This window comes from Pseudomonas sp. H3_D04 (assembly GCF_054669175.1).
In genome coordinates this window covers 4794777-4910119 of sequence record NZ_CP162801.1, presented here as the reverse complement: position 1 = coordinate 4910119, position 115343 = coordinate 4794777, and the positions used below count along the sequence as shown (strand labels likewise).

Annotated in this window: 100 protein-coding genes, 3 tRNA genes and 3 pseudogenes (2 of these 106 cut by a window edge); 63 read left to right on the top strand and 43 right to left on the bottom strand. The window is 58.8% G+C overall.

Annotated features, from left to right (window positions below; genetic code table 11):
- The 3 genes in view from carB to AB4N91_RS22770 are tightly spaced (at most 28 nt apart) and all read left to right on the top strand, a layout consistent with a single transcriptional unit that may run on beyond the window.
- Positions 1-131, top strand: partial view of a carbamoyl-phosphate synthase large subunit gene (carB, locus tag AB4N91_RS22780; RefSeq protein ID WP_010463509.1) — the end only. 3091 nt of this gene lie to the left of the window's left edge; 131 of the gene's 3222 nt are visible here — the last part of the coding sequence; its start codon lies beyond the left edge, outside the window; it ends in the stop codon at positions 129-131.
- Positions 128-604 carry a transcription elongation factor GreA gene (greA, locus tag AB4N91_RS22775; RefSeq protein WP_010463507.1) on the top strand — a complete coding sequence of 159 codons (477 nt, stop codon included), beginning with the start codon at positions 128-130 and terminating at the stop codon, positions 602-604. The genes carB and greA overlap by 4 nt, the downstream gene beginning before the upstream one ends.
- A 28-nt stretch (positions 605-632) precedes the next feature.
- On the top strand, positions 633-1037 hold the full coding sequence (locus tag AB4N91_RS22770; protein WP_102593596.1) for an MFS transporter: 405 nt from the start codon (positions 633-635) through the stop codon (positions 1035-1037).
- A gap of 9 nt (positions 1038-1046) precedes the next feature.
- Here the strand turns inward: AB4N91_RS22770 and AB4N91_RS22765 are convergent, their stop codons facing one another.
- Positions 1047-1355, bottom strand: a complete 309-nt coding sequence (locus tag AB4N91_RS22765) for a YhbY family RNA-binding protein (RefSeq protein WP_008057408.1) — start codon at positions 1353-1355, stop codon at positions 1047-1049.
- Positions 1356-1460: 105 nt separating this feature from the next.
- On the opposite strand from AB4N91_RS22765, the gene rlmE reads away from it, so the two are divergent.
- The 16 genes from rlmE (at position 1461) to AB4N91_RS22685 (ending at position 16967) form a co-directional block, all read left to right on the top strand.
- Complete coding sequence (rlmE, locus tag AB4N91_RS22760) at positions 1461-2090, top strand: 23S rRNA (uridine(2552)-2'-O)-methyltransferase RlmE (RefSeq protein WP_008005470.1); 630 nt, start codon at positions 1461-1463, stop codon at positions 2088-2090.
- Between the two features lie 202 nt (positions 2091-2292).
- Positions 2293-4206, top strand: coding sequence for an ATP-dependent zinc metalloprotease FtsH (gene ftsH / locus AB4N91_RS22755; protein ID WP_169856468.1), 1914 nt, complete (start codon positions 2293-2295; stop codon positions 4204-4206).
- Positions 4207-4214: 8 nt separating this feature from the next.
- Positions 4215-5066, top strand: a complete 852-nt coding sequence (folP, locus tag AB4N91_RS22750) for a dihydropteroate synthase (RefSeq protein WP_077747388.1) — start codon at positions 4215-4217, stop codon at positions 5064-5066.
- A 16-nt stretch (positions 5067-5082) separates the two neighbouring features.
- A complete protein-coding gene (gene glmM / locus AB4N91_RS22745) occupies positions 5083-6420 on the top strand; it encodes a phosphoglucosamine mutase (protein WP_010463493.1) in 1338 nt (445 codons plus the stop codon).
- Positions 6421-6486: 66 nt separating this feature from the next.
- Entirely contained in the window at positions 6487-7242 is a 756-nt protein-coding gene (tpiA, locus tag AB4N91_RS22740; RefSeq protein ID WP_077747389.1) for a triose-phosphate isomerase, read from the top strand.
- A 4-nt stretch (positions 7243-7246) separates the two neighbouring features.
- Positions 7247-7630, top strand: a complete 384-nt coding sequence (gene secG, locus AB4N91_RS22735) for a preprotein translocase subunit SecG (protein WP_010463489.1) — start codon at positions 7247-7249, stop codon at positions 7628-7630.
- A 22-nt stretch (positions 7631-7652) separates the two neighbouring features.
- Positions 7653-7738: transfer RNA gene (locus AB4N91_RS22730), tRNA-Leu, on the top strand.
- Positions 7739-7834: 96 nt separating this feature from the next.
- Positions 7835-7911: transfer RNA gene (locus tag AB4N91_RS22725), tRNA-Met, on the top strand.
- A 138-nt stretch (positions 7912-8049) separates the two neighbouring features.
- Positions 8050-8508, top strand: a complete 459-nt coding sequence (gene rimP, locus AB4N91_RS22720; protein WP_010463487.1) for a ribosome maturation factor RimP — start codon at positions 8050-8052, stop codon at positions 8506-8508.
- Between the two features lie 47 nt (positions 8509-8555).
- Positions 8556-10037, top strand: a complete 1482-nt coding sequence (gene nusA / locus AB4N91_RS22715) for a transcription termination factor NusA (RefSeq protein ID WP_010463485.1) — start codon at positions 8556-8558, stop codon at positions 10035-10037.
- Between the two features lie 27 nt (positions 10038-10064).
- Positions 10065-12593, top strand: a complete 2529-nt coding sequence (gene infB / locus AB4N91_RS22710; RefSeq protein ID WP_010463483.1) for a translation initiation factor IF-2 — start codon at positions 10065-10067, stop codon at positions 12591-12593.
- A gap of 159 nt (positions 12594-12752) precedes the next feature.
- Positions 12753-13154, top strand: coding sequence for a 30S ribosome-binding factor RbfA (gene rbfA, locus AB4N91_RS22705; RefSeq protein ID WP_007942872.1), 402 nt, complete (start codon positions 12753-12755; stop codon positions 13152-13154).
- Between the two features lie 3 nt (positions 13155-13157).
- Positions 13158-14075 (top strand): tRNA pseudouridine(55) synthase TruB, encoded by a 918-nt coding sequence (gene truB / locus AB4N91_RS22700; protein WP_010463480.1) that lies wholly within the window; start codon positions 13158-13160, stop codon positions 14073-14075.
- Between the two features lie 117 nt (positions 14076-14192).
- Positions 14193-14462 (top strand): 30S ribosomal protein S15, encoded by a 270-nt coding sequence (gene rpsO / locus AB4N91_RS22695; RefSeq protein WP_003176135.1) that lies wholly within the window; start codon positions 14193-14195, stop codon positions 14460-14462.
- A gap of 195 nt (positions 14463-14657) precedes the next feature.
- Positions 14658-16763, top strand: a complete 2106-nt coding sequence (pnp, locus tag AB4N91_RS22690) for a polyribonucleotide nucleotidyltransferase (protein WP_010463478.1) — start codon at positions 14658-14660, stop codon at positions 16761-16763.
- Between the two features lie 128 nt (positions 16764-16891).
- Positions 16892-16967: transfer RNA gene (locus tag AB4N91_RS22685), tRNA-Thr, on the top strand.
- 9 nt (positions 16968-16976) lie between these two features.
- Here AB4N91_RS22685 and AB4N91_RS22680 read toward each other — a convergent pair.
- Positions 16977-18005, bottom strand: coding sequence for a coiled-coil domain-containing protein (locus AB4N91_RS22680; protein ID WP_154911889.1), 1029 nt, complete (start codon positions 18003-18005; stop codon positions 16977-16979).
- Positions 18006-18319: 314 nt separating this feature from the next.
- Between AB4N91_RS22680 and AB4N91_RS22675 the strand changes: the two genes are divergently transcribed.
- Entirely contained in the window at positions 18320-18625 is a 306-nt protein-coding gene (locus tag AB4N91_RS22675; protein WP_042932942.1) for a DUF6388 family protein, read from the top strand.
- Positions 18626-18708: 83 nt separating this feature from the next.
- Here the strand turns inward: AB4N91_RS22675 and nadC are convergent, their stop codons facing one another.
- Complete coding sequence (nadC, locus tag AB4N91_RS22670; protein WP_010463472.1) at positions 18709-19557, bottom strand: carboxylating nicotinate-nucleotide diphosphorylase; 849 nt, start codon at positions 19555-19557, stop codon at positions 18709-18711.
- 283 nt (positions 19558-19840) lie between these two features.
- Between nadC and AB4N91_RS22665 the strand changes: the two genes are divergently transcribed.
- The 5 genes and pseudogenes from AB4N91_RS22665 (at position 19841) to AB4N91_RS22645 (ending at position 25865) form a co-directional block, all read left to right on the top strand.
- Positions 19841-22048 carry a DUF1631 domain-containing protein gene (locus AB4N91_RS22665; protein ID WP_154503034.1) on the top strand — a complete coding sequence of 736 codons (2208 nt, stop codon included), beginning with the start codon at positions 19841-19843 and terminating at the stop codon, positions 22046-22048.
- A 64-nt stretch (positions 22049-22112) separates the two neighbouring features.
- Positions 22113-22688 carry a 1,6-anhydro-N-acetylmuramyl-L-alanine amidase AmpD gene (gene ampD, locus AB4N91_RS22660; protein WP_010463469.1) on the top strand — a complete coding sequence of 192 codons (576 nt, stop codon included), beginning with the start codon at positions 22113-22115 and terminating at the stop codon, positions 22686-22688.
- Positions 22685-23521: a regulatory signaling modulator protein AmpE gene (gene ampE / locus AB4N91_RS22655; RefSeq protein ID WP_010463467.1), complete on the top strand. Its 837-nt coding sequence runs from the start codon at positions 22685-22687 to the stop codon at positions 23519-23521. The genes ampD and ampE overlap by 4 nt, the downstream gene beginning before the upstream one ends.
- 346 nt (positions 23522-23867) lie before the next feature.
- Positions 23868-24959: pseudogene (locus tag AB4N91_RS22650) on the top strand (methyl-accepting chemotaxis protein); the annotation flags it as partial.
- Positions 24936-25865 (top strand): methyl-accepting chemotaxis protein, encoded by a 930-nt coding sequence (locus AB4N91_RS22645; protein ID WP_370655176.1) that lies wholly within the window; start codon positions 24936-24938, stop codon positions 25863-25865. The pseudogene AB4N91_RS22650 and the gene AB4N91_RS22645, both read left to right, overlap by 24 nt.
- Positions 25866-25993: 128 nt before the next feature.
- Here AB4N91_RS22645 and AB4N91_RS22640 read toward each other — a convergent pair whose 3' ends face one another.
- On the bottom strand, positions 25994-26770 hold the full coding sequence (locus AB4N91_RS22640; RefSeq protein ID WP_154911888.1) for a TatD family hydrolase: 777 nt from the start codon (positions 26768-26770) through the stop codon (positions 25994-25996).
- Positions 26771-26773: 3 nt separating this feature from the next.
- Complete coding sequence (cra, locus tag AB4N91_RS22635; protein WP_010463461.1) at positions 26774-27769, bottom strand: catabolite repressor/activator; 996 nt, start codon at positions 27767-27769, stop codon at positions 26774-26776.
- Between the two features lie 291 nt (positions 27770-28060).
- Here cra and ptsP point away from each other — a divergent pair, with 291 nt between their 5' ends.
- The 4 genes from ptsP (at position 28061) to AB4N91_RS22615 (ending at position 35320) form a co-directional block, all read left to right on the top strand.
- Positions 28061-30922 carry a phosphoenolpyruvate--protein phosphotransferase gene (gene ptsP, locus AB4N91_RS22630; protein WP_145309759.1) on the top strand — a complete coding sequence of 954 codons (2862 nt, stop codon included), beginning with the start codon at positions 28061-28063 and terminating at the stop codon, positions 30920-30922.
- Positions 30922-31863: a 1-phosphofructokinase gene (pfkB, locus tag AB4N91_RS22625; RefSeq protein ID WP_010463457.1), complete on the top strand. Its 942-nt coding sequence runs from the start codon at positions 30922-30924 to the stop codon at positions 31861-31863. Before ptsP ends, pfkB begins: the two co-directional genes overlap by 1 nt.
- Positions 31864-31874: 11 nt before the next feature.
- A complete protein-coding gene (locus AB4N91_RS22620; RefSeq protein ID WP_154503041.1) occupies positions 31875-33614 on the top strand; it encodes a PTS fructose-like transporter subunit IIB in 1740 nt (579 codons plus the stop codon).
- Positions 33615-33778: 164 nt separating this feature from the next.
- Positions 33779-35320 (top strand): alkaline phosphatase D family protein, encoded by a 1542-nt coding sequence (locus AB4N91_RS22615; RefSeq protein WP_102593602.1) that lies wholly within the window; start codon positions 33779-33781, stop codon positions 35318-35320.
- A 131-nt stretch (positions 35321-35451) separates the two neighbouring features.
- Here the strand turns inward: AB4N91_RS22615 and AB4N91_RS22610 are convergent, their stop codons facing one another.
- Positions 35452-37980 (bottom strand): PepSY domain-containing protein, encoded by a 2529-nt coding sequence (locus tag AB4N91_RS22610; protein ID WP_154911886.1) that lies wholly within the window; start codon positions 37978-37980, stop codon positions 35452-35454.
- Positions 37981-38221: 241 nt separating this feature from the next.
- A pseudogene (locus tag AB4N91_RS22605) lies at positions 38222-40528 on the bottom strand (TonB-dependent receptor); the annotation flags it as partial.
- A 206-nt stretch (positions 40529-40734) separates the two neighbouring features.
- Between AB4N91_RS22605 and AB4N91_RS22600 the strand changes: the two are divergent.
- Both AB4N91_RS22600 and AB4N91_RS22595 read left to right on the top strand, forming a co-directional pair.
- On the top strand, positions 40735-41415 hold the full coding sequence (locus AB4N91_RS22600; RefSeq protein ID WP_077747399.1) for a Fe2+-dependent dioxygenase: 681 nt from the start codon (positions 40735-40737) through the stop codon (positions 41413-41415).
- On the top strand, positions 41412-42188 hold the full coding sequence (locus AB4N91_RS22595) for a tetratricopeptide repeat protein (RefSeq protein WP_154911884.1): 777 nt from the start codon (positions 41412-41414) through the stop codon (positions 42186-42188). The genes AB4N91_RS22600 and AB4N91_RS22595 overlap by 4 nt, the downstream gene beginning before the upstream one ends.
- 75 nt (positions 42189-42263) lie before the next feature.
- Here the strand turns inward: AB4N91_RS22595 and AB4N91_RS22590 are convergent, their stop codons facing one another.
- The gene (locus AB4N91_RS22590; protein ID WP_010463443.1) at positions 42264-43427 is read right to left on the bottom strand and encodes a type III PLP-dependent enzyme; all 1164 of its coding nucleotides are present in this window, start codon (positions 43425-43427) and stop codon (positions 42264-42266) included.
- Positions 43428-44785: 1358 nt separating this feature from the next.
- On the opposite strand from AB4N91_RS22590, the gene AB4N91_RS22585 reads away from it, so the two are divergent.
- A complete protein-coding gene (locus AB4N91_RS22585; RefSeq protein WP_010463441.1) occupies positions 44786-45970 on the top strand; it encodes a DUF2599 domain-containing protein in 1185 nt (394 codons plus the stop codon).
- Positions 45971-46031: 61 nt separating this feature from the next.
- Here the strand turns inward: AB4N91_RS22585 and AB4N91_RS22580 are convergent, their stop codons facing one another.
- The 4 genes from AB4N91_RS22580 to AB4N91_RS22565 are packed head-to-tail and all read right to left on the bottom strand — an operon-like array spanning position 46032 to position 49482.
- On the bottom strand, positions 46032-47189 hold the full coding sequence (locus AB4N91_RS22580; RefSeq protein ID WP_010463440.1) for an osmoprotectant ABC transporter ATP-binding protein OsmV: 1158 nt from the start codon (positions 47187-47189) through the stop codon (positions 46032-46034).
- A complete protein-coding gene (locus AB4N91_RS22575; RefSeq protein ID WP_010463438.1) occupies positions 47186-47839 on the bottom strand; it encodes an ABC transporter permease in 654 nt (217 codons plus the stop codon). The genes AB4N91_RS22580 and AB4N91_RS22575 overlap by 4 nt, the downstream gene beginning before the upstream one ends.
- Positions 47840-47851: 12 nt before the next feature.
- Complete coding sequence (locus AB4N91_RS22570; protein WP_010463436.1) at positions 47852-48745, bottom strand: glycine betaine ABC transporter substrate-binding protein; 894 nt, start codon at positions 48743-48745, stop codon at positions 47852-47854.
- A gap of 20 nt (positions 48746-48765) precedes the next feature.
- Positions 48766-49482, bottom strand: coding sequence for an ABC transporter permease (locus AB4N91_RS22565; RefSeq protein ID WP_010463434.1), 717 nt, complete (start codon positions 49480-49482; stop codon positions 48766-48768).
- Between the two features lie 364 nt (positions 49483-49846).
- On the opposite strand from AB4N91_RS22565, the gene AB4N91_RS22560 reads away from it, so the two are divergent.
- The 5 genes from AB4N91_RS22560 to AB4N91_RS22540 all read left to right on the top strand — a co-directional run bounded on the left by AB4N91_RS22560 (position 49847) and on the right by AB4N91_RS22540 (position 55850).
- The gene (locus AB4N91_RS22560) at positions 49847-51430 is read left to right on the top strand and encodes a peptide chain release factor 3 (protein WP_010463432.1); all 1584 of its coding nucleotides are present in this window, start codon (positions 49847-49849) and stop codon (positions 51428-51430) included.
- A gap of 377 nt (positions 51431-51807) precedes the next feature.
- Positions 51808-53193, top strand: coding sequence for a DUF6002 family protein (locus AB4N91_RS22555; RefSeq protein WP_154911882.1), 1386 nt, complete (start codon positions 51808-51810; stop codon positions 53191-53193).
- Positions 53190-54242, top strand: a complete 1053-nt coding sequence (locus tag AB4N91_RS22550; protein WP_234452937.1) for a hypothetical protein — start codon at positions 53190-53192, stop codon at positions 54240-54242. The genes AB4N91_RS22555 and AB4N91_RS22550 overlap by 4 nt, the downstream gene beginning before the upstream one ends.
- Positions 54235-55419, top strand: a complete 1185-nt coding sequence (locus AB4N91_RS22545; RefSeq protein WP_154911881.1) for an MFS transporter — start codon at positions 54235-54237, stop codon at positions 55417-55419. The genes AB4N91_RS22550 and AB4N91_RS22545 overlap by 8 nt, the downstream gene beginning before the upstream one ends.
- A 179-nt stretch (positions 55420-55598) precedes the next feature.
- Positions 55599-55850 (top strand): hypothetical protein, encoded by a 252-nt coding sequence (locus tag AB4N91_RS22540; protein WP_077747405.1) that lies wholly within the window; start codon positions 55599-55601, stop codon positions 55848-55850.
- A 177-nt stretch (positions 55851-56027) separates the two neighbouring features.
- Here the strand turns inward: AB4N91_RS22540 and AB4N91_RS22535 are convergent, their stop codons facing one another.
- The 8 genes from AB4N91_RS22535 to AB4N91_RS22500 form a co-directional block, all read right to left on the bottom strand.
- Positions 56028-57008 carry a peptide ABC transporter ATP-binding protein gene (locus AB4N91_RS22535; protein WP_010463420.1) on the bottom strand — a complete coding sequence of 327 codons (981 nt, stop codon included), beginning with the start codon at positions 57006-57008 and terminating at the stop codon, positions 56028-56030.
- Positions 57008-57976: an ABC transporter ATP-binding protein gene (locus AB4N91_RS22530; RefSeq protein ID WP_010463418.1), complete on the bottom strand. Its 969-nt coding sequence runs from the start codon at positions 57974-57976 to the stop codon at positions 57008-57010. Before AB4N91_RS22530 ends, AB4N91_RS22535 begins: the two co-directional genes overlap by 1 nt.
- A gap of 10 nt (positions 57977-57986) precedes the next feature.
- The gene (locus tag AB4N91_RS22525) at positions 57987-58916 is read right to left on the bottom strand and encodes an ABC transporter permease subunit (protein ID WP_370654429.1); all 930 of its coding nucleotides are present in this window, start codon (positions 58914-58916) and stop codon (positions 57987-57989) included.
- Positions 58917-58923: 7 nt separating this feature from the next.
- Positions 58924-59934 (bottom strand): ABC transporter permease subunit, encoded by a 1011-nt coding sequence (locus AB4N91_RS22520; RefSeq protein WP_038978933.1) that lies wholly within the window; start codon positions 59932-59934, stop codon positions 58924-58926.
- 72 nt (positions 59935-60006) lie between these two features.
- Complete coding sequence (locus AB4N91_RS22515) at positions 60007-61602, bottom strand: ABC transporter substrate-binding protein (RefSeq protein ID WP_077747406.1); 1596 nt, start codon at positions 61600-61602, stop codon at positions 60007-60009.
- Between the two features lie 78 nt (positions 61603-61680).
- Positions 61681-63099 (bottom strand): OprD family porin, encoded by a 1419-nt coding sequence (locus AB4N91_RS22510; RefSeq protein WP_010463411.1) that lies wholly within the window; start codon positions 63097-63099, stop codon positions 61681-61683.
- Positions 63100-63271: 172 nt separating this feature from the next.
- Positions 63272-64873, bottom strand: coding sequence for an ABC transporter substrate-binding protein (locus tag AB4N91_RS22505; RefSeq protein ID WP_010463409.1), 1602 nt, complete (start codon positions 64871-64873; stop codon positions 63272-63274).
- Positions 64874-65180: 307 nt separating this feature from the next.
- Complete coding sequence (locus AB4N91_RS22500; RefSeq protein ID WP_083375031.1) at positions 65181-66806, bottom strand: ABC transporter substrate-binding protein; 1626 nt, start codon at positions 66804-66806, stop codon at positions 65181-65183.
- A 1083-nt stretch (positions 66807-67889) separates the two neighbouring features.
- On the opposite strand from AB4N91_RS22500, the gene AB4N91_RS22495 reads away from it, so the two are divergent.
- Complete coding sequence (locus AB4N91_RS22495) at positions 67890-68258, top strand: DUF6124 family protein (RefSeq protein WP_460111785.1); 369 nt, start codon at positions 67890-67892, stop codon at positions 68256-68258.
- 219 nt (positions 68259-68477) lie between these two features.
- On the opposite strand, the gene AB4N91_RS22490 is transcribed toward AB4N91_RS22495, so the two are convergent.
- Complete coding sequence (locus AB4N91_RS22490) at positions 68478-69194, bottom strand: SIMPL domain-containing protein (protein ID WP_010463403.1); 717 nt, start codon at positions 69192-69194, stop codon at positions 68478-68480.
- Positions 69195-69537: 343 nt separating this feature from the next.
- On the opposite strand from AB4N91_RS22490, the gene AB4N91_RS22485 reads away from it, so the two are divergent.
- From AB4N91_RS22485 to AB4N91_RS22470, 4 genes are all read left to right on the top strand, one after another.
- Positions 69538-70800: an ATP-binding protein gene (locus AB4N91_RS22485; RefSeq protein ID WP_010463401.1), complete on the top strand. Its 1263-nt coding sequence runs from the start codon at positions 69538-69540 to the stop codon at positions 70798-70800.
- Complete coding sequence (locus AB4N91_RS22480; RefSeq protein WP_007901386.1) at positions 70793-71353, top strand: response regulator transcription factor; 561 nt, start codon at positions 70793-70795, stop codon at positions 71351-71353. Before AB4N91_RS22485 ends, AB4N91_RS22480 begins: the two co-directional genes overlap by 8 nt.
- 96 nt (positions 71354-71449) lie before the next feature.
- Positions 71450-73177: an ABC transporter ATP-binding protein/permease gene (locus tag AB4N91_RS22475; protein ID WP_083375029.1), complete on the top strand. Its 1728-nt coding sequence runs from the start codon at positions 71450-71452 to the stop codon at positions 73175-73177.
- A gap of 251 nt (positions 73178-73428) precedes the next feature.
- Complete coding sequence (locus AB4N91_RS22470; protein ID WP_010463396.1) at positions 73429-74175, top strand: FadR/GntR family transcriptional regulator; 747 nt, start codon at positions 73429-73431, stop codon at positions 74173-74175.
- Positions 74176-74217: 42 nt separating this feature from the next.
- Here the strand turns inward: AB4N91_RS22470 and AB4N91_RS22465 are convergent, their stop codons facing one another.
- Positions 74218-74616, bottom strand: a complete 399-nt coding sequence (locus AB4N91_RS22465) for a hypothetical protein (protein WP_077747409.1) — start codon at positions 74614-74616, stop codon at positions 74218-74220.
- Positions 74617-74740: 124 nt separating this feature from the next.
- Here AB4N91_RS22465 and AB4N91_RS22460 point away from each other — a divergent pair.
- A pseudogene (locus tag AB4N91_RS22460) lies at positions 74741-74923 on the top strand (FCD domain-containing protein); the annotation flags it as partial.
- Positions 74924-75063: 140 nt separating this feature from the next.
- On the opposite strand, the gene AB4N91_RS22455 reads toward AB4N91_RS22460, so the two are convergent.
- The 3 genes from AB4N91_RS22455 to AB4N91_RS22445 form a co-directional block, all read right to left on the bottom strand.
- On the bottom strand, positions 75064-75408 hold the full coding sequence (locus AB4N91_RS22455; RefSeq protein ID WP_077747410.1) for a hypothetical protein: 345 nt from the start codon (positions 75406-75408) through the stop codon (positions 75064-75066).
- A gap of 280 nt (positions 75409-75688) precedes the next feature.
- Entirely contained in the window at positions 75689-75880 is a 192-nt protein-coding gene (locus AB4N91_RS22450; RefSeq protein WP_077747411.1) for a hypothetical protein, read from the bottom strand.
- A gap of 14 nt (positions 75881-75894) precedes the next feature.
- Positions 75895-77196, bottom strand: a complete 1302-nt coding sequence (locus AB4N91_RS22445) for a hypothetical protein (protein ID WP_010463386.1) — start codon at positions 77194-77196, stop codon at positions 75895-75897.
- Positions 77197-77432: 236 nt separating this feature from the next.
- Between AB4N91_RS22445 and kdgD the strand changes: the two genes are divergently transcribed.
- The 4 genes from kdgD (at position 77433) to garD (ending at position 82946) form a co-directional block, all read left to right on the top strand.
- The gene (gene kdgD, locus AB4N91_RS22440) at positions 77433-78344 is read left to right on the top strand and encodes a 5-dehydro-4-deoxyglucarate dehydratase (RefSeq protein ID WP_010463384.1); all 912 of its coding nucleotides are present in this window, start codon (positions 77433-77435) and stop codon (positions 78342-78344) included.
- Between the two features lie 58 nt (positions 78345-78402).
- Positions 78403-79848 (top strand): aldehyde dehydrogenase family protein, encoded by a 1446-nt coding sequence (locus AB4N91_RS22435; protein ID WP_083375024.1) that lies wholly within the window; start codon positions 78403-78405, stop codon positions 79846-79848.
- A gap of 165 nt (positions 79849-80013) precedes the next feature.
- Complete coding sequence (locus AB4N91_RS22430) at positions 80014-81381, top strand: MFS transporter (RefSeq protein WP_010463380.1); 1368 nt, start codon at positions 80014-80016, stop codon at positions 81379-81381.
- A gap of 11 nt (positions 81382-81392) precedes the next feature.
- A complete protein-coding gene (garD, locus tag AB4N91_RS22425) occupies positions 81393-82946 on the top strand; it encodes a galactarate dehydratase (RefSeq protein WP_010463378.1) in 1554 nt (517 codons plus the stop codon).
- Between the two features lie 207 nt (positions 82947-83153).
- On the opposite strand, the gene AB4N91_RS22420 is transcribed toward garD, so the two are convergent.
- Positions 83154-83660: a hypothetical protein gene (locus tag AB4N91_RS22420; protein ID WP_460111784.1), complete on the bottom strand. Its 507-nt coding sequence runs from the start codon at positions 83658-83660 to the stop codon at positions 83154-83156.
- Positions 83661-83905: 245 nt separating this feature from the next.
- On the opposite strand from AB4N91_RS22420, the gene AB4N91_RS22415 reads away from it, so the two are divergent.
- Entirely contained in the window at positions 83906-84847 is a 942-nt protein-coding gene (locus AB4N91_RS22415) for an AEC family transporter (RefSeq protein ID WP_010463375.1), read from the top strand.
- A gap of 101 nt (positions 84848-84948) precedes the next feature.
- On the opposite strand, the gene AB4N91_RS22410 is transcribed toward AB4N91_RS22415, so the two are convergent.
- From AB4N91_RS22410 to gatC, 6 genes are all read right to left on the bottom strand, one after another.
- Positions 84949-85329 (bottom strand): carboxymuconolactone decarboxylase family protein, encoded by a 381-nt coding sequence (locus AB4N91_RS22410; protein ID WP_010463373.1) that lies wholly within the window; start codon positions 85327-85329, stop codon positions 84949-84951.
- Positions 85326-86384 carry a calcium/sodium antiporter gene (locus AB4N91_RS22405; protein ID WP_077747414.1) on the bottom strand — a complete coding sequence of 353 codons (1059 nt, stop codon included), beginning with the start codon at positions 86382-86384 and terminating at the stop codon, positions 85326-85328. The genes AB4N91_RS22410 and AB4N91_RS22405 overlap by 4 nt, the downstream gene beginning before the upstream one ends.
- A 50-nt stretch (positions 86385-86434) precedes the next feature.
- Positions 86435-86809, bottom strand: a complete 375-nt coding sequence (locus AB4N91_RS22400) for a septal ring lytic transglycosylase RlpA family protein (protein ID WP_102594410.1) — start codon at positions 86807-86809, stop codon at positions 86435-86437.
- Positions 86810-86957: 148 nt separating this feature from the next.
- A complete protein-coding gene (gene gatB, locus AB4N91_RS22395) occupies positions 86958-88403 on the bottom strand; it encodes an Asp-tRNA(Asn)/Glu-tRNA(Gln) amidotransferase subunit GatB (RefSeq protein ID WP_010463367.1) in 1446 nt (481 codons plus the stop codon).
- Between the two features lie 10 nt (positions 88404-88413).
- Positions 88414-89865: an Asp-tRNA(Asn)/Glu-tRNA(Gln) amidotransferase subunit GatA gene (gene gatA, locus AB4N91_RS22390; RefSeq protein WP_102595725.1), complete on the bottom strand. Its 1452-nt coding sequence runs from the start codon at positions 89863-89865 to the stop codon at positions 88414-88416.
- A gap of 16 nt (positions 89866-89881) precedes the next feature.
- Positions 89882-90169 (bottom strand): Asp-tRNA(Asn)/Glu-tRNA(Gln) amidotransferase subunit GatC, encoded by a 288-nt coding sequence (gene gatC / locus AB4N91_RS22385; protein WP_007901429.1) that lies wholly within the window; start codon positions 90167-90169, stop codon positions 89882-89884.
- 210 nt (positions 90170-90379) lie between these two features.
- Here gatC and mreB point away from each other — a divergent pair, with 210 nt between their 5' ends.
- The 8 genes from mreB to tldD all read left to right on the top strand — a co-directional run bounded on the left by mreB (position 90380) and on the right by tldD (position 101702).
- Positions 90380-91417, top strand: coding sequence for a rod shape-determining protein MreB (mreB, locus tag AB4N91_RS22380; protein WP_002555108.1), 1038 nt, complete (start codon positions 90380-90382; stop codon positions 91415-91417).
- A gap of 188 nt (positions 91418-91605) precedes the next feature.
- On the top strand, positions 91606-92691 hold the full coding sequence (gene mreC, locus AB4N91_RS22375) for a rod shape-determining protein MreC (protein WP_372242829.1): 1086 nt from the start codon (positions 91606-91608) through the stop codon (positions 92689-92691).
- Positions 92691-93182, top strand: a complete 492-nt coding sequence (mreD, locus tag AB4N91_RS22370) for a rod shape-determining protein MreD (RefSeq protein ID WP_010463359.1) — start codon at positions 92691-92693, stop codon at positions 93180-93182. The genes mreC and mreD overlap by 1 nt, the downstream gene beginning before the upstream one ends.
- Before the next feature lie 43 nt (positions 93183-93225).
- Positions 93226-93822 carry a Maf family protein gene (locus AB4N91_RS22365; RefSeq protein ID WP_077747418.1) on the top strand — a complete coding sequence of 199 codons (597 nt, stop codon included), beginning with the start codon at positions 93226-93228 and terminating at the stop codon, positions 93820-93822.
- Positions 93823-93879: 57 nt separating this feature from the next.
- Positions 93880-95337, top strand: coding sequence for a ribonuclease G (gene rng, locus AB4N91_RS22360; RefSeq protein ID WP_010463355.1), 1458 nt, complete (start codon positions 93880-93882; stop codon positions 95335-95337).
- Between the two features lie 75 nt (positions 95338-95412).
- On the top strand, positions 95413-99216 hold the full coding sequence (locus AB4N91_RS22355; RefSeq protein WP_460111783.1) for a YhdP family protein: 3804 nt from the start codon (positions 95413-95415) through the stop codon (positions 99214-99216).
- 178 nt (positions 99217-99394) lie between these two features.
- The gene (locus AB4N91_RS22350; RefSeq protein WP_154503111.1) at positions 99395-100255 is read left to right on the top strand and encodes a carbon-nitrogen hydrolase family protein; all 861 of its coding nucleotides are present in this window, start codon (positions 99395-99397) and stop codon (positions 100253-100255) included.
- Between the two features lie 4 nt (positions 100256-100259).
- Complete coding sequence (gene tldD / locus AB4N91_RS22345) at positions 100260-101702, top strand: metalloprotease TldD (RefSeq protein ID WP_010463350.1); 1443 nt, start codon at positions 100260-100262, stop codon at positions 101700-101702.
- Positions 101703-101751: 49 nt separating this feature from the next.
- On the opposite strand, the gene yjgA is transcribed toward tldD, so the two are convergent.
- Positions 101752-102276 (bottom strand): ribosome biogenesis factor YjgA, encoded by a 525-nt coding sequence (gene yjgA, locus AB4N91_RS22340; protein WP_460111782.1) that lies wholly within the window; start codon positions 102274-102276, stop codon positions 101752-101754.
- Positions 102277-102383: 107 nt separating this feature from the next.
- Here yjgA and pmbA point away from each other — a divergent pair, with 107 nt between their 5' ends.
- The 6 genes from pmbA (at position 102384) to AB4N91_RS22310 (ending at position 107742) form a co-directional block, all read left to right on the top strand.
- Positions 102384-103730 (top strand): metalloprotease PmbA, encoded by a 1347-nt coding sequence (gene pmbA, locus AB4N91_RS22335; protein WP_010463346.1) that lies wholly within the window; start codon positions 102384-102386, stop codon positions 103728-103730.
- A 248-nt stretch (positions 103731-103978) separates the two neighbouring features.
- Positions 103979-104392, top strand: coding sequence for a FagA protein (locus tag AB4N91_RS22330; RefSeq protein WP_077747419.1), 414 nt, complete (start codon positions 103979-103981; stop codon positions 104390-104392).
- Positions 104367-105749 (top strand): class II fumarate hydratase, encoded by a 1383-nt coding sequence (locus tag AB4N91_RS22325; RefSeq protein WP_077747420.1) that lies wholly within the window; start codon positions 104367-104369, stop codon positions 105747-105749. Before AB4N91_RS22330 ends, AB4N91_RS22325 begins: the two co-directional genes overlap by 26 nt.
- 27 nt (positions 105750-105776) lie before the next feature.
- The gene (locus AB4N91_RS22320; RefSeq protein WP_200667751.1) at positions 105777-106205 is read left to right on the top strand and encodes a hypothetical protein; all 429 of its coding nucleotides are present in this window, start codon (positions 105777-105779) and stop codon (positions 106203-106205) included.
- A 1-nt stretch (position 106206) separates the two neighbouring features.
- Entirely contained in the window at positions 106207-106818 is a 612-nt protein-coding gene (locus AB4N91_RS22315; protein WP_424478475.1) for a superoxide dismutase, read from the top strand.
- A 30-nt stretch (positions 106819-106848) separates the two neighbouring features.
- Positions 106849-107742, top strand: coding sequence for a ZIP family metal transporter (locus tag AB4N91_RS22310; RefSeq protein ID WP_311098097.1), 894 nt, complete (start codon positions 106849-106851; stop codon positions 107740-107742).
- Between the two features lie 8 nt (positions 107743-107750).
- Here the strand turns inward: AB4N91_RS22310 and AB4N91_RS22305 are convergent, their stop codons facing one another.
- From AB4N91_RS22305 to AB4N91_RS22260, 10 genes are all read right to left on the bottom strand, one after another.
- Complete coding sequence (locus AB4N91_RS22305) at positions 107751-108026, bottom strand: HPr family phosphocarrier protein (protein ID WP_010463334.1); 276 nt, start codon at positions 108024-108026, stop codon at positions 107751-107753.
- Positions 108027-108041: 15 nt separating this feature from the next.
- A complete protein-coding gene (rapZ, locus tag AB4N91_RS22300; RefSeq protein WP_010463332.1) occupies positions 108042-108899 on the bottom strand; it encodes an RNase adapter RapZ in 858 nt (285 codons plus the stop codon).
- Positions 108900-108901: 2 nt separating this feature from the next.
- On the bottom strand, positions 108902-109366 hold the full coding sequence (ptsN, locus tag AB4N91_RS22295; protein WP_010463330.1) for a PTS IIA-like nitrogen regulatory protein PtsN: 465 nt from the start codon (positions 109364-109366) through the stop codon (positions 108902-108904).
- Positions 109367-109378: 12 nt separating this feature from the next.
- Positions 109379-109687, bottom strand: coding sequence for a ribosome hibernation-promoting factor, HPF/YfiA family (hpf, locus tag AB4N91_RS22290; protein ID WP_007941242.1), 309 nt, complete (start codon positions 109685-109687; stop codon positions 109379-109381).
- Positions 109688-109761: 74 nt separating this feature from the next.
- Positions 109762-111255, bottom strand: coding sequence for an RNA polymerase factor sigma-54 (locus tag AB4N91_RS22285; protein ID WP_010463324.1), 1494 nt, complete (start codon positions 111253-111255; stop codon positions 109762-109764).
- 184 nt (positions 111256-111439) lie between these two features.
- A complete protein-coding gene (gene lptB / locus AB4N91_RS22280; protein WP_010463322.1) occupies positions 111440-112165 on the bottom strand; it encodes an LPS export ABC transporter ATP-binding protein in 726 nt (241 codons plus the stop codon).
- A complete protein-coding gene (gene lptA / locus AB4N91_RS22275) occupies positions 112165-112713 on the bottom strand; it encodes a lipopolysaccharide transport periplasmic protein LptA (RefSeq protein WP_042932376.1) in 549 nt (182 codons plus the stop codon). The genes lptB and lptA overlap by 1 nt, the downstream gene beginning before the upstream one ends.
- On the bottom strand, positions 112700-113272 hold the full coding sequence (gene lptC / locus AB4N91_RS22270; RefSeq protein ID WP_010463318.1) for an LPS export ABC transporter periplasmic protein LptC: 573 nt from the start codon (positions 113270-113272) through the stop codon (positions 112700-112702). Before lptC ends, lptA begins: the two co-directional genes overlap by 14 nt.
- A gap of 7 nt (positions 113273-113279) precedes the next feature.
- Positions 113280-113804, bottom strand: coding sequence for a KdsC family phosphatase (locus AB4N91_RS22265; RefSeq protein WP_007941249.1), 525 nt, complete (start codon positions 113802-113804; stop codon positions 113280-113282).
- Positions 113804-114778: a KpsF/GutQ family sugar-phosphate isomerase gene (locus AB4N91_RS22260; RefSeq protein ID WP_010463314.1), complete on the bottom strand. Its 975-nt coding sequence runs from the start codon at positions 114776-114778 to the stop codon at positions 113804-113806. The genes AB4N91_RS22265 and AB4N91_RS22260 overlap by 1 nt, the downstream gene beginning before the upstream one ends.
- 277 nt (positions 114779-115055) lie before the next feature.
- Between AB4N91_RS22260 and AB4N91_RS22255 the strand changes: the two genes are divergently transcribed.
- Positions 115056-115343, top strand: the 5' portion of a protein-coding gene (locus AB4N91_RS22255) for an ATP-binding cassette domain-containing protein (protein ID WP_010463312.1). The gene runs 522 nt beyond the window's last position; the window shows 288 of its 810 coding nt (coding positions 1-288); the start codon lies at positions 115056-115058; its stop codon lies beyond the right edge, outside the window.

Here is a 115343-nt window from a genome sequence, read left to right as displayed (position 1 = left end):
ATGCCCTGCAGCACAAGATCTACTGCACCACGACTATTGCTGCTGGCGAAGCCATCTGCGAGGCGCTCAAGTTCGGTCCCGAGAAGACCGTACGCCGCTTGCAGGATCTACACGCAGGATTGAAGGCATGATCAAGTACCCTATGACCGTCCAGGGCGCGAAAGCCCTGGAAGAAGAACACGCTCACCTGACCAAGGTCGTCCGTCCGAAGCTCAGCCAGGACATCGGCACGGCCCGCGAGTTGGGTGACTTGAAGGAAAACGCCGAATACCACGCTGCCCGTGAGCAGCAAGGGATGGTCGAGGCGCGGATTCGTGACATCGAGGGCCGGATTCAGAACCAGGTGATCATCGACGTCACGACCATTCCTCACACCGGCAAAGTGATTTTCGGTACCACCGTTGAAATCGCCAACGTCGAGACTGATGAAAGCGTCACTTACCACATTGTGGGTGAGGATGAGGCTGACTTTAAACTCGGCAAGATTTCGGTGGGCTCACCACTGGCCCGCGCCTTGATTGCCAAGGAAGAGGGTGACGTGGTTGCCGTGAAAACGCCTGGCGGCGTTATCGAGTACGAGATTGTCGAAGTACGCCACATCTAAACGCAGGCGCCCGCTCCGTGCGGGCTCCATGCTTTGGCAGCTCACTCAGATGTTGTGGGTGGGCGGCTTGTGGCTGTTACACATCGGTCTGCTGCCGGTGCTGGGCCAGATTGGCCTGGCGCCGCTGCTGATTGACGAAATTGCAGGCATGCTTGATGCGCTGATGGTGGGTTTCGCCGCAGCGTGTGTGATTTTTCAGGCTTTGGTGCTGATTCAGGCCGAGGGCCTTGTCAGTCTATGGCGCGATATTCGTGGGCAACTGCTGCTGATGGCGCTGTATGCCTGCGGGATGTTCTTCGCGGTGCGCGTCGGTTGGCCGGATGCCGTGCGCTGGCAGGTGTTCAGTTACCTTGTTCTGGGCTTTTCCGGGGGGGTGCTGGTGTTGCAGCCGGTGCCAGGATGGAGTGGCAGGGTGCGCGAAGCACACCCTTGACCCTTGCCATCACTTGAAGCGATGAACGTTCGACAGCTGCTTGTTGACGCTGAAGTTCTTGCGGTAAATCAGTGCCATCTTGCCGATGACCTGAACCAGGTCCGCTTTGCCGACCTTGCACAGTTCTGCAATGTTCGCCAGGCGCGACTCGCGATCGAGGATGTTGAGCTTGATTTTAATCAGCTCGTGATCCGCCAAAGCGCGTTCAAGTTCGGCTAACACACCTTCAGTCAAACCGTTGTCAGCCACAATCAAAACTGGTTTCAGATGATGGCCAATGGATTTGTACTGTTTCTTCTGCTCTTGAGTGAGCGGCATAATCTGACCCCTGCGTCTGATCTTGTAAAAAGCGGCGGCCAGTTTACCCGAGCGAGTCCGGGACCGCCCAGTTAATCACGACCCGTTTTATTTTCGAGGTGGCCCGTGGCCCGTTCCAAGACAAGCCTTAAATGGCTGCAAAGACATGTCAATGATCCCTATGTGAAGCAGGCGCAGAAGGATGGTTATCGCTCGCGTGCGAGTTACAAGCTTCTGGAGGTCCAGGAGAAATACAAACTGATCCGTCCGGGTATGAGCGTTGTCGACCTGGGAGCGGCGCCCGGCGGCTGGTCGCAGGTCACCAGTCGGCTGATCGGTGGTCAGGGGCGACTGATCGCCTCGGACATCCTGGAAATGGACAGCATTCCGGACGTGACTTTCATCCAGGGTGACTTCACCCAGGACGAAGTGCTCGCTCAGATCCTCGAAGCCGTGGGTAATTCGCAGGTGGACCTTGTGATTTCCGATATGGCCCCCAATATGAGTGGTACGCCTGAGGTGGATATGCCCAAAGCCATGTTTCTATGTGAGCTGGCTCTTGATCTGGCGGCTCGGATACTCAAGCCGGGTGGTAATTTCGTGATCAAGGTGTTTCAGGGCGAAGGGTTTGATGCTTATGTGAAGGACGCTCGTCAGAAATTCGACAAGGTCCAGATGATCAAGCCGGATTCTTCCCGCGGCAGTTCCCGCGAGCAATACATGCTGGCTTGGGGCTATCGTGGCCGTAGCGAGTAAATCGAGGTTTTTTTGCGGGTCGATAGGATTTTCGTATTTCGCCCCGTGAGCATTAGCGAATATTGTGTAGAAAGTGTTTCACAAAGGGTTACAGACGGCGCCTGCCAGAGTCGTAGGTAATGTAGTAAGTTAGGCCGGTGAATATCATGCGAAGCGCGCGCCATTAGCGGAGCTTGCTTCAGAGGGTAGTTAATTGAACGATATGGCAAAGAATCTGATCCTGTGGTTGATCATCGCGGCTGTCCTGGTGACGGTGATGAACAACTTCTCCAGCCCTAACGAGCCGCAGACCCTCAACTATTCCGACTTCATCCAGCAGGTCAAGGATGGCAAGGTCGAACGCGTAGCAGTTGACGGCTATGTGATTACCGGTAAGCGCACCGATGGCGATAGCTTCAAGACCATTCGTCCTGCCATTCAGGACAACGGTCTGATCGGCGATCTCGTGGATAACCACGTCGTGGTCGAAGGCAAGCAGCCTGAGCAGCAAAGCATCTGGACTCAACTCCTGGTCGCCAGCTTCCCGATCCTGGTGATCATCGCCGTGTTCATGTTTTTCATGCGGCAGATGCAGGGCGGTGCGGGCGGCAAGGGCGGGCCGATGAGCTTCGGCAAGAGCAAGGCACGCCTGCTCTCCGAAGATCAGGTGAAAACTACCTTGGGTGACGTTGCCGGTTGCGACGAAGCCAAGGAAGAGGTCGGTGAACTGGTCGAGTTCCTGCGTGATCCGGGCAAGTTCCAGCGACTGGGCGGCCGCATTCCACGCGGCGTGCTGATGGTGGGTCCTCCGGGTACCGGTAAAACCTTGCTGGCCAAGGCGATTGCCGGCGAAGCCAAAGTGCCGTTCTTCACCATTTCCGGTTCCGATTTCGTCGAGATGTTCGTCGGTGTCGGTGCCAGCCGTGTTCGCGATATGTTCGAGCAGGCCAAGAAACACGCACCCTGCATCATCTTTATCGATGAAATCGATGCTGTCGGTCGTCACCGTGGCGCCGGCATGGGTGGCGGTCATGACGAACGCGAGCAGACACTCAACCAATTGCTGGTTGAGATGGATGGCTTTGAAATGAATGACGGCATCATCGTCATTGCTGCAACCAACCGTCCCGACGTACTGGACCCTGCGTTGCTGCGTCCGGGCCGTTTCGACCGTCAGGTTGTGGTAGGTCTGCCGGATATTCGTGGTCGTGAGCAGATTCTCAAGGTTCACATGCGCAAAGTGCCAATGGGTGACGACGTCGCTCCTGCGGTGATTGCACGTGGTACGCCTGGTTTCTCTGGTGCCGACCTGGCTAACCTGGTGAACGAGGCCTCGTTGTTCGCTGCCCGTACCGGCAAGCGCATCGTCGAAATGAAAGAGTTTGAACTGGCGAAAGACAAGATCATGATGGGCGCCGAGCGCAAATCCATGGTCATGTCGGAGAAAGAGAAGCAGAACACCGCTTATCACGAAGCGGGTCACGCCATCGTCGGTCGTGTCGTGCCAGAGCACGATCCGGTCTACAAGGTGTCGATCATCCCGCGCGGTCGTGCGCTGGGTGTGACGATGTTCCTGCCGGAAGAAGATCGCTATAGCCTGTCCAAGCGTGCGCTGATCAGCCAGATCTGCTCGCTGTACGGTGGCCGTATCGCTGAAGAAATGACCCTGGGCTTTGACGGTGTTACCACCGGCGCGTCCAACGACATCATGCGTGCCAGCCAGATTGCGCGGAACATGGTGACCAAGTGGGGCCTTTCGGAAAAACTCGGTCCGTTGATGTATGCCGAAGAAGAGGGCGAAGTATTCCTTGGTCGCGGCGGCGGTGGTCAGAGTGCGAGCTTCTCTGGTGAGACAGCCAAGCTGATTGACTCCGAAGTGCGCAGCATCATTGACCAGTGCTACGGCACGGCCAAGCAGATCCTCACGGATAACCGTGACAAGCTCGACGCCATGGCGGATGCCTTGATGAAGTACGAGACGATCGATGCCGATCAGATCGACGACATCATGGCCGGACGTACCCCTCGCGAACCACGCGACTGGTCGGGTGGCGGCACCGGTACTTCCGGGACACCTCCGGTGGTCCAGGATGAGCGTCCGCAAACACCGATCGGCGGTCCGGCTGCTGACGTCTAAGGTTTGAAATGACTTCTGTTCAGTCCTCGACCCGGTTGCCTTGCGGCAACCGGGTTCTTGATTTGGCCCAGACGCATGTCATGGGTATTCTCAATGTCACTCCCGATTCCTTTTCTGATGGCGGCCGATACAGCCAGCTCGACGCGGCCCTGCGCCACGCCGAGGCGATGGTAGCGGCGGGCGCCACGCTGATCGATGTCGGTGGCGAATCGACCCGGCCCGGTGCAAGGGCGGTTTCGCCACTTGAAGAGCTGGAGCGCGTGGCGCCTATCGTTGAACTCATCAATCGCGAACTGGATGTGATTATTTCGGTTGATACCTCCACTCCGGCGGTCATGCGCGAAACCGCACGGCTCGGAGCGGGCTTGATCAATGATGTGCGCTCGCTGCGCCGAGACGGTGCCCTGGATGCGGCAGCCGCCACCGGATTGCCGGTGTGTCTGATGCATATGCTCGGTGAGCCGGGCGATATGCAGGATAATCCGCACTACGAGGACGTGACTAAAGAGGTCTGCGAGTTTCTCGCTGAGCGTATGGCCCAGTGTGCGTTGGTGGGAATCCCTGCTGAGAGGATTATTCTTGATCCGGGGTTTGGGTTCGCAAAAACCTTGCAGCACAATCTAAGCTTGTTCAAACATATGGAAGACCTGCATGCCTTGGGGCGGCCCTTGTTGGTTGGGGTTTCGCGAAAGAGCATGATAGGTCAGGCCTTGAATCGCCCGGTTGGAGAACGCCTGTTTGGTGGTCTGGCGCTCGCGGCGCTGGCTTCGGCCAAGGGTGCGCGTATATTGCGCGTCCATGATGTAGCCGAAACAGTGGACGTGGTGCGGATGATCGCCGCAGTGGAATCAGCCGAATAAGAATGATGGAGCACTTATGAGCAAAAAATACTTTGGCACCGACGGTATCCGTGGTCGGGTCGGCGAATACCCGATAACTCCTGATTTCATGCTCAAGCTCGGTTGGGCTGCGGGCATGGCGTTCCGCAAAATGGGCGCCTGCAAGGTGCTGGTTGGCAAGGACACCCGGATCTCCGGTTACATGTTTGAGTCCGCGCTCGAGGCTGGTCTGACGTCGGCAGGTGCTGACGTGATGCTGTTGGGCCCGATGCCAACGCCGGCGATCGCTTACCTGACGCGTACCTTTCATGCTGAAGCCGGTATTGTGATCAGTGCCTCGCACAATCCTCATGATGACAACGGCATCAAGTTCTTCTCCGGAAAGGGCACCAAACTGCCGGATGAAGTCGAACTGATGATCGAAGAGTTGCTCGACACCCCGATGACCGTGGTTGAGTCGAGCAAGATCGGCAAAGTTTCGCGAATCAACGATGCCTCTGGCCGCTATATCGAATTCTGCAAGAGCAGCGTGCCGACCGGTACCAACTTCGCCGGCCTGAAAATCGTGATCGACTGCGCTCACGGCGCGACCTATAAGGTTGCACCTAGCGTGTTCCGCGAGTTGGGTGCCGAAGTCGTTGTGCTTTCTGCTCAGCCAAACGGCTTGAACATCAATGACAATTGCGGTTCGACCCATATGGGGCAGTTGCAGGCTGCGGTATTGGCCGAACACGCCGATCTGGGTATTGCCTTTGACGGTGACGGTGATCGCGTCTTGATGGTCGACCACACAGGCGCCATCGTAGATGGTGACGAGTTGCTGTACATCATCGCCCGCGATCTGCATGAGCGCGACAAGCTGCAAGGCGGCGTGGTTGGTACATTGATGAGTAACCTTGGGCTCGAATTGGCCCTGGCGGATCTGTCGATTCCTTTCGTGCGTGCCAACGTTGGCGACCGTTATGTGATCGCTGACTTGCTGGAGCGTAACTGGTTGGTAGGCGGTGAGAACTCGGGTCATATCGTCTGCTTCAATCACACCACCACAGGTGATGCGATCATCGCGGCGTTGCAGGTGCTGATGGCGCTGAAAACGCGCTCGGAAGGACTTGCTCAGGCCCGTCAGGCGCTGCGCAAGTGCCCTCAGGTGCTGATCAATGTCCGGTTCGGCGGGGGCGCGAGTCCGCTCGACCATCCGGCGGTCAAGGAAGCCAGCGACCGTGTTACCCAGGCTATGGCCGGCCGCGGGCGCGTGTTGTTGCGCAAGTCCGGGACGGAGCCGTTGGTGCGGGTGATGGTTGAAGGCGAGGACGAAACACAGGTCCGTGGCTACGCCGAAGAGCTGGCAAAACTGGTTACTGAAGTTTCTGCCTGAATTCGGCTTGCCAGCCATGATTGTGTTGGGTAACATCTGCGCCCACTTTGACCGACGAGGTACAGCATGCGTCGCCCTATGGTAGCTGGTAACTGGAAGATGCACGGTACCCGCGCCAGCGTCGCTGAGCTGATCAATGGCCTTCGTCATCTGGCCTTGCCGAGCGGTGTTGATGTAGCGGTATTCCCGCCTTACTTGCATATCAATCAAGTGATTGATGGCTTGAACGGCAAGTCGATTTCGGTCGGCGCGCAGAACTCTGCGGTGGAAGCCATGCAAGGTGCACTGACCGGTGAAATCGCGCCGAGTCAATTGGTGGATGCAGGTTGTTCCCTGGTTCTTGTCGGGCATTCCGAACGCCGCCAGATTATGGGCGAGCAGGACGGTGTGCTGATTCGCAAGTTCGCAGCGGCGCAGGCATGTGGCTTGATCCCGGTGTTGTGCATAGGGGAAACCCTTGAGCAGCGCGAAGCCGGTAAAACTCTAGATGTTGTCGGGCGTCAGCTAGGCAGTATCATAGAGGAGCTGGGTGTAGGTGCCTTTGCAAATGCAGTAATTGCTTACGAGCCAGTCTGGGCCATTGGCACTGGGCTGACTGCTTCGCCGCAACAAGCGCAGGATGTGCATGCAGCCATTCGCGCTCAGTTGGCGGCAGAGAATTCTGAGGTCGCACAAGGTGTGCGGCTTCTATACGGCGGCAGCGTGAAGGCGGCCAATGCGGTCGAACTGTTCGGCATGCCGGATATCGATGGGGGGCTCATTGGTGGAGCTTCCCTGAATGCAGATGAGTTCGGTGCGATTTGTCGCGCCGCGGGAAACTGAAAAAATGCTGGAAACAGTCGTAGTCGTTTTTCATCTGCTGGGTGCATTGGGCGTAGTTGCTCTGGTATTGCTGCAGCAGGGTAAAGGTGCGGATGCTGGCGCGTCTTTCGGAGCAGGTGCTTCAAATACTGTGTTCGGAAGCCAAGGTTCCTCTACCTTTCTTAGTAAGTTTACTGCTATACTTGCCGCCGGTTTCTTCATAACCAGCTTAGGGTTAGGTTACTTTGCTAAAGAGAAAGCTCAGCAGCTGACTCAAGTAGGTTTGCCAAACCCGGCAGTGTTGGAAGTTCCAAAGCAACAACCGGCTTCTGATGATGTACCGGTGCTTCAAGAGCAAAAGTCGGCTACTCCAGCGACTGACGTGCCTCCAGCTCAAGAGCAAAAGTAAGAAGGGTTTCAAACGTAGTATTGCCGAGGTGGTGGAATTGGTAGACACGCAACCTTGAGGTGGTTGTGCCCATAGGGTGTAGGGGTTCGAGTCCCCTTCTCGGTACCAATTATCAGGAGAGCCCGCTGTTGCGGGCTTTCTTGTAGGTGGAAGGTTACATTGACCCTGTCAAGGATCGGTCGTATACTTCCGCCCCAGCTTTGTCGCGGGGTGGAGCAGTCTGGTAGCTCGTCGGGCTCATAACCCGAAGGTCGTCGGTTCAAATCCGGCCCCCGCAACCAGTTTAAGGAGCCCCTTTTAAGGGGCTTTTTGTTAGCTGGACACTTTCTACGCCGCTGTTCGACGGCGTTTCAAGGATGGGCGTTTCGCCCATTTTTTTATTTTGCATAGCATGCACATACATGCACGAGGGGGTTCAGGTGTCGAGCAAGCTAGAAGAGTTGCAGGCCTTGTTGGCCCCGGTGGTCGTGGCCCTGGGCTATGAATGCTGGGGTATTGAGTTTTCGGCTCAAGGTCGCCACTCAATGTTGCGCGTTTATATTGATAAAGAGGGCGGTGTGCTGGTGGACGATTGTGCCATCGTCAGCCGTCAGATCAGCGGTGTCCTGGATGTTGAAGATCCAATCGCCGTTGAATACACCCTTGAAGTTTCCTCGCCTGGCATGGAACGCCCACTGTTCACTATTGAGCAGTTTGCAAAATTTGCCGGTGAACAAGTGAAGATCAAGCTGCGCTCGCCTTTTGAAGGACGACGCAACTTTCAGGGCCTTCTGCGCGGTGTAGAAGAGCAGGACGTCGTGGTGCAGGTAGAAGACCATGAGTTCCTGTTGCCGATCGATATGATCGACAAGGCCAACATTATTCCCAGTTTTGACTGAGACGCGGATCCCGCGGATCCAATGGCTTGCGAAAGGCGAGGCGTACGATGAGCAAAGAAGTACTGCTGGTTGTTGAGTCGGTATCCAATGAAAAGGGCGTACCGGCAAACGTAATTTTTGAAGCGCTGGAGCTGGCCCTGGCCACTGCTACCAAAAAGCGTTTCGAGGACGAAGTCGATCTGCGTGTGGAAATCAATCGCCACACCGGTGCTTACGAGACATTCCGTCGCTGGACGGTCGTCGAAGAAGCAGACCTGGATGATCCGGCCATCGAAACCTGGCCGAGCAAGGTTGCCGAAACGCACCCGGGCGCCCAGGTGGGTGATGTAGTCGAAGAGAAAATCGAATCCATCGAGTTCGGCCGCATTGCTGCACAGACTGCCAAGCAAGTCATCGTGCAGAAAGTTCGCGAAGCCGAGCGCGCTCAAGTCGTTGACGCTTATCGCGAGCGCCTGGGGGAAATCATCTCCGGCACCGTGAAGAAAGTGACCCGCGACAACGTGATCGTCGATCTGGGCAACAACGCTGAAGCGTTGCTGGCTCGTGAAGACATCATCTCTCGCGAAACCTTCCGGGTTGGCGTGCGCTTGCGTGCGTTGCTCAAGGAAATCCGCACCGAGAACCGCGGCCCGCAGCTGATCCTGTCGCGTACCGCGCCGGAAATGCTGATCGAGTTGTTCCGCATCGAAGTGCCGGAAATCGCTGAAGGCCTGATCGAAGTAATGGCAGCCTCCCGTGACCCGGGTTCGCGTGCCAAGATCGCGGTCCGCTCGAAAGACAAACGCATCGACCCGCAGGGCGCTTGCATCGGTATGCGCGGTTCGCGCGTCCAGGCAGTGTCGGGTGAGTTGGGCGGTGAGCGTGTGGATATCGTCCTGTGGGATGACAACCCGGCTCAGTTCGTAATCAACGCCATGTCCCCGGCTGAGGTTGCGGCAATTATCGTTGACGAAGATGCCCATGCAATGGACATCGCCGTTGGCGCAGACAATCTGGCTCAGGCCATCGGTCGCGGTGGTCAGAACGTGCGTCTGGCTAGCCAGTTGACTGGCTGGACCCTGAACGTGATGACCGAATCGGACATCCAGGCTAAGCAGCAAGCAGAAACCGGCGACATCCTGCGCAACTTCATCGACGAGCTGGAAGTCGACGAAGACCTTGCACAGGTGCTGGTAGATGAAGGCTTCACCAGCCTGGAAGAGATTGCCTACGTACCGTTGGAAGAAATGCTCAACATCGAAGGCTTTGACGAAGAAACCGTCAACGAGCTTCGCGCTCGCGCCAAGGATCGTTTGTTGACCAAAGCCATCGCTACTGAGGAAAAGCTGGCAGACGCCCATCCGGCCGAAGACCTGCTCTCGCTTGAGGGTATGGACAAGGATCTGGCGATGGAACTGGCGGTGCGCGGCGTAATTACCCGCGAAGACCTGGCCGAGCAGTCTATTGACGACCTGCTCGACATCGACGGCATTGACGATGATCGTGCCGGCAAGTTGATCATGGCCGCCCGAGCCCACTGGTTCGAGTAATTAGGCGCGGCCTGAGGAGAGAAGTGCATGACGCAAGTCACGGTGAAACAACTGGCCGATGAGGTCAAAACACCGGTAGAGCGCCTGTTGCAGCAGATGCGTGAGGCAGGTCTGCCGCACACCGCCGCCGATGAAGGTGTGAGCGATAGTGAGAAGCAGTCTTTGCTGACTCACTTGAAGAGCAGCCACAAGGCGAAAGTGGAAGAACCGCGCAAGATCACACTGCAGCGCAAAACCACCAGCACCCTGCGTGTTGCTGGCAGCAAAAGCATCAGCGTTGAAGTACGTAAGAAGAAAGTCTTCGTACAGCGCAGCCCGGAAGAAATTGAAGCCGAGCGCAAACGCGAACTGGAAGAACGCCGCGCAGTAGAAAATGCTGCTCGTCAGAAGGCTGAAGAAGAAGCCAAGCGTCGCGCCGAAGAAGAAGCGCGTCGCCAGCCTGCTGCTGCGCAATCCGCTACTAACGACGCCGTTGCAGCCCCTGCTGCAGTTGCCGAGCCAGTACGCGAAAGCGCGCCGGTTGTAGCCGCTGCTCCAGCACCGTCTGCTGACGTTCGCAACAAGCAGAACGAACAGCGCCGTCCGGACAAACCACGCGCCGACGATAACAATCGTCGTGGCAGTGGCGATGGTGAGCGCAAAAACGCTCCGCATCGTGCTTCGGTTAAAGAGAAAGCGCCTGCTCCACGCGTTGCCCCACGTACTACCGACGAAGAAAGCGATGGCTTCCGTCGTGGTGGTCGCGGCAAGGCCAAGCTGAAGAAACGCAACGCCCACGGTTTCCAGAGCCCAACCGGCCCTGTCGTGCGTGATGTGCAGATCGGCGAGACCATCACTGTTGGCGATCTCGCCAATCAGATGTCGGTCAAGGCTGCTGAAATCATCAAGTTCATGTTCAAACTGGGTACGCCAGCGACCATCAACCAGGTGCTTGATCAGGAAACTGCTCAACTGGTAGCCGAAGAACTGGGCCACAAAGTGACCCTAGTCAGCGACACCGCCCTGGAAGATTCCCTGGCCGAGTCCCTGAAGTTTGAAGGTGAGACGTTCTCCCGTGCGCCAGTCGTGACCGTAATGGGCCACGTTGACCACGGTAAGACGTCGCTGCTCGACTATATCCGTCGTGCCAAGGTAGCTGCAGGCGAAGCCGGCGGTATCACCCAGCATATCGGTGCGTACCACGTTGAAACTGATCGCGGCATGGTCACTTTCCTCGATACCCCGGGTCACGCCGCGTTTACCGCAATGCGTGCCCGTGGTGCCAAGGCGACTGACATCGTGATCCTGGTGGTTGCAGCGGACGACGGCGTAATGCCGCAGACCATTGAAGCGGTCCAGCACGCCAAGGCTGCCGGTGTTCCACTGGTTGTTGCAGTGAACAAAATCGACAAGCCGGGCGCTGATCTCGATCGCATCCGTAGCGAGCTGTCGGTTCACGGCGTGACTTCGGAAGAGTGGGGCGGCGACACCCCGTTCGTATCGGTTTCGGCGAAAGTCGGTACTGGCGTGGACGAGTTGCTCGAAGCTGTTCTGCTGCAAGCCGAAGTTCTGGAACTGAAAGCGACGCCTTCGGCTCCTGGCCGTGGTGTGGTGGTTGAATCGCGTCTCGACAAAGGTCGTGGCCCGGTTGCAACCGTTCTGGTTCAAGACGGTACCCTGCGCCAAGGCGACATGGTCCTGGTCGGTTCGAACTATGGCCGTGTACGCGCCATGCTCGACGAGAACGGCAAGCCGATCAAAGAAGCCGGTCCTTCCATCCCTGTCGAGATCCTCGGCCTGGACGGTACCCCGGACGCTGGCGATGAGATGAGCGTGCTGTCGGACGAGAAGAAAGCCCGTGAAGTGGCTCTGTTCCGTCAAGGCAAGTTCCGCGAAGTCAAACTGGCTCGCGCTCACGCCGGCAAGCTGGAAAACATCTTCGAAAACATGGGTCAGGCAGAGAAGAAGACGCTCAACATCGTCCTCAAATCCGACGTCCGTGGTTCGCTGGAAGCGTTGAACGGTGCCTTGAACGGCCTGGGTAACGACGAAGTGCAAGTGCGTGTTGTCGGTGGCGGCGTCGGTGGTATCACCGAGTCCGACGCTAACCTGGCACTGGCCTCCAACGCTGTACTGTTTGGCTTCAACGTGCGTGCCGATGCTGGCGCTCGCAAGATCGTCGAGCAGGAAGGTCTGGATATGCGTTACTACAACGTGATCTACGACATCATCGAAGACGTCAAGAAAGCCCTCACCGGTATGCTGGGCAGCGATGTTCGCGAGAACATCCTGGGTACCGCTGAAGTGCGTGACGTGTTCCGTTCGCCGAAGTTTGGCGCGATCGCCGGTTGCATGGTTATCGAAGGTGTTGTTCACCGTAACCGTCCAATCCGTGTACTGCGTGAAGACATCGTTATCTTCGAAGGCGAGCTGGAATCTCTGCGCCGCTTCAAGGATGACGCTTCCGAAGTACGTGCCGGCATGGAATGCGGTATCGGCGTGAAGAGCTACAACGACGTCAAAGTCGGTGACAAGATCGAAGTCTTCGAGAAGGTTCAGGTTGCTCGCAGCCTCTAACTCGCGTACTTCAAGGGCCACGCCAAGCCGCCGCATGCAAATGCGCGGCGCAGCGTCAGGACTCTAAACGCAACGCCCGGTCTGGCTTTTGTCAGGCCGGGCGTTTGCCGCTTTCAGACCCCTCGGGTTTCACCGTGGGGCAGTAACAGGTAACAAGACATGGCAAAAGAATACAGCCGTACCCAACGTATCGGCGATCAGATGCAGCGTGAGCTGGCACAGCTGATCCGTCGTGAAGTCAAAGACCCGCGCGTCGGTCTGGTCACCATTACCGCTGTTGAAGTCAGCCGTGACGTCGGTCACGCCAAGATCTTCATCACCGTGATGGGCCAGGACAACGCCGAAGACATCGCGCAAAGCATCAAGGTGCTCAACTCAGCCGCCGGTTTCCTGCGCATGCAGTTGGCTCGTGAAATGAAGTTGCGCAGCGTTCCGCAGTTGCACTTCCACTACGACGAAAGCGTCGTGCGTGGCGCGCACCTGTCGGCCCTGATCGAGCGTGCGGTGGCTGAAGACAATCAGCACCCGGTAGCGGCTGAACCCGAAGACGCCAAGGAGTAATCGGTGGCTCAGGTCAAACGTATCCGTCGTAACGTCAGCGGTATCATTCTGCTCGACAAGCCATTGGGGTTCACCTCCAACGCCGCGTTGCAGAAGGTTCGCTGGCTGCTGAACGCCGAGAAAGCCGGTCACACCGGCAGTCTCGATCCGCTGGCCACCGGCGTGTTGCCGTTGTGCTTCGGTGAGGCCACCAAGTTCTCGCAGTACCTGCTCGATTCCGACAAGGGTTACGAAACCCTGGCGCAACTGGGCAAGACCACCACCACGGCCGATGCCGAGGGTGAAGTTTTGCAGGAGCGTCCGGTGACCGTTGGTCGCGCAGATGTCGAAGCTGTTCTGCCGAATTTTCGCGGGCAAATCAGTCAGATACCGCCGATGTACTCGGCGCTCAAGCGTGATGGCCAGCCGCTGTACAAGCTGGCCCGTGCAGGCGAAGTAGTGGAGCGTGAACCGCGTTCTGTTACTATTGCGCGCTTGGAATTGCTGGCCTTTGAAGGTGATACTGCGCGGCTTGCGGTGGATTGCAGCAAAGGCACCTATATTCGCACCCTGGTGGAGGATATCGGTGAGCAACTCGGTTGTGGCGCTTACGTGGCTGAATTGCGACGTACCCAGGCCGGGCCTTTCACGCTGGCGCAGACGGTCACGCTTGAAGAGTTGGAAGCGGTACATGCCGAAGGCGGCAACGAAGCGGTCGACCGCTTCCTGATGCCATCGGACAGCGGCCTTCTGGATTGGCCACTGTTGCAGTTCTCGGAGCACAGTTCGTTCTACTGGCTTAACGGCCAACCGGTACGAGCCCCGGATGCACCGAAGTTCGGCATGGTACGGGTACAGGATCACAACGGTCGCTTCATCGGTATCGGTGAAGTGAGCGAAGACGGGCGCATCGCGCCACGTCGACTGATTCGGTCAGAATGACCGGACGAGGGTGGCTGTTAACAGGCACGGTCACTACTCATTTTTAGATACAGGGATTTGTCCCTGGCCTGTTGAAGCTGTTTCTTTGAAACAGTTTCCTGATAAAAGGATTGCCTCATGGCTCTCGACGTTCAAGAAAAAGCTCAAATCGTAGCTGACTACCAGCAAGCTGTTGGTGACACTGGTTCGCCAGAAGTGCAAGTTGCACTGCTGACCCACAACATCAACAAGCTGCAAGGTCACTTCAAGGCCAACGGTAAAGATCACCACTCCCGTCGTGGTCTGATCCGCATGGTTAACCAGCGTCGTAAGCTGCTGGACTACCTGAAAGGCAAGGATCTGGGTCGTTATCAGGCTCTGATCGGTCGCCTGGGTCTGCGTCGCTAATAAGCGATTGCGCTAGAGGTTGGTTGTCTGTCGTGCGCCAGTGGGTTTCCCGCTGGCACATGGCAGGCTCCCAGCCTCAAGTTTTATCTGGATAGTCGTTTTACCCTGGACAGGCGTTGGGCCGATTCCCGACATTGCCCAAGAATTTCGCAAGAAGACAAGTTCCCCAAGAGCCACAAAAGAAGGTAGGACACCGTGAACCCGGTAATCAAAAAATTCCAGTTCGGTCAGTCGACCGTTACCCTCGAGACTGGCCGTATCGCCCGTCAGGCCTCCGGCGCAGTATTGGTCACCGTTGACGACGACGTCAGCGTGTTGGTGACTGTGGTCGGCGCCAAGCAAGCCGATCCAGGCAAGGGCTTCTTCCCTCTGTCTGTTCACTACCAGGAAAAGACTTACGCTGCCGGTAAGATCCCTGGCGGTTTCTTCAAGCGTGAAGGCCGTCCTTCCGAGAAAGAAACCCTGACTTCCCGACTGATCGACCGTCCGATCCGTCCGCTGTTCCCAGAAGGCTTCATGAACGAAGTGCAGGTTGTCTGCACCGTCGTTTCCACCAGCAAGAAAACCGATCCGGACATCGCTGCGATGATCGGTACCTCGGCTGCGTTGGCTATCTCCGGTATTCCTTTCGATGGCCCGATCGGCGCTGCCCGCGTGGCGTTCCACGAAAGCACTGGCTACCTGCTGAACCCGACTTACGAACAACAGAAAGCTTCGAGCCTGGACATGGTCGTTGCCGGTACTTCGGAAGCCGTATTGATGGTTGAATCGGAAGCCAAAGAGCTGACCGAAGACCAGATGCTGGGCGCGGTACTGTTTGCTCACGACGAGTTCCAGGTGGTGATCAACGCCGTCAAGGAACTGGCCGCCGAAGCTGCCAAGCCGACCTGGACCTGGGCTCCACAGCCAGAAGCCACTGCTCTGCTGGGCGCTATCCGTGCCGAGTTCGGCGACGCGATCTCCCAGGCTTACACCATCACCATCAAGGCCGACCGTTACGCTCGCCTGGGTGAGCTGAAAGACCAGGTGGTTGCCAAGCTGTCCGGTGAAGAAGGCCAGCCTTCGTCCAGCGAAGTCAAAGCCGCTTTCGGCGAAATCGAATACCGCACCGTTCGCGAAAACATCGTAAACGGCAAGCCACGTATCGACGGTCGCGACACCAAGACCGTACGTCCTTTGAACATCGAAGTCGGTGTTCTGCCAAAGACTCACGGTTCGGCTCTGTTCACCCGTGGCGAAACCCAGGCGCTGGTTGTTGCAACACTGGGCACCGCCCGTGACGCACAGCTGCTGGACACCCTGGAAGGCGAGAAAAAAGACCCGTTCATGCTGCACTACAACTTCCCTCCGTTCTCGGTAGGTGAGTGTGGTCGCATGGGTGGCGCTGGCCGTCGCGAAATCGGTCACGGCCGTCTGGCCCGTCGTTCGATTGCAGCCATGCTGCCTGCTGCCGACGTGTTCCCATACACCATTCGTGTTGTGTCGGAAATCACCGAATCCAACGGTTCGAGCTCGATGGCTTCCGTTTGCGGCGCTTCCCTGGCTCTGATGGACGCCGGCGTTCCGATGAAGGCACCGGTTGCCGGTATCGCCATGGGTCTGGTTAAAGAAGGCGAGAAGTTCGCCGTCCTGACCGACATCCTGGGTGACGAAGACCACCTGGGCGACATGGACTTCAAAGTAGCCGGTACCGCCAAAGGTGTTACCGCGCTGCAGATGGACATCAAGATCAAAGGCATCACCGAAGAAATCATGGAAATCGCTCTGGGCCAAGCCCTGGAAGCGCGCCTGAACATCCTCGGTCAGATGAACCAGATCATTGGTCAGTCTCGCACCGAACTGTCGGAAAATGCTCCGACCATGATCGCGATGAAAATCGACACCGACAAAATCCGTGATGTCATCGGTAAAGGCGGCGCGACCATTCGTGCGATCTGTGAAGAGACCAAGGCTTCGATCGACATCGAAGACGACGGCTCGATCAAGATCTTCGGCGAAACCAAGGAAGCGGCTGAAGCAGCACGTCAGCGCGTTCTGGGCATCACCGCAGAAGCTGAAATCGGCAAGATCTACGTTGGTAAGGTTGAGCGCATCGTCGACTTCGGCGCATTCGTCAACATCCTGCCTGGCAAGGACGGTCTGGTACACATCTCGATGCTGAGCGACGCTCGCGTTGAGAAAGTGACCGACATCCTGAAAGAAGGCCAGGAAGTGGAAGTACTGGTACTGGACGTGGACAACCGCGGCCGTATCAAACTGTCCATCAAAGACGTAGCAGCGGCCAAGGCTTCGGGCGTTTAATCACCCCCGCTTGATTGCTTCAACGTTATAAAAAATGCCCCGCAGTGAAAGCTGCGGGGCATTTTTTTGTCTGTGAAACAGGGTGTGAAGTTGCTGGCTTTCGAACCCGGTGCTAGGTTTAGCCCACCGCCCGTGTAGCTCAGCCGGTAGAGCAGCGCACTCGTAACGCGAAGGTCGCAGGTTCGATTCCTGTCTCGGGCACCATTCCCCCTGTTATTTCACCTTTCTGCTCAAATCTTCCACGGTGCGTTTCAGCTGATCCAGTTGGTTGTCCTGATCGCTGACTTCCCGCTTAAGGCTGGACAGGTCGCTGGAGCTCGAGCTGGAACTCGAACCGGCGCTACGCTTGAGGTCTTCCACCTGGCTGGCAAGTCTTTTCAAGTCGTTTTCCTGTTCATTGACGGTACGCTTGAGGTCGTTCACTTCGCTGGAGCTTGAACTGGAGTTCGAGCCGCCGCTGCTGCGCTTGAGATCGTCCATCTGACTGGCGAGCTTTTTCAGACCGTTGTCCTGTTCGCTCACCGTGCGTTTCAGATCACTCACTTCGCTGGAGCTTGAGCTTGAGCTGGAATTCGAGCTGCTGCTACGCTTGAGGTCGTCCATCTGGCTGGCGAGCTTTTTAAGTCCATTGTCCTGTTCGCTGACCGTACGCTTGAGGTCGCTGACTTCGCTGGAACTGGAGCTGGAATTCGAGCTGCTATTGCGTTTGAGTTCGTCCACAGCCTTGGCAAGGTTGACCAAACCGGTGTTCTGTTCGCTGACCGTGCGTTTCAGGTCGTTCACTTCGCTGGCGCTGGAACTGGAGCTCGAACCACTGTTGCGTTTGAACTCGTCCATGGCCTTGGCGAGGTTTTTCAGCGCCGTGTCCTGATCACTGACGGTGCGCTTGAGTTTATCCACTTCGCTGGCAGTCGAATTCGAACCGGACACCGTGTTCTTTTTCAACTCTTCGATGAGCCGCGCCTGTGTACTGACGGTTTTCTTCAGCTCTTCAAGATCTGCCGTATCGGTTTTAACCATTCTTTGTAATTTTTCCACGTCTTCGATACTGAGGCCTGATTTGACCATCACGTCTGTGCCGTAATAGTTGTGGAAAACCAAAAATTTATCGGAAGAGTTTGCGCTGTCGAATTTGTACTCCAGACCGGCTTGAGCCGAATCGGGCATTGCCAGGCTGCCGAGAAGAAGGGCAGCCATGCCGGTTGCAAACAGGGTAGATGGAAGCTTGGGAAAATTGCGCATCACCGATTCCTTGTGAAGTGCCTATATGGCACATCGCTATGACTTTACCTTTTGAACGTTGTTCCTGGGTAGCGAGGGAAAATTTTCAGAAAGGCCGATCAACGGTTTTTTTGTAGATTTGATGTAAAAGTCCATATAAATCGTCGACCAAACGTCCTATATTCGGACGTTGCACACGTACCACTTTGCAGTTTTCAGATGATCCCCGAATGGTTCTGAAGGCCAGACAAACCGGGCTTCACACGGTTTTTTGCGTCAGAGAGATCCTTGATGATCCAGATCCATCTTCCATTCCCCAGATCAGCGAGAACGCCATGACCGTTAAAGAATTGACCCAAGAAGCCAGACACGAAGAAGCGCTGAAAAAGTACCTGCAGGAGTCGCCCCAGCTAGCCGACGAGATCAAGGACCTGCCGGCCGACGATCAAAAAGACCAGATCCAGTGGGCGTTCGAGGATGAGGCGGAGTCCCAGGGCTTGCAGCCATGGGAACTGACGCTCAAGTACACCTCGACCCCTGAAGAGTTCGAGGCTGCGCGCCTGGTGCTGCACAAGGAGGCGGCCGAGGTGTTAGGGGTCGAGTGGGAAGAGTACTGCGAGATGAACAATCTGGTGGTTTGAGAGCAGCTTCAGGCTTCAAGCGGTAAGCTGCAAGTACAAGCAAAACTGCTTGAAACTTGGAGCTTGCCGCTCGAAGCTGCGTTTTAGAGGCTTAAGCGCATCGACAGGTCGACAGCCTTCACATCCTTGGTCATCGCACCAATCGAAATGTAATCCACCCCGGTTTCGGCGATCGGCAGCAGCGTGTTTTCGTTGATACCACCGCTGGCTTCCAGTTTCGCCTTGCCCGCGTTCAGGCGCACGGCTTCACGCATGTCATCCAGGCTCAACTCATCGAGCATGATGATGTCGGCACCCGCCGCCAGGGCTTCTTTCAATTCCGCCAGGCTTTCCACTTCAATCTCGACCGGCTTGCCCGGGGCGATCTTGTGCGCGGCGTTGATGGCCTCAGGAATGCCACCGCAGGCGGCGATGTGGTTTTCCTTGATCAGGAAGGCGTCGTACAGGCCGATGCGGTGGTTGTGGCAACCGCCGCAGGTCACGGCGTACTTCTGCGCCAGACGCAGCCCCGGCAGGGTTTTACGGGTGTCGAGCAGCTTCACCTGGGTCTCGGCGACAAAATCCGCCAGGTATTGCGCGCGCGTGGCCACGCCCGAGAGCAATTGCAGGAAATTCAGTGCGCAGCGTTCGCCGGTCAGCAGCGAGCGTGCCGGGCCCTCGAGGTGAAACAGCGCCTGATTGGGTTTCACCCGTTCGCCGTCACGCACCTGCCAGTGCACCGCGACCCGTGGATCGAGTTGCCGGAAAACGGCATCGACCCATGCGGTGCCGGCAATGACCGCGGCGTCGCGGGTGATGATGGTGGCTTTTGCCAGGCGTTCGGCCGGGATCAGCTGTGCGGTGATGTCGCCGCTGCCGATGTCTTCGAGCAACGCACGGCGCACGTTGGCTTCGATTTCGGCGGTCAAATCGGCGAGACGTAGATTCGGCATAACGGGCTCCACAAACAAAGTGGCCCGATTATAGGGCCATGGCGCGAGGCAACCCAAGGCATCAGAGGCGTTCCCCTCACCTGCAAACCTGCATTTGGTCGATTCCCTTGAATCATCGGCACTAAGTCAACGTCTTTCCTATGCGTCTATTTCGATACGAAGCACAGAGTCTGCTGGTACACGGGAGCGCTTTTGCAAGATAATCCGCCTTGCTTTTGACGTCATGGCTTTGACGTTCGTTTGGATACGACTATTCGCAGAATTACCGTTTCAGGAGGCTTGGATGCACAACGACGGGAATGTAGTGCCTTTGCACAAGGCGGCTACCGGTCAGGCGACGCAATCGCCGCTCGCCCGCCTGCCTGTGATTCTGCTTCAGGTTCGCGACAAGGCCACTCAACAGCTCAGGCATGGCTTGCAGGAGCTGTTTGATAACGCCGACGACACGCTGTTCGAAATGGCTGATCGGGCCCGCAGCGATGTCGAGCAGAACCTCTTTTTCGAAGCCATGCGCGACTTGCGACTCAAGCGAAAAAGCATCGAACGCGGTTTTCTCGAACACTTCTTCGAGGCGTTCGTCAGTCTCTCGCAGCACGACAGCGCCCAGGCGGCCTTGCCTCAGGCATTGGCATTTGAAACCGATGCATTGCCCAATGACGATCTGGAACGCAGCGTCGCGGTGGACGCCATGGTCAGCAAAGTGCTGAACCGCGACGGGTTCGCTCTTGACCAACTGACAGCCCGACTCAGTGCTTTGCTGGGCAAGGCGCTGGACGATGAGCACAACCCGCTGGGGCCTGCGCGGCTCTGCGAGTATTTCTTGCAGGCCTGGCGCAACCTGGGGGTGGAGATCAAGGTCAAGCTGATCATTCTCAAACTATTCGATCGCTACGTGCTCAGCAGCACTGATCAGCTGTACGCCGAAGCCAATCAACTGCTCATCGCGACCGGCGTGTTGCCCGACCTCAAGCCCGCTCCCACGCGGCGAGCCAGCGATCATGCCGCCGCCAGCGCCTATGCCGAACCGATCGAAGTCGGCATTCACTCGGGCCATACACCGGTCGACGATGGCGTGCAGGAAGTCTTTGCCGCGTTGCAGGAGCTGCTGCTACACGTGCGCGGCAGTGTCGCGCCGACCCTCGAAGCCAGTGCCCAGACACAGCCCATTTCCACCCGAGATCTGTTGCGCCTGCTCTCGCACTTGCAGCAATACGTGCCGGCGCTGGCGACCCAGGACGACTTCGATCTGCGTAACCAGCTCGAACAGCTGCTAACCCGGGTCAGCGTCAAAAGTGGCAAGTCGCGCGTGGTCGGCGTGGCTGACGAAGACGTGATCAACCTGATCGCCATGCTCTTCGAATGCATCCTTGATGACCGCAACCTGCCTGACTCCCTCAAGGCGCTGATTGGTCGGTTGCAGATTCCGATGCTCAAAGTGGCGGTGCTCGACAAGAGCTTCTTCAGCCGGGCCAGCCACCCGGCCCGGCGTCTGCTCAACGAAATCGCTGCCGCCGCGATGGGCTGGGGGGAGTGCGATGACCACGAGCGTGACAGCCTGTACCTGCGCATCGAGCAAGTGGTCCAGCGCCTGTTGAACGACTTTGTTGATGATCCGGCGATCTTTTCCGAATTGCTGGCGGATTTTCTCGCCTTCACCAGTGATGAGCGCCGCCGCAGCGAACTGCTGGAACAGCGTACCCGTGACGCCGAGGAAGGCCGCGCCAGGACCGAACTGGCTCGCCAGCGTGTCGAGCAGGCGCTGAATCAGGCGTTATTGGGCAAAGTGCTGCCCCAGGCTGTGGTGGTCTTCGTGCAGGAGGCCTGGAGCAAAGTGCTGTTGTTGACCTGCCTCAAACATGGTGATGCGTCGGCGCAATGGCAGGCCGATGTGCAGACTATGGAGCAATTGATCTGGAGCGTGCAGCGCCATGACGAGCCCGATGCCGGCCTGCGTTTGTTGGCGCTGGTGCCCGGGCTGCTGAAGGCCTTGCGCGACGGATTGAGCAGCTCTGCGTTCGATCCGTTCGCCACCAGTGAGTTTTTCAGTGAGCTGGAAACCTTGCACGTGCAACTGTTCGAGCGCCCGGGTCAGACGGCTGAACAACCCGTCGACCCGCCGGTTATGGTCGAAGTGCTGCAGCAAATCGTGCTGCACACGGCGGACGAAGGCCTGGCCGATGTGGTGTCTGTGCGGTTGCCGGCAGACGATGCCGGTTTGCTTCAGGTCGATCAACTGCGTCCGGGCTGCTGGGTCGAGTTTCAGGAAGACGATGAAAACACCCTGCGTTGCAAGCTGGCAGCGATCATCGATTCCACCGGCAAATACATCTTTGTCGACCGCACGGGAATGAAAGTGCTGGAGCGCAGCCGCACCGGCCTGGCCCTGGAATTTCGCCGTGGCGCGGTGCGGGCGCTGGACGATACCTTGCTGTTCGACCGGGCCCTGGAGTCGGTGCTGGGCAATCTGCGGCGTCTCAATCGCGGCAAGTGATCGCGCCCCGAGGGCCTATCGCGGCATACTGGGCGCCAACACAGTCGTCGTTGAAGGAACCTGTATGCAGTTGGACCCCGCGAGCGGTTGGTGTCAGGGCGTGCGTGTATGCCGCTCGCCCAACTTCAATGCGCGCCCCTCGGGCGAAATTTCCCTGCTGGTGATCCACAACATCAGCCTGCCGCCAGCGCAGTTCGCCACCGGCAAGGTGCAGGAATTTTTCCAGAATCGTCTGGATGTCACGGAGCATCCCTATTTTGCAGGTATTGCTGACCTGCGGGTGTCTGCGCACTTTCTGATCGAACGTGACGGCACCGTCACTCAGTTTGTCTCTTGTCTTGAGCGCGCCTGGCACGCCGGTGTCTCGAGTTTCGAGGGGCGGGAGACCTGCAACGATTTTTCTGTGGGCATCGAACTTGAGGGCACGGATGATCTTCCGTTCGAGGACGCCCAGTATCAGGCGTTGACGACTCTGACCCGACAACTGCAAAGCACATTTACGGCGATCACGGCGCAACGCATCTGCGGGCATAGCGACATCGCACCGGGGCGCAAGACGGATCCGGGACCCGCGTTCGACTGGGCACGCTACCGCGCCGCCTTGGCAAAAGCCGCTTTGGAACAAGAGGAACAACGATGAGTTTTCTGGTGTTGCTGTTGGCCGTCTGGATCGAGAAATTCTCGGCCTTGCGCCATCGGGTCCAACGTGACGGCGGTTGGGTGCGTGAACTGAACAAGCTTGAAGTCAGCCCGCGCCTGATTGATCGGCCATGGCTGGTATTGGTGGTGCTGGTGTTGTTGCCGGTGGCGCTGCTGGGTTTGTTGCTGGTGGTGCTTGAGCCGGTGGCCTACGGGTTGCTGGCATTGCCGGTGCACCTGCTGGTGGTGATTTACAGTCTGGGTCGCGGCGATTTGCTGGCCGGCCTGGGACCGTTTCGCGATGCCTGGCGCCGGGAAGACCTGCAAGCCGCCGCCCATGTGGCGAAGCGCGACGTGGACATCTGCGCCGATAGCGGCGAGCAACTGCTTGAGCGGGTCGAAGGGCATTTGCTGTGGGAGGCGTACCAGAGCTTTTTCGCGGTGATTTTCTGGTACTTCGTGCTGGGCCCGGTCGCCGCACTGAGCTACCGGCTGCTGGCGCTGGCTGAAGAGCACGGGCAGAACCCTGCTGTGGTCGAGCGCGCTGCACAGTTGCGTCATGCGTTTGATTGGGTGCCGGTGCGTCTGTTGGCGGCCAGTTTCGCGCTGGTCGGAAATTTTGTCGCGGTCAGCCGCGTCATGCTGCATGAACTGCTGAACTGGAACATCAGCGCTGCCCAGTTGATCGAGAAAGTTGGCCTGGTGGCTGGCGAAATTCCTGCACCGGTCGTCGGACCGGATGGTATCAACAGCCTGGACCGGATCTGGGAACTGCTGCTGCGAGCGGCGGTGCTCTGGTATGCAGGTTTTGCGTTGTGGACGGTCCTTCCGTAAACCAACGGCTGTTTTACGTGAACGTCTTTGTGGAGAGGGGGCTTGTTCCCGCTGGGCGCGCAGCGCCCTCAAACGGCCAGGCGAATATGTCAGGAAAACCCGCTCGCCTGCATTGCGTCTGCTTCGCAGACGAGCGGGAGCAGCCTCCCTCGCCACAAGATGATCATCGATCTCAAGTCCGGCGATCTGCCGTTAACCTTAAGTTACAAAACCCTCAGCCGATTTAAGCTATACAGGGATAGCGCTGAATAGTGGCTATCTGCCGTCGACCCGCGCCTGCCAATAAAAATAAGAATCAAAAGGGAGACTTCCAGTGAAGAGCTTGCTCTATCCCGCCGTCGCGCTGATGAATCGCCTGAGCTTCGGCATGAAGTTCAGCCTGATCAGTGTGCTGTTCCTCGTGCCGATGCTGGTGACCAACTTCTATCTGGTCCGCGACTCCTATCGTGAATTCCAGGGCACACAAGTCGAGCTGCAAAGCCTCGACCTGCTCGGCAGCAGCCTGACCCTGCGGCGTGATCTGGAAACCCTGAACAACCTGGTGCAAATCAACGTCACCCTTGGCCAGTCCGGCAAGGCCGGTAATGTCGAGACGAAGATCAGCACTCTGGAGCAAAGTGTTCTGGCCCGCCTGCAAGGGCTGACGGCGATGACCACTGATCCGGAGCAGATCACGGTTTTCGATGGCAAGCGCGATGAAATGATCGCGGCGTTCAAGGCCCAACAAGCGGAAAACTCCCTGCAAAGCAAAAGTGGGATGATCGGCAAGTTGCTCGGCAGCGCGCAGATTTTCAGCCAGATCATTGCCAGTCAAGCCGGCCTCAGCCGCGATACCCAGAGCGACATGCGTCAGCTCAGCGAACTCATTACCAACGTCACTCCGCCTGTGACGCAGATCCTGGGCGACGGCCGGGCGATGGGTTCCTATTCGCTTGGGCAAGGTTTTCTGAATTCGTCGTCGAGCACCCGATTTGATGAGCTGCTGGCGCAGATCGAAAAGCTCCAGGGCGAATACGGTCTGAAGCTCAATGATGCATTGGGCTCCAGCAAAGCGGCGCGTGACACCCTGGCCGCCCAGGCCGAGAGCAGCAAGGCCTCGCTGAAAAAGGCCAGTGAACTGTTCGAAGAACAGGTGGTGATGGCCGACACCCTCGATGCGCCATGGCAGGCCTTTTACGACCAGGTCACCGGCCTGATGGACCAGACCTACCAACTCAACGAAGCCACCCTGGCATTCCTCGGCACCCAGTTGCAGCAGCGACTGGAGCAGAACCGCACCCATATGATCTTGCAGGCCGTGGCGCTGTCGGTGGTGTTTGTGTTGATTTTCTACCTCTACGGCGGCTTCTACGCCTCGACCCGCACCACCCTCAAACGTCTGGGCGCGACGCTGGACAAAGTTGCAGCGGGCGACATGACCGTCACCTTCCGGGCCGAAAGCCGCGATGAGTTGGGCGAGTTGGGCGAGGTGTTCAACGGCACCGTGAAGAAAATCCATGACCTGATCGAGCGGGTAGGCCAGACCGTCAACGAGGTCGAGCGCCAGGCCGGACAAGTCGAAAGTGTCTCTGCCCAAAGCAACCAGGCGGTGGCGGGGCAGCGTTCGCAGATCGAGCAGGTCGCCACGGCCATGAACCAGATGTCTGCCACCTCCCTTGAGGTGGCGCGCAGTGCCGCCGCAGCAGTCAGCAGTGCCCACAGCGTCAACGACGAAACCATCAGCGGTCGCGGCCTGGTGGCGTCCCAGCAGGGCAGCATCGCGCAACTGGCCAGCGAGATCGATCAGTCGGTGCGGGTGGTCAACCAATTGGCCAGCGACAGTCAATCTATCAGCCGCGTGCTGGAAGTGATCAAGAGCATCGCCGAGCAGACCAACCTCTTGGCGCTCAACGCCGCGATCGAAGCCGCTCGGGCCGGTGAGCAAGGGCGTGGTTTTGCGGTGGTGGCCGATGAGGTGCGGACCCTGGCCAAGCGCACTCAGCAATCGACCGAAGAAATCGAGCAGATGATCACCAAGCTCCAGAATGGTGTCGGCGCGGCGGTGAAAGCCATGGGCGTCAGCCATCAGGTGGCCGATGGCACCGTCGGGCAGTCGGAAAAGGTCCAGCAGGCGCTGGAAAACATCCTCGGTGCCGTCGGAATGATCGTCGACCAGAACCAACAGATCGCCGCCGCGGTGGAGCAGCAGACCGCGGTGGCCCACGACATCGACCAGAACATCGTCGAGATCAACCGCGCGGGTGAACGTACCGCCGAAGGGGCGCACCAGACCGAGGATGCCAGTCGAGCATTGTCGGCCCAAGTGTTGGAACTCAAACAATTGATCAGCGCGTTCCGGGTCTGACGGCACACAAGGATCAAATGTGGGAGCGAGCCTGCTCGCGATAGGGGTGCGTCAGTCAGTAATGATGTCGACTGACACACCGCTATCGCGAGCAGGCTAGCTCCCACAGGTTTTAGTGCAGGGCTTATTTACCAGTTGAACAACTCGCAGGCATTGGCCGTGCTCGCGGCCGCCAATCGCTCGGGGCTGATCGCCATGATGCCGGCCAGCGCCGAGCAAATCGCCGGCAGGTGCGCCGGGCTGTTGCGTTGACCGGGAAACATGGCGGGCGCCATGTCCGGTGAATCGGTTTCCAGCACCACTGATTCCAGGGGCAGGTCAGCGAAGACGCGGTGCATGCGCAGCGCCTGCGGCCAGGTCGCGGCGCCGCCCAGGCCCAGTTTGAAACCGAGCTTGATGTATTCGCGCGCCTCTTCCTTGCTGCCGGCGAAGGCATGAATGATGCCCGCGCGTTTCAATCGAAACCGTTTGAGCGTGGCAATCACCGCGGCATGGCTGCGCCGCACATGAATCAGCGCCGGAAGATTGAAGTCCACCGCCAGTTGCAGTTGCGCGTCGAACAAGGCCTGCTGGCGCTCACGGTCGAGGGTTTCGATGAAGTAATCCAGACCGATCTCGCCCACGGCACACAATTGCCGATGACCCGCCAGGCGGGTCAGCCAGTCACCGAGTTCGAGTAAATCGTCAGGGCGATGCTGGTCCAGGTACACCGGGTGCAAACCGAGCGCCGCATGCAGGTCGGGATCGCTTTGCACCAGGTCCCAGACCCGCTGCCAATTGCCCTGATAAACCCCCAGCACCACCATTCGCCGTACCCCGAGGGCGCGGCTTTCGGCGAGCAGCGCCGTGCGGTCCTCGTCGAAGTCCGGAAAATCCAGATGAGTGTGGCTGTCAATCAGCTCCACGGTTCAGTCCTGGCGAATACGCTGCTTGAAGGTCCGCGCGATGGCTTGCACGCCGGGTTGGTAGTCGGACTGCTCGATGGCGGCCAGCGCCAGCGCCAGCGCCTTGTCGGCAATCAACTGATGCTGCTGGGCCATGGCATTGACCGGCAGCGGCAAGAAGTCCAGCAACTGCGTGTCGCCGAAGGTGCCTAGGCGCAGCGGACGGGTTTTCAGCGGGAAGTCGTGCAAGGCATCGAACACGCCTTGAAGCAGCACGTAAGACGTGGTCACCAGCGCATCCGGCAAATGCCCCAGGCGCTGCAACAATTCCTCCATCAACTGCTTGCCGCACTCACGGCTGAACGATTCGCCGTGCTCGATCAGCACGTCGCCTTTGAACCCGCTTAACGCCTCCTTGAACCCGGCGGCACGTTCCTGGCTGATGCTCAGCTCGGGGCGGGCACCGATCAGCGCGATTTGCTTGGGCAGCGGGTCGAGCAGACTGCGGGTCAGTTGCAGGCTGGCCTCGCGATCATCGCTGATCACCGAACAGAAATGCTCGGGCTCCATCACCCGGTCGATGGCGATGATCGGAATGCCTTTGGCCTGCAACAGACGATAACTGTCATCACCGGCCGGCAGGCAACTGGCGACGATCAAGGCATCACAGCGCCGGGCGCGGAACAGTTGCAGCAATTGCCGCTCACTGTCCGGCGCATCGTCGGAACTGGCGATCAGCAATTGATAACCGCGCGCCCGGGCGCCTTGCTCGAGCAGTTTGGCGATTCTTGCGTAACTGGGGTTTTCCAGGTCCGGCAGAATGAAGCCCAAAGTGCGGGTGTGCCGACTGCGCAGCCCCGCCGCCTGAGGGTTGGGCGTGAAGCCATGTTGTTCGACGACCGCACGAACGCGCTCGACGGTGGCACTGCTGATACGTTGCTGCTCGGCCTTGCCATTAATGACATAACTGGCGGTGGTAACGGACACACCGGCCAACTGTGCGATATCACTGAGTTTCAACTCGGGATTTCCTTGTTTGTTCGAGCTTGCCCCGACATTTTCGACAATCCTACCCGATTCGGGCAGACGACCATTGTCGCAACGCTTCCGACAAGTTGGACTTCAAGGATGGGACATAATCGAGTAACGTGCCAATCATTCTAGATTAAACGTTTCAGCAAGCGTATTTTCTACGTTATAAGCGCATTTGGCCGGTTCTGCCGTGAAACCGCCAAAAATGATGACGAAGCGCCTAAGCTGGAATCATCCAAAACAATACCTGGCGCCCACAGACGCCAAAAAGGAGAAAGCATGCTCGAGCTCACCATAGAGCAGATATCCATGGGCCAGTCGGCTATGGATAAGTCCGAAGCCTTGCAATTACTGGCCGGGCATCTGGTCACCGATGGCCTGGTGGCCGAGGGTTATCTCGCCGGTTTGCAGGCGCGGGAAGTCCAGGGCTCGACCTTTCTCGGTCAAGGTATTGCCATCCCCCACGGTACGCCGGAAACCCGCGACCAAGTGTTTTCCACCGGTGTGCGGCTGATGCAATTCCCCGAGGGCGTGGACTGGGGCGACGGCCAGATCGTTTACCTGGCGATCGGCATTGCCGCCAAATCCGATGAACACCTGCGACTGCTGCAACTGCTGACCCGTGCCCTCGGAGAAACCGACCTGGGCCAGGCCCTGCGTCGCGCCAGTTCCGCCGAAGCCTTATTGAAACTGCTGCAAGGGGCACCGCAGGAACTGGCGCTGGATGCACAAATGATCGGCCTTGGTGTCTCCGCCGATGACTTCGAAGAACTTGTATGGCGCGGCGCGCGTTTGCTGCGCCAGGCCGATTGCGTGAGTAACGGGTTCTCCGCCGTCTTGCAACAGGTCGAAGCGCTGCCGCTGGGCGATGGCTTGTGGTGGCTGCACAGCGAACAAACGGTCAAGCGTCCGGGCCTGGCGTTCGTCACGCCGGACAAGCCCATGCGCTACCTCGGCCAGCCCCTCAGTGGCCTGTTCTGCCTGGCCAGCCTCGGCGAGGCGCATCAGGCTTTGCTCGAACGCCTGTGTGCGCTGCTGATCGAAGGCCGTGGCCATGAATTGGGTCGCGCCACCAGCAGCCGTAAAGTCCTTGAAGTGCTGGGCGGTGAACTGCCGGCGGACTGGCCGAGCGCACGTATTGCCTTGGCCAATGCCCACGGTTTGCATGCCCGCCCGGCGAAGATCCTCGCGCAGTTGGCGAAAAGTTTTGAAGGCGAAATCCGCGTGCGCATCGTCGATGGCCAGGACAGCGCCGTGTCGGTGAAGAGCTTGAGCAAACTCCTCAGCCTCGGCGCCCGGCGCGGTCAGGTATTGGAGTTCGTCGCTGAACCGAGCATCGCCGCCGATGCCTTGCCAGCCTTGCTGGCCGCCATCGAAGAAGGCCTCGGTGAAGACGTCGAGCCGTTGCCCGCCGTGAGCCAGCAGCGCGAGGTGTTTGCCGATGTCGCCGAAGTGCTCCTGGCGCCAGCGTCCGGCAGTCTGGTCCAGGCCATTGCCGCTGCACCGGGCATCGCCATTGGCCCGGCGCACATTCAAGTGCTGCAAACCATCGAATACCCGTTGCGTGGCGAGTCTGCCGCCATTGAGCGTGAACGTCTCAAGCAGGGCTTGGTGCACGTGCGCCGCGACATCGAAGGCTTGATCGAACGCAGCAAATCCAAAGCCATCCGCGAGATTTTCATCACCCACCAGGAAATGCTCGACGACCCGGAATTGACCGATGAAGTCGACACCCGCCTCAAGCAAGGCGAAAGCGCTGAAGCGGCGTGGATGGCTGTGATTGAAGCGGCGGCCAAACAACAGGAATCGTTGCAGGACGCCTTGCTCGCCGAACGGGCTGCCGACCTGCGCGACATCGGTCGTCGGGTGCTGGCGCAACTCAGCGGCGTCGAAACCCCGAGTGAACCCGATCAGCCGTACATTCTGGTGATGGACGAAGTCGGCCCGTCCGACGTTGCCCGTCTCGATCCGACCCGTGTGGCCGGCATTCTCACGGCCCGTGGCGGCGCGACCGCTCACAGCGCGATTGTCGCCCGGGCGCTGGGCATTCCGGCCTTGGTCGGCGCCGGTGCGGCGGTGTTGCTGCTGGCGCCGGGCACGCCGTTGCTGATTGATGGTCAGCGCGGTCGCCTGCATGTGGACGCCGACGCGGCAACCTTGCAGCGCGCCACTGAAGAACGCGACACCCGCGAACAACGCCTGAAAGCCGCCGCCGAACAACGCCATCAACCGGCGCTGACCACCGACGGCCATGCGGTCGAAGTGTTCGCCAACATCGGCGAAAGTGCCGGCGTGACCAGCGCGGTGGAGCAGGGTGCCGAAGGCATCGGCTTGCTGCGCACTGAACTGATTTTCATGGCCCATTCCCAGGCGCCGGACGAGGCCACCCAGGAAGTCGAATACCGCCGCGTCCTCGACGGCCTGGCCGGTCGTCCCCTGGTGGTTCGCACCCTCGATGTCGGTGGCGATAAACCACTGCCGTACTGGCCGATTGCGAAAGAAGAAAACCCGTTCCTCGGCGTGCGTGGCATTCGCCTGACCTTGCAGCGTCCGCAGATCATGGAAGCGCAATTGCGCGCCTTGCTCCGTGCAGCGGACAACCGTCCGTTGCGGATCATGTTCCCGATGGTCGGCAGCGTCGATGAGTGGCGCCAGGCGCGGGACATGACCGAGCGTCTGCGTCTGGAAATCCCGGTGGCTGATCTGCAACTGGGGATCATGATCGAGGTGCCATCGGCGGCCTTGCTGGCGCCGGTGCTTGCCAAGGAAGTCGACTTCTTCAGCGTCGGCACCAATGACCTGACTCAATACACCCTGGCCATCGACCGGGGGCATCCAACCTTGTCAGCCCAGGCTGACGGCTTGCACCCGGCGGTGCTGCAACTGATCGACATCACCGTGCGCGCGGCCCATGCCAACGGCAAGTGGGTCGGCGTGTGCGGCGAGCTGGCAGCCGATCCGCTGGCGGTGCCGGTGCTGGTCGGTCTCGGCGTGGACGAACTCAGCGTGTCCGGTCGCAGCATTGCCGAGGTCAAGGCACGCATCCGCGAACTCAGCCTCAGCCAAACCAGAATTCTCGCCCAACAGGCCCTGGCCGTGGGCAGCGCCAATGAAGTGCGCGCATTAGTGGAGGCCCTGTAATGGCCAAAATCCTGACCCTGACGCTCAACCCGGCGCTGGACTTGACGGTGCAGTTGCCGCGCCTCGAGCCCGGCCAAGTCAATCGCAGCGACGAAATGCACACCCACGCCGCCGGTAAAGGCGTGAACGTGGCGCAGGTGCTCGCCGACCTCGGCCATCAGCTGACGGTCAGCGGTTTCCTCGGTGAGGACAACCTTCAAGCGTTCGAAACCCTGTTCGCCAAACGCGGTTTTGTCGATGCGTTCATCCGGGTGCCCGGTGAGACGCGCAGCAACATCAAACTGGCGGAAAACGATGGGCGGATCACCGACATCAACGGTCCGGGGCCGATGGTCAATGCGACGGCTCAGCAGGCGCTGCTGGATCGACTCGAGCAGATTGCGCCCGGTCATGACGCGGTCGTGGTGGCCGGCAGCCTGCCGCAAGGGATCAGTCCTCAGTGGTTGCAGGCGTTGATTGAGCGTTTGAAAAACCTCGGTCTGAACGTTGCCCTCGACAGCAGCGGCGAAGCCTTGCGTGCAGCGCTCAAGGCCGGCCCGTGGCTGATCAAACCGAACACTGAAGAGTTAGCCGACGCGCTGGGCTGCGAGGTGATATCGGTGGCGGCACAAGCCGAAGCGGCGAGCCGTTTGCACGCTCAAGGCATCGAGCATGTGGTGATCTCCCACGGGGCCGATGGCGTGAACTGGTTCAGTGTCGGCTCGGCGATGCACGCCACGCCGCCCAAGGTCAGTGTCGTCAGCACCGTGGGCGCGGGCGATTCGTTGCTGGCCGGCATGCTCCACGGTTTGCTCAGTGCCGACACGCCTGAACAGACCCTGCGCACCGCCACGGCAATCGCCGCGATGGCGGTCACGCAGATCGGTTTCGGAATTGGCGATGTCGCGCAGTTGGCGCGGCTCGAACAGGGCGTGCGCATCCGCACCCTGACAGAACAATAAGAGGGTTTGTCATGAAACTAGCCATTGTTACGGCCTGCCCGAACGGCATGGTCACCAGTGTGCTGTGCGCCCGTTTGCTCGATGCAGCGGCCCAGCGTCAGGGCTGGAGCACCAGCGTCGAAGTGGTCGATGCCGCGCATCCGGAACGTCAGCTGTCGGCTGCCACGATTGAAGCGGCCGAGTGGGTGCTACTGGTCACCAGTGCGCCGGTGGAGATGTCGCGATTCGTCGGCAAGAAAGTGTTCCAGAGCACGCCCGCGCATGCCCTGCAGGATGTCGAAGCGGTGCTACGACGCGGGGCTGAAGAAGCTCAGGTGTATGTCGCGCCCGAAGCTGTCGAGCAACCTGCTACCACCGTTCAAAACGCGCCACGCCTGGTGGCGATCACGGCGTGTCCGACCGGTGTCGCTCACACGTTCATGGCAGCCGAAGCCTTGCAGCAAGCAGCCAAGCGTCTGGGCTATGACCTGCAAGTGGAAACCCAAGGCTCGGTCGGTGCGCGCAATCCACTCAGCGCTGCGGCGATTGCCGATGCCGATGTGGTGCTGCTGGCGTGCGATATCGAAGTCGCCACCGAGCGTTTTGCCGGCAAGAAAATCTACCGTTGCGGTACTGGCATTGCGTTGAAGCAAGCCGAGGCGACGCTGAATAAAGCGCTGGCCGAAGGCAAGCAGGAAACCGCGTCGACCGGTGCCAAAGGCCCGGCCAAACAAGAGAAGACCGGCGTCTATAAACACCTGCTGACGGGCGTGTCGTTCATGCTGCCGATGGTGGTGGCGGGCGGTCTGATGATCGCCTTGTCGTTCGTGTTCGGCATTTCCGCATTCAAGGAGGAAGGCACACTCGCCGCCGCACTGATGCAGATCGGTGGCGAGACCGCGTTCAAGTTGATGGTGCCGCTGCTGGCGGGTTACATCGCCTACTCGATCGCCGACCGTCCGGGCCTGGCGCCGGGGATGATCGGTGGCCTGCTGGCGAGCACCCTCGGTGCCGGTTTTATCGGCGGGATCATTGCCGGTTTCATTGCCGGTTATGCGGCGCAGGCGATCAATCGTTATGCGCGCTTGCCGCAAAGTCTTGAAGCACTGAAACCGATTCTGATCATCCCGTTGCTGGCGAGCCTGTTCACCGGCCTGGTGATGATTTACATCGTCGGCAAACCGGTGGCGGGGATGCTCGAAGGGCTCACGCACTTCCTCGACAGCATGGGCACCACCAACGCGATTCTGCTCGGTGTGCTGCTCGGCGGGATGATGTGCGTCGACCTTGGCGGGCCGATCAACAAAGCCGCGTATGCGTTCTCGGTGGGGCTGCTGGCCTCGCAAAGTTATGCCCCGATGGCCGCGACCATGGCCGCCGGTATGGTGCCGCCGATTGGCTTGGGCATCGCCACGTTTATCGCACGGCGCAAATTTGCCCAGACCGAGCGCGAGGCCGGTAAAGCGGCGCTGGTATTGGGGCTGTGTTTCATCTCCGAAGGGGCGATTCCGTTTGCCGCCAAAGACCCGTTGCGAGTGATTCCGGCGAGCATTGCCGGTGGCGCGCTGACCGGTGCGTTGTCGATGTATTTCGGCTGCAAACTGATGGCGCCGCACGGTGGGTTGTTTGTGTTGGCGATCCCGAATGCGATCAACCATGCGCTGTTGTATCTGCTGGCGATTGTGGCGGGGAGCCTGCTGACGGCGGTGGCGTATGCGCTGCTCAAGCGGCCGGAAGCTGTTGAGATGGCACTCGAACCCGCCAAAGCCTGACACCACGTTGTAGGAGCGAGGCTTGCCCGCGAAGACGGTTTAACATTCAACAAATAGGTGTCTGTCAGATCGCCTTCGCGGGCAAGCCTCGCTCCTACAGGGGGGGCGGTGTCACACCGGTTTCATGCGCACGTGCTTTAGTTTTCCTTTTCAGGGAGAACACCATGAGCGAATTCGACCTCGGCCGTCGCCGTGTCATGCAAGCCGTCGGCGCCGGGCTATTGCTTCCAGGGCTGGCGCCGGCCGTCATCGCCTCGGTCAAGGACCGTCCGCAGCTCACCGATGGCGTGCAGTCCGGCGATCTGATGGGCGATCGGGCGATGATCTGGAGCCGCAGCGACCGACCGGCGCGGATGGTGGTCGAATGGGACACCCGCAGCCTGTTTGGCAACCCACGCCGATTCGTCTCGCCATTGGCCGATGCGCGTAGCGATTTCACCGCACGGGTCGAGCTCACGGGGCTGCCGGCCGATCAGGCGATTTTCTATCGCGTGTATTTCGAAGACGCCCAAAGCGGTGTCACCAGCGAACCCTGGTTCGGTCATTTGCGCAGCGTGCCGCAAACCCGGCGCGACCTCCGTTTTGTCTGGAGCGGCGACACCGTTGGCCAAGGCTTCGGCATCAATCCGGACATTGGCGGCATGCGCATCTACGAAGCCATGCGTCTGCGCCTGCCCGACTTCTTTATCCACAGCGGCGACACCATCTACGCTGACGGCCCGGTGCCGGCGCAACTGGCCACCGAAAGCGGCCGGGTGTGGCGCAATATCACCAGCGAAGCCAAGAGCAAGGTCGCCGAGACACTCGACGATTATCGCGGTAACTACCGCTACAACCTGATGGACGAGAACATCCGTCGCTTCAACGCCGAAGTCCCGCAGATCTGGCAGTGGGATGACCACGAAGTGGTGAACAACTGGTCACCGGGCAAGCAATTGGATGAGCGCTACAAGAGCAAAGATATCCACAGCCTGGTCGGTCGCGCCCGCCAGGCCTGGCTCGAATATGCGCCCATGCGTTTGCAGAGCGCCGATGGCGGCGGGCGGATTTATCGCAAGCTCGGTTATGGGCCGATGCTGGATGTGTTCGTGCTGGACATGCGCAGCTATCGCGAAGCCAATGACGACAACCTCGGCACTGCCAAACCGTTTCTCGGTCGTGAGCAACTCGACTGGCTCAAGGCTTCGTTAAAAGCCTCCAGTGCTCAATGGAAGGTCATCGCCGCCGACATGCCGATCGGCCTCGGCGTCCCCGACGGAGAAGTCAGCCCCGGTGTCGCGCGCTGGGAAGCAGTGGCCAACGGTGATCCCGGACCGGCCCAGGGACGTGAACTGGAAATCGCTGAACTCTTGGGCTTTTTACGGGCGCAGCAGGTGCGCAATTACGTGTTCCTGACGGCCGATGTGCATTACTGCGCAGCCCACCATTACCACCCGGACCGCGCCGCATTCCAGGACTTCGAACCGTTCTGGGAATTTGTGGCCGGGCCGTTGAATGCCGGGAGCTTCGGACCCAATCCGCTGGACAAGACCTTCGGGCCCGAGGTGGTTTTCGAGAAAGCACCACCGGCGCAGAACACCTCGCCGTTTGCCGGGTTCCAGTTTTTTGGCGAGGTGAATATCGATGGGCAGACGGGGGAGATGAGTGTGGTGTTGCGGGATCTGGATGGGGTGGCGGTGTTTGAGCGCAAGCTTCAGCCAGCCTGACCGTTTCCACCAACAACACACAACCAATGTGGGAGCGAGCCTGCTCGCGAATGCGGCTTCACATTCAACAGCGTCGTTGTCTGACCCACCGCTTTCGCGAGCAGGCTCGCTCCCACAGGGATTGTGGTGGTTCAGTAGACGTCGCGGCGGTAGCGGCCCTGCTCGATGAGGCGGTCGACTTCTGCAATCCCGAGCACTTCGTTGAGTACGTGATCCACGCCTGAAGCCATCCCCTGCAAGCTCCCGCAGATGTAAATCACGGCGCCGTCAGCCAGCCATTGCTTCAATAGATCGGCCGACTCACGCAGCCGATCCTGCACATAAATCTTCTCGGCCTGATCCCGCGAGAACGCCAGGTCCAGTCGCTCCAGATCGCCTGAAGTCAGCCATTCCTCAAGCTCATCGCGGCACAGATAGTCGTATTCCCGATGACGCTCACCGAACAGCAGCCAATGCCGTTGCTGCCCATCGGCAATGCGTGCCTTGAGCAAACTGCGCAGTCCAGCCAGCCCGGTGCCATTGCCCAGCAGGATCATCGGCACCGGCTCGGTCGGTAGATGGAACCCGCTGTTACGCCGCACTCGCAGGCTGATGGTGCCACCCACCGGCGCGTGTTCGGTCAGCCAGCCGGAGCCGATGCCCAGGCTGCCATCGGTGTGCATTTCCTGGCGCACGATCAGTTCCAGAATGCCGTCAGCCGCAATCGAAGCAATGGAGTATTCGCGCATGGCCAACGGCACCAGCGCATCGACCAGTGCCTGAGCGTGCAGGCCGACCAGATGGGTTCTGTTTTCTGGCAGTTGTCGGCTGGCGAGGGCGTGCTCCAGCGGTTGCGACAAGCCACTGAAGGTCACCATCGCCCGGCCTTCAATACCCAGGCCATCAAGGAAATGCTCGATTGCCCACGGGCAATTGCGGGGCAGGACTTCCACCAGATCCCCCGCCAGCCAACTGCTGGTGGTCGGTGCGGTGAGGCCCAGCAAGTACACCGGTGAACCGCTGCTGTCCGGGTTCATCAACTCGCGGCGGGTCAGGGTCCAGTTGTCGTAGCTCGGCGCCTGCCAGGTGTCGACCGGTGCTTGCCCGGTCAACAGGCCGAGTTGCTGCTGCCAGTGACGCAAGGCGTAAGGGTCGCCGCTGTCGACTTCCACTGGGGCGAACAACGTCTTGCCGCCATGCTCGCCAAGCCAGGTGTGCAAGCGTCGGGCGAAGCCGCAGAAGTGGTGATATTGGCGATCACCGAGACCCAATACCGCGTAGTTCAGGCTTTCCAGGTTCGACGCCTGGCCCAGCACCTTGCGTTCGAAACCGCGGGCGCTGTCCGGCGCTTCGCCGTCGCCGAAGGTGCTGACTACGAACAGCGCATTGCTGGATTCACGCAAATCCTGTTCGCTGACATTCGCCAAGGGTTGGACTTTTACCGGCAGGCCGGCCGCCTGCAATTGCCCGGCAGTTTGCCACGCCAGTTGCTCGGCAAAGCCGCTTTGGCTGGCGAAGCCGATCAACCAGGCTGGCGCATTGTTGCCCGTTTGCGCGAAGTTTTTGCGGGCGTCCTTGATCTGCTTTTTCTTGCGGCGACGGTCCAGGTACAACAACCAGCCAGTGACAAAGAACAGCGGCATGCTCAGCGCGGTGAGGGTCAGGATGATCCGCCCGACGATGCCGAAGTAACTGCCCACGTGCAGCGCGTAAATGCTGGTCAGCAGTTGTGCCTTGAGGCTCTTGTCACTGTAACGGTCATGCCGTTTGACGAGGCCGGTGGCCGGATCGAGGCTGATCTGGTTCAGCGCACGGTCATGGGGCGAGGAGTTCAACAGGTAGAAGACCGTCGCCGGTTGGCCGGCCACGGGCGGCATGCGGATGTTGTAGGCACTAAGTGCCGGACCTGCGGCGCTGTAGATGCTGCTCCACATGGCGGCGTAATCGGCGGTGGGCGCCGGGCCGCTTGGGGCAGGACCTCGACCGCCGCGCACGCGCTCGTTCTGCGGAGAGTCGGACAGCAATTGGGTCAAGCCCTTGTTGTACCACTCATAGGACCAGGACAACCCGGTCAGCGCTGACAGGAGGTAAAACACCAGGCACCAGGTACCGGCCACCGAGTGCAGGTCCCAGTTGAAACTGCGGCCCTTTTTCTTCCAGTCGAGGGTCAGCCAGGCGCGCCAGTTTTTCCATTGGCGCGGCCAGCGCAGGTACAGGCCGGACAGGCAGAAAAATACCAGGATCAGCGTACAGGCCCCGGTGATCTGCCGCCCGGTATCGCCCATGGCGAGGAAGCGGTGCAGTTGCAGCATCAGGCCGAAGAAGTCCTGACCGGTGGCTTCACCCATGAACTGGGCGGTGTACGGATCGAAGTAGCGCATCTCGCCCCGGCGTTCGCCCGGTGGCGGGGTGAAACTCACCCGCGCGGCGTTGCCGCTGTCGGTCTCGACCCAGAGCATCGCGACTTTCTTGCCGGAGGCGCCCTCGATTTTTTCCACCAGTTCGGCGGGCGGCAGGACGCCGGCAACCTGCTTCTCGACCTGCAGCACAGAAGGATTGAGCACGCTGAGGATTTCATCCTCAAACGACACCATCGCCCCGGTGATGCCCATCAGGGCCAGGACCAGCCCGGCACTGATGCCGAAAAACCAGTGCAACTGGAACAGGGTTTTCTTCAACACGTCGCTCGCCTTGTTCGTTCGAAATAATCATCACGGCGCGCATTATGCCGTGGGTTGCTGAGAAACATTCTTTTTTACGTACAAAAGCCCCGTTCATGCAGATGAACGGGGCCTGACCTTATATCGCCGGCTGCTTTATGTGGGAGCGAGCCTGCTCGCGAAGGCTGTAGCCGTCGCCACAGATGAGGTGCGGCAACCATCCATTCGCGAGCAGGCTCGCTCCTACATTGATCAGAAGTGGGAAGTTGGTGCTCAGCAATGCCGTGCGGCCAGCCGCCTGGTTGGCGAAGTGGGTCGAGAAGGCTTTGTCGTAGTAGGTTTCGTCGGTCAGGTTCTGCACGTTCAGTTGCAGGTCGACGTTTTTGCTCAACTTGTAGGCAGCCATTGCGTCGTAACGAACATAGGACTCGACCATGGTGGTGTTGGCCACGCTGCCGAAGACGTCGTCGACATAGAACGCACCACCACCGATGGTCAGCTTCGGCGTGACCTGATAGGTCGTCCACAGGCTGGCACTGTTTTTCGGGGTGTTCGGCAGTTCGTTGCCATCGTTGGCTTTACCCAGCGGGCCGCCGTCTATTTGCTCGCTGTCCATGTAGGCGTAACCGGCGAAGACTTGCCATTTTTCGGTGATCTTGCCGCTGGCCGACAATTCGATGCCCTGCACGCGGGTTTTACCGGCGTTTTCATAGGACGTGGTGTCGACCTGGACGCGGGCGTTGTCTTTCTCGGTGCGGAAGATATCGGCGGTCAACGACAGGCGATCGTTCAGCAAGTCCCACTTGGTGCCGATTTCGTAGTTCTTGGTGGTTTCCGGCTCCATGTCGCTGCTCAGCAGATTGCCGTTGCGATCCGGCGTGCCGCCCAACGGGTTGCCTTCCTGACCTTCGCCCAACGTGTTGCCCGGTGGCGTGGCGGAGGTGGCGTAGGACGCGTAGATGCTGCCGTTTTCGGCCGGTTTGTAGACCACGCCGAACTGGCCGGTCACGAACTCGCTGACGTCATCCCCTTTGGACGTGGTCACGCTGGACGCGTTGTAGGTTTTGTATTTGGTGTCGAAATGGTCGTAACGCAGGCCCATGTTCACCAGCCATTGCTCGGACAACTCGAGGGTGTCGAACACATACAGCGCGTAGGTATCGGACTCGGTATCAGTGCCGGCGTAGTTCCGCGAGATCGCACCGTTCCATGGGTCGTTCGGGTTCGGGTTGGCCAGCGAGGTGCAGTTGTAGCCGCTTGGCGCGCCGATCAGTGCCGGCGAGCAGTTGGTGGTCGACGCCGCGGTTCGAGGGGTGGTGTCGACGTTGACGTTGTACGAGGATTTCTGGCTTTCCTCGCGGCTCAGCTCGATGCCGGTGGCGAAGCTGTTTTTGAAGCCCGCAATGTAGACGTCACCAAACAGATCGGTCTGGTTCGTGGTGGTCTCGGTGTTGCTCACGCGAGTGTTGGCCCGGCGCCAGACGCTGCCGTTGTTCACGTTGCCCTTGCTGTCGTCCGGCTGGGTCAGGATGTAATCCTGCATGCTGCTGCCGTGGCGCAGGGTGTTCTTGACGGTCAGCGCATCGCTCAGGTCGTGCTCGATGGCAAAGGTTGCCGTGTCGGTGCGGCCCTTGCGGAAATCGCGATCCAGCCCGTAGAAGTTGCTGTGATCGCCGCCGGCGAACGGCTTGTCCGGACTCGACTTGGTGCGGGCGGCGGAACCTGCGACAGGGATGGTGTACGGAATGCCCGAGTCTGGCGTGTCGTTGCTTTCCAGATGGTAGTAATCGAGGTTGACCCGGGTGTCGGTGCCCAGGCCGAATGCCAGCGACGGCGCGATGCCCCAGCGGTCGTAATCGACGCTGTCACGGCCGGCGACATTGCTTTCGTGGCTCATCAGGTTCAGACGGCCAGCGGCGGTGTCGGTGAACTGGTAGTTGCCGTCCAGGGTGTAACGCTGGGTCTGGTCCGAACCCCAGGTAAAACCACCGTCGAACGAGTCGCCCAAGTGGGCCTTTTTGCTCACCAGGTTAATGCTGCCGCCCGCCGCGCCACGGCCGCCAATGGCCGAGTTCGGACCTTTGCTGACTTCGATGGACTCTACGGCGAAGATCTCGCGGCTCTGCGAACCGGTGTCACGCACACCGTCCAGATAGGTGTCGCCCTGAGCGTCGAAACCACGAATGAACGGACGATCGCCTTGTGGGTTTCCACCTTCACCGGCACCAAAGGTGATGCCCGGAACGGTGCGCAGCGCATCCTGCATATTGAGGGCTCCGGTGTCCTTGAGCACTTGCTGCGGGATGACGGTGACCGAGCGCGGTGTGTCCACCAGCGGTGCGGTGTACTTGGGCGAGGAGGCTTTTTCAACGTTGTAGGAAGTCGCATCCTGGGCTTCGCCAGTGATGGAGGTCGCCCCCAGGGAAATCGCATTGCCCGGCGCTTTTTCGTCGGCCTTTTCGGCTGCGAAAACCATGTGGCCGGCAGAACCGGCCGTGATCGCCACGCCAATTGCAGACGCGAGTAAACGCGGTGAACTGACCGGTAAATGTGAGTGTTGGCGTGACATGTGAATTCCCCTCCCCAAGGATTTGAGGCCGCGGAATATAGGGTAGACGCGTATTTGTATCAATTGCGAAACGTTACTATTCGCGAGGAATTTACATTCTTTACAATTTGACCTTACGGTTTTTGATGATTGGTTCGTCGTGGGGGTTTTACACAGTCAATAAGAATCAATACCATTGCCGCCTCTTTACCTCCAGGTGTCCTCCCATGCTGCTGCACATTCCCGGCGTGTTCGCGAAAGAAGAAGTGCAGCGCATCCGCGAGGCTCTGGAGCAGGCGGATTGGGCCGATGGCAAAATCACCGCCGGCTACCAGTCGGCCAAAGCCAAGCACAACCTGCAGCTGCCTGAAGGTCATCCTCTGGCCAAGGAAGTGGGGGCGGCGATGCTTGAGCGGCTGTGGAAAAATCCGCTGTTCATGTCCGCGGCTTTACCGCACAAAGTGTTTCCTCCGTTGCTGAACTGTTACACGGCGGGCGGCAGTTTCGACTTCCATATCGACAACGCCGTGCGTCAGCCCAAGGGCGGTATCGAGCGGGTCCGCACCGACCTGTCGGCGACGCTGTTTTTCAGCGAACCGGGGGACTATGACGGCGGCGAACTGGAAATCCAGGACACCTTCGGCACCCAGCGCGTGAAATTGCCGGCCGGCGACATGGTTTTGTATCCCGGCACCAGCCTGCACAAGGTCAACGCCGTCACCCGCGGCACCCGCTATGCGTCGTTCTTCTGGACCCAAAGCCTGGTGCGCGAAGACAGTCAGCGCGCGTTGCTGTTCGAGATGGACGGGGCGATCCAGCAATTGACTCAGGACATGCCCGATCACCCGTCGTTGATCCGCCTCACGGGCACATATCACAACCTGTTGCGTCGTTGGGTCGACGTATGAGTTTCCAATTGCGCCGCGAGGAAGTCCTCGACGGTGATTCCCTCAAAGCCATGCTGGAAGAAAGCTCCGCTCGTGCAGCCCAGGCGATTCTGATCGCTGCCCGTGAAAACATTCTCGATGCTCAAGCCTTGCTCGGGCAGATTCTGCTGGACGGGAATGGCATCGGGCAGGACCAGCCGCTGGCCGTGCGCTGGTTCGGGATTGCCGCCCGGCGCGGGCATCTGATGGCGCGCAACATGCTCGGTCGTTGTCATGAGCATGGCTGGGGGTGTACGGCGGACGCTTCGGTTGCCGCGCAGCATTATCGAATCGCCGCCGACGCCGGGCTGGATTGGGCGATGTACAACTACGCCAATCTGCTGGCGACCGGGCGAGGTGTGATGGAGGATCAGGTGCAAGCGCTGAGTTTTTATCGTCGCGCCGCAGAACTGGGCCATGCGAAGTCGATGAACCTGTTCGGTCGTTATCTGGAAGAAGGACGGGGCTGTCCGGCGGATCCGCAAGCTGCGCGTGAGTGGTATCGACGCTCGGCGGTCGGTGGTGATTTTCGTGGGCAGTTCAGTCATGCCGCTGTGCTGGCCGACGAGGGGCATATCGAAGAAGCGCTGGGTTGGTTACGCAAGGCGCGGGACGGCGGAAATATAAATTTCCTGCGGGTGGCGAGTCAGACGTTGTTGACTGCGCAGAACGGGCAAGTTCGCGAATTGGCTACCGATTACGCTCAGCGCTGCGCCGACCTTGAGCGGGAGCTCGTCCCCCTGCAAGCGCTGTAGAGTGCCGGGGGAGAAGTTTTCAGACACAAAAAAGCCCATGACACGTCATGGGCTTTTTGATTGTCGCTTTAGCGCTTACAGGTAAAACGATTTCAACGGCGGGAAGCCATTGAATTCAACCGCGCTGTAACTGGTGGTGTAGGCACCGGTCGACAGCCAGTACAGACGATCACCAATCGCCAGGTTCAACGGCAAACCGTACTTGTAGTTCTCATACATGATGTCGGCGCTGTCGCAGGTTGGGCCGGCGATGACCACTTCTTCCATCTCGCCTTTCTTCTCGGTCCAGATCGGGAACTTGATCGCTTCGTCCATGGTTTCGATCAGGCCGGAGAACTTGCCCACATCCGTATAAACCCAACGCTCGACGGCGGTACGGGATTTACGCGCCACCAGCACCACTTCACTGACCAGGATGCCGGCGTTGGCGATCAACGAACGGCCTGGCTCCAGGATGATTTCCGGCAGGTCATCACCGAAGTCTTCCTTGAGGAAACGGATGATTTCTTCGGCGTAGGTTTCCAGGCTGTTGGTGCGAGTGATGTAGTTGGCCGGGAAGCCGCCGCCCATGTTGATCAGCTTGAGGTGGATGCCGTCTTCTTCTTTCAGGCGTTCGAAGATCACTTTGACCTTGGCGATCGCCGCGTCCCAGACGCTGATGTCGCGCTGTTGTGAACCGACGTGGAACGAGATGCCGTAAGGCACCAGGCCCAGGTCGCGGGCGAGGATCAGCAGGTCCATGGCCATGTCGGTCTGGCAGCCGAATTTGCGCGACAAAGGCCAGTCAGCCGTGGTCGAGCCTTCGGTGAGGATGCGCACGTAGACTTTCGAACCCGGCGCAGCCTTGGCAATGTTGCGCAGGTCTGCTTCGGAGTCGGTGGCATACAGACGCACGCCCTTGTCATAGAAGTAGCGGATGTCCTTGGATTTCTTGATGGTGTTGCCGTAGCTGATGCGATCCGGGCCAACGCCCTGGTTCATCACTTTGTCGAGCTCGTAGATCGACGCGATGTCGAAGTTCGAGCCTTTCTCTTTGAGCAGGTCGATGATTTCGACGGCTGGGTTGGCCTTGACCGCGTAGTAGACCTTGGCGAATTCGAAACCGGCGCGCAGGTCGTCATAGGCCTGGCTGATCATCGCGGTGTCGATCACCACGAACGGGGTTTCTTGTTTGTCGGCAAACGCCTTCATTTTGTTGAAGGTATCGCGCGCGAAATAGTCTTCGACGTTGATCGACATGCTGGGAACTCCTACTGGCAAACTGAAATTAACAATGGGTGCGAGGGTGTGTCATCAATGAAATCGCGAGTGCGTTGCGCCTGAGCGCGTGCCAGGCAAGGCGCAGGCCGCCGCTAATGGTCATTCCCTTCGCAAGGCCTGCAACGCAGCATGGCGCGCGCTCAGGCACAACCCGAAGGGCCGGGCCTGCTTTTGCGCAGGGCTGCGTTGCTCGTCCCTTATTTGGAACAACCAAACCGCGGGCCTCGCGCCTTGCCCTGCGCACAAAGCAGGCTCCGGCGCACTCGTGATTTCATTGATGACACACCCTCCTGAACGTCCTCCGTATCCCCACTTTGGTTCGCCTACTTCCCAAGGCATGTCGCCGAAAGCAAAAAGGCCACGGGAGGCGGTGCTTTCCCTTGGCCTTGCTGTCTCGTCGTCAGTACTTGAGCCGGATGGATCGTTTCCAGCATGGACGTTCGGCGCGAACTTTAGGGCGTGAGGGGCTTGAGATCAACAAAAAATGTCGCGTTTTTGCACGCTTCCGTCGTGCGGTCCTGGATAGCTACTGATGTAACCGACCTGCATGACAGTGTGATGTTCCCTTGGTAGGGAAATTTGAGGGGGGGCAGCGGGATTTGTGGTGCGCCATCACGATTCTGCTCGCGAAGGCACTAGATCCGGCGACAGCAGGGTTGGCCGACCCTTAGGTACTTGCCCAAACACCGGTAACTCTCTAATTGTTGAGTTATCTTCATGCGGATCCCCTCCACGGAAACAAATTGAGCACCGCATAAGTAATGATCGTTTGAATATCTCTCTATAGTCGAAAAGGTTATTTAAACTTTCCGGGTGTTTCGAAAATGATATTAAAAACTACTGTAACCTGTTATTTGTGTCAGTAGATCGCTCTCCTCATCTATCCGATACTCGAGATCGAAAGTGAGTTGAAAATTTCGGTCGAATGGAATTCGCTCGTACGGTCATAGATGCATTGCCATTATTAGGGTGAGTACTTCCCTGCGCGTTTTAGTGTGTCGGATTTCGCACGTGTCTTGCGTTTTCCTAAATAACGCAATGGGAGACTAATGTGTTTAATAATGTATTGTTAAAAGCGGCGCGCGTCACTTTGATGGTAGGAGTTGCCGTTGGCTCTCCTCTCTTGCAAGCAAGTCCCGGCACAGATGCGGCAACGCTGATGGAGTATTGGTATCGTCTCACCGCCAGGGATTGTGGCAGCGGGAAGGCTTGCATCTGACTGTTCCGGATTGATTCTTCGGGGGACGGACAGCAAAAAAGTATTCCGTCCATGGAATGCTGGTCCGAACTCGCATAACGCTGAGGCGGGTGGCAACGGTGTTGTTTCCAATGGAGGCGTGTCTGCTTCCTATCTGCGCAAGGACGCGGAATACGATGGTCTGGGTTTGCTTAAGTTTAATGGTTTTGCTTTGATACCTAATGATTTTATAAATGAAAATGACCAATTCAAAGTCACAGTGCTTTGTGCGTTTCCTATTGATGCCTGGACTTATAATCGAAACAATAACGGTTGTGGTGATTATTTTCAGGATGGCGACATCAACAATACCGTTGGTGTTCAAGAGGATTATTGTCAAAAGCTTAAGATCAGTAGCGCCTCGGGCTGGATGGCTTATTTTGATCGTCAGACCAAGGATCCGGATCCTATCAAGGCTCATCGATTTCAATGTGGGTTCGATACGACCGCAGATTATTTTGGAACGTTCAATAAGGCGGATGCTTTTAATGCCTTTATTGAAGGGCGGAAATTGATAGCCCATGATCCTGAAGAAAAAATCAGAGCTCAAACCACTCAGACGGAGTTGCGACTGCGCGTTTGGCCTGACGATAATTTTTGGAAAAGAGACTGGAACCTCAGCAGGACCCATTTTGATTCTCCCGACCCAGATGATACAAACCCGGCGACAGTTGCAAATCAGGTATTTAAGGCACTGCCTATCGCAGCATTTACGTATATCGGTGGCATCGACTTCGTTGAGACGAATGGCAAAAGCTTCGCGGGTCGCGCGCTCGCTCAGGATGACCAGCGTAGATGGAACGAGGAGATTCCATCTGGTAAAGGCGGCTGGAAACCAGTCATAAAAGTACAAATGCCGCGCACGATCGTCGAGGATGCCAAATTTGCCTATTACCCGGGCGATCAGGTCGTTGCACCGCCGGTCGACAATCGGTCCTGTGACAAATACATCGAGAAGGCTGTGTGGATTGACGACTACAAAGAGCCAGTGCTGGGAACCATCTCATCACTGACGGTGACACCAACCGAGTGCGGAAGGAAAGCCGGAGTGGGGAAAACAAATGTGGTATTTGCGGAATTAGCCAATCTGGCGGCTAACAATTCCAGTAAGGAATGGAATTTCGATCACATCGGCAGCACCATGCGCCGTCAACTCGCCTGTCATCTTGATTCCCCTGACATCGCCGCGAACAAGGCGACCTGGAGCCTTGAACCGCGTCGCCCGTACGTCGCTCATGAGGTAATAATGGAGCTGCAGGGTGACAATAAATGCAACCCTCACTAAGACGTTGAAAGCGGCGTCCATATCGCCGCCTGGTTATCAAACAGGCGGCGACAGATTAGGGTCAGGCCAGCGCAGTCTCGGCCGGCGAAACGATACTGGTCTTGCCCCCACGGGACTTGCCGGAACTGAGGTACTCGGCAATCGATTCCTGAGTCACTTCCCCCAGGAACACCCGCTCCGCATCCATCACCGGCAACCACGAGCGGTTGAACTCGTACATGCGCGACAGCAGGATGCGCAAATGCTCGTCAAACGCCGCCGTGGCGTTGAACTCACGCAAGTACTGCGCGCAAGTCCCTGTCTGACGGTGCAGGTCGCGACGTCGTACATAACCCAGCGCCTTGTTCTCACCATCGGTGACCACCACATAGCGACGGTCCAGTTCGTCCATCAACTCCAGGGCCTCGGCCACTGGGGTTTCCGGACTCACCGACGGTGCGTTATCCGCCGCGTCCTCGGCTTTCACCAACAACAGACGCTTGAGGGTGCTGTCCTGACCAACGAAGTTGCTGACAAAGTCATCCGCCGGGTGCGCCAGCAGCGTGTCCGGGTGATCGATCTGCAGCAGCTTGCCAGCGCGGAAGATTGCAATCTTGTCGCCCAGCTTGATCGCTTCGTCGATGTCGTGGCTGACCATGATCACGGTCTTGTTCAGCGCCCGTTGCATCTCGAAGAACTCGTTCTGGATCATCTCGCGATTGATCGGGTCGACCGCGCCGAAGGGTTCGTCCATCAGCAACAACGGCGCGTCGGCCGCCAGTGCCCGAATCACACCGATCCGCTGTTGCTGACCGCCGGACAACTCACGCGGGTAGCGATTCAGGTACTGCTTGGGTTCCAGCTTGATCATGCTCATCAACTCGCGGGCGCGGTCGTGGCATTTCTGTTTGTCCCAGCCCAACAGGCGCGGAACGATGGTGATGTTTTCCTCGATGGTCATGTTCGGGAACAGGCCGATCTGCTGGATCACATAACCGATGTTACGGCGCAAGGTCACGGCGTCGAGGTCGGTGGTGTCTTCGCCGTTGATCAGGATCTTGCCCGAGGTCGGCTTGATCAAGCGGTTGATCATCTTCAGCGTGGTGCTTTTGCCGCAGCCCGATGGCCCGAGGAATACGCAGATTTCGCCTTCATTGACGGTCAGGCTTACCGAGTCCACGGCTTTCACATCTTTGCCGTTGCTTTGGAAGGTCTTGCTGAGGTTTTGAAGTTCGATCATTTGAGCAGTCCTTTTGGAGTCAGCGTGCGTTGCAGCCATTGCAGAAGCAGGTCGGCGAAGATGGCCAGGAGACTGACCAGCACGGCGCCGACGATCAGCATCGACATATCGCTGCGGCTGATTGAAGCGAGAATAAGTACACCGAGGCCACCGGCACCGATGGTTGCGGCGATGGTCATGACGCCGATGTTCATGACCACGGCGGTGCGCACACCGGCCAGAATTACCGGCACGGCGATGGGCAGTTCGACCATGCGCAGGCGCTGGCCGAAGGTCATGCCGATGCCGCGAGCGGCTTCGCGAATGCCCGGTTCGACGCCGGTCAGCGCCAGGTAGGTGTTACGCATGATCGGCAGCAGCGAGTACAAAAACACCGCCGTGATCGCCGGCATCGGGCCCAGGCCCTGGCCGAATTTCGAGTAGAACGGCAGCAACAAGCCAAACAGCGCAATCGACGGCACGGTCAGCAGCACCGTGGCGCTGGCTTGCAGCGGGCCGGCGAGGGTCGGGAAGCGCGTCATCAGCACGCCCAACGGCACGCCCACGAGGATCGCCAATGTCACGGCGATGCCGACCAGGGTGATGTGCTGCCAGGTCAGGTGCAGCACCAGCGGCCAGTCGAGATGGGAAAAGGCGTTCAGAAATTCCATGTCTTTTCCTCCTCAGTTCAAGGGATGCTGGCGCAGAAAGTCTGCGGCAACGGATGAAGGGCTTTCGTGATCGACATCGACCCGCGCGTTGAGCTGGCGCATGGTGGCGTCGTCGAACAGTTCAGCCAGCGGCTTTATTTCTTCCGCCAGTTTTGGATGGGCGTCGAGGTAGTCCTGACGCACAACTGGCGCGGCGGTGTAGTCCGGGAAGTAGTGCTTGTCGTCTTCGAGCAGTTTGAGCTTGAAGGCGTTCAAGCGACCGTCGGTGGTGTAGACCAGACCGGCAAACACCTGGCCATTGCGCAGGGCGGTGTAAACCAAACCGGCATCCATCTGCCGAATGTTCTTGCGGGACAGGTTCATGCCGTAGAGATCGACCATGCCGTCCAGACCGTCGGAACGGTTGGCGAACTCGGTATCCAGCGCCACCAGATGATTGGTCTTCGCCTCAGCTTGCAGCACCGTGTTCAGCTCGCTGATGGTGTTGATCTGCGGGTAAGCCTTCGCGGTGGTTTCCGGAAGGGCCAGGGCGTAGGTGTTGCTGAATTTCGACGGAGTCAGCCAGATCAGGCCTTTTTTCGCGTCGAGTTCCTTCACCTTGGCGTAGGACTGCGCACTGTCGAGCTTCTCGGTGATGTGGTTGTAAGCCACCAGCGAGACGCCGGTGTATTCCCACATCAAATCCAGCTGACCACTTTCGTGGGCGCTACGGGCCAGGTTGCTGCCCAGACCGCCGGTCACCTGAGTGTCGTAACCCTTGGTGCGCAGGTATTGGGAGGTGATTTCCGCCAGCAGGGTTTGTTCGGTGAACACCCGGGCGCCGATGCGGATGACCGGTTTTTCTGCGGCTTGGGCGATTCCTGCGAACAGCAGGGCGCAGCCTAGAAACAAGCATATTTTTTTCATGAGATTTCCTTTGCCGAGGCTTAAGACGGGCGCAAGCCGCGTTCGAGCCAGAGGCGGCTGGCGAGTGTCACCAGGCCGTCGAGCAGCAAGGCCAGCAGGGCGGTGCAGGCCGCGCCGAGCAGCAGTTGCGGCTGATTGTTCAAGGCGATGCCAGGGAAAATCAGGCTGCCCAGGCTGTTGGCGCCGATCAGGAACGCCAGCGGTGCCGTCCCGACGTTGATCGCCAAGGCCACGCGCACGCCGCCGATGATGATCGGCACGGCGTTCGGCAGTTCGACCCGCCACAGCACTTGCGTCGGTGTCATGCCGATGCCGACGGCCGCTTCCTTGAGGGAGCCCTGAACGTTTTTCAGGCCTTCATAGGTGTTGCGCACAATCGGCAACAGCGAGGCGAGGAACAGCGCGAAGATCGCGGGGCCGCTGCCGATGCCGAGGATCCCCAGGGCGATGGCCAGTACGGCAAGAGGCGGCACGGTGTTGCCGATGTTGAAGATCTGCATGAAGCGTTCAGCGCGGCCCACCATGCTCGGGCGGCTGAGGAAAATACCGGCGGGGATGCCCACAACGAGGGCGGCCAGCATGGAGACAAGGACGAGGATCAAGTGAGCTTGCAGGTAAAACAACAAATCGTCGCGGTAATGTTCGATCGTGTTGATGCCAATCCAGTGGACCAGCAGGGCCAGGAGAGCGACGACAACCGCACCTCCTATCAGCCCCTTGCCATAGCGAATAGCCACAGGCGGACTCCTTTTTTCTTTGTCGGCGAACGCAGTCCCGTGTGGCATGCCATTCCTGGCTGCCGGGAAAAACAACGTTCGCGAGAAGCAGCTCTTCATGCTGATGCAACCGCATGAGATCGAGCCATAAGCGCAGCCTCGTCAGGCTAACTTGCAGGTTTTTCAAACCCTGCTACGAGAGCTGTAACAGGGGAGTGGACGTCTGCACCTTTTAAAAGGTTCCATAATTAGCAGCAATTAGCCACCCTTGATCTCCCTTTGGACCTGTCGATCGCCATGGGCGAGAGGGCGAACGGTGGTCCGTGACGGTCGGTTTGCGCTATACTCGCCGCCCTTTTTTGAATCACCTGCCAGGCGATTTCCCATGACCAAACAGGCCGCCGAAGTCGCGAAACGCCGCACTTTCGCCATTATTTCCCACCCCGATGCCGGTAAAACCACCATCACCGAGAAGCTCTTGCTGATGGGCAAGGCGATTGCGATTGCGGGCACGGTGAAATCCCGTAAATCCGACCGCCATGCCACCTCCGACTGGATGGAAATGGAAAAGCAGCGTGGTATCTCGATTACCACGTCGGTCATGCAGTTCCCATATCGCGACCACATGATCAACCTGCTCGACACCCCGGGCCACGAAGACTTCTCCGAAGATACCTACCGCACCCTGACGGCGGTGGACTCGGCCTTGATGGTCCTCGACGGCGGTAAGGGTGTAGAGCCTCGGACCATCGCGCTGATGGACGTCTGCCGTCTGCGTGACACGCCGATCGTCAGCTTCATCAACAAACTCGACCGTGACATCCGCGACCCGATCGAACTGCTAGACGAAATCGAAGCGGTCCTGAAGATCAAGGCGGCGCCGATCACCTGGCCGATCGGTTGCTACCGTGACTTCAAGGGCGTTTATCACCTCGCCGACGATTACATCATCGTGTACACCGCGGGCCACGGCCACGAGCGCACCGATGTCAAAATTATCGAGAAGCTCGATTCCGACGAAGCTCGCGCGCACTTGGGCGATGAATACGACCGCTTTGTCGATCAGCTGGAACTGGTGCAGGGCGCCTGTCACGAATTCAATCAACAGGAATTCCTCGACGGCCAGCTGACGCCGGTGTTCTTCGGTACTGCCCTGGGCAACTTCGGTGTCGATCACGTGCTCGATGCCGTGGTCAACTGGGCGCCGAAACCGTTGGCCCGTGTTGCCAACGAGCGTACCGTCGAGCCAGTCGAAGAGAAATTCACCGGCTTCGTGTTCAAGATCCAGGCGAACATGGACCCTAAACACCGCGACCGTATCGCGTTCATGCGTATCTGCTCCGGCAAGTACGAAAAAGGCATGAAGATGCGCCACGTGCGCACCGGCAAGGACGTGCGGATCGGCGACGCGCTGACCTTCTTCTCCTCCGAGCGCGAGCAACTGGAAGAAGCGTTTGCCGGCGATATCATCGGCCTGCACAACCACGGCACCATCCAGATCGGCGACACCTTCACCGAAGGCGAAGCCCTGAGCTTCACCGGTATCCCGCACTTCGCCCCGGAACTGTTCCGTCGCGTGCGCCTGCGTGATCCGCTGAAATCCAAGCAACTGCGTCAAGGCTTGCAGCAATTGGCAGAAGAGGGCGCCACCCAAGTGTTCTTCCCCGAGCGCAGCAACGACATCATCCTCGGCGCCGTCGGTGTGCTGCAGTTCGATGTGGTGGCCAGCCGCTTGAAAGAGGAATACAAGGTCGAGTGCTCTTACGAGCCGATCACCGTCTATTCCGCTCGCTGGATCGATTGCGACGATAAGAAGAAATTCGAGGAGTTCCGGGTCAAAGCCGTGGAAAACCTGGCGGTCGATGGCGGTGGTCACCTGACGTACCTGGCGCCGACCCGGGTCAACCTGGCGTTGATGGAAGAGCGCTGGCCGGACGTGAAATTCCGTGCGACGCGTGAGCATCACTAAGCGCTGAGTCGCAAAATCAAAAGCCCCGGTCGTGAAAGCGCCGGGGCTTTTTCATGCCCGACACAATTCCCTGTGGGGGCGAGCCAGCTCGCGATGTTGGTCAGGACGTCACGGTTTATCAGGCGGCCCGCATTATCGTTGACGTCTTTCGCGAGTGCTGGCCGGACGTGAAATTCCGCAAGGCGGGCGAACATCATCAAGCGATGAGTCAGTACGCGTACGTCAGGCATTTCTGTAGGCGTGTTTACGGAGTTCTGTAGCTGGGCTCTGCTTTTTACTTCTCTAGTCTTTTACGCGAGACATGGAAGTCGTTGACGTCTAGCTTCCGGTGGACATTTCGCAAGTAGCGACTTTCCACGAGCAGGAGCACAAGACAAATGGATGTAATGAAAACCGATGCGGCTGCACTGACAACCCAACGACCTCTGACTCCCATTTCTGTCATCGAACGTTACTACGATCTGATCGTCAGCAGTGCTCCCTGTTTCGAAGTCAGCATCCGTGACGACGCTTTTGAGCCTTCCATGAAGCTGCCCGAAATGGAGCCGCGAATGCAGGCCTTCCTTTCTGTCGCCACTGCGCAATTTTTTGAGATGGGCCGTTACCGAGGTATGCCGTTGCGGTTGTTCGACCTGAGGCAAAACGCAAATACTCAAACCACAAAGACCTTTGCCTCGACGCTGATCGTTGCGCGCGCCATTCGCCATATTCAGGATACCGGCGACAGTATTGTGTTGTTTTCCCCCTCATCCGGAAACAAAGCCATCGCTCTACGTGATGCGGTTCTACGGGCAATTAAAAACAAGCTGGTCCACCCAGAGCAGTTACGCATTGTCACGCTGACGCCTGCCCTGACGACTGAAAAGTTGCGTAGATCCGAACTTTACGACGATCCTCGATTGCGTGCTTTGAATCCTGTGTTCGTGCTGGGTACTGAGTCGCCGGAAGCAGTAAAGGTTGTTGGTCAACAGTTCAAGGATCTCTTCAATCGTCGTCCATTGGGTGATTCGAAGTTGTGGCATTCCCTCCGGCTCGAGAACTACCGGTTTTCTGATCAAGCCCGGGCTTTTTTTGATTTTGAGTATGGTGACGCCTGGGACACTGACCGCAAGACCGTGCATGTGCATGCTGTGTCGAGTGCTTATGGTCTTCTGGGATATTGCTCAGGTGTGGACGTGATGAAGCGTCACGGGACACAGGTTTCCACTCCGTCATTTTTGTTGGTTCAACATCTCGCAACCAGCGACATGGTTCTGCACTTGCTCGACGGAAATTTTGAGGGTGCTTCTGCTCCACGCTATAAGCAGGGGGCCGACGGTTTATGGGTGCAGTCGGAGTCTGCGCACTTTCCTGCCACAACATGGAGTCTAGACGAAGTACTCGAACACACTTTTTATACACACCTGCCACCTACCGCAGTGGAAATGACTGCGCGGGTCAGGGCCAATGGCGGCTCGGGGATAGTCGTTTCGCTTCATGAGTGCATGCAGCGCTACAGTGAATGCGCTCAATTTCTCGCGAATACGCCCGTCAGCTTGCCAGCCGATCCTCGTGATCTGAAAGAGTGGTCATTGGTGATGGCCATGACAGGTTGCCTGAATGCAATTGATCGACAACTACTTGAGGGTATGGACGGTTGCACCATCCACGCGTCGGGCACCTATTGCGGGCGGGATTTTGAAGGCATTCCCACAGAGGGTTTGTCTTTTATTGATAGTGCTGAAGAGATGATGGAGATCCTTCGCAGCCCTTGTAATCCATGAGCTTTGATCCTCACGTGATCAGCAAAGCGCTCTGCCATTTTCGCGTCTATCGGGGCGACTCCAGAGCTGGAGAATCGGCATGCCTGGTTTATGCAGGAGTGGCGGAAGGTTTGGTTTATATCGCACCGTTTGTGGCGCAGTGTTTTTTTGAGAAGTCGTATATAGAGCAGGAAGGAACTCTGGAGTGGCACCAGCTTGAGGGTTTCATAAAGCAGGATCAAACCGACTTGTACTTGTTGATGGCTCCCTTGGAGGTCATTCAGCAATACCGGCAGCCTGGCGATATTGTTGGCGTGAGCAGGATTCACCAGCAAGTTGATGTTTCAGCTGGATGGCAGCAGGTACTGAGCCAATTCTCCCATCGAGAAAACAAGCGTCGCACTCAATTGGCCGGACAAGGTTTTGATTTCGATGTGTCGTTTGAAGATAAAGACTTCTTTGCGTTCTATCGGTCGATGCACGTCCCGACAATGAGCGCCCGTTACGGGTGTTTTGCGCGAAGCGTGCCGGAGCAAGTGGCTTATCTCGACTTATTTAAACAAGGCGTTTTGTTTCGAGTTCATTTAAAGGGTGAGTGGGTGGCGGGCAGTATTTCCCAGATTAATGAATCGACACGCACCTTGAATGCGCGGTTGATCGGAGTGAAGGAGGGAGCCGCCGTCTACCGGGCCAATGGAGCGCAGAATTATGTCTACCACGCGATCCTTGAGTGGGCATCCGACCATCCAGCGATTGACTGTGTCGACTTCCAGGGCTGCGAGCCATTTCTGAGCAAAGGAACATTCCAGTACAAGAAACGCTTTGGGACGACGGCAGTTGTTCCTGAAAACGCATTCGGTCAATGGCGGTTGTTGATTCGAACAAGGGCGCTTTGTGTGTCCACCAGACACTTTCTGATCAATAACCCTTTACTGGGTCTGGATGCCGAGGGGCGGTTACAAGCGCAATATTTTTTTGATGCAGAGCATGAGGTTCGCTCGGATATTCCTTTCGCTTCAAAGGGCATCCAAAGCGAAGTAAGGCGCAACCTGGATCAATGGGATGACTGATCGGTACATTTACCCGATTCGGCTCAGTGGCTATTTCTGCCCAATGGCCTGGGTGCTTGCTGCGTTGATTTTTATCAGCCGTTTGAGCGCCATGGTGAAGCTGTTCATGGCGTTGTACCTGCGTCAGGCGTTGGCGTTGCCGATTGAAACCGTTGGATGGTTGTTGTCCGGGTACGGAGCCGGCTTGTTGATAGGGTCGATGGGGGGAGGACTGCTGAGTGAGCATTTCCCGACGGCTCGACTCACTGCCGCGCTGTTTTTTGTTTCAGCGTGGATTTTGGTCTTGTTGGGACTGGTTACAGATGTGCTTTTGTTGGCAGGTCTGCTTCTGTTTAGCGGGGTACTTGATGGTGCGATTCGCACCCTTCATCAGCGGTTGATCATGGAGTATTGCGAGGTTGCACAGCGGACTCGCTCGCAGTCATTGAACCGTGTTGCCAGCAATTTGGGCATGGCAGTTGCCGGAGTGGTGGGTGGCGTCCTGGCGCAGACGGATTTTCGTTGGGTATTTTTTCTCAGTGCCGCCATGTCTCTGCTGGCCTTGGTCTGGTTTGTTCGGGCGACACATCAGCGAGATATTCTGAGGCAGGATGAGGACTCTGAGGGGGCTTCAGGTTCTTGCGTACCGTATCGCGACAAGCCTTTCCTCTGGCTGTTGGGGGCCTCAGTCTTGCTCGGTCTTGCCTTTGAGCCGGTCTACAGCATGTTGGGCAACTATTTACTTGATTACTATCGGTTGGGTGCTGAAGTCATTGGTTGGCAATTTGCGCTCAACGCAGTGCTGGTGGTGGTACTGCAAATCCCGATATCTCATTGGAGCGAGCGATGGAGCGCACGCTGGCGGCTGCTGGCAGGCAGCATTTTGCTGGCCTGCGGGCTTGGCATGTTGCCCTTGGGCGCCGGTGTGTTTTATCTCTGCCTCTCGACCGCTATCTGGACGCTTGGCGAAATTCTCTTCATGCCTACTTTGAACGTGATGGTCATGAAGCGCGCACAAGCGGGAAAAAGCGGGCACTACTTTGGTCTTTTCTCAATGTGTTGGAGCGCGAGTGTGCTGCTTTCTCCGACGCTTGGAGGCCACCTTTATGGCCACTTTGGTGGGCATAGTGTCTGGCTTGGGTGTGCGGCCTTGGCGATCTTGTCCATGCCACTGGTTTGCCAGGCAACTCGAAGATAGCTCGCGTAATTTAGCTGATCTGGTTATAGGCATTATTCAAATCCGTTCTCCCCACCCACTGCATTTCCCGCGCATCGTTAGAGTCCTATCTGGAGAACCCAACCTGCCCCATCGGGACCGGATGTCTACCAGTGCCGTCGGGCCACCACGTTTCACCTGCGATAAGGATGGAATCAGCCATGAGCATTTTTCAACGCATTGTGTTGTTGCTGAAAGTTTGGGTACTGCTGTTGGTTGGCATGTCAGCGGCCTGGGCGGAATGCCCGGACCATCGTGAGCAGGCTTCGAGTGGGCAGGTGACGCACACTGGGCTGATGATCGCCGCGTCCGAGTCGGAGCCAGGCGACCAAGGGCAGGGCGGCAGTGCGGACGACGATGATTCGACCACTGATGAACCGGACAGCGATGATGAAGGCGACAGCCAGACATAAACCGCAGGCAAATGAAAACCCCTTCTGTCCCGGCTGATGCGCAGCCGGGGCAGAAGGGGTTATTGAACAGCTCACCTATTGCTGTGGGAGCGAGCCTGCTCGCGAAAGCGGCGTGTCAGTCGACATTGATGTTGACCGGGTTAACGCCTTCGCGAGCAGGCTCGCTCCCACATTTTTTTATGCCGCGCCGTCGAGGAACTGCTCGGCGTAGTGGCAAGCCACCTGACGGCTGTCGAGCAGGCGCAGGGCCGGCTCTTCGGTGCTGCAGCGCTCGGTCGCGTAAGGGCAGCGCTTGTGGAATGCGCAGCCGGACGGCGGGTTCAGCGGGTTGGGCAGTTCGCCGACGATCTTGATCTTCGGCTTGTTCGGGTCCGGGTGAATGGTCGGGGTGGCCGACAGCAGCGCCTGGGTGTACGGGTGCAGAGGACGCTCGTAGATGTCGTTCTTCGGACCCATTTCCACCGGGCGGCCGAGGTACATCACCATCACGTCATCGGCGACGTGTTGCACCACTGCCAGGTTGTGGGAGATGAACACGTAGGCGGTGTTGAACTCTTGCTGCAAATCCATGAACAGGTTGAGCACCTGCGCCTGAATCGATACGTCCAGCGCCGAGGTCGGTTCGTCCGCGACCAGCACTTTCGGTTGCAGCATCATCGCGCGAGCGAGGGCGATCCGCTGGCGCTGACCGCCGGAGAACATGTGCGGATAACGCTGATAGTGCTCAGGACGCAAGCCTACCTGCTTCATCATCGCCTGTACTTTCTCGCGACGTTCCGAGGCGCTCAGGCTGGTGTTGATCAGCAGCGGCTCGGCGAGTTGATCACCGACTTTCTGCCGAGGGTTCAACGAGGCGTAAGGGCTCTGGAACACCATCTGCACGTCTTTGCGCAGTTGTTTGCGCTGAGCCTTGTCGGCGCCGGCGACTTCCTGCCCGGCGATTTTCAAGGAGCCGGAGGAGGGCTCTTCGATCAGCGTCAGGGCGCGGGCCAGGGTGGATTTGCCGCAGCCCGACTCACCTACAACGGCGAGGGTCTTGCCGGCTTCCAGTTCGAACGACACACCGTTCAGGGCGCGCACGGTCGCATGGCCCTTGAACAGGCCACGGGACACTTCGTAGTGACGGGTCAGGTCGCGGGCGGTAAGTACGACGGCCATTACGCCACCTCCTGATTCAGCGGGTAGAAGCAGCGGGCGAGGCTGTTGCTTTTCGGGTCGAGGGCCGGACGCTGGGCGCGGCAGCTGTCTTGCACATACGGGCAGCGTGGCGACAGCAGGCAACCCTGCGGACGGTCATAGCGACCGGGAACGATGCCCGGCAACGTGGCCAGGCGCGTGGCACCCAGGCTGTGTTCCGGAATCGCCTTGAGCAGCGCTTCGCTGTAAGGGTGTGCCGGAATGTCGAACAACTGAGGAACCTGACCCACTTCAACCGCCTGGCCGGCGTACATCACGCACACACGCTGAGCGGTTTCGGCCACGACCGCGAGGTCGTGAGTGATCAGCACCAGGCCCATGTTCTGCTCTTTCTGCAACGCCAGCAGCAGGTCCATGATCTGTGCCTGGATCGTTACGTCCAATGCCGTGGTCGGTTCGTCGGCGATCAGCAGTTTCGGTTCGCCGGCAATCGCCATGGCGATTGCAACACGCTGGCTCATACCGCCGGAAAGCTGATGCGGGTAGGCGTCCATACGACTGGCGGCACCCGGGATTTCCACTTTTTCCAGCAGTTCGATGGCGCGTGCGCGGGCCTGCTTGCCGGACATTTTCAAGTGCAGGCGCAGCACTTCTTCAATCTGGAAGCCGACGGTGTAGCTCGGGTTCAGCGCGGTCATCGGGTCCTGGAAGACCATGGCCAGGTCTTTGCCGACGATTTGCCGACGCTGACGGTTGCTGAGCTTGAGCATGTTCTTGCCGTCGAAATTCAGCGCGTCGGCGGTGACGATCCCCGGGTGCTCGATCAAGCCCATCAGCGCCATCATGGTCACGGATTTACCGGAACCCGACTCGCCAACGATGGCCAGGACTTCGCCCTTGTCCACGGTAATGTCGAGCCCGTCGACCACCGGAACCGCGTTCTTGTCGCCGAAGCGAACGTTGAGATTCTTGATTTCTAACAGTGACATTTGAATCTCCTCAGGCGGCGTTCTTGAGTTTCGGGTCCAGCGCATCGCGCAGACCGTCGCCCATCAAGTTGATTGCCAGCACGCTGAGCAAAATGGTCAAACCAGGCAGACTTACCACCCACCAGGCGCGTTCGATGTAGTCGCGAGCCGAAGCCAGCATGGTGCCCCACTCAGGGGTTGGCGGTTGTACGCCAAGGCCGAGGAAGCCCAGTGCCGCGGCATCGAGAATCGCCGAAGAGAAACTCAGGGTGGCCTGAACGATCAGCGGCGCCATGCAGTTGGGCAGCACGGTGACGAACATCAGGCGTGGCAGACCGGCACCGGCCAGACGCGCGGCGGTCACATAGTCGCGGTTCAATTCGCCCATCACCGCAGCGCGGGTCAGACGAACATAGGACGGCAACGAAACCACGGCGATGGCAATAATGGTGTTGATCAAGCCAGGGCCGAGGATGGCGACAATCGCCACCGCCAGCAGCAGGGACGGCAGGGCCAGCATGATGTCCATCAGACGCATGATGGTCGGGCCGAGCAGTTTCGGGAAGAAGCCGGCGAACAGGCCCAGAAGGATGCCCGGAATCAGCGACATCACCACCGACGACAAGCCGATCAGCAGGGACAGGCGCGAACCGTTGATCAGGCGCGACAGCAGGTCGCGACCCAGTTCATCGGTGCCGAGCAGGAACTGGATCTGCCCGCCCTCCAGCCAGGACGGCGGGGTCAACAGGAAGTCACGGTATTGCTCGCTCGGGTTATGCGGAGCAACCCACGGCGCGAAAATCGCGCAGAAAATCACCAGCAGCATGAACATCAGGCCGGCAACGGCGCCTTTGTTCTTGGAAAACGCTTGCCAGAATTCTTTGTACGGGGACGGGTACAGCAGGCTTTGATCGACTGTTACCGCTTGATTTTGAGTTGAAGCTGGAGTGGTCATGGTCATGATGATCTCAGCGCTGGTGACGAATGCGTGGGTTGGCAAAGCCGTAGAGGACGTCCACGACGAAGTTCACCAGAATCACCAGGCAGGCGATTAACAGGATGCCGTTCTGCACCACGGGATAGTCCCGTGCGCCAATGGCTTCGATCAGCCATTTGCCGATGCCGGGCCAGGAGAAGATGGTTTCGGTCAGAACCGCACCGGCCAGCAATGTGCCGACTTGCAGGCCGACTACGGTCAGTACCGGAATCAGCGCGTTGCGCAGGCCGTGAACAAAGACCACGCGCGACGGCGACAGGCCTTTGGCGCGGGCGGTACGGATGTAGTCTTCACGCAGTACTTCGAGCATCGACGAACGGGTCATCCGCGCAATCACCGCCAGCGGGATGGTGCCGAGCACGATGGCCGGCAGGATCAGGTGATGCAGGGCATCAAAGAACGCACCGACGTCATCGGCCAGCAGCGTGTCGATCAGCATGAAGCCGGTCCGCGGCTCGATGTCATAGAGCAGGTCGATCCGCCCGGACACCGGGGTCCAGCCCAGGGATACCGAGAAGAACATGATCAGGATCAGGCCCCACCAGAAGATCGGCATCGAGTATCCCGCCAGGGAGATGCCCATCACCCCATGGTCGAACAGGGATCCTCGCTTGAGTGCCGCGATCACCCCGGCCAGGAGGCCCAGGATGCCGGCGAACAACAGCGCGGCCATGGACAGTTCCAGGGTCGCGGGGAATAGAGAGCTGAACTCGGTCCAGACACTTTCACGGGTACGCAGGGATTCGCCAAGGTCGCCGTGGGCCAACTTGCCGATGTAGTCCAGGTACTGGGCATACAGCGGTTTGTTCAGGCCAAGGCGTTCCATTGCCTGAGCGTGCATTTCGGGGTCGACCCGACGTTCGCCCATCATCACTTCCACGGGGTCGCCAGGAATCATGCGAATCAACGCGAAAGTCAGCAAGGTGATGCCGAAGAATGTGGGGATCAATAACCCCAATCGGCGGGCAATAAAACTAAACATCTTGTGTGGTACCTCATCAGCCGGTTAGGCGTGCCCGGCATTCCTGGGTCAGGAATGCCGGTAGTTTCTTATCTACTTCACCTGGGTGGTGGCGAAGTTATTAGTGGTGAGGGGGCTAATGTGATAGCCCTCTACGTTGTTGCGCATTGCGGTAAACATACGGGTGTGCGCCATGTTGATCCATGGCTGGTCCTGATTGAAAACCTCCTGGGCTTGCTCGTAGAGCGCTGCACGTTCCGCCGGGTTCACTTTAGCCCGTGCCTGGTCAATCAGGGTCTGGAATTTCTCATTGCACCAGCGCGCGTAGTTTTCGCCGTTCTTGGCGGCTTCGCAACTCAGATTAGGCGTCAGGAAGTTGTCCGGGTCGCCGTTGTCGCCCGCCCATCCGGCGGAAACCATGTCGTGCTCGCCGTTTTTGGCGCGTTTGAGCATTTCGCCCCATTCCATGACGCGAATGTCGACCTTGATCCCGACCTGGGCCAGGTCAGCCTGCATCATCTGCGCACCGAGCATCGGGTTCGGGTTGGTCGGCCCGCCGCCGTTACGGGTGAACAGCGTGAAAACAGTGCCCTCCGGCACGCCCGCTTCCTTGAGCAGGGCACGAGCCTTGTCCAGATCACGTGGCGGGTTTTTCAGCTCGTGGTTGTAACCCAGCAGGGTGTCCGGGTACGGGTTGACCGCCACTGTTGCGTTGCCTTTGCCGAACAGCGCGTTGACATAAGCCGCCTTGTCGAACGCGATGTCGATGGCCTTACGCACACGCACATCGCTCATGTATTTGTGCGAGGTGTTCATGGCGATGTAGGAAACGGTCATCGCGTTCATCTCATCAACCTTCAGGTTGGTGTCTTTCTTGATGCTCGGGATGTCATCCGGTTTCGGATACAGCGCGACCTGGCACTCGTTGGCCTTGAGCTTTTGCAGGCGCACGTTGTTATCGGTGGCGATGGCCAGGATCAGCGCATCAGCCGGTGGCTTGCCACGGAAGTAGTCCGGGTTGGCCTTGAAGCGAACCTGCGCATCTTTGTTGTAGCGCTGGAACACGAACGGGCCGGTGCCGACCGGTTTGTTGTTCAGGTCGCCGGTCTTGTTGGCCTTGAGCAACTGGTCGGCGTACTCAGCTGAGTAGATCGAGGAGAAGGCCATGGCGACGTCCGCCAGGAACGGCGCTTCGCGACGGGTCAGGGTGAATTTGACGGTGTTGTCGTCAACTTTCTCGACGCTTTTCAGCAGTTCCTTGAAGCCCATGCTTTCAAAGTACGGGAAGCCCACGCTCGACAGTTTGTGCCATGGGTGGTTCGGGTCCAGCTGACGCTGGAAACTCCAGACTACGTCGTCGGCGTTCATGTCGCGGGTCGGCTTGAAGTATTCGGTGGTGTGAAACTTGACGCCTTTACGCAGGTGGAACGTGTAGGTCAGACCGTCCTCGCTGATCTCCCAGGAGTCGGCCAGTGCCGGAATCACTTCAGTGGTGCCGGGCTTGAAGTCGGCCAGACGATTGAAGATGGTTTCGGCCACCGCATCGGCTGTGACTGCAGTCGTGTACTGGACCATGTCGAAGCCTTCCGGACTGGCTTCGGTGCAGACCACCAGGGGTTTGGCCGAGACGCCAACAGCGACACTCAGCAACGCGGCTGCAATGGCCGCACGTAGGGGAAGCATTTTCATCAAGAACCCTCTGCAATCGGTTAAAGGACAAAAGCCGAACGGCCGATTCGTCACTGAATCAGCCGTTCGGCAGGTGTATTACAGAATGTTGAACGGGATGGTGGTCACGAGACGGAACTCGTTGAGGCTGCCATCCGCCTGGTTATCACTGGCGCGGTGAGCGGTGTAGGTCGCGCGGATAGCCGTGGCCTTGAGCGGGCCGCTCTGTACGGCGTACGAAGTACCAATGCCGTATTCATAGTGGGTTTCGCCGTCCATCGACTGCACGCCGTCGTAACCGCCGCCGGCATAGTGAGTACCGTCGATGCCCCAGCCGCGAGCCTGGTAGATGTTGAACTTCAGGCCTGGAATGCCGTATTCAGCCATGTTCAGGCCGTAGGCGATCTGGAAGGATTTCTCGTTCGGGCCGTTGAAGTCCGACAGCAGGGAGTTGGCCAGGTAGATGCCGTTGGTTTCGTGCAGGTAGTCGAAGTACTCGTTACCGTTCACTTCCTGGTACGAGAAGGTCAGGCTGTGGGCCTGGTGAGTCAGGCCCAACGACAGGGAGTAGGTGTCGTTGTCGATTTCGCCCAGCAGCTTTTTGCCTTCGTCGACGGTTTTGTAGTAATTCAGGCCGGTGGTCAGGCTCAGTACCGAGCTGTCACCCAGAACGTGGGTGGCGCCGAAGTAGTACTGGTTCCACAGGTCTTCGGCCTGGGTGCCCCACAGGCTGGTGGTCAGGCTGGCGAACGGCGTGTAGGTGATACCGGCGGTGTTGACGTGATCGGCTTCAGCGGTACCGTCGCCGTATTCGGAACGGAATTTGCGCTGGCTCTGTTCGGTACGCGGCGAGTTACGGTCAAAGGTGGCGATGTCGAAAGTCAGGTTTTCCAACTCTTCGCTGTGCAGACTGACACCCTCGAAGCTCGAAGGCAGTGGACGGTTGCCGATGACATCTACTTGCGGGCTGCTGAAGTTCTGGCGACCGGCAGTCAGTGTGGTATTGGAGAAACGCGCCTTGACGTTGGCCAGGCCCAGTTTGCTCCACTGATCAACAGCGTCACCGCCATTTTCAGTCAAAGTACGGTTGTTGCCACGGCCGCCACGACCTGGCTCGGGAGCACCACCGTTACCGGATGCGAGGTCTTTGCGATCGCGGTCCAGAGCAATGGCGTTGTACGCCGCCACTTCGGTGCTGAAACCGACAGTACCCTCGGTGAAGCCCGAGTTGTACTTGATGATCGTGCCTTGAACCCAGTTGATTCGACGGTCAGTCGTACGAGTCTCACCATTTTTACGATAGTTGAGCGTCGCGCCCCGCTTGAACGACTCATTCGCATACCAGTTACGCGTGGAACCGGTGATCGATTGGCCTTCCACAAAGCCGGTGGCTTCGCTTTGGGCGCTTTTCTCTTTCACGGTAACCGGAGTGAAAGCCTGGCTTTGGGTTTCTGCGTAAGCCGAGGCGGTTACGCTGCTGATGGCCAGGGCCAATAACGCGGTGCTGCTCAGTTTCATGGGTGAAGCTCCTTACTTTCTTTTTTTTAATGCCGGTCTTTTTTGGTGATCCGGCTATTTGGTTTAAAACTCATACAAGGCTTCGCAAACGTTTGCTTTATGCCGGATTGGCGAATTACGGCAATACGTTTGCGTGAGGGCGCAATGCGCCCCCAGCGTTCTGGCTAATCGGTTATTGGTCGATACTGACGCCCGAGAACACGTTACGACCGAATGGACTCACCTTGAATCCTTCGATTTTGGCGCTCAACGGCTGGTTAACCGTCGAATGGGCGATAGGCGTGATCGGCACTTGTTGCTTGAGGTAGTGCTGCGCCTGTTTGTAGAGCACGGTGCGCTGGTCGCGGTCGGTGACGACCTTGGCCTGCTTGATGAACTTGTCGTAAGCCGGATCGCACCACATGGAGTAGTTGTTGCCACCAATGGCGTCGCAGCTGTAAAGCGTGCCGAGCCAGTTGTCCGGGTCCCCATTGTCGCCGGTCCAGCCAATCAGGCTGACGTCGTGTTCGCCATTCTTGGTGCGCTTGATGTACTCGCCCCATTCATAGCTGACGATCTTCACTTTGAGGCCGATTTTTGCCCAGTCAGCCTGGAGCATTTCGGCCATCAACTTGGCGTTCGGGTTGTAAGGGCGCTGAACGGGCATCGCCCACAAGGTGATTTCGGTGCCTTCTTTCACGCCGGCAGCCTTGAGCAGTTCCTTGGCTTTTTCCGGGTTGTAGGCAACGTCCTTGATCGTGTCGTCGTAGGACCATTGGGTCGGCGGCATGGCGTTGACGGCCAATTGACCGGCGCCTTGGTAAACGGCGTTGAGAATGCCCTGCTTGTTCACCGCCATGTCCAGCGCCTGACGCACTTCGAGCTGGTCGAAAGGCTTGTGGCGCACGTTGTAGGCGATGTAGCCCAGGTTGAAGCCGGGCTTCTCGATGAGCTTGAGTGCCGGGTCGTTCTTCAACGCGGGAACGTCGGCGGGGCGCGGGCTCAATGTGATCTGGCACTCATTGGCCTTGAGCTTCTGCACCCGCACCGACGCGTCGGTGTTGATCGAGAAGATCAGGTTGTCGAGCTTGACCCGGCTCGGGTCCCAGTACTGCTTGTTGCCGGTGTAGCGGATGTTGGAATCTTTCTGGTAGCTCTTGAAGGCGAACGGGCCAGTGCCGATCGGCTTCTGGTTGATGTCGCTCGGCTTGCCTTCGGCCAGCAGTTTGTCGGCGTATTCGGCGGACAGAATAGCGGCGAAGCTCATGGCGATGTTCTGGATGAACGCGGCGTCGACGCTGTTGAGCGTCATGACCACGGTCAGCGGCCCGGTCTTCTCGACCTTGGCGATGTTCTTGTTCAGGCTCATCCCGTTGAAATACGGGAACTCGGTCGGATAAGCCTTACGGAAAGGTTGCTGCGGATCGAGCATGCGATTGAACGTGAACAGCACGTCATCGGCGTTGAAATCACGGGTCGGCGTGAAGTACTTGGTCGTGTGAAATTTCACACCTTCGCGTAGGTGAAAGGTGTACTTGAGGCCGTCCTCGGAAATATCCCAGCGAGTGGCCAGGCCGGGTACGACGTTGGTGGCGCCTTTTTCAAACTCTGCCAATCGGTTGTACAACGGCTCGGCGGCATCGTTGTCGGTCGATGTCGTGTACTGCGCAGTGTCGAAGCCAGCCGGGCTGCCTTCGGAGCAGAACACCAGGCTGTTATTGGCGGCCTGGCTGATGGAAGTGGCGGCCAACAGGCCGGTACCCAGCAATGCGGATAAAACCAAGGTATGGCGCATGACGCTCCCTTTTCTTGTTCTCTAAGTGTCTTCAATGAACCGCCGTCCCGTCCGCGGACGTGGAGGCATCACTGAGTTCAAACCATGCCATGCAGCAAAACCGAGAGCCCACGCATGAACTGGTCAGATCCCGACGGTATGAGCCGTGGGTCCGGCAGTAAATGCGTAGAGTCCGAAAGACTTGTGGGAAAAGGCAACGCATCCGACATCACGATGGTCATCCGTGACGGAATTGGATGTAGGCGTTTTCCTACTTTCTCGGCAGATAAAACAACGGCGACGTTAAATACGTCGCCGTTGCAAAACCTTATTTGCTGACGCTGACGCCGTAGAAGGAGTTCAAGCCAAACGGGCTGATCTTGAAGTCCTGCACGTTGTCGCGCATGGGTTGGAACACCGTCGAGTGAGCGATAGGTGTCATTGGAACAGCGTCTTTGAGGACGTGTTGCGCCTGTTTGTACAGTTCGGTGCGCTTGCCCTGATCGGTCGTGCGCTTGGCCTCTTTGACGATGCCGTCGAACTTCTTGTCGCACCACTTGGAGAAGTTGTTGCCCTGCAGCGAGTCGCAGCCGAACAGCACGTTCAGCCAGTTGTCCGGGTCACCGTTGTCGCCGCTCCAGCCAATCAGCATCGCGCCGTTTTCGCCGCCTTTGGAGCGCTTGATGTACTCGCCCCACTCGTAGGTCACGATCTTGGCCTTGATACCGATCTTGGCCCAGTCGGACTGCAGCATTTCAGCCATCAGTTTGGCGTTCGGGTTGTACGGACGCTGTACCGGCATCGCCCACAGGTTGATCTCGGTGCCTTCCTTGACGCCGGCTTCCTTGAGCAGCTCTTTGGCTTTCTCAGGGTTGTACGGCGCATCCTTGATGGTGGTGTCGTAAGACCACTGGGTTGGCGGCATGGCGTTGACGGCCAGTTGACCAGCACCCTGATAAACGGAGTCGATGATCTGCTGCTTGTTGACAGCCATGTCCAGTGCCTGACGCACTTTCAACTGAGCCATCGGGTTCGGCTGATCGCTGCCCTTGATCTTGTCCATCACGTTGTAGGCGATGTAACCCAGGTTGAAACCAGCCTGGTTAGGCACCTTCAAGGTCTTGTCTTCTTGCAGCGCCTTCAGGTCGGCCGGACGTGGGAACAGAGTGATCTGGCACTCGTTCTTCTTCAGCTTCTGAATACGCACCGACGGGTCGGTGGTGATGGCGAAGATCAGGTTGTCGATCTTGACGTCGTCAGGCTTCCAGTAGTCCTTGTTCCCGGTGTAGCGGATGTTGGAATCTTTCTGGTAGCTCTTGAATACGAACGGACCGGTGCCGACCGGCTTCTGGTTGATGTCGGCGGCCTTGCCTTCCTTGAGCAGCTGGGCAGCGTACTCGGCGGACTGGACGGAGGCGAAGCTCATGGCCATGTTCTGGATGAACGCGGCATCAACTTCTTTAAGGGTGAACTTGACGGTGTGGTCGTCGACTTTATCGATCTTGGTGATGTTGGTATCCATCCCCATGTCGGTGAAGTACGGGAATTCGGTCGGGTACGCTTTGCGGAACGGGTCGTTCTTGTCAATCATCCGATTGAAGGTGAACAGCACGTCGTCGGCGTTGAACTCACGAGTCGGCTTGAAATACGGGGTGGTGTGGAACTTCACGCCTTCACGCAGGTGGAAGGTGTAAGTCAGGCCATCATCGGAGATGTCCCACTTGGTTGCCAGACCAGGAATCACGGCGGTGCCGCCGCGCTCGAACTGGGTCAGGCGGTTGAACATGGTTTCTGCAGAGGCGTCGAAGTCGGTTCCGGTGGTGTACTGGCCTGGGTCGAAACCGGCCGGGCTGCCTTCGGAGCAGAACACCAGGTTAGTCGCAGCGGATGCGAAAGGTGCGGAGGCTAACAAGCCTGCGCCGACTAAAAACGGAATGACCGCGTGTTTAAGCATGTTGGCCTCATGATTTGTTGTCATTTTTGGAATTAGAGGACGACCTCGTGAGCCGTGCCTGCGGATACTTATGCAGGGGCCATACCCATTGCAAGATCCGGAGCGACCACAGGCGTTAAACGGTGGCACGAACGTACCTTAATGTCGCATATGTATAAATTCATGCGCATTTGACCGTTTGCGCAGGGTTTTTTCGGTGCATCTGGCGCACCGCGACGGGGCAATCGGCAAGACTTTCGCACCCGGTTGGAGCGAGGTGTTACTTATTTATACCCATCTTTGAGAGGCGTGGATGAGAGGTGTGGGCGTGAATGAGATTGAGTTGTAGTTGGGTGGGTAGGTGTTTGTTGTTTAAAGGGTTGTTGTGTCTGTGGGGGCAGATTGTTGCGTTACTGTCTGGCAGTGGACATCTGTGGGGATGATTTGGATCCGGGAGGTGATGGAGGCTACGTCGGAGTGGTGGGTAGTACCGAGGGTGCAACCTGTCTGCTGCTTGCGGTAGCACTATTGGCTGTTTTCCACGTGTTGAGCGTCTTATCCCTGAGCTTTTTATGACGGATATGCATAGGTCAAGTGTTGGCGACGAGCCTGTTTGCCGATCCTTGCTTCCAGATGACCCCGGTCCTCTGTAGGAGCGAGGCTTGCCCGCGAAGGCGGCCTGACAGCCGACCTGTCTCTTTCTGTTGCTCCCGATTGATCGTTCCCATGCTCCGCGTGGGAATGCCGCCCGGGAGGCTCCGCGTTTCATTTTTGTGTGTTGAAAGATGTGTAAAAAACACAGCGATTTCCCACGCATTTTTCAGGTTGCCGGGTAGGAAGCAGTCCTTCTAACCTTTGGTCGTCGCTGCAATTTCAGCGACCGGGCGTGGAAACCTGGATCCCTTAGTAGCCGCATAGCTGGACCATCGTATTTATTGCCGACGTCTTCGTTCGTCTGCAAACTGCGTCATGGCGGCTGTGCGTGGGCAGACTTCGGTCTGGCCGGGTCCTACTAACCGGTATTTCCACCCTGCGTGCAGCCGCCACCTATTTGTCGTGTGGAAACGACGATGGATGGCTCCCATTTTAAGTAGGAGTTTTTCCATGGATAAGTTAATCCCCGATCCACCCTTCAACCCCACAACCCCCACTGCCGAAGCCACCGAAGCCGAAACGCTCCTCAAGGATCACGAAGCCATAAAGCGCGCCCTCGATTATTACCTCGATCCCCCCGATCAATACGCCCCCAAACCCCGCCGTCCCAGCACCATGTTCATGGTCGCCCCGGACATGGACAGCGAAAGTCTCCTGGCACAAGCTTGCGAGTCATTGGCGTCCGCCAGTGTCATGGCCAGTGATTTCGCAGCAAACCTGATCGGCCCGCAGCGCAATACGGTGTTGGCGATTCAGCAGATCATCATGCTGGCGGAGTTGGCAGTGAATCGGGCGCTGGATAACGTCGATCCGGCGTAGACCGCGTTATCGTTCTTCGCGAGCACACTCGCTCCCACTGGGGGCGAGTGTGTACATGGGTTTTGTGTACGACTCTGATCCCATGTGGGAGTGAGCCTGCTCGCGATGACGGTGGATCAATCACCACAAAATCATCAGACAAACCTGCCGGCTTTCCGCCAGGCAACAAAAAACGGCGATCACTTCAGTGACCGCCGTTTCTGTGTACGGGTTATCGAATCAAGGCATCAACACTTCAATCGCGCCATCCGCCGTCATGCTCACCTGGCTGGTGCCGGCCTCAACCTCTGGCGTCACCGGAGCGCCATCCATGCCGGCCGCTTTCATCATCATCGGCCCACGCATGTACGGCTGTGGATAACCGTTGCTGTTCAGGTTCAGGCTGACGATTTTGTAACCCTTGCCACCCAACGCATCGGTTGCCAGCTGCGCGCGGGCCTTGAAGGCGGTGACAGCTTCTTTAAGCAGCGCATCTTCGCTGGCCTTGCGCGTTGGCGTGGCGATGGCGAAGTCCATGCCACCCATTTTCAGGTCGGTCAGCAGTTCGCCGGTCAGCTTCGACAGTGCGGCGAAGTCGGAGCTTTCCATGCGCAGTTCGGCGCGTTCACGCCAGCCGGTGATTTTCTGGCCCTTGGTGTCGTAGATCGGGTAGCTGTTGCGGCTGCCCTGGCGCAGGGTGACTTCCTTGACTTGTTTGGCCTGGGCCAGCGCTTTGTTCATGGTGGTGCTGACGTCGGCGGCGAGTTTGGCCGGGTCGGTGTTCTGTTCTTCGGTGTAGAGGGTCACGATCATCTGATCGCGGGCCACTTCCTGGCTGACTTCGGCACGCAGGGCGATCTGGTTGTAATGAAGTTCGTCGGCGGCCAGGGCCGGGAGGCTGGCGACGGTGCCAACGCTAAGGGCAAGAAGGGCGGCGCTGCGGCGGAAACTGTGCATGAAAACTCCTTGGAGGTGCGCAGGGGTTAAGGTCCGAGCCTGCGTGAAACCATCAGACTCTAACTTTATTGATCCGGTTCGCACAGTTACAACTTCCATACAGATGGAATGGGGGAGACCGTGTCGAGGCCATTCGCGGGCAAGCCTCGCTCCTACAGGAATGTGTCGTACGCCAATCCTTTGAACGACACATTCCTGTAGGAGCGAGGCTTGCCCGCGAAGGCGTCCTTATAGACGCAGCAGGACTTCCTGCCATGTGGCTGTTTGCCGCACTTTTGCCTGCCAGCCCCCGTGCTTGGTTATACTCCGTGCGATCCGCCTGGAGCGCTCATCAGGAGAGCTCATGCTCGCCCCCGTTCAAATCACTTCCGCCACTCGCCAAAACCTTTGGCGGCTGACCTTCATCCGCACCTTGGTACTCGCCGCTCAGGCTGGTTCCGTAGGCCTGGCCTACTGGTTCGATCTGCTGCCGTTGCCGTGGGTGCAACTGGCGATGACCCTCGGCTGTTCGACGCTGCTGTGCGCGTTCACGGCGGTTCGCCTGCGCACCTCGTGGCCGGTCACCGAGCTGGAATATGCCCTGCAACTGGCCTGTGATCTGTTTATCCACAGTGCCTTGCTGTATTTCTCCGGCGGTTCGACCAACCCGTTCGTTTCCTATTACCTGGTGCCGCTGACCATCGCCGCCGTGACGTTGCCGTGGCGCTATTCGGTGATTCTGTCCGGTATCGCGCTGGCGCTTTATACGTTGTTGCTGGCACGGTTCTATCCGCTGGAAACCTTCCCCATCGCCCGGGAAAACCTGCAGATCTACGGCATGTGGCTGAGTTTCGCCCTTGCCGCCGCCGTCATTACCTTCTTTGCCGCGCGCATGGCCGAAGAGCTGCGCCGCCAGGAAGAACTGCGCGCCATCCGTCGTGAAGAAGGCCTGCGCGACCAGCAATTGCTGGCCGTCGCGACCCAGGCGGCCGGCGCCGCCCATGAGTTGGGCACGCCGTTGGCCACCATGAGCGTGTTGCTCAAGGAAATGCGCCAGGACCATCCCGACCCGCTGTTGCAGGATGATTTAAGCGTGTTGCAAGATCAGGTCAAACTCTGCAAAGAGACCTTGCAGCAACTGGTGCGCGCCGCCGAGGCAAATCGACGCCTGGCGGTGGAAATGCAGGACGTCACCGACTGGCTCGACGAAGCGCTGAACCGCTGGCACTTGATGCGCCCGGAAGCCAGTTACCGTTTCCAACGGCTGGGCCAGGGCACGGTGCCACGCATGGCACCGCCGCCAGACCTGACGCAAGCCTTGCTGAATTTGCTCAACAACGCCGCCGATGCGTGCCCCGAAGGGCTGCAAGTGACGCTGGACTGGAATGCCGAGGACCTGACCATCAGCATTCGCGACCATGGCGCCGGCGTGCCGCTGGCCATTGCCGAACAGATTGGCAAGCCGTTTTTTACCACCAAGGGCAAAGGTTTCGGCCTCGGCCTGTTTTTGAGCAAGGCCAGCGTGACACGCGCCGGCGGCTCAGTGAAACTCTACAGTCATGAGGAAGGCGGCACGCTCACCGAGCTGCGCCTGCCCCGTGTCGCCCGAGGAGACGAACATGAGTGACGAGATCCAAGTTGAAGGCGAAGAACTGCCGCATTTGCTGCTGGTAGACGACGACGCAACCTTTACCCGTGTGATGGCCCGCGCCATGGCCCGCCGTGGTTTTCGCGTTAGCACCGCCGGTTCCGCCGAAGAAGGGCTGACCATCGCCCAGGCCGACATCCCGGATTACGCCGCGCTGGACCTGAAAATGGACGGCGACTCAGGCCTGGTGTTGCTGCCCAAACTGCTCGAACTTGACCCGGAAATGCGCGTGGTGATCCTCACCGGCTACTCGAGCATTGCCACCGCCGTCGAGGCCATCAAGCGCGGCGCTTGCAACTATCTTTGCAAGCCGGCTGACGCTGACGACGTGCTGGCCGCGCTGCTTTCCGAGCATGCTGACCTCGACACCCTGGTGCCAGAAAACCCGATGTCGGTGGACCGCCTGCAATGGGAGCACATCCAGCGCGTACTGACCGAACACGAAGGCAACATCTCCGCCACTGCCCGCGCCTTGGGCATGCACCGCCGCACGCTGCAGCGCAAACTGCAAAAGCGTCCGGTCCGCCGCTGAACGGACGCTGAACGATTAACGCCAGCCCTCGCGATAACCCGAACCGATCATCTATGATCGGTTCGGGTGTGTTCTTTTCTTTATCGAGCCTTTTCCATGAATCAGAACGCTGAGTATTCCGCGGTCAACGATGCTGTGCGCGGGCAGTTTTTTCGCAAAGTCTGGGCGATGACCACGCCGTATTGGCGCAGCGAAGAGAAGGGCAAGGCCTGGACATTGCTGATCGCCGTGATTGCGCTGTCACTGTTCAGCGTGGCGATTTCGGTGTGGGTCAACAGTTGGTACAAGGATTTTTACAACGCCCTGCAAAAGAAGGACGAAGCGGCTTTCTGGCAACTGATTCTGTACTTCTGCGGGATCGCGGCGGTGGCGATTCTCGGTGCGGTGTATCGGCTCTACCTGACGCAGATGCTGACGATTCGCTGGCGGGCCTGGCTCACCGAGCAGCACTTCGCCCGTTGGCTCGGTCATAAAAACTACTACCAACTGGAGCAGGGCGGTTACACCGATAACCCTGACCAGCGGATTTCCGAAGACCTCAATAGCTTCACCTCCAATACGCTGGGCCTGGGGCTGGGCCTGATCCGCAACGTCGTCAGTCTGGTGTCGTTTTCGATCATTCTGTGGGGTGTGTCGGGCAGCATCGAAGTGTTCGGTTTCACCATCCCCGGCTACATGTTCTGGTGCGCTCTGGTTTATGCCGCCGTCGGCAGCTGGCTGACGCACTTGATTGGCCGTCGTTTGATTGGCCTCAACAACAATCAACAACGCTTCGAAGCTGACCTGCGTTTTTCCATGGTGCGGGTTCGCGAGAACGCGGAAAGCATCGCGCTGTACAACGGCGAACCCAATGAAAACCGCCGTCTGAGCGGGCGCTTCGGGCTGGTCTGGCATAACTTCTGGGACATCATGAAAGTGTCCAAGCGCCTGACCTTCTTCACCTCCGGTTATGGCCAGATCGCAATCATTTTCCCGTTTATGGTCGCCGCGCCGCGTTACTTCGCCGGCAAGATCGAGCTTGGCGAGCTGATGCAAATCAACTCCGCGTTCGGCAACGTGCAGGAGAACTTCAGCTGGTTCATCAGCGCCTACCAGGACTTGGCCGCTTGGCGAGCCACCTGTGATCGTCTGCTGAGTTTCCGCCAGGCGATGACCGACAACGAAGAGCGAGCGCCGGCGATTGATGTGCAGAATTCGGGTGCAGCCTTGAAGGTGCACAACCTGGGCCTCGATCTGGCCGACGGTCGTCACTTGCTGACCAACGCCGACATGACCGTGGAGGAGGGCGAGCGCGTCATGCTCAGCGGTCGTTCCGGCAGCGGCAAGTCGACCTTGCTGCGGGCGATGGGGCACCTGTGGCCGGCGGGTCATGGCAGCATTCGTCTGCCGACGGCGCGTTACCTGTTCCTGCCACAAAAGCCGTATCTGCCGATTGGCACGTTGCGCGAGGCACTGAGTTATCCACAGGCCGGCGGGACTTATCCGCACGAACGGTATGTGCATGTGCTGGAAACTTGCCGCTTGCCGCACCTCGTTGCGCGCCTGGACGAGGCCAATCACTGGCAGCGCATGCTGTCGCCGGGTGAACAGCAACGGCTGGCCTTCGCTCGTGCGCTGCTCTATGCACCACAGTGGTTGTACATGGACGAGGCGACGTCGGCGATGGACGAAGAGGATGAGGCGTCGCTGTATCAGGCCTTGATCGATGAAATACCGGGGTTGAGCATCGTCAGCGTCGGGCATCGCAGCAGTCTGAAGCGTTTCCACCCACGGCATGTGCGCATTGAAAATGGTCATCTGGTGGACCAGACCGTGATCGCATAACACCACAATCCGTGTGGGAACGAGCTTTTGTGGCGAGGGGATTTATCCCCGTTCGGCGTCGCAGCCGTCGTAAAACCACTGCACTCGGCATACCTGATGCACCGAGGCTGTGGGTTTTGGGATGGCTGCGCCATCCAACGGAATAAATCCCCGCGCCACAGTTGCTCTTACAAAAGTGGGTGGTGGTGATCGTACAACCGCGTTGAGCTATGATGCGGTTTCAGCCGCAATTTTCGAGACAGACGTTCACCATGGAAAACCCGATCGACGCACCACGCCTCCCTCGCAAGCGCCGCAGCCTCGCACAGGAATTGGTGACGGTGCTGTCCGAGCAGATCCGCGACGGCCACCTCAAACGTGGCGACAAATTGCCCACCGAGTCGGCGATCATGGATGCCCATGGCGTCAGCCGAACCGTGGTTCGCGAAGCAATTTCACGTTTGCAGGCCGCTGGCCAGGTGGAAACCCGTCACGGCATCGGCACCTTCGTGCTCGACACCCCGAGCCCGAGCGGTTTTCGCATCGACCCGGCGACCGTGGTCACCCTGCGTGACGTATTGGCGATTCTGGAACTGCGCATCAGCCTCGAAGTGGAGTCCGCCGGCCTCGCTGCACAGCGCCGCAGCCCGGAACAGTTGGCCTTGATGCGCGCCGCGCTGGACGCCTTGAATGAAAGCGCCGCCCACGCCAGTGATGCCGTGGCGTCCGACTTCCAGTTCCACCTGCAAATCGCCCTGTCGACTGGTAACCGCTACTTCACCGACATCATGACCCACCTGGGCACCAGCATCATTCCGCGCACCCGCCTGAACTCCGCGCGCCTGGCCCATGATGATCAGCAGCACTACATGAGTCGCCTGAGCCGCGAACACGAAGAGATTTACGACGCGATTGCGCGCCAGGATTCGGATGCGGCGCGGGCGGCAATGCGTTTGCATTTGACGAACAGTCGGGAGCGGCTGCGCCACGCGCATGAAGAGGCTGAGGCGCAGCGCTGAGAGTTGCGGTTGGTGGGACCCAGTTTTTTTGTAGCGCTTTTGCTAACGCACCACGATGAGACGAAGGGGGTGTGATTCTTTTTTGATCCCGTCAATTTCTACCTCATACCAAAACTCAGCCGTACTTTTGTTAACAATGGTATCGAATATAGACGTGGTGATTTTTTTGATGTGCTGTTCCATGCCTGTAATAGAAAATTCGCCTCGCCAGAGCATTTCGTAACCGCCCTCATCTTGAAATTTTATAAAGAACATGCATTCTTGCCCGCCAGTTTGACCTGTATATTGAACGGCGAAATTAAACCTAAATTGATGGATTTCTCCGAAGTCCTTTATGTAAAGGGTAGTTCCATCTGTTCCAGGGGCGGTGGGCGCGGCTAATTCTGGTGATACTGGCGATTTTACAGGTTTTTCCACTTTTGTTAGTTCGACAGTGCTCATGGCGAATCTCCATATATAAAAAGTAATTTTGCGATAACTTATCCGCGACATCAGTTCATCAGATGCTTTTAATGTTGGCTACTGTCAGAAATGACAGTTGCGACCAGGGGTCGTTACGCACTGGAGCGCGCGCGTAGCCCATGACGATCAACAGCGCATGAGTCGCCTGAGCCGCGAACACGAAGAGATTTACGACGCGATTGCGCGCCAGGATTCGGATGCGGCGCGGGCGGCAATGCGTTTGCATTTGACGAACAGTCGGGAGCGGCTGCGCCATGCTCATGAAGAGGCTGAGGCGCAGCGTTAATGCTTTTTATCGCCGATAGCTGAGTTTTGTATAAGTCGCAATATTCCAAAGCGCCGGGTTAATCAGGTGGTGCGTGCGCTGTAGAAGATCTCAGTGGCCATAGCGGACAGTAATCTGATTAACAGAACTGTCCGCGTCTCTTATTGTACGAGCCTAAATTTCACCTTAGGGGAGTGTCTCACTCCCCCATCTCTTGTCACAGTGTATTGCACTTCAACACTGGCGCCTTCTGCCAAACCTGTTTCGAAGAAGTTTTTTTCGGCTCCGTATCCGTATGCATCTGATGGAATTTCTATAGTCACTGAATACACGATGGATTTGCCTGTAGAGGTTTTTACAATAAATGCTAATTCATCCCCCTTGTTCGCATCTGCGATGGGTTCCACTGTTATTGAGACTGATCCAATAATTTGGCTAACGCTCAAAACACCTTCTTCAACATTTTTAACTTTTGGGGGCGCCAAGTCGTTCTTTTGTACTGTCATGAATAAAGTCCTTCAACAATAAGTCGAACCATTTTGATAAACGCTCTTTTATAAGCGTTCTAAGGGGCCGGTTCGTTAACTCCTGAGGTGATTAAGTCACCGCAGTTGATGTCGTGCTACTGTCAGAATTTACAGTTCAGACGAACGGTCAGTGTTTTGTGTCGTGTGTTTACTTGTCCCGAGATTTGCGTTCAAAGGCAGGCTCGCTTCCATTTGGGATCTAATCAGTGGAATACCAAAGACTAATGGGTGCGAGCCTGCTCGTGATGGGGCAATCGCCTCAGCCGGTTTTCAGAACTGAACGATCCACCCGTACCGCCAATTCAGTCTTCGCCGATTTAACCTCGAAGGTCACACCCCCCTGCTTATCCACATTTCCGCGGGCAATGGGCACACCCTTGGACAACAACTCCAACGGCGCACCCTCCAGCGATTGCCCTGAAGCCAGTTCCAGTTTCAATTTAATCGTCATCATCAATCTCCTTATCAAGCCACGTTGCCAGTGGGGTTGTAATCCTTGAGCAGCAAGTAAGTACTCCAGCCCCACCAGTCATCGACGGTGGCGGTGTCGTTCAGGTTGTTGACGTCCTTGCGCCGCAGCACCTTGCTGCCTTCAACCCGGAACAACGGTGAAAAGTTGTTCGCAGGATTCAATACGGCTTGCAGATCCGGGGTCTTTTTCAAGGCGCCAAAATTATCGGGAACCGTGACGGTGCCGCTGAGATACGCCGCAAACACTTCATCCGCCGACACCTGCACCGCCTGATTCACCTGGACACGATTGGCGCTGTCGATGGCGTCGAAGTAGCGTTTGTCGCCGTACCCACGCCAGTGATCGCCGGTGCCGTTGCGCACATTGAGGCCGAACTTGCTGTCTTCGTCGTGCATGAAGCGGGTAATCAGTGAGCCCAGATCACTGGGCGTGACCACCGCAGCCAACTGTTTGCGCGGTACTCGCAAATGGCCGGCAGAAAACAGGTCGGTCAGGTAGTGATCGGCAAAGGCATTCATCGCGTAGGCCAGTTCCAGCTGCTTTTCATCGTTGCTGCTGTGAGCCTTCACCGCTTGTTGCAGAGCTGCCGTGTGCCCGGAGATATAGGCCAGCAGCGCCCATTCGGCAAAGTGGTCAGCATTATTGGCGGCCAGTTTCAGATAGCGCCCCAAGGGAAACAGCGCCGAGACGAAACTGCCGCCGCCCGTGATTCTGTTCCACTCTTCTGACAACGTATCTCCGAGTGCGTCATACGCCTCGTGAGGCTGTTTGCCGTCTTTGATTGCCTGTTTAACGGCGGCGATTTCCTTCTGCATGACGCCGAGGATCAGCTTGGCTTCGGCATTGGACGCCGGCAGCACCGCCAGCGAGTTGAAGGCATTGGTAAAGCGCTGGACGCGGTCGGCAGGCGTGGCGCCTTCGCTGACTGGTTGATCGGGAATGCCATAAAAGTCACCGCCCAGAGCGATGACCTGACCGTAAGTCAGCGCCAGTCCATTGGGTAAATGCAGCGCTACCTGCGAGGCGGGCACAGCGGGCGCGTCCTTGATAAAACGCAGCAACGTACCGTCACCGATGGCGGTGTGCTCGCCGCCCTCAAACCTCAGCTGTGGCTTGCCTTTCAAGGCTTTGCCAGGCGTAGCGTTAGTTGTTTGAGGTGCGTCGTGATGTTCGCCGAGCTTCAGCATAAGCGAACTGTTGGCGGTGACGGCGATACCGTCTTCAGTAAAAAGATCGTCCAGGTTCGCGATGATCTGTTCTGGTTTTTCCTGCGGTTGAGCGTGTAGACCTGACATTTCTGGCTCCTTGATATGTCGTCGGTATGCTTCAAGATAGCTGTATGTATATACAGCTAATCAGAGCTTAGGTGAGAGATTTCCTACGTCAAGAAAATCCCCTTCCGACACAAATTTCCAGGCGCGACGATGAAATGCAGTTGACGGTTATTATTTAAGTTGTACGATGACCTACAACTCGGCCACAGGCTGAACGCTTTTCTCACACAAACGTTGCTACCCAGGGTGTTCGAATAATGAATCCACAAGAACTGAAGTCCATCCTCTCTTCTGGCCTGCTGTCTTTCCCGGTCACCGATTTCAATGCTCAGGGCGACTTCCATCGCGCGGGCTATATCAAGCGTCTCGAATGGCTGGCCCCATACGGCGCCACGGCGTTGTTCGCCGCAGGCGGCACCGGTGAGTTCTTCTCTCTGGCGGCCAGCGAATATTCGGAAATCATCAAGACCGCCGTCGACACCTGCGAAAACAGCGTGCCGATTCTGGCTGGTGTGGGCGGTTCGACTCGCCAGGCCATCGAATACGCACAGGAAGCCGAGCGCCTGGGCGCCAAAGGCTTGTTGCTGCTGCCGCACTACCTGACCGAAGCCAGCCAGGACGGCGTTGCCGCCCACGTTGAAGCCGTGTGCAAATCGGTGAACATCGGCGTGGTGGTTTACAACCGCAACGTCTGCCGCCTGACCGCGCCATTGCTGGAACGCCTGGCCGAGCGCTGCCCGAACCTGATCGGCTACAAGGATGGCTTGGGCGATATCGAGTTGATGGTATCGATCCGTCGCCGCCTCGGTGATCGCTTCAGCTACCTGGGCGGTTTGCCGACCGCTGAAGTCTATGCCGCTGCTTACAAGGCATTGGGCGTACCGGTCTACTCCTCGGCGGTGTTCAACTTCATCCCGAAAACGGCGATGGATTTTTACCACGCCATTGCCCGCGAAGATCACGCCACTGTTGGCAAGATCATCGACGACTTCTTCCTGCCGTACCTGGACATCCGTAACCGCAAAGCCGGTTACGCGGTGAGCATCGTCAAGGCCGGGGCAAAAATTGCCGGTTATGACGCAGGTCCTGTGCGTGCACCGCTGACCGATCTGCTGCCAGAAGAGTACGAAGCTCTGGCCGCGCTGATCGACAAGCAAGGTGCGCAGTAACACACCCGATTAATAAGGCCGCTGAGCAATCAGCGGCCTTTTGCGTGAGGAGATTGTTGTGGCTGATACAAAGCGTTTCGATAACTACATCAACGGTGAATGGGTGGCGGGCAGTGATTACTGCGCCAACATCAACCCGTCCGAACTGACCGACACCATCGGCGACTACGCCAAGGCTGATCTGGCCCAGGTCCACGCCGCCATCGACGCCGCTCGCGCTGCGTTTCCGGCCTGGTCGACTTCGGGCATTCAGGCTCGCCATGATTCACTGGATAAAGTCGGCACCGAAATCCTCGCCCGCCGCGAAGAGCTTGGCACCTTGCTGGCCCGGGAAGAGGGCAAGACCCTGCCTGAAGCCATCGGCGAAGTGACCCGCGCCGGCAACATTTTCAAATTTTTCGCCGGTGAGTGTTTGCGTCTGTCCGGCGACTACTTGCCGTCGGTGCGCCCGGGTGTGAACGTCGAAGTCACTCGCGAAGCCTTGGGCGTCGTTGGCCTGATCACCCCGTGGAACTTCCCGATCGCGATCCCTTCGTGGAAAATCGCCCCGGCCCTGGCCTACGGCAACTGCGTCGTGCTGAAACCGGCCGATCTGGTGCCGGGTTGCGCCTGGGCGCTGGCGGAAATCATCTCCCGCGCAGGCTTCCCGGCCGGCGTCTTCAACCTGGTGATGGGCAGCGGTCGCGTGGTTGGCGATGCGCTGGTGCAGAGCCCGAAAGTCGACGGCATCAGCTTCACCGGTTCTGTCGGTGTCGGTCGTCAGATCGCCGTCAGCTGCGTCTCGCGTCAGGCCAAGGTTCAGCTGGAAATGGGTGGCAAGAACCCGCAGATCATTCTCGACGATGCCGACCTGAAGCAAGCGGTCGAGCTGTCGGTGCAGAGCGCGTTCTATTCCACCGGTCAGCGTTGCACGGCGTCGAGCCGCTTCATCGTCACCGCCGGGATTCACGACAAGTTCGTCGAAGCCATGGCCGAGCGCATGAAGTCGATCAAGGTCGGTCACGCGTTGAAAACCGGCACCGACATCGGTCCGGTCGTCTCGCAAGCGCAGCTTGAACAGGACATGAAGTACATCGACATTGGCCAGTCCGAAGGTGCTCGTCTGGTCAGCGGCGGTGGCTTGGTGACTTGCGACACCGAAGGCTACTACCTCGCGCCAACGCTGTTTGCCGACAGCACAGCTGCGATGCGCATCAGCCGTGAAGAGATCTTTGGCCCGGTGGCGAACATCGTTCGCGTCGCCGATTACGAGGCCGCACTGGCCATGGCCAACGACACCGAATTCGGTCTGTCGGCGGGCATTGCCACCACGTCGCTGAAGTACGCCAACCACTTCAAGCGCCACTCCCAGGCCGGGATGGTGATGGTCAACCTGCCGACGGCGGGCGTGGATTACCACGTTCCATTCGGCGGGCGTAAAGGTTCATCCTATGGTTCCCGCGAGCAAGGTCGCTACGCGCAAGAGTTCTACACGGTCGTGAAGACCAGCTACATCGGTTCGTAACGCAACACCCTCTGTGGGAGCGAGCCTGCTCGCGAAGGTCTTGAGGACGCGGCGGTAAACCTGATGCCCCGCGTCATCGTTGACCACCATCGCGAGCAGGCTTGCTCCCACAGAAAAACCAAAGATTCACCCGCGCATAAAAATAATCAGTGGGAGTACATGTACATGCAAGCGACCAAGCCGACTCACGTCCGCTATTTGATTTTGCTCATGCTTTTCCTGGTGACCACGATCAACTACGCCGACCGGGCCACTATCGCCATCGCGGGCTCCAGCCTGCAAAAAGACCTCGGCATCGACGCGGTCACCCTCGGTTACATCTTCTCTGCATTCGGTTGGGCTTACGTGGCCGGGCAAATTCCCGGTGGCTGGCTGCTGGACCGTTTCGGTTCGAAAAAAATCTACGCGCTAAGCATTTTCACCTGGTCGCTGTTCACCGTTCTGCAGGGCTATGTCGGCGAATTCGGCATGTCCACCGCAGTGGTTGCGCTGTTCATGCTGCGCTTCCTGGTGGGCCTGGCCGAAGCGCCATCCTTCCCGGGTAACGCCCGTATCGTCGCGGCCTGGTTCCCGACGGCTGAACGCGGCACGGCCTCGGCGATCTTCAACTCGGCGCAGTACTTTGCCACCGTGTTGTTCGCACCGCTGATGGGCTGGATCGTCTACAGCTTCGGCTGGCAGCACGTGTTTATCGTCATGGGCGTGATCGGCATCATCTTCTCGGGGATCTGGCTGAAGGTGATCTACAGCCCGCGCCAGCACCCGATGATCAACGACGCCGAGTTCAAGCACATCGCCGACAACGGCGGCATGGTCGACATGGACCAGGACAAAGGCAAAGGCAAAAAAGGCGACGGTCCGAAGTGGGACTACATCCGCCAGTTGCTGACCAACCGCATGATGCTCGGCGTGTATCTGGGCCAGTACTGCATCAACGGCATCACGTACTTCTTCCTGACCTGGTTCCCGGTGTACCTGGTGCAAGAACGCGGCATGACCATCCTCAAGGCCGGTTTCATTGCTTCGTTGCCGGCGATCTGCGGCTTTATCGGGGGGGTGCTTGGCGGGGTGATTTCCGATTACCTGCTGCGCAAGGGCCATTCCCTGACCTTCGCTCGCAAGGCACCGATCATCGCGGGTTTGCTGGTCTCCAGCAGCATCGTGGCGTGCAACTATGTTGATGTCGAGTGGATGGTCGTCGGCTTCATGGCCCTGGCCTTCTTCGGCAAAGGCGTGGGTGCGCTGGGTTGGGCGGTGGTGTCCGACACCTCGCCGAAACAGATTGCCGGCCTGAGCGGTGGCCTGTTCAACACCTTCGGCAACATCGCTTCGATCACCACCCCGATCGTGATCGGCTACATCATCAGCTCCACCGGTTCGTTCAAATGGGCGCTGGTGTTTGTCGGTTGCAACGCACTGGTTGCAGTGTTCAGCTACCTGGTGATCGTCGGTCCGATCAAACGTGTGGTGCTGAAAGAGCCGCCAGTCAGCGGTCCTGAAACCAATAACAAATTGTCTCAAGCGCATTCCTGAGGAGCGGCGTCATGCAGTTGATTGAACATTCCGACTCGCCGCGCTACATCCGCCTGCACGAGCGGGACAACGTCGTGATCGTGGTCAACGACCAAGGCGTACCGGCCGGTACCGAGTTTCCAGATGGCCTGGTGACGGTGGACTTCGTGCCGCAGAGCCATAAAGTCACCCTCGAGGACATTCCCGAAGGCGGCCAGGTGATTCGCTACGGCCAGACCATTGGCTATGCGTTGCAGCCGATCCCGCGCGGCAGCTGGGTCAAGGAAGATCAACTGCGCATGCCCACCGCGCCACCGCTGGACAGCCTGCCGCTGTCCACCGAAGTACCGGCGGCCCAGGCACCGCTGGACGGTTACACCTTTGAGGGGTATCGCAACGCCGACGGTACCGTTGGCACGCGCAATATTCTCGGGATTACGACGACCGTCCAGTGCGTGACCGGCGTGCTCGACCATGCGGTCAAGCGCATCAAGGATGAGTTGCTGCCCAAGTACCCGAACGTCGATGACGTGGTGGCGCTCACCCACAGCTACGGCTGCGGGGTGGCGATCACTGCCACTGACGCGTACATCCCGATCCGCACCGTACGCAATCTGGCGCGCAACCCGAACCTGGGTGGCGAAGCCTTGGTCATCAGCCTGGGCTGCGAGAAATTGCAGGCCGGGCAGGTGATGCACGAGGGCGACAGCTCGGTGGATTTGAGCGAGCCGTGGTTGTACCGCTTGCAGGATTCGAGTCACGGTTTCACTGAGATGATCGAGCAGATCATGGCGCTGGCCGAGACCCGTTTGAAGAAGCTCGATCAGCGTCGCCGGGAAACTGTGCCGGCGTCCGAGCTGATTCTGGGCATGCAGTGCGGCGGCAGCGATGCGTTTTCCGGCATCACCGCCAACCCTGCGCTGGGTTATGCCTCTGATTTGTTGTTGCGCGCTGGCGCGACGGTGATGTTTTCCGAAGTCACCGAGGTGCGCGACGCGATTTATCTGCTGACCTCCCGCGCGGAAACTGAGGAGGTTGCTCAGGAGCTGGTGCGGGAAATGGACTGGTACGACCGTTACCTGGCCAAGGGTGAGGCGGACCGCAGCGCCAACACCACGCCGGGCAACAAGAAGGGCGGGTTGTCGAACATTGTCGAAAAGTCCTTGGGCTCGATCGTCAAATCCGGTAGCAGTGCGATCAATGGCGTGCTCGGCCCTGGCGAGCGCTTCAAGCGCAAAGGGCTGATCTTCTGCGCGACCCCGGCCAGTGATTTTGTCTGCGGGACGTTGCAGTTGGCGGCGGGGATGAACCTGCATGTGTTCACCACCGGGCGCGGCACGCCTTATGGTTTGGCGATGGCGCCGGTGGTCAAGGTATCGACCCGGACCGAACTGGCACAGCGCTGGCCGGACCTGATCGACATCGATGCCGGGCGTATTGCGACCGGACGCGCTTCGATTGAAGACCTTGGGTGGGAGTTGTTCCACTACTACCTGGACGTGGCGAGCGGCAAGAAGCAGACGTGGGCCGAGCAGCACAAACTGCATAACGACATCACCCTGTTCAACCCGGCGCCGATAACATGAGATAGCGCTGGGTGAACTATGCTGGATTCGACTCGGAATGCGATCACCCAAGTAGAATTCACCGGCAGATAAGGCGCGCCGCCTCTCCATCGCTACAGCGATTACTGATCGTCTGTAGCAATGGAGGATGGCTTTCGATCAGCACCCTAAATACCTTGTCGATCAAGTGTTAATGCGGTGCTTTTAGCTTTTTATGGATGCCTCAGACTAAACCAATGACCACGCCAGATTATCCAGATAAACGTCGCCAGCGGTCACGGAGTAGTTGCCAGAAAAGCCGACGATCGCTAGTTCATCAAAGGGTTTTTCTGCAATTTCGAACGCTTTGTCTTCGGAACTGATAGGGGCGCCGTATACGACTTCTCCTTTCTTCATTGCAATAATATAGGCAGTACCACTTTCATTGCCGCCAGCTGCCTTGATCTGGAACCTCAGGCTATTCACATAGTTTCCAAATGAAAATTTCAATCTGGAACCACTTGGCAAATATAGACTTTTATCGCCGAAGCCCGCCCCATCGGGAGCTTTTACTATTCCTGACGTTTTATCGTCCGGTTGATCTTCGACAGTAACGATTAAATTGTTACTGAATCGCACGGGTAGTTGCAACAAAAAAGACTGGAGGGGTTCTCTTTCCCAGTCCTCCTTGTTCTCTGAGACAGTACCGGTTTTTGAAGCGCCTGAAAATTTATCGCCTGTTGATTTAACTGACATATTTTTTACTCCTGTAATTTGTTTTATTTGCGGGATTATTAAGTGCCCGACGACTAAGCATTGGCTACTGTCAGATCTGACAGTAGCGACGAACGGTCCACATAAATATCAGCTCGAAATCAGTGGGATTTATAGAAAATCAGTGCAGGACGTGACCATGTCAGCGAAATCGTTCTCTCACACGCAAAGGTCCCCAGTCGCTTATCATTAGCCCCCTAACGACGCCCACCCAAGGTTCCCCCGGCATGCTGGCTATCTTCCTCGAAACCCTGAACATCACCGCGCCGGTGTTTGCCATGCTGTTTCTGGGGGTGTTGCTCAAGCGCATCGACTGGATCAACGACAACTTCATCCACACCGCGTCGGCCCTGGTGTTCAACGTCACCATGCCGGCGCTGCTGTTTCTGGGCATCCTGCATGCCGACCTGCACGCCGCGTTGCAACCGGCGCTGCTGATCTACTTCTCGCTGGCCACCCTGGCGTGTTTTGCCATCGCCTGGGGCTGGGCGATCTGGAAGTGCCCGCGTGAAGATCGAGGGATTTATACCCAAGGCGCTTTTCGCGGCAACAACGGAGTCATCGGCCTTGCGTTGGCGGCCAGCATGTACGGCGATTACGGGATTTCTCTCGGGGCGATTCTCGCGGCGCTGGTGATCCTGTTTTACAACACGCTCTCGACCATTGTGCTGGCGGTGTACAGCCCGGTGATCAAGTCCGATCCGTGGAGCATCTGCAAAAGCGTGATGGTCAACCCGCTGATCATCAGCGTGTTGGCGGCGGCGCCCTTTGCCTATTTCAAGATCGGCTTGCCGGGATGGCTGGAAACGTCTGGCCAGTACCTGGCGCAAACCACGTTGCCGTTGGCGTTGATCTGCATCGGCGGCACGCTATCACTGGCGGCATTGCGCAAAAGCGGCAAGATGGCGCTCAGCTCAAGTCTGGTGAAGATGATCGGCTTGCCAGTGTTGGCGACGTTGGGGGCATGGCTTTGGGGATTTCGCGGGGCTGAGTTGGGGATTCTGTTTCTGTACTTCGGCAGCCCGACCGCCGCGGCCAGTTTTGTCATGGCCCGCCAGGCCAACGGCAATCATGAACTGGCGGCGGCGATCATCGTGATCACCACGTTGATGGCGGCGGTCACCACCAATGTCGGAATCTTTTTGTTGCAGTGGGGGGAGTGGATCTAGCGTCGGGATTTTCGCTGGTGTCCAGGGCTGGCAAGCCTCGCCCTGTAGGAGCGAGGCTTGCCCGCGAAGGCGCCAGTCCTGTCACCACAACTTTTGAAGACTCACTCAGGCTTCTGATAGCTGTCGATCACTTCCTGCGCCGCCCGAAACGCATCAATCGCCGCCGGCACACCGGCATACACCGCACAATGCAGCAACGCCTCGCGAATCTCTTCCACGGTGCAGCCGTTGTTCAGCGCGCCGCGGACGTGGCCTTTCAACTCCTGCGGGCACTTCAACGCCGTCAGCGCGGCGAGGGTGATCAGGCTGCGGGTTTTCAGCGGCAGGCCTTCGCGGTTCCACACGGCGCCCCAGGCGTGTTCATTGACGAAGTCCTGCAGCGGCTGGGTGAACTCAGTGGCATTGCCCAGTGCGCGGTCGACGAACGCATCGCCCATCACCTGGCGGCGGACTTCTACACCAGGCTTTTTGTTGTCAGTCATGGCATTTCCCTCTTGTGGTGTTGGCGACGCCAGGCGCGCAGCGATGTGAACAGCAGAAACGCCACCAGCGCCGGCAGGACGAAAAACAGCATCAAGTGTTCAAGCTTGCCGGCCAAGGGCATGCCGGTGGTGAACGACACCACGTGCAGACCGTAAGCGAGATACAACCCCAAAAACAGCAGACCTTCGGCGCGGGTCACCCGGTAACCGGTGTAGAACAGCGGCAGGCACAGCACCGCCACACCGAGCATCACCGGCAGGTCGAAATCCAGGGCATTGGGCGAGACCGACAGCGGCGAGGGGGCGACAAGCGCGGTCAGGCCGAGTACGCCCAGGAGGTTGAACAGGTTGCTGCCTATCACGTTACCCACGGCAATGTCCCGCTGACCGCGCAAGGCCGCGATCAATGAGGTGGCCAGTTCCGGCAGGGAGGTGCTGATGGCGACGATGGTCAGGCCGATGACCCGCTCCGACAGACCCAGATCGGTCGCAACCGCCACCGCGGCGCCCAGCAACAAATGGCCGGCGTAGACCAGCATCGCCAGTCCGGCGACGATCATCAGCACGCTGCTGAACCACGGTGCCTGGGGGGTTCCGTCGTGGGAGGGCGGACGGGTCGAGTGCCGCGACTGGCGCAGCAACAAGCCCAGGTACAGCGCCAGGGCCGCCAGCAGAACGATGCCGTCCATGCGGGTCAGCTCTTCATTCCACGCCAATACAAACACCAGCAGGCTGGCGCCGATCATCAGCGGAATATCCAGGCGCACCAGTTGCCGTGAAACCCGCAGCGGAATGATCAGCGCCGAAAGCCCCAAGGTGACGAGGATGTTGAAGATGCTGCTGCCGATCACGCTGCCGACGGCGATGTCGGCGTTTTGCGCCAGGGTGGCTTGCAGGCTGACCGCCATCTGCGGTGCGCTGCTGCCCAAGGCGACGATGGTCAGCCCGATGATCAGCGGCCGCACCTGCAAGCGCGCCGCCAGGCGCACGGCGCCACGGACCATCAGTTCGGCACCGGCGATCAGCAACAGCAGGCCGCCGAGCAACTCAATCAGGCTGATCAGGGGTAAATCGGCAAGTCCGAAAATGGTCGGGGCTCCGTCTGTTAATCGTCGAGGGCTTGCACGCGAACCCGTGCGGTGCCGCTACGGAGCATACCCAGTTGTTCGGCGGCCTCGTGTGAAAGATCAATCAGGCGCCCGCGGGTGTGCGGCCCGCGGTCGTTGATTCGGACCACGCAGGACTTGTCGTTATTCAGATTGGTGACCTTCACCCGCGTGCCGAACGGCAATTGGCGATGGGCGGCGGTCAGGGAATTCTTGTTGAAACGCTCGCCGCTGGCAGTGCGTTTGCCTTGGTGTTTGGCGCCGTAATAGGACGCCGTACCGGTCTTGTCGTAGCCGTGTGGGTCGATGACGTCGTTACTGGCGCAACCGGCCAGCAGAGCGAGCAGGGCGCAGGCACCCAGTAGACGCTTCATTTAAAGGTATCCACATACAAATGTGGGAGCGAGCCTGCTCGCGATGGCGGGCTGTCTGACACATCAATGTTGGATGTGCTGCCGTCATCGCGAGCAGGCTCGCTCCCACAGGGATCGGAGCCAGGCTTTAAATCTGGCTCCATGCTCATCAGCCTTCGAGCTTGCTTTTCAGCAGTTCGTTGACCTGTTGCGGGTTGGCCTTGCCTTTAGAGGCTTTCATGGCCTGGCCGACGAAGAAGCCGAACATCTTGCCGCGTTTGGCTTCGTCTGCCGCGCGGTATTGCTCGACCTGCTCGGCGTTGGCCGCGAGCATTTCGTCCAGCACCGCCGAGATCGCGCCGCTGTCGGTCACTTGCTTGAGGCCGCGCTTGTCGATGATCTCGTCCGCGCTGCCTTCGCCGTTGGCCATCGCTTCAAACACCACCTTGGCGATCTTGCCGGAGATGGTGTTGTCCTTGATGCGCAGCAGCATGCCGCCCAGTTGCTCGGCCGAGACCGGCGACTGGTCGATTTCAACGCCTTGCTTGTTCAGCAGGCTGCCCAGTTCAACCATCACCCAGTTGGCCGCCAGCTTGGCGTCGCCGCTGATGCTCACGACTTTCTCGAAGTAATCGGCTTGCTCGCGGCTGGTGGCCAGGACGCTGGCGTCATACACCGACAGGCCGAACTGCGCCTGGAAGCGCTCGCGTTTCTGTGGTGGCAATTCCGGCAGCGTGGCGCGTACTTCGTCGAGGAACGAGTCTTCGATGACCACCGGCAGCAGGTCCGGGTCGGGGAAGTAACGGTAGTCGTTGGCTTCCTCTTTGCTGCGCATCGGACGGGTTTCGTCCTTGTTCGGATCGTACAGGCGGGTCTGCTGGATCACTTTGCCGCCGTCTTCGATCAGCTCGATCTGACGACGCACTTCGCTGTTGATCGCCTTCTCGATGAAGCGGAACGAGTTGACGTTCTTGATCTCGCAGCGCGTGCCGAATTCAACCTGGCCTTTCGGGCGGATCGACACGTTGCAGTCACAACGCAGCGAGCCTTCGGCCATGTTTCCGTCGCAGATGCCCAGGTAACGTACCAGCGCGTGGATGGTCTTGACGTAGGCCACGGCTTCCTTGGCGCTGCGCATGTCCGGCTCGGAGACGATTTCCAGCAGCGGCGTGCCGGCACGGTTCAGGTCGATGCCGGTGGCGCCGTTGAACTCTTCGTGCAGGCTTTTACCGGCGTCTTCTTCCAGGTGCGCACGGGTGACGCCGACACGTTTGATCGTGCCGTCTTCCATGGCGATGTCCAGGTGGCCCTTGCCGACGATCGGCAATTCCATCTGGCTGATCTGGTAGCCCTTCGGCAGATCCGGGTAGAAATAGTTTTTACGGGCGAACACGTTGTGCTGGCCGATCTCGGCATCGATCGCCAGGCCGAACATCACGGCCATGCGCACGGCTTCCTGGTTCAGCACCGGCAGTACGCCAGGCATGCCGAGGTCAACGAGGCTGGCCTGGGTGTTCGGCTCGGAACCGAACGTGGTGGAGCTACCGGAAAAGATTTTCGACCGGGTGGTGAGCTGGGTATGAATCTCCAGCCCGATCACGACTTCCCATTGCATGTGTTTCTCCTCAGAAGCCGGTTGGGGTGCGGGTGTGCCAGTCAGTGTTTTGCTGATACTGATGGGCAACGTTCAACAGGCGACCTTCCTGGAAATACGGGGCGAGCAACTGCACGCCGACCGGCAGGCCATCGACAAAACCTGCAGGCATGGACAAGCCCGGCAGACCCGCGAGGTTGGCGGTGATGGTGTAGACGTCTTCCAGGTACGCAGCCACCGGGTCGCTGTTTTTGGCGCCGAGCTTCCAGGCCGGGTTCGGCGTGGTTGGGCCGAGAATGATGTCGACCTCATTAAAGGCTGCCATGAAGTCGTTCTTGATCAAGCGACGGATCTTCTGCGCCTTCAAGTAGTAGGCGTCGTAGTAACCGGCCGACAGCGCGTAGGCACCGACCATGATCCGGCGCTGCACTTCCGGGCCGAAACCTTCGCCACGGGAACGCTTGTACAGATCGATCAGGTCTTTCGGGTTCTCGCAGCGATGGCCAAAGCGCACGCCGTCGAAACGCGACAGGTTGGAAGACGCTTCCGCCGGGGCGATCACGTAGTACGCAGGAATCGCGTGCTGCATGTTCGGCAGGCTGATTTCCTTGATCACGGCACCGAGCTTTTCCAGCTCCTTGATGCTGTTGTGGATCAGATCGGCAATGCGCGGGTCGAGGCCGGCGCCGAAGTATTCCTTAGGCACGCCGATGCGCAGGCCTTGCAGCGAGCCGTTGAGGCTGGCGCTGTAATCAGGCACGGGCTCGTCGATGCTGGTGGAATCTTGCGGGTCGAAACCGGCCATGTCTTGCAGCAGGATCGCGCAGTCTTCGGCGGTGCGAGCCAGAGGGCCGCCCTGATCGAGGCTGGACGCGTAGGCAATCATGCCCCAGCGCGAAACACGACCGTACGTCGGTTTCAGGCCGGTGAGGTTGGTCAGTGCGGCGGGCTGACGGATCGAGCCGCCTGTGTCGGTGCCAGTGGCCGCCGGCAACAGGCGCGCGGCAACCGCGGCCGCCGAACCACCGGACGAACCGCCCGGAACGTATTCCAGGTTCCACGGGTTTTTCACCGGGCCGTAGTAGCTCGACTCGTTGGCCGACCCCATGGCGAACTCGTCCATGTTGGTCTTGCCCAGGGTCACTGCGCCGGCAGCCGCCAGTTTGGCGACGACCGTGGCGTCGTACGGGGCTTTGAAGTTGTCGAGCATCTTCGAGCCACAGCTGGTGCGGATGCCCAGGGTGCAGAACAGGTCTTTGTGGGCGATCGGCGCGCCGAGCAGGGCGCCGCTCTCACCTTTGGCGCGGCGTGCGTCAGCGGCTTTCGCCTGCTGGAGCGCCAGGTCTTCGGTGAGGCTGATGAAGCTGTTGAGCTGCGGATCGAGCTGGGCGATACGCGCCAGCAGGGTTTTGGTCAGCTCTTCGGAAGAAAACTTTTTATCGGCGAGTCCGCGGGCGATCTCGGCCAGAGTCAATTGATGCATTGCAGGCTCTTTCCCTTTAGTCGATGACTTTCGGAACCAGGTACAGGCCGTTTTCGACCGCTGGTGCGATGGACTGGTAGGCCTCGCGATGATTGGTCTCGGTCACGACGTCTGCACGCAGGCGCTGGCTGGCTTCCAGTGGGTGGGCGAGCGGCTCGATACCGTCGGTATTGACCGCCTGCATTTCGTCGACCAGCCCGAGAATGCTGTTCAGGGCTGAAGTAATGTGTGGAAGATCGGCATCATTGAGGCCAAGGCAGGCCAGATGAGCGATTTTTTCCACGTCGGAGCGTTCAAGCGCCATGGGAATCTCCAGTGGAAAACAGAACGGACGGCGTCCGTGTGTTAGATTGTCGGAACACTACCGCATTTCTACGGTCATAAGGCCGCGATTGTGGGGGTTGGTGCACAGAAAAGCGGCCAATTTAACATATTGGCGCCTTGCCCAAAATCCCTGTCGTTGTTAGAGTTTGCCGCACTTTTTTACCCACGCGTTGCCTAGGGTCCCTTTCCCATGTTCAAGAAACTGCGTGGCATGTTTTCCAGCGATCTTTCCATTGACCTGGGCACTGCCAACACCCTTATTTACGTGCGCGAGCGCGGTATCGTCCTGAATGAGCCATCGGTTGTGGCTATTCGGACACACGGTAACCAGAAAAGTGTCGTTGCTGTCGGCACCGAGGCGAAGCGTATGCTTGGCCGTACGCCGGGCAACATTGCTGCCATTCGTCCGATGAAGGACGGCGTGATTGCCGACTTCAGCGTCTGCGAAAAGATGCTGCAATACTTTATCAACAAGGTTCACGAAAACAGCTTCCTGCAGCCAAGCCCGCGTGTGCTGATCTGCGTTCCGTGCAAATCCACCCAGGTTGAGCGTCGTGCCATCCGTGAATCGGCCCTTGGTGCCGGTGCACGTGAAGTGTTCCTGATCGAAGAGCCGATGGCTGCCGCGATCGGTGCCGGCCTGCCGGTTGAAGAAGCACGCGGTTCGATGGTCGTCGATATCGGTGGCGGTACCACTGAAATCGCGCTGATCTCCCTGAACGGTGTGGTGTACGCCGAATCCGTTCGTGTTGGCGGCGACCGCTTCGACGAAGCGATTATCACCTACGTACGTCGCAACTACGGCAGCCTGATCGGCGAATCCACCGCCGAGCGCATCAAGCAGGAAATCGGTACGGCCTACCCGGGCGGCGAAGTGCGTGAAGTCGACGTTCGTGGCCGTAACCTGGCCGAAGGCGTTCCACGTGCCTTCACCCTGAACTCCAACGAAGTGCTGGAAGCTCTGCAAGAGTCCCTGGCCACCATCGTTCAGGCTGTGAAAAGTGCGCTGGAGCAATCGCCTCCGGAACTGGCTTCCGACATCGCCGAGCGTGGCCTGGTACTGACCGGTGGTGGCGCCTTGTTGCGTGACCTCGACAAGTTGCTGGCCCAGGAAACAGGTCTGCCGGTGATCGTTGCCGAAGACCCGCTGACCTGCGTTGCTCGCGGCGGTGGCCGTGCATTGGAAATGATGGATAAACACACCATGGACCTGCTGTCGAGCGAGTGATCTCGCCCGATGCATCTATGCTGTTGAGCGCGCAGGCGGCACTTTGCAGTGCTGCCTGTTTGCGTTTACCTTCTGTCAGTCTGTATCCAGGCCGGTCTGCCGTATGAATAAACAAAACATTTGCCTGGGAGGAGCGGCTTATTAAACCGCTTTTCACCAAAGGGCCTTCACTGGGCGTGCGCTTGTTGGTGCTGGTCGTGCTATCGGTCGCGCTGATGGTGGTCGATGCCCGCTTCACACTGCTCAAGCCAGTGCGTAGCCAAATGTCGCTGGTACTGATGCAGTCTTACTGGATCACGGACCTGCCGCAGCGGCTATGGCAGGGGGTGGCCAGCCAGTTCGGCAGCCGTACCGAGCTCGTCGCCGAAAACGAAAAACTCAAGACCGAAAACCTGCTGTTGCAGGGTCGCATGCAAAAGCTTGCCGCCCTCACCGAGCAGAACGTTCGGCTGCGCGAGTTGCTCAATTCCTCTGCGCTGGTCAACGAGAAGGTCGAAGTGGCCGAGTTGATCGGCATGGACCCTAACCCCTTCACCCATCGCATCATCATCAATAAAGGTGAGCGTGACGGTGTGGTCCTCGGTCAGCCGGTGCTCGATGCCCGCGGCCTGATGGGCCAGGTGGTCGAATTGATGCCTTACACCTCCCGTGTGCTGTTGCTGACCGACACTACCCACAGTATTCCGGTGCAGGTAAACCGCAATGGTCTGCGGGCGATTGCCAGCGGCACCGGCAACCCGGAGCGCCTGGAACTGCGTCACGTCGCGGACACGGCTGATATCAAGGAAGGCGATCTGCTGGTCAGTTCCGGTCTCGGTCAGCGATTCCCTGCGGGTTACCCGGTTGCGACCGTCAAGGAAGTGATCCACGATTCCGGCCAGCCGTTTGCCATCGTGCGTGCTGTGCCGACCGCGGCGTTGAACCGCAGCCGTTACCTGCTGCTGGTGTTCACCGACGGTCGCACAGCCGAAGAGCGCGCCAACGATGCGGCCCAGGCGCAAGAAGCGTTGGACCAGCACGGCGGTGGGCCGATCATTCCGGCGACCGTGCCTAAACCCGTGCCGGCGACCGTGGTGGTGCCCGCGCCTGCTGCTACGCCCGCCGCAACACCGGCAGCACCAGCACCGGCGGCACCCCCGGCCAAACCAGCGGCCGCCAAGCCCCCCGCATCGCAACCTGCCGCAACCAAACCGCCGGCCACTCAACCGGCCGCGGTGAAGCCTGCCACCAAACCGCCTGTCTCCGCGCCGGCTTCCACTGGGGGACGAGAATAATGGTCGGTGCAACCGCATCCCGAAATGACTGGATGATCTGGCTGACGTTTGCCATTGGCATGCTGCTCAGCGTTTCACCGCTGCCGCAATTCATGGAAATCCTCCGTCCGCTCTGGCTGGCCTTGCTGCTGGCCTTCTGGGCGTTGTACTTGCCGCAGAAAGTCGGCATGGTCACCGCGTGGTGCCTGGGCCTGGCCGAAGACGTGCTGTACGGCACGTTGCTGGGCCAGAACGCGTTGATCCTGACCCTGATCACCTTCCTGGTGCTGTCGCTGCAACAGCGTCTGCGCATGTTCCCGATGTGGCAACAAAGCCTGGTGATCCTGGTCATCTTCGGCCTCGCGCAGCTTGTTCAACTATGGCTCAGCGCTTTGACCGGCAATCGACAGCCCACACTGGCGCTGGTCTTGCCAGCACTGGTCAGTGCATTACTCTGGCCGTGGATCAGCTACGGTTTGCGCGGTTTGCGTCGGCGCTACAAGATCAATTAATTCGGTCAGGCATCTGCCAGTACCTCGACAGGGAGATGTCTAGATGAAAGTGCTTTACCTCGCCTCAGGCTCGCCGCGTCGGCGTGAACTGCTCACGCAGATCGGCGTGCCGTTCTCCGCCATCAGCGCGGACATCGATGAAACCCCTTTAACTCAAGAATCCCCGTCGGACTATGTCGAGCGCCTGGCGCGCGGCAAAGCCGAGGCCGGGCGCGGCGCGGTCGTGTCCGACGCCGATTTTTGCGTGCTGGGCGCCGACACCGCCGTGGTGCTCAACGGGAAAATTCTCGGCAAACCGGTGGACGAAGCCGATGCGTGCGCCATGCTTATGATGTTGGCCGGTCAGGAACACGAAGTGTTGACCGCCATTGCGGTGCTCGACGGTGAGCGTTGTGAGTCCCGGGTAGTACGCAGTCTGGTGCGTTTTCGCAACATCGCTCACGATGAAGCGGCGGCCTACTGGGCCAGTGGCGAACCCCGTGACAAGGCCGGTGGTTATGGCATTCAAGGACTGGGCGCGGTGTTTGTCGCCGGGCTCAATGGCAGTTACTCGGCAGTGGTTGGACTGCCGCTGTGCGAAACCGCTGAGCTGCTCGGCCATTTCGGCATACCCTGTTGGCAAACCCTTAACGCGCGCTGAGCGTCGTACTGACAAGATGCGGCCATTATCGTGAACATGCCTGGACGAGACCCTGCCATGAGTGAAGAGATTCTGATCAACATCACGCCGATGGAATCGCGCGTGGCAGTGGTTGAAAACGGTGTCCTGCAAGAGGTCCATGTCGAGCGCACGCAAAAGCGCGGGATCGTCGGCAACATCTATAAAGGCAAGGTCGTGCGGGTATTGCCGGGCATGCAAGCCGCCTTCGTCGATATCGGCCTGGACCGCGCGGCGTTCATTCACGCCTCGGAAATATCCTTGCGCGAAGGCCCGGCGGTGGAGAGCATCAGCGCGCTGGTTCACGAAGGCCAGAGTCTGGTTGTCCAGGTCACCAAGGACCCGATCGGCTCCAAAGGCGCACGTCTGACCACTCAGCTGTCGATTCCGTCGCGCTATCTGGTGTACATGCCGCGCACGGCCCACGTCGGCATTTCGCTGAAAATCGAAGACGAAGCCGAGCGCGAACGCCTCAAGCAAGTCGTCACCGATTGCGTGGCCAAAGAAGGCATCAAGGAGGCGGGCGGTTTTATCCTGCGTACCGCCGCCGAAGGGGCCGGTGCCGATGAAATCCTCATGGACATCCGCTACCTGCGCCGTCTCTGGGATCAGATCAACGAGCAGATCAAAACCATCGGTGCGCCGAGTGTGATCTACGAGGACCTCGGCCTGGCGTTGCGTACGCTGCGCGACCTGGTCAGCCCGAAGATCGAGAAGATCCGCATCGACTCTCGGGAAACCTTTCAGAAAACCACGCAGTTCGTCGCCGAACTGATGCCGGAAATCGCCGATCGTCTTGAACATTATCCGGGCGAGCGGCCGATTTTCGACCTGTACGGCGTCGAAGACGAAATCCAGAAAGCCCTCGAGCGCAAAGTGCCGCTCAAGTCTGGCGGTTATCTGGTGGTTGACCCGGCCGAAGCCATGAGCACCATCGACGTCAACACCGGGGCGTTCGTCGGCCATCGCAACCTCGAAGAAACCATCTTCAAGACCAACCTCGAAGCCGCGACCGCCATTGCCCGCCAGCTGCGCCTGCGCAATCTGGGCGGGATCATCATCATCGACTTCATCGACATGGAAGACGAAGAGCACCAGCGCCAGGTGCTGCGGACCCTCGAGAAGCAGCTCGAGCGCGATCACGCCAAGACCAACATCATTGGCATCACCGAGTTGGGCCTGGTGCAGATGACGCGCAAGCGCACCCGTGAAAGCCTCGAACAAGTGTTGTGCGAACCGTGCAGCAGCTGTCAGGGCCGCGGCAAGCTCAAGACGCCGGAAACGGTCTGCTATGAAATTTTCCGCGAAATCCTCCGCGAGGCGCGTGCCTATCAAGCGGAAGGCTATCGTGTATTGGCGAACCAGAAAGTCGTCGACCGTTTGCTTGATGAAGAGTCGGGTAATGTCGCTGAGCTTGAAGGATTTATCGGACGCACCATTCGTTTCCAGGTGGAAACCATGTATTCCCAGGAACAATACGACGTGGTGCTGCTCTGAATCGCTGTGTTTCACCCTTACTAGAACGGCTGGCCTCAGCTTTTTGCAGTATTTTTGCCATGGGAGCCAACTGACATGGAACGTCTGACACGCATTTTGGCCGCACTGACCCGCTGGGGTCTTGGCCTGTGCGCGTTGGTCCTGGTGTTGATGGCGTTGTACGTCAGCCTCGGCCGGGAGCTGACGCCTCTGGTGGCCGAATACCGCGCCGACGTCGAAACCAAAGCCAGCGCCGCCTTGGGCATGCCGCTGCAGATCGGCAAGCTGGAAGGTAACTGGAGCGGCTTCGCGCCGATTTTGCTGGCGCACGATGTGACGGTCGGCGAGGGCGCCAACGCCCTGCACCTGGATCAGGTGCGAGCGGTGCCAGACCTTTGGGAAAGCCTGTTGGCTCGCGAAGTGCGCATTGCCCACCTGGAACTCAACGGCCTGAAGATCAGCCTCAAGGAAGGCGCGGACGGTCAGTGGGCGCTGGAAGGGTTGCCCGTGCAACAGGACCAGCCGCTTGATCCGGAGCAACTGCTTAACCGCCTGCAAATGGTCCAGCAGCTATCGGTAATCGACAGTCAGGTGACGTTGCAACCTGTGGACCACTCGCCGCTGACCCTGACCTACGTTGGCCTGAATCTGAAAACCGGCGTCTCCCGCCAGCGCCTCGATGTCCGTCTTAATCTGCCAGACGGTCAACCGGTGGCCATGAGTGTGCACACGCGGATCCGCGCCAGCCAGTGGAAGGATGGCGAGGCCGAGGCCTACCTGAGCCTGCCGCAAAGCGACTGGTCGAAATGGCTGCCCGAGCGCCTGACTCGACAATGGAACTTCTCCGAGTTCAAGGCCGGTGGCGAGCTCTGGGTGAACTGGGGCAAGGGCGCGCTGCAAAGCGGCGCCATTCGTTTGAACGCGCCGCAACTCAAGGGCGCCTTCGGCGAACGCAAGCCGATCCAGATCAACAATCTGGCGCTCAACGGTTATTTTCAGCGCAGCACCGAAGGCATGCTGGTGACCCTTGATTCTCTGGCCATGAACTTCGGCGAGACCCGCTGGGAGTCGCGCTTGCAACTTCGACAAACCGCCGCCACCGACAACGCTGAAGAACTTTGGCACTTGCAGGCCGACCGCCTCGACCTCACTCCGCTCACGCCGCTGATTAACGCCTTGGGGCCGCTGCCCGAAGGCGTTGCCACCGCGGTCGAGCGACTCAAGGTGACCGGTGGGCTGCGCAACGTGCTGATCGATCTGCGTCCCAATGCCACCGATGACAGCAGGTTCAGCTTTGCTGCCAACCTCGATCAGGTCGGCTTCGACGCGTATCACGGCGCTCCGGCAGCACGAAATGTCAGCGGCAGCATTAGCGGTGACCTCGGTCAGGGCGAACTGCGGATGGACAGCAAGGATTTTGTCCTGCACCTGGATCCGATTTTCGCCAAGCCGTGGCAATACATTCAGGCCAACGCCCGGCTGACCTGGAAGCTCGACAAGGAAAGCTTCACCCTGATCGCGCCGTACCTGAAGGTGCTGGGGGAGGAGGGCAAGATTGCCGGTGACTTCCTGATCCGCCTGCATTTCGACCACACCCAGGAAGACTACATGGACCTGCGGGTCGGCCTGGTGGACGGCGACGGTCGCTACACCGCCAAGTACCTGCCGACCATGCTCAGCCCGGCGCTGGACGAATGGTTGCGCACGGCGATTCTCAAAGGCGCGGTGGACCAGGGCTTCTTCCAGTATCAGGGCTCGCTGAACCACGGCGCCGCCGACACCGCGCGCAGCATCAGCCTGTTCTTCAAGGTGCACGATGCCGAACTGGCCTTTCAGCCGGGTTGGCCGCATGTCAGCAAGGTCACCGGTGATGTGTTCGTGGAAGACAGTGGCGTGCGAGTTCTGGCCAGTAAGGGCCAATTGCTCGACACGCAGGTTCGCGACATTTACGTCAATATTCCCCATGCGCCGGAAGGGCAAAGCGTTCACCTGTTCCTCGACGGCGGGTTTTCCGGCGGGTTGGGTGATGGCGTGAAGATTCTCCAGGAAGCGCCAATCGGCACGGCTGAAACCTTTGCCGGATGGGAAGGCGAGGGCGATCTGCAAGGCAAGCTGAAGCTGGATATTCCACTGGTCAAAGGCGAGCAGCCGAAGATTCTTGTCGACTTCAAGACCGCCAAGGCGCGGTTGAAGCTGGCCGAGCCTTCCCTGGAGCTGACGCAGCTCAAGGGTGATTTCCGCTTCGACAGCGCCAAGGGCTTGAGCGGACAGAACATCACCGCGCGTGCCTTCGATAAACCGGTCACCGCGCAGATTTTTGCCGATGGCAGCGCGGGCAATCTCAAGACTCGTGTGACGGCCTCCGGTCAGGTCGAGGTCAAGAAGCTCACTGACTGGTTGAGCGTCACCCAGCCATTGCCGGTGTCCGGCCTGATCCCGTATCAACTGCAACTGAGCCTGGATGGCCCTGACAGCCAGCTCTCGGTCAATTCCAGCCTCAAAGGCGTGGCGATCGACTTGCCGGCGCCGTTTGGCATGACTGCCGATGCTGGCCGCGACACCACGTTCCGCATGACCCTGCAAGGGCCGGAACGCCGCTACTGGGTCAATTATGGTGCGCTGGCAGACTTCACGTTTGCGGCGCCGCCCGGCAATTTTGCCGACGGTCGTGGCGAGTTGTTCCTGGGCGGCGGCAGTGCCGTGCTGCCCGGTGCCAAAGGGCTGCGAGTGCGCGGCGTGCTGTCGGAACTGGATGTCGGGCCATGGAAGGATCTGGCGGACAAGTACGCTGGCCAGGATCCGGGCGGCAGTGCCAAGCAGTTGCTCAGCAGTGCAGACTTCAAGGTTGGCAAGCTCAGCGGTGTCGGCACGACGCTCGATCAGGCCTCGGTGCAGTTGAACCGCAAACCGGCTGCGTGGGCCTTGCAACTCGACAGTCAGCAGGTCAAGGGCAGCGCGAGCATCCCTGATGCGAAAGGCGCGCCGATTGCGATCAATCTGCAAACCGTGCGGTTGCCGGCACCCGACCCGACGGTCCTCGCCGACGAAAACTCACCGGATCCACTGGCCTCGGTGGATCCGACCAAGATCCCGGCGCTGGACATCACCATCAATCAGCTGTTCCAGGGGCAGGACCTCGTCGGCGCCTGGTATCTGAAAGTCCGTCCGACTGCCAAAGGTATTGCGCTCAATACTCTGGACCTGGGCCTCAAAGGTATTTTGTTGCAGGGCAGTGGCGGCTGGGAGGGCATACCCGGCAGCTCCAGCAGTTGGTACAAAGGACGGATCAGCGGCAAGAATCTCGCTGACGTGCTCAAAGGCTGGGGTTTCGCGCCGAGCGTCACCAGTGAAGAGTTTCACATGGATGTCGACGGTCGCTGGCCGGGTTCACCGGCGTGGCTGGCCACCAAACGTTTCTCCGGCACCCTCGATGCTTCGTTGAATAAAGGCCAGTTCGTTGAGGTCGAAGGCAGCGCCCAGGCCCTGCGGGTGTTTGGCCTGCTCAACTTCAACTCGATCGGTCGTCGTCTGCGCCTGGACTTCTCCGACCTGTTCGGCAAAGGCTTGAGTTATGACCGGGTCAAAGGTCTGCTGGCCGCGACCAACGGGGTTTATGTGACGCAGGAACCGATCCTGCTGACTGGCCCGTCGAGCAACATCGAACTGAACGGTACCCTGAACCTGGTGGCCGATCAGGTTGACGCGAAACTGCTGGTGACTTTGCCGGTGACCAACAACCTGCCGATTGCCGCGTTGATTGTCGGCGCACCGGCCATCGGCGGTGCGCTGTTCCTGATCGACAAGCTGATCGGTGACCGCGTGGCACGTTTCGCCAGCGTCAAATACACCGTCAAAGGCCCATGGAAAGAGCCGAAAATCACCTTCGACAAGCCTTTTTGAAAAGCCACTCTCCAGATCTATGGAGTAGCATGGTCTTCGGTTCTGATGCTACGCCCCTGATCTTTGTAGGCGCGAGGCTTGCCCGCGAATCGACGCACCGCAGTGTGTCAGGCAAGATGCCTTCGCGGGCAAGCCTCGCTCTTACAGGGTTATGTTGATTCCCGATAAGGAAAAGGCCATGTCTTTTGCGGTGATTCAAATGGTCAGCCAGAGCGATGTGCTGGCCAACCTGGCCCGGGCCCGGCATCTGCTCGAAGAGGCGGCGGCGGGTGGCGCGCAGCTGGCGGTGCTGCCGGAAAACTTCGCCGCCATGGGCCGTCGCGACATTGCTGACATCGGCCGCGCCGAGGCGTTGGGTGAAGGTCCGATCCTGCCGTGGTTGAAACAGACCGCCCGTGACCTCAAGTTATGGATAGTGGCCGGCACGTTGCCGTTGCCGCCGTTGGGCCATCCGACGTCCAAGGCGCATGCCTGTTCGTTGCTGGTCAATGATCAGGGCGAAACGGTGGCGCGCTACGACAAGCTGCACCTGTTCGACGTGGATGTGGCAGACAATCGCGGGCGTTATCGCGAATCCGATGACTATGCTTATGGCAGTGGGGTTGTGGTGGCGGACACGCCCGTCGGCCGGGTCGGCCTGACAGTGTGTTACGACCTGCGTTTCCCGGAGTTGTACAGCGAATTGCGGGCTGCGGGCGCGCAATTGATTACCGCACCGTCGGCATTTACCGCGGTGACCGGCGCAGCACATTGGGAGGTGCTGATTCGCGCGCGGGCCATCGAGACTCAATGTTATGTGCTCGCGGCCGCCCAGGGTGGGACGCATCCGGGACCGCGAGAAACCTGGGGGCACGCTGCAATCGTCGACCCTTGGGGACGCGTGCTGGCACAACAGGATCAAGGCGAGGCCGTGCTGCTGGCCGAACGCGATAGCAGCGAACAGGCGTCCATCAGGACGCGGATGCCGGTGTCCAGTCACCGGCGCTTTTTCTCGCAGGGCGCACAGCGACCTGCCCGGAACGACGAATTTAAGGCGTAAACATATGAGCGAGTTGTTGTCCTCCGTCAGTGAACACCTCCTGGCGCCCGGTGGCGTAACGATCGAGAGCCTGCAAGGTGTGCTCGGCGATCTGGCCGGTCCGGGCATCGATGCGGCGGATCTGTATTTCCAGGGGCAGATTTCCGAGTCCTGGGCGCTGGAAGACGGGATCGTCAAGGAGGGCAGCTTCAACCTCGACCAAGGCGTGGGCGTGCGTGCGCAATCGGGTGAAAAAACCGGTTTCGCCTACAGCAATGCCATCACCCTGGAAGCCCTCGGCGCTGCGGCCCGGGCGGCGCGTTCGATCTCCCGCGCCGGGCAGAATGGCACGGTGCAGGCGTTCACCTCGGCGGACGTCACCCAGTTGTACGGGCCGGACAACCCGCTGGAAGTGATGAGCCGCGCGGAAAAAGTCGAACTGCTCAAGCGCATCGACGTCGCGACTCGCGCCCTCGACCCGCGTATCCAGCAAGTCACGGTGAGCATGGCCGGCGTCTGGGAGCGCATTCTTGTCGCTTCGACCGACGGTAGCCTGGCGGCCGATGTGCGGCCGCTGGTGCGCTTCAACGTCAGCGTGATCGTCGAGCAAAACGGTCGCCGCGAGCGCGGTGGTCATGGCGGTGGCGGTCGTACCGATTACCGCTATTTCCTCAGCGATGACCGTGCCATGGGCTACGCCCGTGAAGCGCTGCGTCAGGCGCTGGTCAACCTTGAAGCCATTCCTGCGCCGGCCGGTACGTTGCCGGTGGTGTTGGGTTCGGGCTGGTCCGGCGTGCTGCTGCACGAAGCGGTCGGCCACGGTCTGGAAGGTGATTTCAACCGCAAGGGCAGTTCGGCCTACAGCGGGCGCATGGGCGAGATGGTTGCGTCCAAGTTGTGCACCATCGTCGATGACGGCACGCTGGCCGGTCGTCGTGGCTCCCTGAGCGTCGACGACGAAGGCACCCCGACCGAGTGCACCACATTGATCGAAAACGGCGTGCTCAAGGGTTACATGCAAGACAAGCTCAACGCACGCCTGATGGGCGTGGCCCGCACCGGCAACGGTCGTCGTGAGTCCTATGCGCATCTGCCGATGCCACGGATGACCAACACCTACATGCTGGCCGGCGAAAGCGACCCGGAAGAAATCATCAAGTCGGTCAAGCGCGGCATCTATTGCGCCAACCTCGGCGGCGGGCAGGTGGACATCACCAGCGGCAAGTTCGTGTTCTCCACCAGCGAGGCGTACCTGATCGAAGACGGCAAAATCACTGCCCCGGTCAAAGGCGCGACGTTGATCGGCAACGGCCCGGAAGCCATGAGCAAGGTGTCGATGGTCGGTAACGATCTGGCGCTGGACAGTGGCGTGGGGACGTGTGGCAAGGATGGGCAGTCGGTGCCGGTGGGTGTCGGCCAGCCAACGCTGAAAATCGATGCGATCACTGTGGGTGGCACAGGATCGTAAAAGGATGGAGCTTCGGGTGAGCCGCTTGGCGACTCACCCGATTCGAGATTTAACGCAGGCCGCGTTGAGTCTCGTCCAGCTCACGGATGTACTTGAAGATTTTACGGCTCGATGCCGGTGGCTTGTTGGTCGCCAGTTCGTGCTGGGCCTGACGGATCAGGGAGCGCAACTGCTGACGATCAGCCTCCGGGTAGTCGAGCACGAACTTCTCCAGGACCGCATCGTCGCCCGCGATCAAGCGATCGCGCCAGCGTTCCAGGCCATGGAAACGTTCGTTGTACTGCCGGGTGGAGGCATCGAGTTGATCGAGCAGCGCCAGAATGGCGTCAGTGTCCTGATCGCGCATCAGTTTGCCGATGAACATAAGGTGCCGTTTACGCGCGATATTCGCGGTGTGCTTGGGCGCATCAGCCAGTGCCCGGCGCATAGCGTCGGTCAACGGCAGTTTTGCCAGCAAGTCAGACTTGAGCGTTGTAAGGCGCTCGCCGAGGTCAACCAGAGCATGAAGCTCGCGTTTAACCTGGGATTTGCTTTTTTCTCCCGTATCGAGGGAGTCGTCGTAAGAATCAACCATGGTGGCCGTCCGCAAAGAAACGCCGCCATGATAACCAGTCGGGGGCCGCTTGTCCGGCCCGGTCGCTCGAAGGCCTTACCGAAAGCAGAATTTGAGTGGAGAACAGCATGAGTGCAGTTGAAAGCGTCGGCCCACAAGCGTTGCCGGCACTGCAAGAACAAGTCGAGCAGATCATCGCTGAAGCCAAGCGTCAGGGGGCCAGTGCCTGTGAAGTGGCCGTGTCTCTGGAGCAGGGCCTGTCCACCTCGGTGCGCCAGCGTGAAGTCGAAACCGTCGAATTCAACCGCGACCAGGGCTTTGGCATCACCTTGTACGTCGGTCAGCGCAAAGGCTCGGCCAGCACCTCGGCCAGTGGTCCTGAGGCGATTCGTGAAACCGTCGCGGCGGCGTTGGCCATCGCTAAGCACACCTCCGAAGACGAAGCTTCCGGCCTGGCAGATGCCGCGCTGATGGCCAGGGATCTGCAGGATTTCGACCTGTTCCATGAATGGGACATCACCCCGGAGCAGGCCATCGAGCAGGCGCTGACCTGCGAAGCCGCGGCATTTGCCGCCGACAGTCGGATCAAGAACGCCGACGGTACGACTCTCAGCACCCATCAAGGCTGTCGCGTTTACGGCAACAGCCACGGTTTTATTGGCGGTTATGCGTCGACCCGGCACAGCCTGAGCTGCGTGATGATCGCCGAGGCTGACGGCCAGATGCAGCGCGATTACTGGTACGACGTGAACCGTCAGGGTAACTTGTTGGCCGACCCGGTGAGCATCGGCCAGCGTGCCGCGCAACGGGCCGCGAGCCGATTGGGCGCGCGTCCGGTGCCGACCTGTGAAGTGCCGGTGCTGTTTTCCGCGGAACTGGCCGGTGGCTTGTTCGGCAGCTTCCTCTCGGCGATTTCCGGCGGCAGCCTGTATCGCAAATCGTCGTTCCTTGAAGGCACGCTGGGTCAGAAACTGTTCCCGGAATGGCTGACCATCGATGAGCGTCCACACTTGATGCGCGCCATGGGCAGTTCGGCGTTCGACGGTGATGGTCTGGCGACTTACGCCAAACCGTTCGTCGAGAAAGGCGAGTTGGTGTCCTACATCCTCGGCACTTACTCCGGGCGCAAGTTGGGCATGCCGAGCACCGCCAACGCGGGTGGCGTGCACAACCTGTTCGTCACCCATGGTGATGAAGACCAAGCCGCCTTGCTGCGCCGCATGGGGCGTGGCTTGCTGGTCACCGAGCTGATGGGCCAGGGCCTGAACATGGTCACCGGCGATTACTCCCGGGGCGCGGCGGGTTACTGGGTCGAGAACGGCGAAATCCAGTTCGCGGTCCAGGAAGTGACCATCGCCGGCAACATGCGCGACATGTTCAAGCAGATCGTTGCCGTCGGTAATGACCTGGAATTGCGCAGTAATATTCGCACCGGTTCGGTGTTGATCGAGCGGATGACCGTCGCGGGCAGCTAAACCCTTACCGCTAAGCAAAAAAGCGCGCCACCCATCAGGTGGCGCGCTTTTTTTATGTGCCATGCACCGTTCCCTGTGGGAGCGAGCCTGCTCGCGATAGCGGAGTGTCAGACGACACAGATATTGAATATTCGGTCGCCTTCGCGAGCAGGCTCGCTCCCACACTGGCGTCCGGTGCGTGCTTGCGGGGTTGTTTTGGTTCTCATTATCATCTAATAATAAATCTCATTACCGAATGAGCCCGGATCATGAGTTCTGCCTTGCACGAGCAGCCTTACCTCGAAAGCTGGCGCTGGATGAGTCGCCAGATCCGTTGCGCGATGGACCCCGACGAGCCGCGCCTGATCGAACATTACCTGGCTGAAGGCCGGTATCTGGCGTGTTGCACGGCCACTTCTCCCTGGACCATCGCCGAGACGTCCTTCCGTTTGTTGCTCGACACCGCCGCCGATGTCGCGCTGCCGTGGCACTGGCGGACTTACTGCCTCGACCAAGCCTGGCGCCCGCTGCGCGAACTCGAACGCCTCTCTCTGTGCAAATGCCGCCTCAAACGCTGGCAAAGCTACACCTGGCAACTGGCGATCTGCGAGTTACAGCCCTCGATTCCCCTAAACGAACTGGTGCAAGGATTTTCTGATGACAGACCCTCAGACTCGTATTGAGCGCGACAGCATGGGCGAGCTTCAAGTCCCGGTGGACGCCCTCTATGGCGCACAGACCCAACGTGCGGTGGATAACTTCCCGATCAGCGGCAAGCCGATGCCGGTGCAGTTCATCCGGTCGCTGATTCTGGCCAAAGCCGCCGCTGCCCGTGCCAATGTCGAGCTCAAGCAAATCAGCGAATCCCAGGGCAAAGCCATCGTCGATGCGTCACTGGGGCTGCTTCAGGGCGACTTCATGCAGCACTTCCCGGTGGACATCTTCCAGACCGGCTCCGGCACCAGTTCCAACATGAACGCCAACGAAGTGATTGCCACCCTGGCCAGCCGCCTGCTCGGCGAGCCGGTGAACCCTAATGATCATGTGAACTGCGGTCAAAGCAGCAATGACATCATCCCGACCACCATCCATGTCAGCGCTGCACTTGCCTTGCATGAGCAGCTGCTGCCGGCGCTGGTGGGTCTGGTGCAGGTCATCGAGCGAAAGGCTGAAGAGGTTCATCACCACGTCAAAACCGGTCGCACGCACTTGATGGACGCCATGCCGGTGCGCATGAGTCAGGTCTTGAATGGCTGGGCGCAGCAGCTCAAGGCCAACATCGGTCACTTGCAGGACTTGCTGCCGAGCCTGCAATCCCTGGCTCAGGGCGGTACGGCGGTCGGCACCGGGATCAATGCACATCCGCAATTCGCAGCGCGTTTCAGCCAACAGCTGAGCGAGCTGACCCACGTTCAGTTCACGCCGGGCAAGGATCTGTTTGCGCTGATCGGCTCCCAGGACACCGCGGTGGCGGTCTCCGGCCAGCTTAAAGCGACAGCGGTTTCGTTGATGAAAATCGCCAACGACCTGCGCTGGATGAACTCCGGCCCGCTGGCCGGCCTCGGCGAAATCGAACTTGAAGCCTTGCAGCCGGGCTCTTCGATCATGCCCGGCAAGGTCAACCCGGTGATCCCGGAAGCCACTGCCATGGTCGCCGCCCAGGTGATCGGCAATGACACAGTTATCACCATCGCCGGTCAGTCAGGCAATTTCGAGCTGAACGTGATGCTGCCGATCATCGCCCAGAACCTGCTGAGCAGCATCGAATTGCTGGCCAACTCCAGTCATCTGCTGGGTGAGAAGGCCATCGCCAGCTTCAAGGTCAACGAATCTCGAATCAAAGAGGCGCTGTCGCGCAACCCGATTCTGGTGACCGCACTCAACCCGATCATTGGTTACCAAAAAGCCGCTGAAATCGCCAAGAAGGCCTATCAACAGGGGCGTCCGGTGATCGATGTCGCCCTGGAGCACACCGACCTGACGCGCAGCCAACTGGAAGAATTACTCAACCCAGAGAAGCTCACCGCAGGCGGCGTGTAATCACCGCTACCGCTTTGGAGGCTCACCATGGAGCACTGGAAACGCACGATCGAAAGGGCCAATCGCCATTTCATGCTGGGCGAATTGGTTGATGCCCGCGAGGCTTACTTGCAGGCACTTGCCCTGGCCCAGGTGTTGTTCGAGCGCTGGGCGGATGCCGACGAAGCGGTAGCGGCCTGCGTGATTTCCCATCACAACCTGGCGGATCTGCATTTGCGTCTGAACCAGCCGGAGGAGAGCGCCGAATATTTGTGCGCGATCCATCAGCGGTTGTTGCAAACCCTGCAGGACCCGCGCCTGGCCCCGGCACTGCGTGAAGCCGCACAGCGCCAAAGCAGCAAAACCTATGTCGAGCTGCTGAATTTCATCAGCGACCACGGCGAATATCCGCGCACCCACCGTTTGCTGCACACCGATACCGCATCGCCTGCGCCTCTACACCATGGAGTCCATTGAAATGGCTTTTACCTTGCCTGCCCTGCCTTACGCTTACGATGCCCTGGAACCGCATATCGATGCGCAGACCATGGAGATCCATTACACCAAGCACCACCAGACCTACATCAATAATCTCAACGCCGCGGTCGAAGGCACCGAATTTGCCGGGTGGTCGGTGGAAAAGCTGGTCGCCAGCGTCCGGCAGCTGCCGGAAAAACTCCGCGCGGCGGTGATCAATCAGGGCGGCGGCCACGCCAACCATTCGCTGTTCTGGGAAGTGATGGCGCCTCACGGTGGCGGCAAACCCGAAGGTGCGCTGGCCAAGGCGATTGATGAGCAACTGGGTGGCCTGGACAGTTTCAAGGATGCCTTCACCAAAGCTGCGCTGACCCGCTTTGGCAGTGGCTGGGCCTGGCTCAGCGTCACGCCGCAAAAGACCCTGATAGTGGAAAGTAGCGGCAACCAGGACAGCCCGTTGATGAATGGCAATACGCCGATCCTTGGCCTGGATGTGTGGGAGCACGCTTACTACCTGCAATATCAGAACCGTCGTCCGGAATACATCAATGCGTTCTACAACGTGATCAATTGGCCTGAAGTCGCTACGCGTTATCAGGCTGCGCTGGTTTAAGTCCTCTATAAAAACAATCCAAGGCTGACTATGGGCACTGAAACACTGGCGTTTGGCAGCGGACGAATGTTTCGTTACGCGTTGGGATCGCTGTTGCTGCTGGCGGGCATGTCGTTGTTGGTCGCGCACGGACTGGCGTGGCTCGATCTCGAACCCAAGCTGCTGCGTGCACTGCAGGGTGGGGCGATTTGTGCCCTGGGCACTGCGTTGGGCGCGGTTCCGGTGCTGGTGATTCGCCGCATGCCGCAGGCGGTCAGCGATACGTTGCTCGGTTTTGGTGCCGGAGTGATGCTCGCGGCGACGGCGTTTTCGCTGATCGTTCCGGGGATCTCGGCTGCTGAAAGCCTGGGGCTGACACCCTGGGCGGCCAGTGGCCTTATCAGCTTCGGCATCATGCTTGGCGCGTTCGGGCTGTTTCTGGTGGACCGTAAAGTGTCGGGCGCCTCGCCGGAAATGCTCGTTGGAACCCAGGAGCGCCCGGTCATCCCGCCACGGATCTGGTTGTTTGTATTTGCCATCATTGCCCATAACATCCCCGAAGGCATGGCGGTCGGGGTTTCGGCCGGTGGTGGGATGCCGGATGCTGACAGCCTGGCCATGGGCATTGCGTTGCAGGATGTGCCGGAAGGGTTGGTGATCGCGCTGGTACTGGCAGGGGCGGGGATGTCGCGGGTCAAAGCTTTCCTGATCGGTGCGGCATCAGGTCTGGTGGAGCCGGTCTTTGCGCTGTTGTGCGCCTGGCTGGTGAGCCTGGCCGAATTGCTGTTGCCGTTAGGGTTGGCGTTGGCGGCGGGGGCGATGTTGCTGGTGGTCACCCATGAAGTGATTCCCGAGTCGCGGCGCAATGGTCACGACAAGCTGGCGAGTCTTGGGTTGTTGATCGGGTTTTGTTTGATGATGGTGATGGATACGGCGCTCGCTTAGGCGAATGTTCAACCGCCTTCGTCGAAGAAGTTATTGATCAGTGCGACCAGCGCATCCATCGCTTCCTGTTCCTGCTCGCCTTCAGTGCTCAGGTGGATTTTGGTGCCCTTGCCGGCGGCGAGCATCATCATGGCCATGATGCTTTTGCCATCGACCGCGGATTCTGGCGTACGACCTACTCTGATGGTGCAACCCGGGAACTGACCCGCAACGCCAACGAATTTTGCCGAAGCGCGGGCATGAAGGCCCAGCTTGTTGATGATTTCAATTTCCCGAGCAGGCATCGCGATGTGAATCCTTTAGCTGAGGTCGCGGTGGCGAACCTGGACGTTCTTCAGGGATTGTTGCAGGACCTGGCCCAGACGTTCGGTCAGGTAGACGGAGCGGTGATGCCCGCCGGTGCAGCCAATGGCGATGGTGACATAAGCGCGGTTGCTGGCGGCAAAGCGCGGCAACCACTTGAGCAGGTACGTGGAGATGTCCTGGAACATCTCTTCGACGTCCGGTTGTGCCGCCAGGTATTCGGCCACCGGTTGATCAAGCCCGGATTGGTCGCGCAATTCCGGCTTCCAGTAAGGGTTGGGCAGGCAGCGCACGTCGAACACCAGGTCTGCATCAACCGGCATGCCCCGCTTGAACCCGAAAGACTCCACCAGGAACGCCGTGCCCGCTTCCGGCTGGTTCAGCAGACGCAGCTTGATGGTATCGCGCAGCTGATACAGGTTCAGGTTGGTGGTATTCACCTTGAGGTCCGCCAGATCGGCGATAGGACCCAGCAGGGCACTTTCGTCCTGAATTGCCTCGGCCAGCGAGCGATTGGCGTTGCTCAGCGGGTGGCGGCGGCGGGTTTCCGAGAAGCGTTTGAGCAACGTTTCTTCGTCGGCGTCCAGGTACAGCACATCACACTTGATATGCCGGCTGCGGACTTCTTCAAGCAATTCCGGAAACCGTGACAGGTGACTCGGCAGGTTGCGAGCATCGATGGATACCGCGACCAGCGGTTGTGCCAGCTCGGTATGAATCAGCGCGCGCTCGGCCAGTTCCGGCAGCAATCCGGCGGGCAGGTTGTCGATGCAGTAGTAGCCGTTGTCCTCGAGAACATCGAGTGCGGTACTTTTACCTGAGCCGGATCGGCCACTGACGATGATCAAGCGCATGGTTAATGACCGTTTTGCTCGTCCAGGACAACCTGATACAAGGCTTCATTGCTCGGGGCGCTGCGCAGTTTTTCGCGCACTTCCTTGCGGTCGAGCATGCTGGCGATCTGGCGCAGTAACTCCAGGTGCGCATCGGTAGCGGCTTCCGGGACCAGCAGAACGAACAGCAGGTCAACCGGGGCGCCGTCGATGGCGTCGAAATCAATGGGTGCATCAAGGTGCATCAGGGCGCTGATGGGCAAGGTGCAGCCCTTCAGGCGGCAGTGGGGAATGGCGATGCCGTTGCCAAAACCGGTTGAACCGAGTTTTTCACGGGCAATCAGAGCCTCGAAGACATCTTGCATCTCCAGATCCGGCACTTCTTTGTGGATAAGGTTGGCAATTTGCTCGAGGGCTTTCTTTTTACTGCCGCCCGGCACGTTCACGAGGGAACGGCCGGGGGTCAGGATGCTTTCAAGTCGGATCATGGGTTGGGAGTGTTAACGACCGGTCGCGCCCTGGAGGAGGCTTTGGGTCTTTTCCTTATGCTTTTTGAGTTGTTTATCCAGCTTGTCGGTCAGTGCGTCGATCGCCGCGTACATATCGGTATGCTCCGCGTTTGCGACCACTTCATTGCCGGGAATATGCAGCGTGGCTTCGATTTTCTGCTTGAGCTTTTCGACCGTCATCGTGACCTGCACGTTGGTGATCTTGTCGAAATGCCTCTCTAATCGTTCGAGTTTTTCGCCGATGTAGGTGCGAAGAGGTTCGGTCACTTCCAGTTGGTGTCCACTGATGTTGACTTGCATACAGCTTCTCCTTCGTTGCCAGTGCATAAAGCGGCAGGCAGAAATGCCTGCCACTGGAACGCTGTGGCGTGGCTCTACATCAACCGCTTGCGTTCGCTCGAAGGCGCGATCCCGAGGGATTCGCGGTACTTGGCGACGGTGCGGCGAGCCACCTGAATGCCTTGTGCCTCCAGTAAACCAGCGATCTTGCTGTCACTCAACGGCTTTTTCTGATTTTCCGCGGCAACCAGTTTTTTGATGATCGCGCGGATCGCCGTGGACGAGCATTCACCGCCTTCGGAGGTGCTGACGTGGCTGGAGAAAAAGTATTTCAGTTCATATATGCCCCGAGGGGTATGCATGAATTTTTGCGTGGTGACCCGTGAAATCGTCGACTCGTGCATCCCCACCGCTTCGGCGATGTCATGCAGGACCAGCGGCTTCATCGCTTCGTCGCCGTATTCAAGAAAGCCGCGCTGATGCTCGACGATCTGAGTGGCTACTTTCATCAGGGTTTCGTTGCGGCTTTGCAGGCTCTTGATGAACCAGCGGGCCTCTTGCAACTGATTGCGCATGAAGGTGTTGTCGGCGCTGGTGTCGGCGCGGCGCACAAAACCGGCGTATTGGGCGTTGACCCGCAGCCGTGGCACCGATTCCTGGTTCAGCTCGACCAGCCAGCGCTCATTGTCCTTGCGCACGATCACGTCAGGGACAACATATTCGGCTTCACTGGACTCGATCTGCGAGCCCGGTCGCGGGTTGAGGCTCTGCACCAGCTCGATGACCTGGCGCAGTTCATCTTCCTTGAGCTTCATGCGACGCATGAGCTGGCTGTAATCGCGGCTGCCGAGCAGGTCGATGTAGTCGGTGACCAGGCGTTTCGCTTCGGCCAGCCAAGGCGTCTTGGCTGGCAGTTGGCGCAATTGCAGCAGCAGGCATTCGCCCAGGTTGCGGGCGCCAATGCCGGCCGGTTCGAATTGCTGGATGCGGTGCAGGACGGCTTCGATTTCGTCCAGTTCGATGTCCAGCTCCGGATCGAAGGCCTCGAGAATTTCCTCGAGGGTTTCGTCCAGGTAGCCCTGATTGTTGATGCAGTCGATCAGGGTCACGGCGATCAGACGATCGGTGTCGGACATCGGTGCCAGGTTCAGTTGCCACAACAAATGGCTTTGCAGGCTTTCACCGGCCGATGTGCGGGTGGTGAAATCCCACTCGTCGTCATCGTTGCTCGGCAAGCTGCTGGCACTGGTCTGGTAGACGTCTTCCCACGCGGTATCAACGGGCAGCTCGTTGGGAATGCGCTCGTTCCAGTCGCCTTCCTCAAGGTTATCCACCGTCGGGGCGGTTTCCTGGTAGGAGGGTTCCGAAATGTCGGCGTTGGGGAGCTGTTCGGCTTTGTCGGCCAAGGGGTCGGCGTTATCGAAGTCGTCGCCTTCTTCCTGGCGTTCGAGCATCGGATTGGACTCCAGGGCCTCCTGGATTTCCTGTTGCAGGTCCAGGGTCGACAATTGGAGCAGGCGGATGGCCTGTTGCAGCTGCGGTGTCATCGTCAGCTGCTGGCCCATTCTCAAGACTAGCGATGGTTTCATGGCAGGGGCTTAACACCTTATTCGCCGGCGCACATGCGCCATCCACTACAGGGCGCCGGAGCGCCAAACATAAGCAAATTATATGCCCGAAACTGCAGCGTTTGCCTAGAGCGCTGTAACAATAAAAAAGTATTGATTTTTTATCGAGACGAGCGCCCGGACAATCAGCCAGACACCTTACTGCTTAAAGGCGGAATTCATGGCCCAGATACACTTCCTTGACCAGTTCGTTGGCCAGGATGGTGGCGGAGTCACCTTCAGCGATCAGTTGACCATCGTTGACGATGTAGGCGGTTTCGCAGATATCCAGGGTTTCACGGACGTTGTGGTCAGTGATCAGCACGCCAATGCCTTTGGCCTTGAGGTGGTAGATGATCTGCTTGATGTCGCCCACCGAAATCGGGTCCACGCCGGCGAATGGTTCGTCGAGGAGGATGAATTTCGGGTTGGTGGCCAGTGCCCGGGCGATTTCCACCCGACGACGTTCACCACCGGACAGGCTCATGCCTAGGTTGTCGCGGATGTGGCTGATGTGGAATTCCTGCAGCAGGCTTTCCAGTTCCTTGCGACGCTCGGCCTTGTCGAGTTCCTTGCGGGTCTCGAGGATGGCCATGATGTTATCGGCGACCGAGAGTTTGCGGAAGATCGACGCTTCTTGCGGAAGATAGCCGATACCGGCCTTCGCACGACCGTGCATTGGCTGGTGGCTGACGTCCAGGTCGTCGATCAGCACGCGACCCTGATCGGCCTGCACCAGGCCGACGATCATGTAGAAACAGGTGGTCTTGCCGGCGCCGTTAGGGCCTAGCAGGCCGACGATTTGACCGCTGTCGATGGACAGGCTGACGTCACGCACGACCTGGCGGCTCTTGTAGCTCTTGGCCAGATGCTGAGCTTTCAGAGTTGCCATTAAGGAGCCTTTTTCGCGTCGTTTTTCGGCTTGGGCTGGATCACCATGTCGATGCGCGGACGCGACTCGGTAACCTTGCTACCCGTAGCACGCCCGGCGCTCGCAAGCTTTTTCTGGGTGTCGTAGACGATTTTTTCGCCCTGGGTGACGTTGTTGTCCTTGTCGACAACTTTTGCCTTGTCGATCAGCACGACGCGGTTTTGCGAGGCGTGGTACTGGATGGTCACGCCCCAGCCCTGAACAGGCTTGGTGTCGCCGGCCGTCTGCATCTGCTCGAAGTAGGCGAGGTTGCCCACCGAGGTCACCACGTCGATGTCGCCAGCCGGGGTACGGGTGATGGTCACGGTATTACCGGTGACCTTCATCGAGCCCTGAGTGATGATCACGTCACCTTTATAGGTGGCAACGCCATTCTTGTCGTCCAGTTGGGCGTCGTCGGCCTGAATGCGGATAGGCTGCTCTTGATCGTTCGGCAGAGCCCAGGCGCTCACGCTTCCCAGTGCTGCGCCCAGACTGAGCAAAATAGGGAGAGTTTTAACGAGCCTCATACTGTCCTCTTACGTTCGATAGCAGGTGTATCCTGCTTTCTTTCAAATACGCTTTCATTCCGTTGCCTGTCGATACACCGCCAGCGCCGTCGATTCTAACGGGTTGATCGGTCTGCGCATATTGCTGCTGCGGGAACACCGTCATTCGGGTGGTGGTAATCAGGGTTCGGCGGTTTTTCTCGTCGAAACGGGTGATGCGCACCGAGTCGATCAGCTCGACCTGAGTGCCATCCGGGTTGACTTCGCCGCGCTCACTCTGGACGTGCCACGGAAACTGCGTACCGCGAAACATGTTCAGGTCAGGGTTGGTCAGCAACGTCACCTCGCTCGCTTTCAGGTGTTCGACCTTGTCGGACGTCATTTCGTATTGCAGTTTGCCGTCCGGCAGGTACTGAACGCTGTGGGCGTTGAGGGCGTAATAGTCGATTGCGCTTTCATCGACCGTGACCACCGGCTTGTCGAGGAAGCGTTCCGGGCTGATGTTCCAGTAGCCGACCGCGGCGAACAGCGCCGCGATGCAGCCGAACACCAGGATGTTACGAATCTTTTTGCTCAGCATAATGGGCTCACAGGTACGCGGCGTTGGCCGCATCGAGGCGGCCCTGGGCGCGCAGGATCAATTCACAGAATTCGCGAGCGGCACCCTCGCCACCACGGGCCAGGGTGATGCCATGGGCGTGTTCACGCACGAAGCTGGCAGCGTTTGCTACGGCCATGCCCAGACCCACGCGGCGAATCACCGGCAGGTCCGGCAAGTCGTCGCCCAGGTAGGCGACCTGTTCATAGCTTAGGTTGAGTTGGGCAAGAAGTTCGTCGAGCACCACCAGTTTGTCTTCACGACCCTGGTAAAGGTGTGGAATGCCGAGGTTCTTCGCCCGCCGTTCGACCACCGGGGTCTTGCGGCCGCTGATGATAGCGGTCTGCACGCCGGCTGCCATCAACATCTTGATGCCTTGACCGTCGAGGGTGTTGAACGTCTTGAATTCGCTGCCGTCTTCGAGAAAGTACAGGCGCCCGTCGGTCAGCACGCCGTCGACGTCGAATACCGCGAGTTTGATCTGTTTGCCGCGTTGCAGCAGGTCCGTGCTCATTACATTACTCCCGCACGCAGCAAGTCGTGCATGTTCAAGGCGCCGACCGGGCGGTCTTCGCTGTCGACCACGACCAGTGCGTTGATCTTGTGGTCTTCCATGATTTTCAGGGCTTCGGCGGCGAGCATCTCGGCGCGAGCAGTCTTGCCGTGCGCGGTCATGACCTGATCGATGGTGGCGCTGTGGATGTCGATGCTGCGGTCCAGTGTGCGGCGCAAGTCACCGTCGGTGAAGATCCCGGCCAGTTTGCCATCGGCTTCCAGGATCACGGTCATGCCCAGACCCTTGCGAGTCATTTCCATCAACGCATCCTTGAGCAGCGTACCGCGCTGAACCTGCGGCAGCTCCTGGCCAGCATGCATGACGTTTTCGACTTTCAGCAGCAGGCGTCGACCCAGCGCGCCGCCTGGATGGGAAAAGGCGAAGTCTTCAGCGGTAAAGCCCCGGGCTTCCAGCAGCGCCACGGCCAGGGCATCGCCCATGACCAGCGCGGCGGTGGTCGACGAGGTCGGTGCCAGGTTCAGCGGGCAGGCTTCGTGCTCTACGTGAACGTTGAGGTTGACCTCGGCGGCCTTGGCCAGCGGCGAGTCCGGGTTGCCGGTCACGCTGATCAATTTGATGCCCAGACGCTTGATCAGGGGCAGCAGGGTGACGATTTCATTGGTGGAGCCGGAGTTCGACAGCGCGAGGATGATGTCGTCGCGGGTGATCATGCCCATGTCGCCGTGGCTGGCTTCGGCCGGGTGCACGAAAAAGGCCGTGGTGCCGGTGCTGGCCAGGGTGGCGGCGATCTTGTTGCCGATGTGCCCCGATTTGCCCATGCCGACCACGACCACGCGGCCTTTGCTGTCCAGAATCATCTCGCAAGCGCGTACAAAATCTGCGTCGATATGGGGCAGCAAGCCTTGTACGGCTTCCAGTTCGAGGCGGATGGTGCGTTGTGCAGATTGAATCAGGTCGCTGGATTGGCTCATGTCAGAAATCGTATAGCCTGATGAAAAGGCGGCGATTATAGCGGTAATGATCAAAACCCTCACGCAAGTTCGTCACGCTTTGTCATTCCCTGTTACTGAATCCCTTCTGAACAAGGCTTTTTGCCTGTCAAGTTGCTGAACATGGGCCGGCGTGGGCCTTGGGCGCTTGGCCTTTGCAGTGATATAGTTCGCCGCCAGTTCGGCCTGCCCGGGGAGGTATGTGCTTTCGTCAGAAAGACAGGCGTCCGAGTGTGAGGCTGCATCGCAAGGAGTTTAGATGAGTGCCGATAACGCCTACGCGGTCGAGCTGAAGGGACTGTCCTTCAAGCGCGGTGCGCGCAGCATTTTCAATAACGTCGATATCCGTATCCCGCGCGGCAAGGTCACCGGCATCATGGGGCCTTCCGGGTGTGGCAAGACCACGCTGTTGCGGTTGATGGGCGCACAGTTGCGGCCCACCAAGGGCGAAGTCTGGGTCAATGGCCAGAACCTGCCAAAGCTGTCGCGCAGCGATCTGTTCGATGCGCGCAAGCATATGGGTGTGCTGTTCCAGAGCGGCGCGCTG

Coding starts and splice junctions, on each gene's coding strand:
- greA (WP_010463507.1), top strand. CDS start 128: ATGATCAAGTACCCTATGACCGTCCAGGGCGCGAAAGCCCTGGAAGAA.
- AB4N91_RS22770 (WP_102593596.1), top strand. CDS start 633: ATGCTTTGGCAGCTCACTCAGATGTTGTGGGTGGGCGGCTTGTGGCTG.
- AB4N91_RS22765 (WP_008057408.1), bottom strand. CDS start 1,355: ATGCCGCTCACTCAAGAGCAGAAGAAACAGTACAAATCCATTGGCCAT.
- ftsH (WP_169856468.1), top strand. CDS start 2,293: ATGGCAAAGAATCTGATCCTGTGGTTGATCATCGCGGCTGTCCTGGTG.
- folP (WP_077747388.1), top strand. CDS start 4,215: ATGACTTCTGTTCAGTCCTCGACCCGGTTGCCTTGCGGCAACCGGGTT.
- glmM (WP_010463493.1), top strand. CDS start 5,083: ATGAGCAAAAAATACTTTGGCACCGACGGTATCCGTGGTCGGGTCGGC.
- tpiA (WP_077747389.1), top strand. CDS start 6,487: ATGCGTCGCCCTATGGTAGCTGGTAACTGGAAGATGCACGGTACCCGC.
- secG (WP_010463489.1), top strand. CDS start 7,247: ATGCTGGAAACAGTCGTAGTCGTTTTTCATCTGCTGGGTGCATTGGGC.
- nusA (WP_010463485.1), top strand. CDS start 8,556: ATGAGCAAAGAAGTACTGCTGGTTGTTGAGTCGGTATCCAATGAAAAG.
- infB (WP_010463483.1), top strand. CDS start 10,065: ATGACGCAAGTCACGGTGAAACAACTGGCCGATGAGGTCAAAACACCG.
- rbfA (WP_007942872.1), top strand. CDS start 12,753: ATGGCAAAAGAATACAGCCGTACCCAACGTATCGGCGATCAGATGCAG.
- rpsO (WP_003176135.1), top strand. CDS start 14,193: ATGGCTCTCGACGTTCAAGAAAAAGCTCAAATCGTAGCTGACTACCAG.
- AB4N91_RS22680 (WP_154911889.1), bottom strand. CDS start 18,005: ATGCGCAATTTTCCCAAGCTTCCATCTACCCTGTTTGCAACCGGCATG.
- AB4N91_RS22675 (WP_042932942.1), top strand. CDS start 18,320: ATGACCGTTAAAGAATTGACCCAAGAAGCCAGACACGAAGAAGCGCTG.
- nadC (WP_010463472.1), bottom strand. CDS start 19,557: ATGCCGAATCTACGTCTCGCCGATTTGACCGCCGAAATCGAAGCCAAC.
- AB4N91_RS22665 (WP_154503034.1), top strand. CDS start 19,841: ATGCACAACGACGGGAATGTAGTGCCTTTGCACAAGGCGGCTACCGGT.
- ampD (WP_010463469.1), top strand. CDS start 22,113: ATGCAGTTGGACCCCGCGAGCGGTTGGTGTCAGGGCGTGCGTGTATGC.
- ampE (WP_010463467.1), top strand. CDS start 22,685: ATGAGTTTTCTGGTGTTGCTGTTGGCCGTCTGGATCGAGAAATTCTCG.
- AB4N91_RS22645 (WP_370655176.1), top strand. CDS start 24,936: ATGACCGTCACCTTCCGGGCCGAAAGCCGCGATGAGTTGGGCGAGTTG.
- ptsP (WP_145309759.1), top strand. CDS start 28,061: ATGCTCGAGCTCACCATAGAGCAGATATCCATGGGCCAGTCGGCTATG.
- pfkB (WP_010463457.1), top strand. CDS start 30,922: ATGGCCAAAATCCTGACCCTGACGCTCAACCCGGCGCTGGACTTGACG.
- AB4N91_RS22620 (WP_154503041.1), top strand. CDS start 31,875: ATGAAACTAGCCATTGTTACGGCCTGCCCGAACGGCATGGTCACCAGT.
- AB4N91_RS22615 (WP_102593602.1), top strand. CDS start 33,779: ATGAGCGAATTCGACCTCGGCCGTCGCCGTGTCATGCAAGCCGTCGGC.
- AB4N91_RS22600 (WP_077747399.1), top strand. CDS start 40,735: ATGCTGCTGCACATTCCCGGCGTGTTCGCGAAAGAAGAAGTGCAGCGC.
- AB4N91_RS22595 (WP_154911884.1), top strand. CDS start 41,412: ATGAGTTTCCAATTGCGCCGCGAGGAAGTCCTCGACGGTGATTCCCTC.
- AB4N91_RS22590 (WP_010463443.1), bottom strand. CDS start 43,427: ATGTCGATCAACGTCGAAGACTATTTCGCGCGCGATACCTTCAACAAA.
- AB4N91_RS22580 (WP_010463440.1), bottom strand. CDS start 47,189: ATGATCGAACTTCAAAACCTCAGCAAGACCTTCCAAAGCAACGGCAAA.
- AB4N91_RS22575 (WP_010463438.1), bottom strand. CDS start 47,839: ATGGAATTTCTGAACGCCTTTTCCCATCTCGACTGGCCGCTGGTGCTG.
- AB4N91_RS22570 (WP_010463436.1), bottom strand. CDS start 48,745: ATGAAAAAAATATGCTTGTTTCTAGGCTGCGCCCTGCTGTTCGCAGGA.
- AB4N91_RS22560 (WP_010463432.1), top strand. CDS start 49,847: ATGACCAAACAGGCCGCCGAAGTCGCGAAACGCCGCACTTTCGCCATT.
- AB4N91_RS22555 (WP_154911882.1), top strand. CDS start 51,808: ATGGATGTAATGAAAACCGATGCGGCTGCACTGACAACCCAACGACCT.
- AB4N91_RS22550 (WP_234452937.1), top strand. CDS start 53,190: ATGAGCTTTGATCCTCACGTGATCAGCAAAGCGCTCTGCCATTTTCGC.
- AB4N91_RS22545 (WP_154911881.1), top strand. CDS start 54,235: ATGACTGATCGGTACATTTACCCGATTCGGCTCAGTGGCTATTTCTGC.
- AB4N91_RS22540 (WP_077747405.1), top strand. CDS start 55,599: ATGAGCATTTTTCAACGCATTGTGTTGTTGCTGAAAGTTTGGGTACTG.
- AB4N91_RS22535 (WP_010463420.1), bottom strand. CDS start 57,008: ATGGCCGTCGTACTTACCGCCCGCGACCTGACCCGTCACTACGAAGTG.
- AB4N91_RS22530 (WP_010463418.1), bottom strand. CDS start 57,976: ATGTCACTGTTAGAAATCAAGAATCTCAACGTTCGCTTCGGCGACAAG.
- AB4N91_RS22525 (WP_370654429.1), bottom strand. CDS start 58,916: ATGACCATGACCACTCCAGCTTCAACTCAAAATCAAGCGGTAACAGTC.
- AB4N91_RS22520 (WP_038978933.1), bottom strand. CDS start 59,934: ATGTTTAGTTTTATTGCCCGCCGATTGGGGTTATTGATCCCCACATTC.
- AB4N91_RS22515 (WP_077747406.1), bottom strand. CDS start 61,602: ATGAAAATGCTTCCCCTACGTGCGGCCATTGCAGCCGCGTTGCTGAGT.
- AB4N91_RS22510 (WP_010463411.1), bottom strand. CDS start 63,099: ATGAAACTGAGCAGCACCGCGTTATTGGCCCTGGCCATCAGCAGCGTA.
- AB4N91_RS22505 (WP_010463409.1), bottom strand. CDS start 64,873: ATGCGCCATACCTTGGTTTTATCCGCATTGCTGGGTACCGGCCTGTTG.
- AB4N91_RS22500 (WP_083375031.1), bottom strand. CDS start 66,806: ATGCTTAAACACGCGGTCATTCCGTTTTTAGTCGGCGCAGGCTTGTTA.
- AB4N91_RS22495 (WP_460111785.1), top strand. CDS start 67,890: ATGGATAAGTTAATCCCCGATCCACCCTTCAACCCCACAACCCCCACT.
- AB4N91_RS22490 (WP_010463403.1), bottom strand. CDS start 69,194: ATGCACAGTTTCCGCCGCAGCGCCGCCCTTCTTGCCCTTAGCGTTGGC.
- AB4N91_RS22485 (WP_010463401.1), top strand. CDS start 69,538: ATGCTCGCCCCCGTTCAAATCACTTCCGCCACTCGCCAAAACCTTTGG.
- AB4N91_RS22480 (WP_007901386.1), top strand. CDS start 70,793: ATGAGTGACGAGATCCAAGTTGAAGGCGAAGAACTGCCGCATTTGCTG.
- AB4N91_RS22475 (WP_083375029.1), top strand. CDS start 71,450: ATGAATCAGAACGCTGAGTATTCCGCGGTCAACGATGCTGTGCGCGGG.
- AB4N91_RS22470 (WP_010463396.1), top strand. CDS start 73,429: ATGGAAAACCCGATCGACGCACCACGCCTCCCTCGCAAGCGCCGCAGC.
- AB4N91_RS22465 (WP_077747409.1), bottom strand. CDS start 74,616: ATGAGCACTGTCGAACTAACAAAAGTGGAAAAACCTGTAAAATCGCCA.
- AB4N91_RS22455 (WP_077747410.1), bottom strand. CDS start 75,408: ATGACAGTACAAAAGAACGACTTGGCGCCCCCAAAAGTTAAAAATGTT.
- AB4N91_RS22450 (WP_077747411.1), bottom strand. CDS start 75,880: ATGACGATTAAATTGAAACTGGAACTGGCTTCAGGGCAATCGCTGGAG.
- AB4N91_RS22445 (WP_010463386.1), bottom strand. CDS start 77,196: ATGTCAGGTCTACACGCTCAACCGCAGGAAAAACCAGAACAGATCATC.
- kdgD (WP_010463384.1), top strand. CDS start 77,433: ATGAATCCACAAGAACTGAAGTCCATCCTCTCTTCTGGCCTGCTGTCT.
- AB4N91_RS22430 (WP_010463380.1), top strand. CDS start 80,014: ATGCAAGCGACCAAGCCGACTCACGTCCGCTATTTGATTTTGCTCATG.
- garD (WP_010463378.1), top strand. CDS start 81,393: ATGCAGTTGATTGAACATTCCGACTCGCCGCGCTACATCCGCCTGCAC.
- AB4N91_RS22420 (WP_460111784.1), bottom strand. CDS start 83,660: ATGTCAGTTAAATCAACAGGCGATAAATTTTCAGGCGCTTCAAAAACC.
- AB4N91_RS22415 (WP_010463375.1), top strand. CDS start 83,906: ATGCTGGCTATCTTCCTCGAAACCCTGAACATCACCGCGCCGGTGTTT.
- AB4N91_RS22410 (WP_010463373.1), bottom strand. CDS start 85,329: ATGACTGACAACAAAAAGCCTGGTGTAGAAGTCCGCCGCCAGGTGATG.
- AB4N91_RS22400 (WP_102594410.1), bottom strand. CDS start 86,809: ATGAAGCGTCTACTGGGTGCCTGCGCCCTGCTCGCTCTGCTGGCCGGT.
- gatB (WP_010463367.1), bottom strand. CDS start 88,403: ATGCAATGGGAAGTCGTGATCGGGCTGGAGATTCATACCCAGCTCACC.
- gatA (WP_102595725.1), bottom strand. CDS start 89,865: ATGCATCAATTGACTCTGGCCGAGATCGCCCGCGGACTCGCCGATAAA.
- gatC (WP_007901429.1), bottom strand. CDS start 90,169: ATGGCGCTTGAACGCTCCGACGTGGAAAAAATCGCTCATCTGGCCTGC.
- mreB (WP_002555108.1), top strand. CDS start 90,380: ATGTTCAAGAAACTGCGTGGCATGTTTTCCAGCGATCTTTCCATTGAC.
- mreD (WP_010463359.1), top strand. CDS start 92,691: ATGGTCGGTGCAACCGCATCCCGAAATGACTGGATGATCTGGCTGACG.
- AB4N91_RS22365 (WP_077747418.1), top strand. CDS start 93,226: ATGAAAGTGCTTTACCTCGCCTCAGGCTCGCCGCGTCGGCGTGAACTG.
- rng (WP_010463355.1), top strand. CDS start 93,880: ATGAGTGAAGAGATTCTGATCAACATCACGCCGATGGAATCGCGCGTG.
- AB4N91_RS22355 (WP_460111783.1), top strand. CDS start 95,413: ATGGAACGTCTGACACGCATTTTGGCCGCACTGACCCGCTGGGGTCTT.
- AB4N91_RS22350 (WP_154503111.1), top strand. CDS start 99,395: ATGTCTTTTGCGGTGATTCAAATGGTCAGCCAGAGCGATGTGCTGGCC.
- tldD (WP_010463350.1), top strand. CDS start 100,260: ATGAGCGAGTTGTTGTCCTCCGTCAGTGAACACCTCCTGGCGCCCGGT.
- yjgA (WP_460111782.1), bottom strand. CDS start 102,276: ATGGTTGATTCTTACGACGACTCCCTCGATACGGGAGAAAAAAGCAAA.
- pmbA (WP_010463346.1), top strand. CDS start 102,384: ATGAGTGCAGTTGAAAGCGTCGGCCCACAAGCGTTGCCGGCACTGCAA.
- AB4N91_RS22330 (WP_077747419.1), top strand. CDS start 103,979: ATGAGTTCTGCCTTGCACGAGCAGCCTTACCTCGAAAGCTGGCGCTGG.
- AB4N91_RS22325 (WP_077747420.1), top strand. CDS start 104,367: ATGACAGACCCTCAGACTCGTATTGAGCGCGACAGCATGGGCGAGCTT.
- AB4N91_RS22320 (WP_200667751.1), top strand. CDS start 105,777: ATGGAGCACTGGAAACGCACGATCGAAAGGGCCAATCGCCATTTCATG.
- AB4N91_RS22315 (WP_424478475.1), top strand. CDS start 106,207: ATGGCTTTTACCTTGCCTGCCCTGCCTTACGCTTACGATGCCCTGGAA.
- AB4N91_RS22310 (WP_311098097.1), top strand. CDS start 106,849: ATGGGCACTGAAACACTGGCGTTTGGCAGCGGACGAATGTTTCGTTAC.
- AB4N91_RS22305 (WP_010463334.1), bottom strand. CDS start 108,026: ATGCCTGCTCGGGAAATTGAAATCATCAACAAGCTGGGCCTTCATGCC.
- rapZ (WP_010463332.1), bottom strand. CDS start 108,899: ATGCGCTTGATCATCGTCAGTGGCCGATCCGGCTCAGGTAAAAGTACC.
- ptsN (WP_010463330.1), bottom strand. CDS start 109,366: ATGATCCGACTTGAAAGCATCCTGACCCCCGGCCGTTCCCTCGTGAAC.
- hpf (WP_007941242.1), bottom strand. CDS start 109,687: ATGCAAGTCAACATCAGTGGACACCAACTGGAAGTGACCGAACCTCTT.
- AB4N91_RS22285 (WP_010463324.1), bottom strand. CDS start 111,255: ATGAAACCATCGCTAGTCTTGAGAATGGGCCAGCAGCTGACGATGACA.
- lptB (WP_010463322.1), bottom strand. CDS start 112,165: ATGGCAACTCTGAAAGCTCAGCATCTGGCCAAGAGCTACAAGAGCCGC.
- lptA (WP_042932376.1), bottom strand. CDS start 112,713: ATGAGGCTCGTTAAAACTCTCCCTATTTTGCTCAGTCTGGGCGCAGCA.
- lptC (WP_010463318.1), bottom strand. CDS start 113,272: ATGCTGAGCAAAAAGATTCGTAACATCCTGGTGTTCGGCTGCATCGCG.
- AB4N91_RS22265 (WP_007941249.1), bottom strand. CDS start 113,804: ATGAGCACGGACCTGCTGCAACGCGGCAAACAGATCAAACTCGCGGTA.
- AB4N91_RS22260 (WP_010463314.1), bottom strand. CDS start 114,778: ATGAGCCAATCCAGCGACCTGATTCAATCTGCACAACGCACCATCCGC.